We start from the raw sequence: 115,343 nt of genomic DNA on the forward strand, positions 1-115,343 counted from the left end.
GGAGTTATGGATGCCCACAGATAATTAGTTCATGTATTGATTATAATATATCTGTGTCCCAAAATACCCCCCTCTGTGTCCAAAATTAGTTTACCACTTCAGTGGGTTTGGAGAAATTTTTTGAAATTAGATTTTTTCACCCAGTGAAATTACCAGATTAACAATTATCATTGGGGGGATTTTTCGAATTACGAAAAATACCCCCAACCAGCTTGCTATATACATACTTTTATTGGGGAGAAAAAGTCAAAGAAAAAGAATTTCCCCAACACACATCCTTTACATCATACACAGATACACGAAATACGCCACATAACATAGCAGCATAAAGATGCCGCATGGACGCCGCAGCTCCTTATGCTTATATGTACCGATCCACAAGATTGCACCAACCACAACCGCAATGATCGTATCTATAATGAATTTGCTCTCAAATGGCACTGTACAGATGAGTGCAGTTGTACCGATTACGAACAAGATATTGAAAATATTGCTGCCCACGATATTCCCGATTGCGATTCCCGCATTTCCTTTCCGCGCTGCTGTGACAGATGTCACAAGCTCCGGAAGTGAGGTACCAAGCGCTACAATCGTAAGTCCGATAAACCGCTCGCTCATACCGAAATACCGTGCGATTGCAGATGCTCCGCTGACCGCGAAATCGCTTCCCTTTACAACGAGCACACCACCAATCACCATGAAAAGAATACATTTCCATACCGGATAATCCTTTGTTTCGCCCTCTTCCTCATTGGTTCCTTTCTTCGCCATCACAAACAGATAACCAAGATATATCAGGAACAAAACCCAGAAAATAATACCTTCTACGAATGTCACTTCCCCACCGGTTATTCCAAATACCAGCAGTATGATCGTAACTACCATCATAAATGGTATCTCATAACGAAATGTTGACATCTGGATTGCTACATTCGTGATCACCGCTGTCACACCAAGAATAATCAGAATATTCAAGATATTACTTCCCACAATATTTCCAATCGTGATTCCCGCATTCTTCTGCAACGCCGCCGTGATACTGACCGCCGCCTCCGGCATACTCGTTCCCATCGCTACAATCGTCAGACCAATGATGAGCTGCGGAATCCCGAGCTTCTTCGCGATACTCGCCGCCCCCTCCACAAACCAGTCTGCCCCCTTCACGAGAAACAAAAAACCTACCAACAAAATAACAACCTTCAAGAACATCCTTTCTACCTCTCTTTCTTTGTTTTATTTTGCAGTAGGTATAAAAAAAGAGACTCCTACTGCGTAAACAGTAAAAGTCTCGCTATTTCATCACTTTCCGAGTTATATGTTTCAATAACTGTCTTGACGAAGAAGTGAACCGCGACCGGCAAGCTACTCCCTTTTTATATGTGTATTCTAACAGATTGATTTTTATGAATCAAGTAGCAAAATAAATTTTCATATATGTATTTTATTTCTTTTAACGTTAGTTTCTGGAATCACTTCATTATTCCACCGTGAAAATAGCATTCATATATCTTAACATTCTCACAGTAAATTTCTTCATAACCTTGAAACCAGGAAAAATCTCCAACTACATTACACTTATAGATATATTGTCCCGATTGATAATACTCTGGTCCTCTAAATGGCATTTTTTTATCGGCTTTGCGAAGAGCTTCCTTTAAAAAATCGCCACTGAAATTCTGATTCAAAACGCGTCCTATGTAATTCATTGCATACTGTGATTTACCTTCATACCATATAGCTTCCTCACCAGCAAACTGTTCCCCACCAACGTATGTATCATGATATGTATAAGAACCATTGCTATATGAAAAATCATGAGAATCCAATCGCGTTGAATCCGTCTCATCCATATAAGCAGCATATGTATTAACATTTGCTTCTAAACGAAATTCAATAAGGCGATCGACGTCTGTTCCACTATGATCGAAACAGCTGACAGTACATTCTTGGTCTTTCACTAAATAATCGACTGTAACATTGAACAACTTGCTGATTTGAATAAGGTTACTAATATCAGGATATACCTGCCCAGACTCCCACTTCGCTACAGCCTGTCTGGATACATCCAGTTTTCCTGCCAGTTCCTCTTGGGTCAAACCTTTATTCTTACGAATTAATTGTAGTTTTTGTGAAAAAATCATTTCATATCACCTCCACAATCATCGTACTTTATCTTAAGCATTTATTACATAAACCGATAATTGCTATTTTGCTACTATTATTATACATATCCTTCCTATCGCTCCTGAAAAAACTCAATTTCTTCTCCAAGTGGTCCTCTGCCAAACGCGATTCTTGCCTTATATTCCGGATTAGATGGAATCACAATATCCTTTGGTTCCACAAACACCTCGTACCCTGCTGCCTTCAGCTTTTCCACGCAGGCATCTACATCCTCGGTTGCAAGGGCAAAATGCCGGATAATTCCTGTCTCCGCTTTTCCTCCGCCATTTGCGAACACTTCCAATACTGCATTACCAAACCGGAACATAGTGCCTTCGCTCCATGTTCTGGCAATCTCTAATTCTAAAATCTCGTGGTAAAAATGTACCACTTCCTTATATTCCTCTTCGTTGGCACATTTCAGACATACATGATGAATCCCTCTAATTAAGCTCATTTTGACTCCTTTCCATGTTTCCCGCCCGTTTCTCATAAATACTAAATCCACTTTATTATGTTTTATTCTATCAAAAAAATATAAACCTGCAAGAACATATTTAACAACATATTACTGCCCATGAACCATATTATTTTATTGCTCAATTTTATTTAATATTTTTATTGTGTCTCGAACATATGTTTGATATAATGATTATGGTGTTACCCTATTCGGTAGGCGGTTAGCCTTCTCCACAAGAGTTATAGCTTGTGTTTACATAGAAATCCATTTTAGGAAATCTGTCGAGGAGGTTTGTGCTTATGCTTACAACGGAGCTTTTTATAGCCATTATCAGCTTATGTATTACTTGCTTTGCTCTTGGTTATGCCGTTGGTTCTAAGAGCAATGATAAGACACAAAAATAACCGCCCAGCCTGGTAAACTGTGAGCGGTTATTTTTATAACTAAACATTATCAAGGCTAACCGTCTATCGGTAGCACTTTGTAACATTATATTATCATTCTACCTTTTTCATGTCAATTATATTTATAGATTGCTTATCGCGATATTTTATCACTTTTTACAATCAGTATGGATACAATCATAACGACTATCTCGGTAATTGGAAACGCAATCCAGATTCCCCATATATGGAATAACAAATTGCAGACCCACATAACCGGAAGAAGCAGAACTGCCTGCCGCAGCAATTGAATCACAATACTCTGTATCAGTTTGTTCGTCGCCTGCGCATAGGTAGCAGCCATCGTTGAAATCCCACTGAATATAAATCCGATTGCCATAATCCGCATAGCCGGAATGCCGAACTCCCGCATAGCTTTTGATGCAGAAAACAGTGCTAATATCTGATTGGGGAAAACCAACACCAACAATGTTCCAACTGCCATCATGCATGTCGCAATCTTTCTTCCACTGCGATACGACTGCTGTAACCGATCTTTCTTTCCCGCGCCATAATTGAAGCTCATAATCGGCAGGCATCCCTGAATCAGACCATTTACTGTCATAACAATCAGCTGCTGCACCTTGAAATACGCGCCGAAGAACGCCACTGCAGTGTCTGAATATGCTACCAGAAATATATTTACAAAGGTCACCATAAATGATCCAAGCGCATTCATGATAAAGGACGGCAGTCCGCTGGCAAACACATCACCTAACATCTTCCCCTCAATGCGGAATCCCTGGAACTGCAGACGCACCTTCTGCTTCGTAAACAGAATCATAACCAATGCGATCAACATGGATAAAGTATATCCAAGCACCGTGGCAAGTGCCGCTCCTGCGATTCCCATTTTCGGGAATGGTCCAATCCCGAAGATCAACAACGGATCAAATATAAAATTAAATACAACTCCCGCAATCTGAAACCACATTGGAGCAAGCATATTTCCGGTCGCCTGCAACTCTTTCTGAATTAGAATATGCACCATATTCGGGATCTGCATAAATGCACATATCTGCATATAGGTCATGCCATAGGAGAATATCTGCGCATCATTTGTAAAGGCACGATAGTACGGCTTCATGATTGCAAGCACGAACAGGTTCACGCATATTCCAAGAATCACAGAGACAATCAATCCAAGTGTTGCTACGCGGTCTGCCTTCTCCTGCCTTTTCTGTCCGAGATAACTGGCTATGCGTACATTAACACCGACGCCAAGCCAGATAGACAACGCATTCATCAAAGTTGTAATCGGGAAAGACAACGAAACTGCAGCCAACGCCTGCTCGTTGATTTTTGCAACAAACATACTATCCACCAGATTGTATGAATACTGCAAAAACATAGAGAATAACGGCGGCATGGACATCTGCAAAATCAGCTTATTTATCGGTTCCTGTCCCATTTTGTTATCCGTTTCCATAGTACCAGCTCCTTTCCAAAATAAAAAGTCACACCCAAACAAATGGGTGTGACGAAAATATTCATTAGAAAAATTCACACAAATTTTCTGCGCACAGTATAGCACAGGTGTATTCAAAATGTAAATATACATGTTCACTCATGCCACAGCCGGAATCCGCGACAGATACCCGTTTCAGAATTGTCAATTTGCATGACATTCCTGCGATCCCGAATATTGCCAGATCATCTCCAACTATTGTATAGTGGACATAGAATTAAGAACGGAGGGGTGCTTATGAATTACGCATTTACAAATGGAAAGATACTGGATGGAACCAAAGACATGCAGGTGCAGACCGGGCTTTGCATCCTCGTACAGGATGGCACAATCACCGATATCGTACCGGATACAGCCGATCTTTCCGGCTACGAAACCATAGATTTACAGGGACGTTATATCATGCCCGGTCTCATCAACATGCATGTGCATCTTGCCGGAAATGGAAAGCCGCAGAAAAAACAGCGTGACAATGAAAAACTCGTGAAGAAGATAATGCGTTCTTCCCTGACACGTGCCGTCGCTTACAAGATGGTTTCCGACTTTGCGAAGGATGAACTGCTAAGTGGTGTCACGACGATCCGGACGGTCGGCGGACTCGGAAGCTTCGACACCCGCCTGCGGGATGAGATTGCCGCCGGAACAAAGGTGGGTCCGCGTATCCTCGCTGCCAACGAGGGCATCTCGGTTCCGGGTGGACACATGGCAGGTTCGGTTGCGATTGCCGCTGCCTCCATCCCGGAAGCACTTGCACATCTCGAACAGTCAAAGAAGGAAAAGGTTGACTTAGTGAAGCTCATGATTACCGGCGGTGTGTTAGATGCCAAAGAAAAGGGTGTCCCGGGCGAGCTGAAGATGTCGCCGGATATGGTGCGTGCCGTCTGCGACAAAGCACATGCCGACGGCTATATTGTTTCCGCCCATGTGGAATCTCCGGAGGGTGTCCGCATGGCTCTGGAAAATGGTGTCGACTCGATCGAGCACGGTGCGAAGATGGATGATGCGATGATTGAATTATTCAAGGAACGGGGGGCATTCCTCTGCACAACGATCTCACCGGCTCTGCCATATGCGCTCTTCGACCGCTCTATCACAAATGCGACCGAAGTTGAGCAATTTAATGGCAATGTCGTATTCGAAGGAATCGTAGATTGCTCCAAGAAGGCACTGGCAAACGATATCCCGGTTGTACTTGGCAATGATGTCGGCTGCCCATGGATCACGCAGTACGATTTCTGGCGTGAGCTTTATTACTTCCACAAATACGTGGGTGTCTCGAATGCATTTGCACTCTATACGGCAACCGCGCGAAGCGCCGAGCTTGCCGGAATCGGCGATATCACGGGATCGATTGAAAAGGGGAAAGCAGCCGATCTGATTGTCACTGCGAAGAATCCTTTAGATGATCTGCGTGCGCTCCGCAACGTAGATATGGTGGTTGCCAGAGGCACGATCATCGACCATCCGAAGGTTAAAAAGAAAAAACAGGTGGAAACAGAACTGGATAAATTCCTGTAAAATACTTCTACAACAGTCCTGCAAATAACCGCATGAATAATTGTCCCAGACGCAGATACGCACTGCGTCCGGAACAATATTTTTCTGTCACTTCCCTGCTCTCCTGCATCATTTTCTCCAGATCATGTCGGATAGATAATACAGCAGGATTGTCAACTATGAAACAGCCGTTCTCAAAATGATGATACAGGCTCCTGTAATCCAGATTGATTGTTCCGCAGGTTGCCATACAATCATCTGCCACACTCATTTTCGCATGGCAAAATCCCGGTGTCCACTCATAGATCCGCACTCCATGCTTAACCAATCCGTGATAAAACGAACGCGTAACGTTGTAAATCAGCTTCTTATCCGGAATTCCCGGCGTGACAATCCGTACATCCACACCCCTCTTTGCTGCCAGACATAATGCATGTGTCATCTCATCCGTGATAATGAGATAAGGTGTGATAAACCAGCAGTATTTCTCTGCTTTATTTATGATACTGATATAGACTTCCTCTCCAACCTGTTCATCATCGGTTGGAATATCTGCATACGGCTGCACGAAACCAGCCTGTCTTGCCCGGTAGCCGGACGGTGTAAGGTATTTCTCAACATCCACATCATCCGCATCCTTGTCACTCACGGCGTTCCACATCTCCAGAAACGTCACGGTCAGGGATTTTACCGCATCTCCTTCCAAACGAATACCTGTATCCTTCCACATACCGTATGGCTGGGTCATATTAAAATACTCATTTGCGAGATTATATCCTCCGGTAAATCCTACCTTACCGTCAATCACCGTAATCTTACGATGATCCCGGTTATTTAAAAACATATTTAATCCAGGGGTAAATGGATTAAATACTCTGCACCGGATACCGACTTTTTCCATCTTTTTAATAAAATCTGTATTGATAAATCCAATTGACCCCATATCATCATAGAATACGCGGACTTCCACTCCCGCCTTTACGCGGTCTTCCAATACTTCCTGTACCATATGCCACGCTTCCGCATCCTCGATTGCATGATATTCCATAAAGATAAAATGTTCTGCCTTCGCCAGATCTGCAAGCTGCGCATGAAGCCCCTTGATTGCTTCATCATAATATGTGATATCTGTATTCCGGTACACCGGATAGCTTGAATTTCTCTGTATATACGTGGAGATACTTCCGGCTTTGGGGAGTTGCAAACGTAATCTTTCCAGATTATCTCTGTTAGCCGGGATCAATGGGAAAATGCGGCTGTCGATTTTCTCATACCGTTTGCGCATCTTCCGTGTGCCACCATTTAAACCAATCAGCAGATATAACGCAACACCCATGATCGGGAATATCAGTATCAGAATAATCCACGGCATCTTCATGGATGAGGTCTGATCTGACGCATATAATGCCAATACAAGGATTGTTCCAAGCAAACGTGTCAGAAGATTTACAATCTCAGCATATTCGTTCAGTCTTGTTATCATGGAAACTATAAATATAACTTCAAGCAAAATACACACGGCACAAAAGCATAACCGTTTAATCCCGTTTTTTGTTTTGGCTTTCCCTTCTAACGTATTTTTCTGCATAATAATTCCCTCTCATAAATTCCTGACAAATGCATTAATAACCAAGTGTATCGTTCACTAAAATCACATGGATTCTTCCCTCATGACGCGAGAACCTTGTAATCAGGAACTGGCAACAGAGTGTATCCGGAGATTTACAATCGGAACATTTGCCTGTGACCTTGCACGGTGTCTTCACATCAAACCGCTGGGCGTTCGCCGGAGCTGCCACATTTCTGGCACGCTTCATCGCCTCGTCAAGATCGGAACAGACCTTGTTCATTCCCACGATGAATAACACCCGCTTCGGACCCTGTGCGATACAGGACACACGGTTGGAATTTCCATCGATATTTACAATGATACCGTCGTTCGTCATCGCATTGGCGCTCGACAAGAATACATCTGCATCATATGCTGCCAGCAGTCCCTCACGCGGTGTCATATTCGAACGATCAATGTAATTATAATTTCCTGCCTGCAATGCATCCACAAGACCAATCTCATGTGCGCTCTGACACCCCCCCATCGCAACGGAGCTGCCCTCGCCGATTATCTCCAGTGCCAGCTTCAAAGCTTCTCCCTTATCTGCTGCATAATAACCGGTCATGTTCCGGGACTCCAGTCCTTTGATAACGGTCTGTGCCAGAATCTCATTTCTTTTTTTCATATTCTCATTCATGCTATTTCCTCCATTCTCTATGCGTGTCTTTTATTTTAGCACAATTTTACGCATATAGAATCATGCAGTTGCATTTTTTCTGCGTCCATAATGAATCTGGTAATACACTACGTTCAGTATAACTCCAAATATGGTCGCAATTGGTGCTGCCAGTCCAATCATCGTCAGGCTTGCATCCGGCTGGATACTCATATAATAGGCAAGCGGAAGCCGCACGAGAAGTGTCTGCATCAGTCCTTGCATCATCACCCAGACGGTCCGGTCATGTCCGTTGAAATAACCAATCATACTGAATAAGATGGCAGTCAAGATTGTCTCCGGTGCAAAGCCCTTCAGATACTCGTATCCACGTTGTACAACTGCGGTATCCTTTGTAAATATCGCTGTGAGCAGATCACCCTTGAACAACACAAATACGAACACGATACAACCAATTGCAAGTCCGATTCCGATACCGGTAAACATCGCTTTCTTCGCCCGCTTTTCATTTCCGGCACCGACATTCTGCGATACAAAGGATGCCATCGACTGCATCAATGCACTCGGAATCAGCATAGCGAAGCTTACGATCTTGCATGCCACACCATACCCGGAGGATGCCATGAGTCCTAACCGGTTGATAAATGCACAGAGTGCAAGGAACGAGCCCTGCGTCAGGCACTCCTGCAAAGCAAGCGGAAGTCCAACCTTCATGGCACGTTTGCAATTCACATTAATCCGGAAGTCCTTCTTCGTAATCGTAAATGGCAGCTGTTTCCTGACGAGCATAATCAATGCGAAAACAACGCTGACTGCCTGCGCAAATACAGTCGCGATTGCGGCACCTGCGGCATCCATATGGAAACCTGCGACCAGTGTCAGATCTCCTACGATATTAACCACACATGCAATTGCCACGAAGATCAGCGGTGACTGGCTGTCTCCAAGTCCACGGAAAATCGCCGCAAGCACATTATATGCCACGATAAAGAAGATACCACCACCACAGATCCGCACATAGACCGCTGTTTTTTCAACCGCTTCCTCCGGTGCCTGCATCAACACGGAAATCGGATGTGCCAGCGTAATCATCACAACAAATAACACCGCTGAGATAATTGCAAATACAACTGTTGCTCCACCGATCAAAGAACCGATCTGTTTCGTATCCTTCTCGCCGATATAGCGCGCGATCAAAACAGTAATACCCATCGCAAACTGTGTCACTACAAATGTTACCAGATTCAGAACCTGGCTGCCTGTGGATACAGCCGAAAGTCCTGCAGTCGTTCCAAACCGCCCTACCACGAGCAGATCCACCGCTCCATATGCCGCCTGCAGGATCAAGGCGCCCAGAATCGGCATCATGAACCGTATCATCTTCCCTAATATATTTCCCTGTGTAAAATCTGATTTTGCACTACTCAATCTCAACACTCCTCTCGCTCATCACATTGTATAATTTTCCAATCGTCTGTATCATGCAATCTGCCTCTTCCTCGGAGATACACGCAAGATACGGACAGAGGCGGCTATAATAATTCGTGTCGTATTTCTCTGACAGTTCTTCTCCTTTTTTTGTCACCTGAACATAGGTGATTCGTCCATCCTCACTCGATGTCTTCTTCGTGAGATATCCTTTTTTTACCATCTCTGTTACCGTGCGCGTAATTCCCGGTCTCGGCAGCTGCAGATAATCACTGATATCGGATATCTTCACCCGCTCCTGTCCACTTCTCAATTTGTGGATTGCATCAATATACCGGATATACGCCGGCGTTACTCCCTCCGGTAAGGGCGGCAACAATTCCCGTACCCGCTTTGCCTGATAACAGGCATCCATCATACGTTTGATTTTCTCTGGGTTCATACTGTTCTCCTTTTCCTATCACATTTTTTCGATTTAATATCTATACACAGACTGATTTCCGATTGTTTCGTGTTATAATTACCTGTGGTAATTACCATCGGTAATTATATAGTTGTATTCCGGAATTGTCAACCGCATATTGTCCTATATCCATTTTTCATTTATAATGATTTCGCTATGTTAGACAGTCAGCCGATATTGGCTTTAAATACAGAAACGGAGAATTAAAATCACCTATGTTAACGCCGGATTATTATGATAAATTTACCTGTATTGCGGACAAATGTCCGATCACCTGTTGTAAAGAGTGGAAAATCGCAGTCGATGCAGACACGAACCGCCGCTGGAAGAAGCTTCTTCCGCCGGATACCGTACCGGAGTGCCGCAAAAATTTAAGTGCCTACACGACGAAGAAAGACGGACAGCGCGTAATCGGCTTAGACGCGATGCATCGCTGTCCTTTCTTAGATGACGCCAAGCTGTGCCGCTTGGTGTCTGCCTACGGAGATTCTGTGCTCTCAGAAACGTGTGCAACCTTCCCGCGGGAATATCATACCTTTCACGACCACAAGGAAGGGATGCTCATGCCATGCTGTCCGGCAGTGATTGATCTGTGGAGAGATACGCTGCTGGATTTCCCACAGGTGTCTGATCCGGATGCACTCTTTTTGATCCGCGCTTCGATCATGGATCTGATTCAGGATACGAATATTTCTATCGAAGAAGCTTTATTAGAAAGCTTTTATATTCTGTCTGAGCTGGCAAAAAACGCACCGATTACCATAGCAAAGGTAACTGAGTACTTCTCCCCTGCTTCGCTGGCAGAGCTTCGTGCAGCTATCCACGACGTAGAACTTCCGGCTGCGGACACATGGATGGAATGCAATGAGCTGTTACAGGATTTATCTGTAAATTATATCGAAGAAAGCTTGTACGCGCCTTACTTAAATCCGCTGATTACGCTCGCAGAACAATTTACTGTACCAAACGATGTAAAACTTGCTGACTTTCACCGGCAGTTACATACCTACGATATCCTGTTTCGCAATTATGTGGCAAACGAAATATTCTCCGACCTGCTTATGCCGGAGGATACGATTGACGATATGTTGTTACATCTCGAATGGATTGCCATGGAATATGCATCCATCCGGCAGAGCCTTTTTCTTCTTTACTCTGCCGAAGGAGCAAATCATCTTTCTTCTGAAACCGTCCGTGACTACATCGTGATCCTGTCACGCATGACCGGTTATGAAGATGCGGATATCCGCGAATACCTGGAAAATAGTTTTGCATCCCCGATCTGGGATTGGGGATATTTTGCGCTGGTGGTTGGGAAATAATTACTTTTTCTACAAAAATGATATAACTTGTACATTTTTTCCGGGCTATGCAATCATAAAAACTACATTTTTTCTGACCTGTATGTGGTTGTTTTGTACATTTTTTCCGGCCTGTTTTTTCATCTAAGGACAGGCGATTGCCATTATTTACCACTCCGCACAATCACCTGCAATCCTAAATGTTTTATTTCAACTTACCATATTCCTCGTCTGTTACCGGCTCGCACCACTCATTGGATGTCTCCTCGCCCGGTACTTCCACTGCCAGATGGCTGAACCAGCTATCCGGTGCAGCGCCATGCCAATGCTTAATCTCCGCCGGAATGTTAATGCAGTCACCCGGTTTCAATTCGACTGCTTCCTTGCCCTCTTCCTGATAATATCCACGTCCGGCTACGCATACAAGAATCTGTCCACCACCGCTCTTTGCATGATGGATATGCCAGTTGTTCCGGCAGCCCGGTTCAAATGTGACATTAAAGATACCAACCTGACTGGTGGATACCGGTGCCAGATAGCTCTGTCCGATGAAATACTGTGCAAATGCATCGTTTGGCTGTCCGATTGGGAATACCATTTCCTTTGCATGTGCACGCATCGCTGGATCTTCGTAAGGCAGGTCACCCTCATCCACCTCCCAGACTTCTTTTGCCAGATTGAATACTGCCCATCCATTTGGCCATCCTGCGTAAAATGCTACATGGGTAATGATCGCAGCGATTTCCTTCTGTGTCACACCATGCGCCTTCGCATTCTGCAAATGGAACTTCAGAGAAGAATCTGTGATTCCCTGTGCCATAAGTGCAACTACGGTAATGATGCTCCGTGTCTTGACATCAATATCCTCGTTGTTCCAGTTCTCTCCAAATAATACATCATCATTAAAATGTGCAAACTGCGGAGCAAATTCTCCGAGTGCATTTCTGCCTGCTGTCTGTGTGATCTTCGCCATGTTGTTATCCTTCCTAAAATTCTTTTACCAGTTCTTCGATTTCTTTTTTATTTGCATGGTTAAGCAGCTTACCCTCGACAAACTGTGCACCCGGTGCGGATGGCTGCAACTCCTTTACCGTATTTCCAAATCCACTTCCGCCGGATGTTGCGAACAGCACGATCTTCTTGCCTGTAAAATCGTATTTCTCCAGAAATGTGTTGATGATCGTTGGTGCTACATACCACCAGATCGGGAAACCGAGGAAAATCACATCGTACTCTGCAATCTTCGCGTCGGTATCTGTGATTTCCGGACGGATCTTCTTGTCTGCCATCTCCACGCTGCTTCTTGATTTCTTATCCATCCAGTTTAAGTCTGCCTTTGTGTAGGCTTCCTTCGGGGTGATCTCGTACAGGTCCGCGCCTGCTGCCTCTGCTACCATCTTTGCGACATTTCTTGTAATTCCACTTGCACTAAAATATGCGACTAATTTCTTACTCATTTCTTGTCCTCCTTACTATAATCCGTGAAGCATATAGTGTTAACAACCACTAAAAAAGGTGTAGTCTCTTTCTTCCTACACCTTGATTATAATTATTGTATTGTATTATGTCTAATACTTACATTGAATGTTTTATTATGCCTAAAAGGCATTGATCTCGTCAATGAATTTGAGGACAGCTTGTGCGTACGGAATATTCCTGCGCCATGCAATCACAGTGCCAGCCGTGATCTCCGGATACAACTTTTTCTGCACAAGCAGGTCGGATCGCCAGTATCTACCGGCACCCTCAATGGAGATCGGATAACCAAGCCCCTGCATCGCCAGGATTGCTGCATTTGTACCGAGATTGCTTGTAAATGCTATGTTCAGCTTCGCAAAGTCCTTGCCAAACCAATTTGCAAGCTCACTTTGTACGCCCGACCGCTCCGGCAATATCAGCGGCAACGGCAATAAGTCCTCTTTCGTAATATATGTTTTTTCTGCCAGCGGGTCATCCGGTCGCATGCCAACAACCCAGCGGTCGCTCTCCGGGAAACGGATGTAATCCAGCCCTTCCAGATTCACCGGCTCCATGTAGAGCCCGATGTCAACCAGTCCTTTGTTCATCATCTCATAGATCGTATCTGCCGTTCCGGTATGCACCCGGATCTGAACCATCGGATATTTCACCCGGTACCGCTCGCAGATCTGTGCCAGCAGCTCCACTGCTGCGAACTCACCGCATCCAATCATGATCGTTCCATCGACGACCTGGCTTTCCTTGAACTCCTCCCAGATCTTATTTTCGAGATCGATGATTTCAAGGGCACGCCGCTTGAGCAGGATTCCCTCGTCGGTCAGCGTAACATTTCGTCCGCCCCGGTTGAACAGCACTGTTCCAAGCTCTTCCTCCAACGCCGCAAGCTGCCTGGACAGCGTTGGCTGAGTGATATGCAATTGCTCCGCTGCCTTCGTAAAGCTTTGCTCCTTTGCCACGGTCAGGAAATAGCGTAATACCCGAAGCTCCATTTATTGATTCTCCTTATTGCTTATTTGCATGACAGAATTATGCATGACGGAATTATATAATAACGATTTCTCCGTTCTTCGAACTCTCGAAATCGTAACAGCCATGCGCATTCCGGGTTATCACCCTACATGCTTATGTCTGTTTATCTGTCATATAAATAAGCAGCTCCGCCTGCCAGCAGTCTCGCTGCTTATTTGCATGACAGAATTATTATATCACTATTTCTTCATCACGCAGATTTTATTTGAGAAATTCCGCACAGCAGGAATCTTTCCGATCACCTTGTAAATCGGCATCAATACTTTCATCCCCTCAACCAAACTGACATCACGCTTATTCTTAAACTGTGGAATTATCTGTTCCAGTGCCGCGCCATTTTTTACACCCCACGAAAACTTCACCGCACTCTTCTCGATGGATTTTTCCTTGATATGCTTTACTACAAACGGTGACATCGTCTCTACAAGCACGACTGCTTTCGGGAACCGCTTGTCCAGAATATCGAATATTTGCTTGACATCCGCCTCGGATAGATACATCGTCAAGCCCTCAATGATCACCAGCACCGGCTCGCCATGATACTCGATGTCTTCCATATAGCTTGCGTCCATAGCAGATTTTGCAATTTGGAAGATCGGCCCCTGCTCCTCGAAGAAACGACTCCGAACTGCCATCGTCTCCGGCAGATCAATGTTATACCAACGGTCGTATTTTCCTTCCATCCGATAGCAGCGTGTATCCATACCGCATGCGATGTTCAGGACAACAGCATGTGGATAATGAGACAGAAAATCTCCAACCAATTTATCAAGCACGATCGTCCGCGCGATTACGCCCAAGCTCATCGCCTTGTCGCTTTCCGCCTTGGAGAAATCATAATCCAGACGAGATACCACTTCGATTGCCCGCTCGTCGTAGATATGATGGTTCGGCTTCTTTGACTCCTGCGCTCTCGCATATAATGTCTGCAGCATTGTCTCCGGAACTCCCTGTACCTGTACTTTTGTTTTTTCGTTCATGTGATTGCCTCGCTTCCTTTTATTAGTCTTGCTTCTACCTGATTCTGGTAAACTTTTATTGTTTTTCGACATAACAGTTGTTACTATTTGTTATGTTATAAAAAATGAGCTCCACAGCGGTCAGCCGTGAAGCTCATTTAAGTCCTGTATTAATTTTTCAGTTCCACCGGCGGCATAAATGCCGATCTTCTCGGTCAAATATAAACTATATTCCATATCATAATTTCCCTTCAATATCTCCAGACATCCATCCAATCGAATCTTCGCCAGTATCGAAATGAGTGCCGGATCTGGCGGTTCCAGCATCCTGCTCTTATAAAACGTCTCGATTGCCTGCTCCATCATCGACTCGATCACCGAGCGATACTGCTCATAGCAGCTTCCCTGCACCTTCTCCATCACAAGAATCGCTTCGCGCCGATGTTCGAGCACAAACCGCATCATCTGCACATCCAACTGTGCCCCATTCTCCGGTTCCTGTAATTCCTGCTGCATCAAAGTCTTCTGCAGCAGCTCATATTGTTTCATCAGCGGCTCTAAGATTGCCCGAAGCAATGCTTCCTTATTCTCAAAATGAAAATACATCGCTCCTGTCGTGACGCCCGCACGTCGGCATATCGTCCGAAGGCTCGCTTTCGCGTAACCATTCTCATAGAATTCCTCCAGTGCCGTCTGCTTGATCTTTTCGATTGTCTGTTGTTTTTCATCTACCATAACACTTGTTATGTTAGTCTCTTCTAACTCACTTGTCAAGTCTGTTTTTTGGTTTTCACAGTCTTTTTTCCAATGTTAATTTTCATTGCTTGCATTCGGCATAAACGCTTCGTATAATGATGCTATGCTTACCACATAGGAAAGGACGTAAAACAATGATCAACGAGAATATCAAACATTTCCGAAAAGAAAAAGGGCTCAATCAGGAAGAGCTGGCTGTGAAGCTGCATGTTGTCCGCCAGACTGTGTCCAAATGGGAAAACGGTTTATCTGTTCCGGATGCCGATGTGCTGATTCGTCTTGCAGACGTGCTTGACGTATCGGTCAGCCAGCTGCTCGGAATAGAAACAGAACCAAACAATCATCAGGCACTTGCCGATCAATTAGCGGACCTGAATGAACAACTGGCTCTAAAAAATCAGCAGGAAAGAAAGCATCTTCAGGCAGGCAGAAAAAGAGGTACTATTTTATTTCTTACATTCTTAACCATGCTGGTTGCATTGATTGTAAAAAACGAACTGGTGTCTCTCCTGTTAACCGGTATATGCATGATCAGCGCAGCCATCATTTTGTATCGTAATCTTGCTCTATTGACAAATGAAACTACAGATGATCTGCGTATTGGCACCCTTCGCGTGACCACACTTATCAATATCGGATTTTTGATAATCGGGATTCTTGTTGCCTGTCTGACAGCACTTGATGTTATAACGTTTTCTGAAAATGGCGAGAAAATATTTGCAATGTCTTTTATAAGCTGTATCATGCTTGCATCCGGTATTCTATGTCCAAGAATTCCATACAACCGGTACACAGGGTTGCGACTGCCTTGGACCATACGGGACGAAGAGACGTGGAAAATTGCACATAACATTTTGGGGCATATCTCACTTCCCATTGTCCTGCTGTATGTCGCCTGCACGTTGACAGTTCCGGATTTTGGGCTTGTGACATCTGGTGCTATGATACTCTGGATCGGGATTCCGGGTGGTATTTCCGGCGTATACTATCTCAGGAAATACCACGGTCATCTTGGATAAATCAATCCGGATATTTGACCAGATCATATAATTTTCCATATTTGCCTAAATCACGTATACCATCAAGCTGCATGCCAAGGTGCATGTATTTGTCGCATTTCGACTTCGCATCTGTCTCCAGAAGCACCGGAACCTGCAGCCGGTTGCCTTCTGCGTAGGCAATCTCCATCACCTTCCGCATGTAACCCTGTCCCTGATATTGTTCCGGCACACAGACCATGCCGACGAATATATAGGGTTTCTTTTCCTTTTTCATCCGATCCTGCAGCGACGTTCCTCCCTTGGAAACTGCCTGTCCCATCCGGATCAATTCTTTCAGGCTCATCGAATGAAACAGCGCTTTTACAAGCTGCATGCCTGCTCTAAGCTTCAATTTCTGTCCCGGCACCTTGTAAGCGATATAGCCCTCGCCCCGTTCGCTTATCGTGTAGAGCATACCGCCTTCAAATGCCATCCGAACATACCCGGCAATATACGTTGCGACCGCATCCTTGCTGCGGTAAAATGCACCCATTCCGACTTCCTCTCCATAATCATAATATCCAAACGCATGCCCGATCTGCTCTGCCACCTGTGTATCTAACGTTGTTACCTTCATGATTTCTCTCCCCTTCTTTTTTCCTGATATACTACTTTTGTTTGTACCTGTTTGATGAGTTGAATTTTATTGTATTATAGTTTTTTACAAGTTAGCTTTATCTAACTGATTCTATCATAGACTTATAGAAAAAGGAATACTTTTGTATATACCTGACAAAAACTATCAAAAATTATGATTGTTGACTGAATAAAACAAAGGAGTCAACATCTTGTGATAAATACCATCAACAAGATGAAGACTCCTCTTATGATTTAGAAATTTATTTTTATCGTTTCATTGCAGCTATGTTTTAATTTGCACTCATCCCACAACTACTTACATCAGCTTACGGAACATTTCCTCGAACTGCTCTAAGCTTGCCGGTCTAGGGTTGCCCGGTGCACACGCATCCGCTGCAGCAGATTCACACAAGAACGGAAGATCTTCTTCCTTCAGCTTCTCCAGCTTTGTCGGAATTCCAACATCGATAGACAACTGCTGAACCGCATCGATTGCAGCCTGTCTGTAAGTTGCCTGATCCATGCCTGTCGTATCAATTCCAAATGCTTCTGCTATGGATTTGTACTTTTCTCCTGTATATTCTTTGTTGAACTCCATGACGATTGGAAGCATCATCGCACAGGCTACACCATGTGGTGTATCATATACCGCACCAAGTGTATGTGCCATGGAATGTGCGATTCCAAGTCCTACATTCGAATATGCCATCGCTGTTACATACTGCGCAAGTGCCATGCCCTCACGTCCGTCCGGATCGTTCTCTACGGCTTTTCTCAGGTTCGCTGCAATCAGTTTGATTGCCTCTAAATCCAGACAATCTGACAGCTCCCATGCGCCTGCGGTTGTATAACCTTCAATTGCATGTGTAAGTGCATCCATTCCGGTTGATGCAGTCAGTCCCTTCGGCATCGATGCCATCATATCCGGGTCTACCACTGCAACATCCGGAATATCGTTCGGATCCACACATACAAACTTACGCTTCTTCTCTACATCCGTAATTACGTAATTGATCGTGGACTCTGCACCCGTACCACCGGTTGTAGGTACCGCAATCGTAAATACCGTCCGCTTCTTCGTCGGTGCAACGCCCTCCAGAGAACGAACATCTGCGAATTCCGGATTGTTGATAATAATACCGATTGCTTTTCCTGTATCCATGGACGAACCACCGCCAATGGTGATCATAAAATCAGCTTCCGAAGCCTTATACGCATCGACACCATGCAATACATTCTCAATGGTTGGATTCGGCTTGATATCAGAATATAACTCATATTCTATGCCATTTTCCTTCAGCAGATCGGTCACCTTCGCTGTCACACCAAACTTCACCAGATCCGGATCAGACGCTACAAACGCCTTCTTAAATCCCTTTGACTTCACAATACCCGGAATCTCATTAATCGCGCCATGTCCATGATAAGAAATTCCATTCAATACAAAACGATTCACTGCCATAATTCATTCTCCTTTCAATCACTCAATTCCTGCTCGTATACAAAATTCATATATTATGTGAAATTTGTATAACAAATTGCTTAATCACAAGAATAATTGTAACATATTTAACAAATTATAGCAAACCTAAGAATGTTCGAAATACCACAGGAAACCCTACAAAATCCTATATATATTCGAGTATTAACAAGCAGATATACATGTGTTTCCCTTTCTAAAGGTTATGAGTGGATCGCTATGTATGGCAACCCACCTTTTTTAAGAATCTTCGAGAAAATATAAGTGGAATGTGGGAATTGTGCATGGTACAATGGGAAATGAAAAATTTGAATTTAACGGAGGAATCATTATGTGTGGAATGACAACTGATTTATAAATAAAAATAAATCGGAGGTTTATATGAATTATTCAATAAGAGAATTAAAACAAGATGGAAATAAGGTATTAGATACTTTTTTGTACGAGGCGATTTTTATTCCCGAAGGAGTTTCTGCACCGCCCAAAGATATTATTAACCAACCAGATTTGCAAGTATATGTAAAAGACTTTGGTAAGAATAAGGGAGACTTATGTTTGGTTGCTCAAGTTGGGGATAAAATTGTTGGTGCCGTATGGGTTCGGATTATGAATGATTATGGTCATATAGATAATGAAACACCGTCTTTTGCAATTTCACTTCTTAAGGAGTATAGAAACTATGGTATCGGAACAGAATTAATGAAACAGATGCTAACAAAACTAAAATTAGAAGGATATAAACAAGCATCATTATCAGTTCAAAAGATGAATTATGCTGTCCGTATGTATAGGAAGATAGGATTTGAAATTATTGATGAAAATGATGAAGAATATATTATGATTTGTAAATTATAGACACTTGCAAATTCCAGGCTTGTAGAGAGTCTGAAAGCATGCATGAATTTGATTTTTACTAACGTGCTATATTGAGGGATTGATTTCGATTTAAAACGAATTAGAGGTTGTTGTTATAGTTTGCGTATGGTATTCTGAACAAAATACAACCAGAAAGGTTCAAAGAGTGTTTTATGAAGAATTATAAGGTAATTGTGCGATAGCAGTGGCTATTGCAAAAAAAATTAAATGCTATAGCCATTGCATCCTAAGGTGACAATTAGGAGGACGCATATGAGCTATGTTAATGCAGATGAAGTCTTGCCAGAAGACTTGATTAGAGAAATTCAAAAATATGTTGATGGCAAAGTTTTATATATCCCGCGCAGGAGTGAGAAAGCAATGGGCTGGGGTGAAAAGAACGGTGCTAAAAACAGGCTTGCAAAGCGAAACAAGGAGATAGTAAGTAGATTCAATTCGGGTGAAACTATCGCAGAACTTGGCAAAATGTTTTTTCTTTCAGAAAAAAGAATTCAAGGAATAATACGTGAATATGAATCCTCAAAAAATCAAGATGGAGGATCCAACAATGAATAGAGAAAACAAGCGCAAGCAATACGAAAAGGGATATTATAAAACGCATCCTTGCAACGAAACATTTGTTTGTAAAAATTGTGGAAGAACTGTAGTTCCAGAAGGGGCAGGAAGTGACCATAGAAATCATTGCCCGAATTGTCTGTATAGTTTACATGTTGATATTGAACCGGGAGACCGAGAGTCCGATTGCGGTGGTCATATGGAACCAGTATCAGTATGGGTAAAAAATAAGGGTGAATGGGCGATTATTCACCGATGCAAGATGTGCGGAGCTTTAAGTTCTAACAGAATTGCGGCAGATGATAATCCAATGAAGCTAATGTCAATTGCAATGAAACCTATTGGTAATCCACCATTTCCGCTTGAAAGGATTGAGGAAATGACAATGCTAATGGGTGGAGAGGGATATCTTAAGTAGTTAAATTAAAACATGGGCATCTGTCATTTGGTTAACGGATGCCTTTTTGAGTTTGGAGAAAATTGCCGTATAAGGAGAGAAAGTGAAATGATTATAAGAAATGAAAAAACAGATGATTATAGAGTCGTAGAGGAAATGATAAAGAAGACATTTTGGAACTTATCTGTACCGGGATGCAATGAACATTATTTTGCTCATTTGGTTCGAAATAGTGAAGATTTCATTCCAGAATTAGATTTTGTATTAGAAGAGGATGGGAAAATAATTGGTCATATTATTTATGTGAAGGCAAAGCTTGTTGCTATGGATGGGACAGAAAAAGAAATCTTATCTTTTGGACCATTTACAATTCAGCCAGACTATCAAAGGAAGGGCTATGGAAGAAAGCTTCTTGAACATTCACTGGAGGCAGCAAGAAAGCTGGGCTTTGACACGATAGCGATTTGGGGAAATCCAGAAAATTATGCTTGCTATGGATTTAAAAATTGCAAGCGATATAATGTATGCATAGACGAAGATGTATACCCGGTTGCTCTTATGGTAAAAGTTCTTGATGAGGATGCTCTTGATGGAAAAATGTGGAAATATGTTGAAAGCCCTGCACATGAGATGGATGAGAGTGGCTTTGACGAATTTGATAGTTCTTTTGAGCAGATGGAAGAAGGCTATAAATATACACAAGAGCTGTTTTACATTTATTCAAGATCGAATGTATTACGATAGTTTGTTACAGTTAAAAAATCGGGAGTTACCGATGCGGTGCCCATTCGCATTTCGCTCATAGAAATGCGCAAATTCCAGTTTAGCAGAGAGATTGATAACATATGATTATTGGGAATTTCACGAAATGTAAAAGACTTTTGACACGCTGAAAACCTTGATGTCAAAGCTCTTTGATAGCGAAAATATAACTTTTTGATTAGTATGAGTATGCTAGGAGGTGAAGAGATGGAACTCGGAAAACAAATTTAAAAACATCGTCAGGAAGTACAATTATCTCAAGAGGAGTTAGCCGAACGAGTTTATGTTTCCAGGCAAACAATATCAAATTGGGAAAATGATAAAAGCTATCCAGATGTGAACAGTTTGGTATTACTGAGTGAAACCTTTCAAATTTCTCTTGACAATTTAATCAAAGGAGATATTGAAGTTATGAAAGATGTAATTCAAAAAGAAGAAATTGAAAAAATGAACCGCTATGGAAAAATCTACACTATACTGTTGATTGCTACTGCTGTTTCAGCGGTTCCGTTATTCATGTTACTTGGTGTTTGGGCACTCATTCCTTGGGGTATTATCTGGGGAATCTCAATGTATTTCGCTTTTATGCTTGAAAAAATAAAAAAAGACAATGATGTTCAAACGTATAAAGAAATTGTTGCATTTTCTGAGGGGCAACTACTGGATGATATACAAAAACAGAGAGAAATAGGTAAACGTCCATATCAGAAGATTCTTTTAGTTATAGGCAGTGGACTGATAACATTTGCTGTTTGTGTATTAATCGGGTTTCTGATGCATGTCTTTTTGAACTAATAGTGTTTGACTGCTTATTTTCAGTTTGAGCAATTTCACAGAACCTGGGCTTTTTCAACCACATTTTCGTCTGAAAACCCACCACATGGCCGTAGCATCCGGATTTCTCCTCCTTACGCCCATATCTTGCTCATGAATTCATTTTCAACATGCAAAAATGGGCGCAATCCTCTTCATTTAGCAGATTACGCCCATCTTGTGGGTTTTTACGATTCAATTTCGGGATTCACACCCAAATCAATAATTCTTCCAAATGTATCAGCCATCCCTGAAACTATCAATAATTCCTCCGAAATGCATCAATAATCCCCTCTACGAGATCGCATCCTTCATGCTCTTTACATACTCAAACACCGGCTGTGCAGCCTCGCGTCCGTATTTCGCGATGATCTTCACAATCGCACTTCCAACGATTACGCCGTCCGCGGATGCCGCCATCTTCTTTGCCTGCTCCGGCGTTGAGATTCCGAATCCAATTGCGCAGGGAATGTCCTTCGCTTTCTTCACAAGCGCTACCATCTCGCCAACATTTGTTGTAATCTCGGTTCTTGTTCCGGTTACACCGAGCGAAGAAACACAATAGACGAATCCGTTTGCTTCCTTCGCGATCATGCTGATCCGCTCGTGTGAAGTCGGCGCAATCAGGGATACGAGATCTAATCCGTACTGCTTGCAGATCGGATCAAACTCCGCCTTTTCTTCGTACGGAATATCCGGCAGGATCAGTCCATCGATGCCGATTTCCTTACAGATCGAGATAAATCTCTCTGAACCATAAGAGAATACAACATTCGCGTAAGTCATAAATACCATCGGAATCGTGACCTTCTGGCGTAGCCTGCGCACCAGATCAAACACCTTGTCTGTCGTCACCTTATCCACGCCGGTCAACGCACGGATATTTGCCTCCTGAATAACCGGGCCTTCTGCCGTCGGGTCTGAAAATGGGATTCCAAGCTCGATCAGGTCTGCCCCTGCATCAACCATTGCATACACGATTTTCTCTGTCGTTTCTAAGTCCGGGTATCCACACGTGATAAACGGAATAAACGCTTTTCCATGCTCAAATGCTTTTGCTATATTACTCATGAAGATCCTCCCCTCTGTAACGGGCGATCGCTGCTACGTCCTTATCGCCGCGTCCGGAAATATTGATAACCATAATCTGATCCTTGTCCATCTGTGGTGCCAGCTTCATTGCGTAAGCAACCGCATGTGCACTCTCAATGGCTGGGATAATTCCCTCGATTTTCGAAAGATATTCAAATGCATCAACCGCCTCATCGTCCGTGATTGCCACATATTCGGCTCTGCCGATATCATGCAGGTATGCATGCTCCGGTCCGATACCCGGATAGTCAAGACCTGCGGAGATCGAATAAACCGGTGCGATCTGTCCGTATTCATCCTGACAGAAATAAGATTTCATACCATGGAAGATTCCCAAACGTCCGGTATTTAAGGTCGCTGCTGTCTCGAATGTATCTATGCCGCGTCCGGCTGCCTCACAACCGATCAGACGCACGCTCTTATCCTCAATAAAATGATAGAATGCACCAATCGCATTGGAACCACCACCGACACAGGCAAGCACGGCATCCGGAAGTCTGCCTTCCTTCTCCATGATCTGCTGCTTGATCTCGCGGCTGATTACCGACTGGAAATCACGCACGATTGTTGGAAATGGATATGGTCCCATAACCGAACCAAGCACATAATGCGTATCGTCAATCCGGCTAGTCCATTCACGGAATGTCTCGGAGACCGCATCTTTCAGAGTACCGGTTCCGCTTTCAACTGCGTGCACCTTCGCACCAAGCAGACGCATCCGGTATACATTTAATGCCTGACGGATCGTATCTTCTTTACCCATGAAGATCTCGCACTCCATACCCATCATCGCTGCAACCGTTGCCGTTGCAACACCATGCTGACCGGCACCTGTCTCTGCGATTACACGCGTCTTACCCATGCGCTTTGCCAGAAGCATCTGCCCAAGTACATTGTTGATCTTGTGGGAACCGGTGTGGTTTAGGTCCTCACGTTTCAGGTAGATCTTAGCTCCACCTAAGTCCTTGCTCATACGCTCTGCATAATACAGTCTGCTCGGTCTGCCTGCGTACTCATTATACAGCTCGGTCAGCTCACGGTTAAATTCCGGATCATCCTTGTATTTATTATAGGTTGCTTCCAATTCATTGACGGCGTTCATGATTGTTTCCGGCACATACTGACCGCCATGAATTCCAAATCTTCCTTTCGACATGTCTTATCCTCCTTAGAAATATGACTATACTTCCTTCACATCTAAAATTTTCTCACCAGTTCCATAACTTCGACCATCTTGGTAAAGTCCTTGCTTCCGTCCGTCTCGATTCCGGAGCTTATATCCAGTCCGTAGCTTCCAAGTTCTGCTGCCTCCCGCAGGTTCCCCGCGTGAAGTCCGCCTGCTAAGAAATACGGCTTTCCGAACAACTCTCCTTCTGCGGTATCTCCGGCTGCTGCCCTGGCCTCCCGCAGCAGTTCCCAGTCAAACGCCTCTCCGGTTCCGCCAAGTACACCCTTGCGGTAGGTATCTAACAGCAGGTAATCAACAGGAAGTGCCGCCGCCTGTCGTATCTGTTCGACCGTCTGCACCTTAACCGCCTTTATAACCGGCACATCACATATCTCTCGCAGGCGTCTGATATAATCCGCATCTTCCTCACCATGCAGCTGGATCATGTCGATACATCCATTCTGCACGAGCGATGTGATCGCGGAAATATCTTCATTCACGAACACACCGACTGCCGGAATCTCCGCATCCAATGCTTCCCGGAATTGCTTTGCCTGCGCGGCACTGATCTTCCGTCTCGTATTCGCAAATATGAATCCGACAAAATCCGGTTTGACCCGATTTGCATATTCGATATCGCACGGCTTCATCATACCGCATAATTTTATCTTCTGCATTTTACTTTCCTTCCAGCCTATTCATCCTTATCCTGCTTTGCACACCAATTCGATCCCATGACACGTGCTTACATTCCCCGCAGTTCATCTAATGCCTGCTTCTTGTTCGCACTGCGCATCAGCGTCTCGCCGATCAGCACCGCATCCGTGCCATTTTCCAGAAGCTTCGCAATATCCTCTGCCGTCTTGATTCCGCTCTCTGAGACAAATGCGACTTCCTTTGGCACCATCTTCCGATACCTTGCGGAATTGTTGATATCCACCGTAAATGTCTTCAGATCCCGGTTGTTCACACCGATGATGGATGCCTCAGCACGAAGTGCCATTTCCACTTCCCGCTCATCGTGTGCCTCGACTAACGCCGACATACCAAGCTCCGTTGCAATCGCCTGATACTCTTCCAACTCCGACTGGGAAAGCAGTGAACAAATCAGCAGGATTGCCGATGCGCCAAGCGTCCGTGCCTGATAAATCATATACGGATCAACCGTAAAATCTTTTCTCAATACCGGAATCTTTACATGCTTGGTGATTTCTTTCAGGTACAAATCCTTTCCCTGAAAATAATACGGTTCCGTCAGGCACGAAATTGCGGATGCGCCGGCTATCTCATATTCCTTCGCGATCTCCAGATACGGGAATTCCTCTGCAATCACACCCTTCGACGGAGACGCCTTCTTCACCTCACAGATAAATGAGATTCCCGAACTCTTCAGAGCCTGATAGAATGGAAATAACTTCGGACAGTTTTCCTTCGATAATTCCGCTGCCAGCCGCTCTGCTTCATTCCGCATATCCACAAACGGTATGTTCTTCTTATCTTCTTCCACACGTGCCCGTGTCTTTTCTGCAATCTCATCTAATATCATGCTCTAACTCCCTTATGCTGCATTTGTTTCAGCGATAAACTGTTCCATAGTCGCAAGTGCCTTGCCACTTGTAATCATCTCACGCGCCTCTTTGATACCTTCCTCGATGCTCATATTTTTCGCAACATGGATGGCTGCACCCGCATTGATCAGCACGGCGTCAAGCTTCGCACCTGTTACCTTTCCTTCGAGGATTTCCTTCACAAGTGCTGCATTTTCCTCCGGTGTACCGCCAACCAAATCTTCTTTTCTGCATCGTGTGAATCCGAACTGCTCCGGTGTGATCGTGTACTTCGTGACCTTACCATCAGCAAGTTCGCAAACCTCAGTATCCGCACTCATGGAGATCTCATCTAAGCAGTCCTTGCCATAGACAACCATCGCATGTTTTAAGCCAAGATCCTTCAATGCATTCGCAACCGTGTCAAGCAGTTCCTCGCTATACACGCCGAGCAGCTGGTATGTGTTATAAGCAGGGTTTGTCAGAGGTCCCAGAATATTAAACACGGTCGGAACACCGATTGCCTTTCTTACCGGACCGACATAGCGCATCGCCGGATGATATTTCTGTGCGAACAGGAAACACAGGTTTGTATCCTTCAGCACCTTCGCATTCTTCTCCGGCTCGAGCATCAGATTAACACCGAGTGTCTCGAGACAATCGGCGGTTCCGCATTTGCTCGAAGCGGCTCGGTTTCCGTGCTTGGCAACTGCCACACCTGCCGCTGCAGTTACGATTGCAGCCGTTGTTGAGATGTTAAATGTATTCGAGCGGTCTCCACCGGTTCCAACGATATCGATCACATCCATATCGCCACGGTCGACCTTCGTTGCGAAGCTGCGCATACCTTCGGCACAGGCGGAAATCTCCTCGGCTGTCTCTCCCTTCATATGCAGGGCTACCAAAAATGCTGCAACCTGTGACTGTTCTGCCTCACCGCTCATGATTTCCTTCATAACCTGAAGGGCTTCCTCTCTTGTCAGATTCTCTTTATTCATTGCTTTGCTGATCGCTTCTTTTATCATCGCTTTGTCCTCCTCATCTCATTTGCCAAGTCTATGCTTAATAATTCTCTGCAGACGCGCTCTCGCTCGATTCAGCACGCAGCGGTACTAAATTCGTGCTCCGCACTCATTAAGTGCCAGCGTGCTTCAACGGTCTGCTGTAGAATCATTAATCATAGTCTTGGCATAATGTAATTCCTTCTAACTTACCTTCAAAAACCGCTCCATAATTTTCCTTCCATCCGGTGTAAGTATTGACTCCGGGTGGAACTGTACGCCGTATACCTGGTAGTCCCGGTGCTCCACTGCCATGATCTCGCCATCCTCCGCACGTGCGATTACCTTCAGCTCCGCCGGAAGCTTGTCTTCCTCTACGGCAAGGGAATGATATCTGGCTGCCTGTAATTTTGGCTCCATCCCTTTGAAGATGGCACTGTCGGTGTCGAGATCAACGATAGACATCTTTCCGTGCATCAGCTTCTTCGCATATCCGATTTCGCCGCCGAATGTCTCGCAGATTGCCTGATGTCCCAGACACACTCCGAAGATTGGAATCTTCCCTTTGAAGTAATCAATGACTTCCTCACAAATTCCGGCATCCTTCGGTCTGCCCGGTCCCGGTGATACGATGATGTGATCCGGTGCCAATGCTTCAATCTCCGCGATCGTCATCTCATCGTTTCTTATAACCTTGATGTCCGGCCGGATCATTCCGATAAGCTGATACAAGTTGTAAGAGAAACTATCGTAATTATCAATCAGTAATATCATGCTGCCATCTCCTTTCTTAGTCTGTCATTTCCTGTGAGATCTCGATTGCTTTCATCACAGCCTTTGCCTTGTTGATACATTCTTGATATTCGTTCTCCGGTACACTGTCTGCCACGATTCCGGCTCCGCTTCGTACGAATACCTTTCCGTTCTTCTTATATGCAATCCGGATCGCAATACAGGTATCTAAGTTTCCGGTAAAATCAATATAACCGATTGCTCCACCGTAGATGCCGCGTTTGTTATTCTCGAGTTCGTTGATTATCTCACAGGCACGAATCTTCGGTGCGCCGGACAAGGTTCCTGCCGGAAGGATCGCATCGACCGCATCTGTCACGGAGCAGTCGTCACGCAGTTCCCCGCGTACCGTAGAACCGATATGCATCACATGCGAATACCGCTCGATGCTCATGTATTTCTCCACTTCCACGCTTCCGAACCTGCTGATCTTGCCGATATCATTTCTTCCGAGATCAACAAGCATGTTGTGTTCGGAACGCTCTTTCTCGTCTGCTAAAAGTTCCTCTTCGTTTCGAAGATCTTCTTCCTTCGTTTTTCCTCTCGGTCTGGTTCCCGCCAATGGGAAGGTATGTAACACACCATTTTCCAGCTTCACCAAGGTCTCCGGGGAAGCACCCGCTACCTCGATATCGTCGCCGCTGAAATAGAACATATACGGTGATGGGTTGATCGTCCGAAGTACCCGGTAAGTATTCAGCAGGCTTCCGGAGAAATCCGCTTCCAGCCGGTTCGATAATACAACCTGGAAGATATCACCTTCGTAGATGTAATTCTTTGCTTTTTCCACCATGTTGCAGAAGTCTTCCTGATCGAACAGCTTCCGGTATTCGGATGTCATCTTCGCCGGTTCTACCTCTGCTTCCTCGCCATGTTTGATCAGCTCAATGATCTCGGATATTTCTTCCACCGCATGAATATAATTCTCCGTCAGGTTATCCGTCTTCGCATTCGCGATGATGAGCAGCTTCTGCTTCACACTGTCAAATGCAATCACCTTATCGAACAGCATCAGATCTACATCGTTAAACCCTTCCTCATCTTCCGCATCCAGATTCAGCTTCGGTTCACTGTATTTGATGTAATCATATGCAAAATACCCAACCAGTCCGCCGGTGAATGTCGGGAATCCCTCAATCTTCGGACTCTTGTAATCTGCAAGGATTTCATTGATACAGGCTTCCGGATGCTGTACCAGTTCCTCGCGGATTACCGTTTCGTTCACATCGGTGACTTTCAGCTTTCCGTTCATGCATGTCACGCAAAGCTTTGGCTTATAACCAAGAAATGTATAGCGTCCCCAGTTCTCCTGGTTCTCCACACTCTCTAACATATAGCAATGTCTGCTTGCCTTTTTCAGTATCTTCAGCACCTGCATCGGTGTGCGGATATCGGAATAGATTTCCTTTAACACCGGAACAACCTTATAATCCTTCCGATACTGCATCGCTTCTTCTAATGTTGGTCTGATCATCTCCAAACTCCTTTCTTCGTGACATGGTTCCAATAATTTATTCATTGCAATAAAAAAGTCCTTGACAAAATATACTTTTGTCAAGGACGGAATTCCCGCGGTGCCACCTTGTTTCATGAGAGTTTCCTCCCATGCTCTTTCAGAATACTATCATATTCCCTGCAACTAACGTATGCGAACGTCATAGAATACTCAGAGCGGATGCTCCTTTGACTATGCCCTCCGTGGTCCATTTGCTACCCTGCGTCCGACCCGGTTCTCAGCCTCCCGGATTCTCTGTACGTGCACGATGTAACGTTATCTCCACATCATTGGTTTCGTGTCACTATTCATTTTTGATAGGCTCATACTACTCTACTTCAGAAAAAATGTCAATAGCCTTTTTTCAGTTATTTTTCCTTTGTAAAAACCATGTTAGCTTAATGCACTCAGACGTTCTGCAAGTGCCTGCAATTCTCCGACGATATCACCAACCTCTACAACAATCGAGCTGTTTTCCTCGCTGCTCTCAAGTGTTACGCTCGAATGTGCCGTCACTTCCTCGGTTGCTGCCGAGATTGTCTGGATACTATCCACGATTGCCTCATTCGACTGTGCCAGAGAAGACACCAGTCCGGTCAGCTCCTCTGTCAACTGATGGATATCCTGTGTCCGGCTTGCAATCGTCTCGAAGCTGGACGCAGTCTCAGTCGCTGCGATGCTCTGCAATTTATTGTTATCAATCAGGTAGCTGACAACATTCACAACCTCTGTCAGCTCCTCTGAAATATTTCCAATCAGTTCGGCGATGTTGACCGTCGCTTCCTGGGTCTGGTCTGCAAGAGCAGAAATCTCAGATGCAACGACTGCAAAGCCCTTACCCGCTTCACCGACTCTTGCCGCCTCGATACTTGCATTCAAGGAAAGAAGACTTGTCTGATCGGTGATGTTCCCGATGATATCCACAATTCCCTGCATCTGGCTCGCATACGCTGTCAGCTTATCGAGCTCCGTTGCCACCTTCTTGCTCGCCTCATCGCTTGTCTCCACCTGTGAGATCAGTTCGTCAATCTTATGCTTACCCTGTGCAACCTCCTCGCTCGCCTCATCCATGTCGCTCTCGATCGTATCGGATACATGCTCCACACGCTCGATTACCTGCTGGATTTCCTCCGTCTTAAGGAGCTGGGACTGTACCGAATCCGCGGTATCATTTGTACCATTTGTTACTTCTTCCATAGAAGCCTTTGTCTTTGTAACCGAATCCTCCAGCGTTGTCATCTTCTCCGAAACTGCCAGAATATCTCCGATCATATTCTCAGAGATTTCCAGAATCTGCTCTAACATTGCCGATACAGACTCCTTCTCCTGTGTGATAGCCTTCATCTTCGCTTCATTGTTCGAGATAATAACATTTGTCGCCATCACCATAAACAACGCGAACAGCAATGTAAAACCAATCCGGATCTCGACATTCGGAAGATCCTGCGACGTAATCATGCCATTTGCTGCCATATAAATCACATGAATCAGGTTAAGGAGGAAGATTCCTCCCGCTGCGCCAAAGCTCAATCGTTTCTGTCCATATACAATGACGAACAAACTAACGAGTGCGCCATACACAAACGCAACCGGAGATACGGTTGTAAATATCGTAAAGGTGTAAAATACCGCGTATGAACAAATCAAAATCCACTTCAAATTCTCACTTTCCGGGTTCCGCTTATATTCGATCCAGATTGCTGCGAGCGGCAGAATGGAAAGGGCTGCGAAGATTGCAAAATATCCGCCTGTCCGGCTGCCCTTGATTACCTCCACAAGATAGCACACCAGCAAAACTGCATTGTAAATCGTATAACCGGTTACTGTGAACCGGTTTGCCCGGCTCGTTCCCTCCAGACTATCCAGCGTGTTTTTTACCTCTGCGACCTTTTCCTGCATCTTCTCCTGCATATTATCGTGTGCCGCAGCCATTGCTTCTTTTATGTTTTCTTCCATATCGCGCGTTCCTCCTATCGTTTGTTTTTACTTTGAAAGATTCTTCAACTCTTCAACAAGCTGCATATCTTCCGGTCTCACCTTCATGTTCGTACAGAGATTCTTCCCTTCTGCCGTTGTCACACTGATCTCGATGATTGAACCTTCACCAATCTGCGACGATGCCGCCTTGAAAAAAGCAGGAAGCTTCGGATGATTCATCGTAAACTGTGATAACAGCCCTTTTGCTTTCATAAAATTCATTGGATTCATGTCTGTCTACTCTCCTTTAGCCCAGTCAAATGATGTCCGCACGGCTTTTTCCCAGCCGCGCACACGCTCATTCTTCTCTTCTTCTGTTATCTGTGGTTCAAATATCCGCTCGGTCTGTGCGTTACTTCGGATCTCGTCCATATCCTTCCAGTACGAGACAGCCAGTCCCGCCAGATATGCCGCTCCGAGCGCTGTCGACTCCACACATACCGGACGCCTGACCGGAACCTGTATGATATCTGCCTGCGTCTGCATCAGATAGTTATTCGCACTTGCACCGCCATCCACATTCAGCGATTGCAGGTGAATCCCGGAATCCTGATTCATCGCCATAAGCACATCCGCCACCTGATAAGCAATGGAATCAAGCGTTGCCCGCACGATATGTTTTTTATTCACACCGCGTGTCAATCCCACGATCGTGCCACGCGCGTAACTATCCCAATATGGGGCACCAAGTCCAGTAAATGCCGGAACAACATAACACCCTGCCGTATCATCTACCTGCGTGGCAAGTTCCTCACTCTGTGCCGCATCCCGGATAAATTCCATCTCATCACGTAGCCACTGTATCGCTGCGCCTGCAACGAAGATCGAACCTTCGAGTGCATAATTGATCTTTCCTTCTCTGCCCCAGCCGATCGTCGTTACAAGCCCGTGCTTAGAAAGGATCGGTGTCTCACCGGTATTCATCAGAAGGAAACATCCGGTTCCATATGTATTCTTCGCGTCGCCTGCCTGAAAACAATTCTGTCCAAACAGCGCTGCCTGCTGATCGCCCGCGGCACCCGCAATCGGAATCTCGCCACCTAACAGATTCGTACATGTATAACCATAAACCTCGCTGTTCGAACGCACCTTTGGCAGCATGCATTCCGGAATATCAAGCAGCTTTAAGATATCGGCATCCCACTGAAGCGTATGGATGTTGAACATCATCGTTCGTGACGCATTGGAATAATCCGTCACATGTACCGCACCTCCGGTGAGCTTCCAGATAAGCCATGTCTCAACTGTTCCAAATAACAGCTCTCCGGCTTCTGCCCGTTTTCTTGCCTGCGGCACGTGGTCTAACACCCATTTTACCTTTGTCGCGGAGAAATACGGATCTACGATCAAACCTGTTTTTTGTTGGATCGCATCCTTAATCGGAAGCACATTTCCTTCTGCATCCATCATCGTCTGACCAAGCAATTTCTCACAATATTCTGCGGTTCTCCGGCACTGCCAGACAATCGCATTGCAGATTGGCTGTCCGGTCTTCTTATCCCAGATAATCGTTGTCTCACGCTGGTTTGTAATTCCGATTGCCGCGATATCCTCCGCCGTCACATTGATCTTAGACATTGCTTCCACCGCCACACCAAGCTGCGTCGACCAGATCTCATTTGCGTCATGCTCTACCCAGCCAGGCCTCGGAAATATCTGTGTAAATTCTTTCTGCGCCATACTCACGATCGTACCACTCTTATCGAATAAGATACAGCGGTTGCTCGTTGTACCGGCGTCAAGCGCCATAATATAGCGTTTCTCCTGTCTCTCCAATACCTGTTCCTCACTTTTGTCCAAAAATTCTCTGATATCCGTAATTTAACTTCTGCTCCGGCTCCATGGTTGCTGCCATCTCCTGCGGTTCTGTCCGCACCTGTATCTGCCGCGCTTCCTGCATACGGTTTTCACATTCCGTATTTCCGCAGTTCATACAAATCCCCTGACACCTCTGCTCCGGATTGTCGGATAACAGTGCAAAAAAGACCACACTTTTCGATGGCTGTAACACGCCATATTCATTTGCCGTGATATCATTTTCCTGTCCGATATCTGCCGGCTGTCTGCCATATACCTCTGCAAGCAGCTTCTGCATGCCATCGAGCGGAATTTCCTCTCCGACAAACACATAACGCTTCACATAGCGGCGATGGAATTTCGGATAACTCTGATTGAAATCCGCATACATCTGCAGAAGCAGTTCATTTGCCACGCACTCCACCATATAGCTTTCCGATAACGCATGCTCCCGCTCATAATATTCCTGCAGACGGTCCACACCTTCGCCAAGCGTCATCGCTACAAGTGCCGACTGTTCCGCATCGAGAAGCGGAACGCCCCGCATCCGTGTGTTGATCCGATAGATTGCATACGGTGCCATGTAAGTGCGAATCTTCTCATACACCTGCTGCAACGCTTCTTTTTCTTCTGTGGAAAAATGATATTTGCGCATCACCTGCTCGATAAATGCATCCTTATTCGGTTGTTCGACTGCCATTCTGACTTTCATAGTTCCACTCTTACCGTCTAATTTTTTATAAAATCATATATGTCTTGATATACCCTTTTTCTGCCTTTTTCATTCAGGATTTCGTGACGCATTCCCTTGTACATCGCGCCCCGGACATCCGTGTATCCAAGCTCTTTCATAAAATGAATTGCCTTTCCGAAATCACTTGGGCTGAGCGCACACGGATCATCCTTGCCGGAGAAAAATTTGATTGGCAGATCCTTATGCTTCATCTGCCAGCCATCCTTGCTATATGTCTCCTGCAGAAGGTAGACCAGATTTTCATACCCATCGAGTGTAAACGTAAAATTACAATACCGGTCATTGTTGTATTTTTCTACCGCATCGCGGTCGGAATTGATCCACGCATGCTGCAGTTTTTCTTTCTTAAACCGTCTTTCATAGCTCGAATTCATCATAATGTGATCCATAAGCTTTGAGTGCTTCCGTCTGCCCTTGCAGGCACGCAGGATCTTCAATAACCGCAGTCCCGGGGAAATGCCACGCCGCATCGATGGGCTTCCGACGATCACTGCCTTGTCAATCTCATCGTCATACCGTTTCAGATAACAACGGGCTACGAGAGAACCCATACTGTGTCCTAGCAGAATATATGGCACATCTCCGACACTCTCCTTAATCAGCTCTGTCACCTGATGTGCATCTTCGATTAGTCCATCGTATCCGGCATCGTAGAAGTACCCGAGATCTGCATCACTCACGATACTGCTGCCATGTCCACGATGGTCATGGATTACACACAGATATCCTTTCTCTGCCAGAAATTTCATAAAATCATAATACCGTTCCTTGTGTTCACACATTCCATGCAGAATCTGTACCACACCAATGATCTTTCCTTCCGGTGCAACCGTCATCGCATGGATTTCAAGCTTATCTGCATGTGAATGAAATTTAAACTCTCTATACTTGACTGCCATCTATAGCCTCCTGTCTATGTTGCGTGTTCTCCCACTCAAGATGTCTTCTTCTAAACACCACATTTTTTGCAAATGTCCTGTAGACAGCACACATCACAATGTGGCTTCGTACGGGCACTGCATACATCCCTGCCATGATATACCAGCCGGTGGCATAAATCGCTGCCTTCTTCCGGTGGTATGATCTTCCATAATGCCATCTCAACTTTCTTCGGATCCTTCACGCCATCCACAAGTCCCATCCGGTTTACTAACCGGATACAATGTGTGTCTGTCACGATCGCCGGCTTACCGAATACATCTCCCATGATGAGGTTTGCACTCTTTCTTCCAACCCCCGGAAGTGCCAGCAGTGCATCAAAATCATCCGGGACATTATCCTGATATTTCTCATGCAATACTTTCATGCAGGCGCAGATATCCTTCGCCTTGCTTCTTCCGAGTCCGCACGGGCGCACGATCGCCTCCACATCCTCAGGATTTGCTTGTGCCAGTGCTGCTACTGTCGGATATTTTGCATACAAATCCTGCACGACTACATTCACTCTGGCATCTGTACACTGCGCAGCCAGCCTTACTTCGACCAACAGCTTCCACGCCTCATCGTACTCGAGTGTACACGAAGCATCCGGGTACGCTTCCCGCAAACGTTCTATAATTATAGCGGCTCGTTGTTTCTTTGTCATTGCATAGTTTCTCCATTATTTTATCCTTTTTATCATATCAAATTTCATGCAAAATGAAAACCTTTTTCTAATGCGTTTTATCCCGGATTTTTATATCTTGACGTATCTAATTTTACTTTTGTATAATATTATAATCAAGTAAAGTAATTGACATATCTTTCTATATTGTCAAACAACTGATAAAATATAACCGGAGGAATCAGACATGGATTTACGCATACAAAAAACAAGACAAAATATTTTTCAGGCATTCATTAAGCTTCGGGAAAAATATCCTTTGGAGAAGATTACCGTCAAGGAACTGACAGAACATGCCCAGATCAGTAAACAGACCTTCTACCTTCACTACCGGGATATGTATGATTTATCAGAATGTATTGAACAATCCATGATTCAGGAAATGTTAAATGAGCTTCCATATCCTGAAAATATTCTTACTCATACAGGCGAGGTCACTAAGCAGTTATTTCAGAAAGCAATCAATCAGGGGCATAATTTCCGGGTCGTCTTTTCTGGTTCCCGTGTCAGTGCACTTACCGAGGGACTGGAAGCATCCCTCAAAAATGCATTATATGAAAAATGTCCAAAATACCGTACTGATCTGCGTGCCAATATTCTTATCACCATTCTGGTACAAGGCTGCTATCATGCCTATGAACAGTATTCAACCATCGACCAAGATCGTGTTGTCTCTATCATCAGTAAAATTGCAGATGAAATCTCTAAGGAATGTCAGTAAATAGAATTCTTAGAAATGCAAAAGCGGCCAACTTGGGGATAGTTGACCGCCAGCTGCGTTATCAAATAACGCGAAGGAGAAATGTGTGTCTTGTGACACTAATATGAATCTTGGGGGGATTCTATATATATAAAGCACTCTCATGCTTTATACCAATCTCATAAGACTTCTTTCATCTTTTGTCGATTCGTCTCTACACGAGTTATCATTTGTAGAAATGTATCTCTTGAAGTCTATGCTTGTATAATACTGATTTTTTTTGTAAAAATCTATCAAATATATGTCTTTTTTTTCAAAGATATGATATACTTGTGAAACTGATAGAATTAATAGAGAAATTAAAGGAGAACACCATGAATATTGATAAAGAAGTGAACATGCAATTGTTCATGCAACAGCAGGAACAAAGCAGACATTTAGATTATGAAAAGGAATTTGGTATATACAAAGCGATCGCCCAAGGCAATATGGAAGAGGTAAAACTGCGCCACAAGGACTACGAAGATCAAAAGCGTTACTCCGAAGGAAATAACCGCAACGGAGTTCTCTCTGCGGATCCTGTCCAGAATGCAAAATACCACTATGTCATTCTTGCAGCTATGGTCAGCCGTTTCTGCGCGCAATACGGACTTCCGCGAGAAGTTGCCTATAGCATGAGTGATATTTTTATTCAGCGTGTTGACGTATGTAAAAAGCTTGAAGAAATCGATGCTCTGCAGACAGAGATGATTATGAGTTATACCAAGGCCATGCAGGAAAACCGCAGCAAAGGAATCTATTCCAAGCAGATTGTAAAATGTGTAGATTATATTCACGCCAATCTGCAACAGGAACTGCGGCTCGAAACGATTGCAGAATACCTGAATATGAACCCAACCTACCTGTCACGCCTGTTCAAGAAAGAAATGAATATTTCCATCTCCGCTTACATCAAGCATGAACGATTAAAAAGTGCAGCTTACCTGTTGGAATACTCGAATTACTCAATCTCTGAGATTTCTGAATACCTGAATTTCTCGTCACAGAGTCATTTCACGAGTTCCTTCCAGGAGTTGTATGGGCTTACGCCAAAGCGTTACCGGGATCTGCATACAAACTGCGAGTCCCCGGATTATAACTCTGACGAAATAAATCGTAAATAATCTAACCGGATTCCTGTTAATTCTGGTTTTGAATCTGATTTACCAGATCTTCCAGATACATCCATCGGTCCATCTTCTCTGCCAGCGTCTGTTCGAGCTGCCCCTGCTCTTCAAAGAGCCGTTGCAGTTCGGAGGAATTGCTGGCATTTTTTTCCATCGCAGATTTATTGTCTTCAATTTTCTGCTCCAACGCAGCGATATCATCTTCGATTGTATCATATTCCCGCTGTTCCTGATAGGAAAGCTTCAGTTTCTTCGTACGCGGCTTCTCCTTCCAGTTATCTGACTTTCCTGCCCTCGGTTCGGCGGCTTCTGTTTTCATTCCCGCAGACTTCTCTGTTGCCTGCTGTTCATACAGAACCCGTGTCTCATAATCGGTATACCCACCCTCACTCTGCCAGAGTGTTCCGTCCGGGCGGAATGCGAAGATGCGGCGTACTACACGATCTAAGAAATAGCGGTCATGGCTGACTGCAACAACGATCCCCTGGAACGAATCCAAATAATCTTCCAATATCGTGAGTGTCGTGATGTCCAGGTCATTCGTCGGTTCATCCAATATAAGAACATTCGGTGCCGACATCAGTACCTTACACAGATACAATCGCCTGCGTTCACCGCCCGATAATTTTCCGATCAGACCATACTGATCTTCACCACAGAACAAAAACCGTTCCAACAGTCTTGCCGCAGTAATCTTACCCTCGTCTGTCTCTACGTATTCCGCCACATCGCGGATATAATCGATTACGCGTTGGTTCGGATCCATGTCCTTACCAAGCTGGATCTCCTGCGCAAAATATCCAATCTTCACTGTCGGACCAATCACAACGCTTCCGCTGTCCGGCTCTAACATTCCCTGCATGATCTTAAGTAGCGTACTTTTGCCGCAACCATTACGACCGACGATTCCAATCCGGTCATCTTTTAGAAAATGATATGTAAAGTCATGGATGATTGTCTGGCCGCCAAAGCTTTTTTCGATATGGTTAAGCTCCACGGTCGTCCGTCCAAGCCGTGAAGAAACAGAGCCAATCTCCACCTGTGCGTCTTTCACCGGAGCGGATTTGCCTTTCATCTCCTCATAGCGTTCCAGTCTCGCCTTCTGTTTTGTTGATCTGGCTCTGGCGCCACGCTTTACCCATTCAAGTTCTACACGGAGAATCGACTGTCTCTTCCGTTCCTGTGCATTCAGAATATCCTCACGGAGTGTCTTTCCCTCCAGAAATCCGGAATAGTTTGTCGCGTACGAATAGATCTGTCCTTTATCCACTTCGATGATTCGGTTCGCCACACTATCCAGAAAATACCGGTCATGGGTTACCATGATGATTGATCCTTTGTATGCACGCAGCTCGCCCTCTAACCAGGTTGACATCTCGCTATCCAGATGGTTTGTCGGCTCATCCAAGAGTAATATATCTGCTTTTGCTAGTAATGCCGATACGAGTGCCAGACGTTTGCGCTGTCCACCGGATAAGTGTCCGCATGTCTCTTCAAAATCCGTAATGCCAAGCTTCGTCATCATCGTTTTGGCTTCGCTCTCGACCGTCCAGTGGTTTTCCTCTGTGGCATGTCCCCGCACCACTGCCTGCAGCACGGTATCTGTCGGTTCAAATTCCGGTGTCTGTGGCAGATATTGTACTGTATAATGATTTGCCAGTATCACGTTTCCGGAATCCGGTTTCTCTATGCCTGCAATGATCTTCAGAAGGGTTGATTTGCCCGTGCCATTGATTCCGATGATTCCTGCTTTTTCACCTTCCTGTAAAAAGAAGGACGCTTTATCAAAAAGTTTGCGCTCGCCATATGCTTTTGTGATTTCATCTACTGTTACGATGTTCATTTTGAATGCTCCTATCATCTATCCAGATTTGGACGCGATTGCCATTCTTCGCAGACACGCTTCCGCTCGGTTCATCACGCAGTGGTACTAAATTCACGACAAACAAGTTTGCCGTTCATTAAGTACCAGCGTGCTTCAACGGTCTGCTTAAGAATTGGCAATCGTGTCCAAATCCATATACATTTTTGATGGGATATCTACGACCTTATCCCTATATAATCTCATTCGTAGTCAGGCAAATTCAGTAACTTTAGACTCAAGTCTATTAGTTCCTGCCTTCCGGATGAATTCATAATCTGTACCTTGCCTTTGTGGTCGTCAGTGCGCAGCAGTCCTTGTACTTTGAGGCGGCGCATGAGTTCGCGGGAGGTTCCAAGGCTGCCATCGATCAGATGGATGTCACGGTCGACAAGGAAATGGCGTAGTTCTTTCTTCAGGAATGGGTAATGTGTACAGCCAAGAACGATGGATTCTGTGTCGTCGGTCAGGACAGGGGATAGCTTCTCCGCGAAATAGTCGTCTAGTTCCTGTCCGTCCAGATTGCCATGCTCAACAAATTCCATCAGTCCATCGCATTGGACGGGAACGATGTCTGCCTGTTCCCGGTACTTTGCTAAGAGGTTCTGGAATTTCTCCTGTTTGAGTGTCATTGGAGTTGCCATCACCAGGATTCTTCCGCCATGGCTTTCGGTCACGGCCGGTTTCACGGCTGGTTCGATTCCGACGATTGGAAGCTCCGGATATGTATTTCGCAACAGCCGCACAGCTGCACTTGTCGCTGTGTTGCAGGCAACTGCCAATCCTTTGATTCCCATATCCAGCAGTTTTTCCACCACTGCAAATGTCAAATCCCGGATTTCTGCCTGTGGCTTTACACCATAGGGTGCATGCAGGGAATCTCCATAATATATAAAATCTTCCTTCGGCATCAATTTTATGGCTTCGCGCAGGACGCTTAATCCGCCAAGCCCCGAATCCATAAATCCGATTGGGAGTCTTTGTTTTTCCTGTAATCTGTCTGTTTCTGACATGTTATAACCTTCTTGTCATATTTAATGTTGCCACACGAAGCGTGATGGTTTACGCACGCTTTATTCATTTACATTGCCACGCCCATTCTACCACAGATACCTACACTTGTACAAACGAAAAATCGCAAGGCATATAAGGATCAGTCCTTACACCTTGCGATTTTATCAATATTTGCAGGCAATGAGCTTCTGAGTCAAAAGATATCGTTTACGTTGATTGCCCTAAAATGTACAATTGCTTTTTATTTGGTTGTATCCGTGCTACGGATCTTATCCCTTACCGGGAATATCATGGATGGCGATACCGAAAGCTCATCAATTCCCATCTTCAGGAAGGTTTCTGTGAGAGTTGTATCGGCACCAAGCTCGCCGCAGATTCCGACCCAGCAGCCTTCCTTATGTCCATTTTCGATTACCATCTGAATCATGCGTAAGATTGCAGGATGATGGGAATCGTAAAAATCATCCAGCTTCGGATTCTGACGGTCGATTGCAAGCGTATACTGTGTCAGATCGTTCGTTCCGATACTGAAGAAATCAACTTCTTTCGCAAGCTCTGCACTCATCATCACAGCGGCCGGCGTCTCAATCATGATACCCTGCTCGACATCTCCGTACGGAAGTCCCTGCGCATCTAACTCTGCTTTCACTTCGTCAACGATCGCATGAATCCGCTGCACCTCTGATACGGAAATAATCATCGGATACATGATGCCGATATTTCCGTAATAGCTTGCACGGAAGATTGCGCGAAGCTGTGTCTTGAATATCTCCGGCTGTGTCAGGCAGATGCGGATTGCACGATAGCCCATCGCCGGATTATCTTCTTTATCGAGATTGAAATAATCCACCTGTTTGTCGGCACCGATATCCAGTGTACGGATAATGACTTTCTTGCCTGCCATATTCTCCGCAACTGTTTTATATGCCTGAAACTGTTCTTCTTCTGTTGGAAATGTATTGCTCTCTAAATACAGGAACTCGCTTCGGAAAAGCCCGATGCCCTCTGCATCATTCTGCAGAGCAGCAGCCACATCCGCAACACCGCCGATATTCGCATACAGCTTGATTTTCTTTCCATCGAGTGTGATATTTTCCTTGCCCTTCAGTTCCTGCAGCAAGCGTTTCTTCTCTTCGGCTTCCTGCTTCTTACTCTCGTATTCTTTCACAACATCATCGGTTGGCTCTACATAGACTCTGCCATTGTAACCATCGACAATTGCGAATTTGCCGTCGACATTTTCCTCGAATTTCACACCGATCAGTGCCGGAATATTCATCGTCCGCGCCAGAATCGCTGTATGGGAATTCGTTGAACCATGTCTTGTTACAAACGCAAGCACCTTCGACTTGTCAAGCTGTACCGTCTCACTCGGCGCCAGATCGTCTGCTAATAGAATCACCGGTTCATCACCATCTAATACACTATCTTTCTTTCCCTGCAGAATCTTCACAACGCGGTTGGAAATATCTTTCACATCTGCGGCGCGCGCCTTCATATAATCATCGTCCATCGCCGCGAACATGTTCGAAAAATTATCTCCTGTCGCCGCAACCGCATACTCGGCATTGATTCCCTGATTCTCGATCATATGTGTGATTGCTTCCACATAATCAAGATCATCCAACATCATCTGGTGTACGTCGAATATCATCGCATTGACTTCTCCGACTTCCACCAGTGCTTTCTCGTACAGTGCCTGTAACTGTTCCTTCGCAGTTTCCTTTGCCTCTTCGAATCGTTTTACTTCTGCGGCAGTGTCCTCGATCTTTACACGTTTGACAGTACTTTCATCCTTGTTATATACGGAGATCCGACCGATTGCAATTCCGCCAAATACACTTTTTCCTTTTAATTCCTGCATACTCTCACCCGGCTGTATAAGACCTTCCCTTTCTTCGTACATCAATTACAGGTTCTCGTTCATGAATGCGGAGAGTGCTGCGATTGCCTCATCCTCCTGCTCACCGTCTGCCTGCAGGATCACTTCCTGTCCCTGCTTAGCACCAAGGCTCATGACACCCATGATACGCTTTGCATCAACGCTTCTTCCGTCCTTTGCGATTGTTACCTTGCATGGATATGCGGCTGCAAGCTTTACAAGCTGTCCGGCCGGTCTTGCGTGGATTCCCTGTGCATCTGTGATTACATAACTAAACTCTCTCATAATTTTATTCTCCTTTTCTTTTATAGTTATTCCAACATCTATGTTTTCTTTCTGAGTTGCGTACACTACACATTCTACGCAGACACGCTCTCGCTCACTTCCACACGCAGCGGACACTAAATTCACGACAAACACGTTTGCCGTTCATTAAGTGCCGGCGTGTTCCAATGGTCTGCTTTAGAATTGTGTAGTGACACGCAACTCTATCTACAATATTTGATTCCACAATCCTATATAACAATTATATGATATAAAATTCTTCAATCGTATGACCTTGTATTATGCGACTACTTTCTTCTTTAATACTCCGAGCAGGAGTGCGGAAATGATACTTCCGACTACCAGTGCGACAAGATACATGGCGGCGTGTCCGACAACCGGGAATACGAAGATTCCACCGTGAGGAGCCATCAGTGTACAGTTAAATGCTGCGGAAAGTCCACCTGCGACACCTGCACCGACCACACATGCCGGGATGACATGTAACGGATCCGCTGCGGCGAATGGGATTGCTCCCTCTGTGATGAAGGAAAGTCCCATAACGAAGTTTGTAGGGCCTGCCTTGCGTTCCTGCTCTGTGAACTTATTCTTGAACAATAAGGATGCAATCGCAATTGCGATTGGCGGAACCATACCTCCGATCATAACTGCTGCCATGATATCATAATTTCCGGCTGCAATCTGCGCGGTACCGAATACATACGCTGCCTTGTTGACCGGGCCACCCATATCGACTGCCATCATCGCGCCGAGCAATGCTCCAAGCAGGATAATATTTGCGCCACTCATGTTCTTCAAGCCATTGTTCAAGGCTGTATTGATAAACCCGACAACCGGTTCGATCACATACACCATACCCGCTCCGGTAATCAGCAATCCAAACACCGGGATCAATAGGATCGGCACCATTCCTTCCAGTGCAGAAGGAAGCTTCGAGAAAATCTTCTTCAGCAATAATACAACATAGCCTGCTATAAATCCGGCCGCCAGTGCGCCGAGGAATCCGGACTTTCCATTTGCTGCAATGGCACCACCTAAGAAGCCAAGTGCAAGTCCCGGACGATCTGCAATACTCATCGCGATAAATCCGGCGAGGATCGGCAGCATAAAACTAAATGCCACACCACCAACCTGAGCCTTTAAGAAATAAGCAACCGGTGTCAATGTACCGAAGTTACTCTTTACATCTGCCACAGAACCATACTTGTCAATCAGATACTGCGGAACGTGGTTTAAGTCAACGAGCAATCCGTCAATCAGGAATGCAAGTGCGATCAAAATACCTCCGCCAACGACAAATGGTAACATATGCGATACACCGTTCATCAGATGCTTATAAATCTGGTGTCCGACGCTTTCTTTGCCCTCGGTCTCTCTGCTTTCGGCTGCATCACCGCCTGCTTCATAGACAGATGCTTTGCCTTCGGCTGCACGTGTCAGTAATTGTTCTGCCTTATTGATACCATCTGCCACTTTGCAGATGATCACCTTCTTGCCATGGAAACGATCCATCGGCACCTGTGTATCGGCAGCGACGATGATTGCATCGGCTTCCTTGATTTCCTCTGCAGTCAATACATTCTTGGCTCCACCGGAACCTCTGGTCTCCACCTTGATCGCATAGCCGAGTTCCTTCGCTTTCTTCTCCAACGCCTCAGCCGCCATGTACGTATGTGCGATTCCGGTCGGGCATCCCGTCACTGCTAAAATCTTCTTTGTTGCTTCTGAGATAGTCGGAATCTCTTCCTGCTTGGCATCACCATTTTCCGCCTTGTCAATGATACTTAAGAATTCATCTACCGTCTTCGCGGATTTCAATGCATTCGTGAAATCCTCGTCCATAAGAAGCACGGATAACTTGCTCAGTACATCGAGATGGACATTGTCTGCGGTATCCGGTGCCGCAATCAGGAACAGCAGATGTACCGGTTCGCCGTCTAACGAGTCGAAATCCACGCCATCCGGGATTACCATCGCTGCAAGCCCTGCCTGCTTCACGGCTGCTGACTTACAATGTGGAATCGCGATTCCTTCTCCGATTCCGGTTGTTCCTTCTTCCTCTCGCGCATACACACCTTTCTTGTATGTTTCCACGTCGGCAATCTTGCCGCTTTCTGCCATCAAAGCAACTGCACGATCCAGTGTCTCTTTCTTTGAGTTTACCTTAGCACCAAGGTAAATGCTCTTCTTGTCTAACAAATCTGTAATTCGCATACGCAACCCCTCCTTTATCATTTTTTGCCGAAAGTTTTTATATACAAACCCTCGACTTCTTCTTTTGTTGCAAGCTCTTCCGAAAATGCACTCGCACTTCCGGTACATACACCCATTTCAAATGCATTTTTATACGCATCTGCTCCGCCATCTGTAATCAGATATCCGGCAATAAATCCGGCTACCATCGAATCTCCGGCACCTACGGAATTTTTCACTGTACCCTTTGGAGCCTCTGCCCGGTACTCACTTCCGTCCTCTGTAAGTAATACCGCGCCGTCACCCGCCATGGATACGAGCACATTCCGCGCGCCCTGTTCCTGCAGCTTCTTCGCATATTTGCATACATCGTCTTTGTCTTTGATCTCCACACCGAAGATCTCGCCAAGTTCGAAATTATTCGGTTTGATCATAAACGGCTTATATGGAAGCACATTTACCAGAAGATCTCTTGTCGCATCTACGACGATCTTCAACTTCCTGTCCTGCAGACGCTTCATGATATCCATATACGCGGACTGCGGCATGCTCTCCGGAATCGAACCTGCAAGAACAAGGATATCGCCCTCCTGCAAGGTCTCTAACTTCTGATATAACAACTCCAATGCATCTGCGGAAATCTTCGGTCCCTGTCCGTTGATCTCGGTTTCCTCCTTCGCGCGGATCTTGACATTGATTCGTGTCATGCCTGCATCTAATTCAATAAAATCGCTTTCCACACCTTTTGCCTTCAGCATGGATTTCAAAACCTCTCCGGTAAATCCGGCCGTAAATCCAAGTGCCTGATTCTCAAATCCAAGATTCTTCAATACCATGGATACATTGATTCCTTTTCCACCCGGCAGAATCTTCTCGCCACTGGTACGGTTGACATATCCAAGGTTCACACAATCCAGATCCTGCACATAGTCGAGAGATGGATTAAATGAAACAGTATAAATCATACGCTCACCTCCGTGATATTCTTCATTCCTCTGTACTCATTATTTTCAATCTTCGTTGTAATTATCCTTGCAGACTTGAATTCCGCAAAACTTATCGAACAAATCTCGCCGAATTTGCTGCTGTCACACAGCACATAGCGCTCCTTCGTCTTCTGCATGGATTTCTTCTTCACCATTGCTTCTTTGACATCCGGTGTTGTAAATCCGTTGCCCTTCGTCACACCGTTCGCACCCCAGAAGCCTTTCGTGAAGTTATATTTATCCAGAGAAATAATTGCTTCTTCTCCAACGATTGCTTCTGTGACCGGCTTAAACTCACCGCCAAGGATATATGTCGTATAGCCCTTCTGCGACAAATGCTTTGCATGTGCAAATGAGTTTGTGACGAATATCACATTCTTCGCTGTGATATAGTCGATCATCAGCTCGGTTGTCGTTCCGGCATCCATATACACCACATCCTGATCCTCGATCAATGCCGCCGCATATCTGGCAATCTCAATCTTTTCTTCCCGGTTGATCTCCTTCCGGTATTCCACCGCATCATCCTTCACATGGAAGCTTCCACCGATTGCCATCGCACCACCATGTACCTTCACCAGTCTGCCTTCCTTATCCAGTGCGTTCAGATCCCGTCTGATCGTGGACTCGGAAATATCAAGAAGCTGCATCAGTTCCTGTACGGAAACGCTGTGTCTTTGTTCTACCGCTGCAAGTATCGCCTGCTGTCTTTCTTCTCCTAACATGTTTTCTCCTTTCCGTCAAAATCGTTCATTTTGTTTCAATTTCGTTCAACTTTTCTATATAATAACGCCAGCTTCAGTCATTGTCAATCATTTTCTTTCATTTTTCTTCATTTTTCAGTTACATTTTCAGTCAAATTCCGTCAAAAGTCACATACCATGTAATATGCCCAAATTACCGGCATAAAAAACAGGACAGCTGACTGTAAATCAACTATCCTGCACCCATTTCACACTATATTCATACTATATTATTCCGCCATCTGTGTCTGAAACAGCGTATCGATCTCTTCTTTCGTTGCAAGCTCCTCGGAGAATGCACTGGCACTTCCGGCACAGATACCAAGCTTCAACGCATACTCATAATCGTCACGCTCGATATAACCAGCAAGGAATCCGGCAAGCATCGAATCACCGGCACCGACAGAGTTCTTCACCTGTCCTTTCGGGGCGGCTGCACGGATCACTCTGCCATCCTCTGTCACGAGGACTGCACCCTGATACGACATGGAGACGAGCACATTTCTCGCGCCACGTTCCTGCAGCTGCTTCGCATACATCTCTGCCTGATCCATCGTCGTTACTTCCACACCGAACAGATTTCCAAGCTCGGTACGGTTTGGCTTGATTAAAAATGGGTGATACGGAAGAACATTCGTGAGCAGTTCTCCGGTCGCATCCACGATAATCTTGTTGTTATTGTATTGCAGCATCTGCATGATATCCATATACGTTGTCTTGGACATGCAGTCCGGCAGGCTGCCCGCAAGTACCAGATAATCATCCTGATCCAGATAGCCAAGCTTCTCATAGAGCTCTGCGATATCCTCGCTCTTGATCTCCGGTCCCTGTCCGTTGACCTCTGTTTCATCGCCACAGCGCATCTTGACATTGATACGGGTCAGTCCATTTGCAATATCGATAAAATCCGCGTTCATATCCCGCTGCATCAGCAACGCTTTCAAAGCTTCTCCGGTAAATCCCGATGTAAAACAGATTGCACGGTTATCGATACCGAGATTCTGCAGTACAATGGATACGTTGATGCCCTTGCCGCCCGGCAGAATCTTCTCACCTGTCGTACGATTCACCTGGTTGCGTTCGAATTCCGTCAAATCCAGAATATAATCCAGCGACGGGTTAAATGTTACTGTATATATCATATTTTTTCCTTTCTCTCTATGAGTAGATCCCGAACCAATACATTAATTTTATAATACCCTATTCCCCTCGTGATTGTAAATGTTTTTTTATCTATACATTTTGGAAATTTATATACGCTTTCGTTACTCCTTTACGGACAATATAATTACCATCACTAAAATACATGCCATACCCACCAGATCCATCGTCGTCATGACCGTTCCAAGCCACAACACGGAAAAAAGTGTTGCCGAAACCGGCTCCACACTGGAGATCATGCTGGCACGTACCGGGCCGATATCATGTACTCCCTGCAGGAATAACAAGAACGACATCATCGTTCCGATCAGAACCATCGCCGCAACTGCTAATACTCCATGAAAATCAAGATGCACCGGAATCGTCCATACCTTGACGATACAGCTATATGCCACGCCACAGATCAGCATACCGTAGCCGACAACCGGCTGGCTGCCCCATTTCTTGAGCATCCGCTCCGGAAGCAGAGTGTACATACAGAACCCAAACGCCGCAAGCAATCCCCACTTCAGTCCCTCTTTCGAGATACTCATCTGATGGATATTCCCATGCGTTGCAATGAGAAATGTACCGCCAACCGCCAGAAGCACCGCCACAATCTCCCGGAACTTCGGTGGACGCAGTCTGCGCACACAGGAGATGATCAGTACCATCACAGGTGCCAGATACTGCAATGCCGTTGCAATCCCGGCATTCGTATGATGAATGGCTTCGAGATATGCATACTGGCACAAGCCCACACCGAATATCGCAAACAGGATAATCCCGAAGAAATCCCGGGTGGACTTGAATATATCAAATGCCGCTTTCCGTTCGCGGATAATATATGCAATTGTAAGGATTACACCTGTCACAAGCATGCGCATGCACGAAAGCCATGCCGTGTTGATGTTGTAGTGCGAAAACAAAAACTGTCCGCAGGCACCCGAAAATCCCCACGAGATTGCGCCAACCAATACACACAACACACCGCGCAGCTGATTCCCATGTGTCCCCTCATCATAATTTCTTCGTTTACTCATTGCTGATTTACCAGAACGGCTTTGATCTCGTCCACATTCGCATATCCGTTTTTCTCCATGATATACTTCAAAGCCTCCTGTATATCCTCCTCTGTCAGAATAATCTGCTTGCTCTCCTCTGTGACAACCGTACAGCCGCCCTTCATATCACAGCATCTGCCACTACAATTATTCTTCTGTATATTTTTCCGGCTGATCGCGCCGATTTCTTCGAGCGTATTGATCATGCGGTACACGGTCGCAATTCCAATGCTGTTGTCCCGCTTATGCGCCAGAAAATAAACTTCCTTACAGCAGGTATATTCTTCGTTCGCAATAATATCGACGATCAGCTTGCGCTGCTCTGTCAGACGATATCCATGTTCCTTGAGTGACGCAAGAATCTCTTCCTTACTGCTTGCCACCTGTCCGATTGGTTCCTGATCGTTCATTCTGTCACCTCTTCCATCTTCTTCCTTTTTAATCCTCTAACAACAATCCGATACAAGACGATTGATGCACTCGTTCCGATCGTCCACCCGACCGGCCATGCGAGCCAGATTCCGGTACTGCCCCATTCCTTCGAGAAAAGCGCGGCTAAGATCACGCGCAGGAACAGATCCAGAAATGTTGTAACCATAAACTGTTTCATCGCACCGACGCCCCGCAGAACGCCATCTGTAATCAACTTGATCGACACCACAAAATAAAATGGTGCTAAAATATGTAAAAATTCAACGCCAACCTTCTTCGCCCCGGCACTGTTTGCATCCATGAAAAGCTGCACCAGACTGCCGCTGCACGTAAGATACAATATTACAACCGGCACGCAGGTAAGAAAAATCAGCTTCAATGCTGCCTTGCAGCCCTGACTGATCCGCTCGATCTTCTGTGCACCGAGATTCTGTGCTGCAAAATTCGAGACACCATTTCCAAGCATCGTAAATGTCGTGATGACCATGTTATTGAGCTTCACGGCTGCCGCATATCCCGCGATCACATCCGAGCCGAAGCTGTTGATGATACTCTGGATGATGATATTTCCAATCGACACGAAGCCCTGCTGCAGAGTACTCGGTATTGCGATCTTCAGCATCTTGCCGAAAATCTCTCCGGAAAATACCGGCACCTTCTGATGTCCTTCGTGTTCATCCTTGATCTTACGCAGCCGGAGCAACACAACGATCACGGACAGGATACAGCTTACGCCCTGGCAGATAAATGTCGCCCACGCGACACCTGCCACGCCCATATGAAAGCTTTTTACAAACAGGATATCTACAAACACGTTCGATACCGATGAAAAAGCTAAGAATATAAACGGTGTTTTCGAATCTCCGAGTGCCGAGAAAATACCGGTTGCAATATTATAGAAGAACAAAAATACAAGTCCTCCGGTATACACGTCCAGATACAGCTTGGAATCTGCAAATATATCTGCCGGCGTGTGTATCAGATGCAGCAATGCGCCGCCTGCAAAAAGTCCGGTCAGTGTCAGAATCAGACACAGCACCGCCGAATATATAAATGTCGTATAGACGGTCGTCTTCATCTTCCGGTAATTCTTCGCCCCGAAAAACTGCGCCGCAATGACGGAACACCCCATATTGCAGCCAAATGCAAACGCCATATAAATCAATGTAATCTCATAAGAATTTCCCACGGCTGCAAGTGCATTTTTACCAACATATTTTCCTGCGACCAGACTGTCTGCAATATTATATAGCTGCTGGAAAATGACGCTTCCAAGTAACGGAATGCAATACCTCCACAATACACGCTCCGGTTTCCCTACTGTTAAATCCTTATTCATCGTTGCCGCACCGTATGTCCGGTACGCCTCGCCTCCTTTTTACTCTGTTTCCGAATCATGGCAAACCTGATTATTCTTCTGAGAAGCTACATCCGCTATGAGATAATTTTGTATATACGTCTGGATGAGTTTCCATAATATACAATGTATTGAAACTAAGAAGTACTAGATGTTCTGATTTACACAGTACATCTGCACGCAACCGCCTTACGGGTATCGCCCCCTCGCTTCGCTCGTCGGCAGATTGTCGGGCGCATCCTAAATATGAATCTACGATTCATATGCGCCCTCCGCTCGCCATCCATGGCTCAATGACGGCTTGTTTGAACATCGTGTTCAAACATTGCTGATGTCACGCAGAACATCAAGAACTTCTAAGTTCCAAACATATATATATTATGGAAACTCAATCCTGACATATATATACAAAAATTATCTCATCGCTCATACCTATAATATTGTATCAGAAGGTTGCCATGATTCCATAAACACTCATCTTATATGATGCCTGGCTTATCTAATGTTCCTTGTATGCTCCAAGTATCTTAATATCGTTATATACCTGTATCTGCCGCAGTGTTTCCACGACAACTTCGAGCCGCTCGGTCAGGCAGTCGATCTCAATGTAGAAGTTGTAGGTTCCCATCGATTGTTTTGTCGGACGGGACATGATGGAGATCAAGTTGATGCGTTTGTCATAGAACCGGCGCAGGATATCGAACAAGATTCCAGGCCGGTCGGTGGCAGGCATGATATAGACCGGGATTCGTACTTTCTCCCGTGTAAGCTCCGCGGTTTTCTCTGTGCCATCCGCATCTGCCTCCAACCCTTTCTCGTTACTTACAAGCTCTTCTAACTGCTTTTCGAGGTCCGGATTCTCCACGTCTAATACACCCTTGCGCAGGATGATAAAACGGGTATGATTGCCCTTTGCATCTGTCACATCTTCTGCAAGCACGCGCACATCATCTGCCTGTATCACATGATGTGGTACGATTGCCGCTGCACCCGGTTCATCCTGTATCTTGTAATAAGATTCCATGTTGCTGTTCGTCGTTACAATCTCTGCATCATGCAGGGTATGCAGGAACTGTCTGCACTGCCCGTTCGTCTTGAACTGCACATAGATCTTCCGGATATCCTCAATCTTCTCTGTATTGGCAAGCAGTGAAAACTGGACTGCCACCTGATTTTCATCGACGATATAGACGTTTTTCTCCAGCAACAGGTCAAGTGTCCGCTGCACATAACCATCCAGCATATTTTCTACCGGAACAACTGCATACTCACACGCCTCGTTCGTACAGAGCTGTTCGAACACATCGTCAATCGTCGGACAATAAAGCGGTTCTAATGATTCGCCGTGTACTGCCTCATATTTCTTATTATATTCTTCATAGGACTTATCGCAAAATGTCCCTTTCGGTCCTAATACTGCTATCATGTAGATGTCTCCTCCCGAACGTGCATTTCCTATCTGCTGATTCACTTGCAAATCCAGCTGATTGCTTCATCTGTGCACGCATTATATCCACTCGAAATTTCCACCGGTAATGGCAAGACTGAGTAATGCGTCCATCTTCTCGACATCCTCGCCCTCCAATACCTGTATCAGCTTTGCGGTGTCTTCAGCCACCTGCATAGTCTCATCCGGTCCGATCTCCGGATCAAATTCCGCCTCACAGTATGGACAGTTGATATGCTCCATCGTCTGCAGAGACAGGAATTTCTCTCCACAGCTTTCACATTCATAATACCCACAACGGGTTGTTCCTTCCGGTACATAATACATATGCTGACTTTACTCCTTTACATCTATCTCTTTCACGGGATTCCTTATTCTGCATCATCGGAATCTCCTGTATCATCCAATTTATTTTCACCCTTCAGGTCGTTCAGGTTTGTCGCCGGGAAGATATCTGCCACATCATTGATTGCGATATACGCATACGGATCAATGCTATGTACCAGATTTCGCATCTTGCCGACCTGAAACCGGTTCACAATGAAATACACCAGCGTGCGGTCGGTATTCGAATAATATCCTTTCGCATCAATCGTTGTGATACCGTTTTCAAATGCGGCGGAAAGTGCCTCGCACACATGCTTTGGATGTTCTGTCACGATAAAGGCTGCCTTGGAACGATCGAAGCCCTCCACAAAGAAGTCAATCGTTTTCGATGCCGCCGCATAGGTCACAACCGAGTAAAGCGGCAGAATCCAGCTGTCAAGCACGATTCCACATATGATGTACAAGATTACATTGTACGCCATTACGAACGAGCCGAGACTTAACCCAAGCTTCTTCGCGAACATAACGCCTATGATGTCGATACCATCCATTGCACCGCCAAACCGTACCGCAAGTCCGCTTCCGCAGCCGGAGATAATACCTCCGAAGATTGCGCATAAAAACAAATCACTTCCGGCAAGCGGGGATACGATCGTCACATCGACCGGCAGAATATCTGTGATGATCCACGCAACAATGGAATAGATCAAAACCGCATAAATCGCATAAATTGTAAATACCACGCCCTCGCGCTTTAACCCAAGTAAGAAGATTGGAATATTTAAGAGAATCAAAACCAGGGAAAGACTGATCCATTTCGGTGTGAGCTGGGACACCAGCATAGCAGTTCCCGAGATACCGCTATCATACAGTTTGACAGGAGCTAAAAATATAACAACGCCAAACGCATTGACGATTCCCGCAACTGTCAGGAGCAAAAAGTTCTTGATACTGAGCATGCCACATACTTTCCTGATTTTTTCCATTCGCAATCCTCCTGCTATAATATGTATCGCCCCCTCACATTCGTTCGGCGGCAGGTCGTCGGAAACATCCTAAATCATTCACTCCGTTCATGATGTTTCCTCCTAATTTTTAATTTTACCTACAAGTTCTCGATCTGTTCCCGAAACGGACGAAACGCAGATGGTAATGCATACGTCTCGTCCAGACTCTCCTTTGTTACCCACTTCCATTTTTTATTTGTTTTCCGACAGCGGATATAATACGCTGTCATATGCCATTCCACATGGCTGAATATATGTGTGTAGCTTGTCTGCATCAGAAGGTCCACCGGTTCTGCCTGCCAGCCGGTTACCCGTGTTACCGCCGCCTGCTTGTCAAGCTTTGCATCCACATTTGGGAATTCCCACATGCCTGCCAGAAGTCCGCTTGCGCTGCGCTTATGCAGTGCCACGGTATCCTCCGTAAGCAGGACAAATACCGTCTTATCCACAATCTTGCGTTTCTTCTTCTCACTGCGGACGGGCAGATTTCTCCATGTGTCATGCTTTCGTGCCTGACAGATCTCCGCTACCGGGCATACGTTACACCGCGGTGCACCATTTGGCACACAGACAGTCGCGCCAAGCTCCATCAGTGCCTGCGTCGCGATTCCCGGATTCTTCTGCGGATACGTCTCCTGCAGTTTTCGCGTGATGCGCTTCTTCGTTGTCTGCAGATCAATGTTTGCATCATCTGCCAGAAGCCTGCTATACACGCGCAATACATTTCCATCCACCGCCGGTGTCGGTGCATCAAAGCAGATCGACGCAATTGCGCCTGCCGTGTAATCGCCGATGCCGGATAAACTCCGGATCTGCGCATATTCCGACGGAAAAACACCTGTATAATCCGCACAGATTGTCTGTGCCGCCTTCTGCAGATTGCGCACACGGTTATAATATCCAAGTCCTTCCCAGAGCTTTAAGATTTGTTCCTCCGGTGCCTCCGCCAGATCTGCAATCGTCGGAAGTGCCGTAAGAAATCGCCGGTAATATTCCTTGACTGCCTCCACACGTGTCTGCTGCAGCATGATCTCTGACAGCCACACATGGTACGGCTCCTTATCCTGTCTCCACGGAAGTTCACGTTTATGTGCTTCATACCACGGGATGAGTGCCTCAAACATGGCAATAAGCACCTGTTCCTCTGTCCTCATCAGAAATCAAGCTTGATGAAACTATCGTCGTCACGATTTGCAAGCTTACGTCCTTCCATTGTCTTGATCGCCACATCAATCTGTTCGATCATGGAATCCGTGATATTCGTTTTCTCCCCGTAATTCAGGTAATTCAGGATTGTCAACATCTCGGATTCACTATCTGTAAAATACCCGGTACCTTCCTGCTGCATATCGCCCACATTCTTGACGAGCTCCAGCATCTTGTTCGGCAGCGTTCTGTAATCCCATGGCTTTGATTCGATATCACCTAACATCGTCTTATTCCTTTCCATTCCAACAATATGTACAAAGCTTCTCCGGCTCGATTCCAACAGCCTCAAGCATATCATCTAAGCGGTGGAACCGAAGCGATGTGAATTTCAGTTTCTCGCAGATCTTGTCAACCATCTTCTGGTATTTCTCAGACGTGTAGTCGGCGTACTCCTGCAATACTTCATCGCTGACATCCCCGCCTTCTAACTCTGCGATAACATTTCTTGTGATCAGCTCCATCTCAGAGTTTGAACGGGAGAAGTTCAAGTATTTACATCCATATACAAGCGGTGGGCACGCCGGACGAATATGCACTTCCTTTGCCCCACTCTCAAACAAATATTCTGTCGTCTCACGAAGCTGTGTACCACGCACGATGGAATCATCGATCAGCAGCAGGCTCTTATCCCGGATCAGCTCTTCAATCGGGATCAGCTTCATCTTCGCGATCAGATTACGTTTACTCTGAATCGTCGGCATAAATGACCGTGGCCATGTCGGTGTATATTTGATAAACGGTCTGGAAAATGGAATGCCGGACTCATTTGCATATCCAACCGCATGTGCCGTTCCCGAATCTGGGACACCTGCAACGATATCCGGCTTGACATTATCCCGTCTTGCAAGAAGCTGTCCGCAGCGATACCGCATCTCCTCGACATTCACACCTTCATAAGTGGAAGACGGATAACCGTAGTAGATCCAGAGGAAGGTACAGATCTTCATCTCTTTCCCCGGCAGGACCAGTGTCTTTAACGCGTCGCTCGTCATGACAGCAACCTCGCCCGGTCCAAGCTCCCGGTAGGTTGAATAACCGAGATTCAAGAACGCAAAGCTCTCGAAGGTCGCACAGAATGCGCCATCCTTCTTGCCGACAATAATCGGTGTTCTGCCATATTTATCTCTTGCAAGGTAGATTCCCTTCGGTGTCAGGATCAGCATGGACATCGAGCCCTCGATAATCTCCTGTGCGTAGCGGATACCATCGATGAAATTATCCTTCTGGTCGATGATCGCAGCCACAAGCTCTGTTGCATTGATCTCACCATTGCTCATCTCGAAGAAATGTGTTCTTCCCTGCAAAATCGTATCTATAATTTCCTGTGCATTGTTGATCTTACCAACGGTTGTAATTGCAAACGTACCGTGATGCGAACGCACTAAGATCGGCTGTGCCTCATAGTCTGAAATACATCCGATTCCGAAGTTACCTTTCATGGTATTTGCTTCTTTATCAAACTTTGTCCGAAATGGTGCATTGTCAATCTTATGGATTGCCTTCTCAAACCCATGCTCCTCACTATACACTGCCATACCTGCACGTCTTGTTCCAAGATGGGAATGATAATCTGTCCCAAAAAACAAATCAAATACACAATCCTCTTTTGACGCAACTCCAAAAAAACCGCCCATGACTGTACCTTTCCACTTTCGTGGCCTTTCCCTATATGCTTTTTATTTTTGAACATATTTTTACCACATAACATTATAACAACAATATTGCGGTTTTGAAACACTTTTTTAAAATCGAATGTATATTTTTGCAGAAGTGGGAAATGATAGATGTAAGAAAGTGTATTTCTGTATTTTAACGTATATGGAGGTTTGTTATGAAAATATTAAACTGTGTGGCTCTTACAATCGCCATCATCGGTGCAATCAACTGGGGGCTGATTGGCTTCTTTGATTTCAATCTCGTATCCGGAATCTTCGGCGATGCAACCGCATTTACACGTGTCATCTATGCTTTGGTCGGTCTTTCCGGACTCTACATGATCAGTCTGTACGGAAGAGCTTGTGCAGACGTTTAAAAAAGAAATGCTGTCTGAACCACGATGTGTCCAGACAGCAATTTTTTATGCCTTATTTTTCTCTTCGAGTCTTGCAAATACTTTATCGTAACTTGCATTTCCGTAATTTAAGGACCGGTTTACACGGCTGATCGTCGCAGTTGAAGCACCGGTTTCGTTCGCAACCTCCGCATAAGTCTTTCCATCCTTCAGGAGCTTCGCAACCGCAAACCGCTGCGCAATTGACTGTACTTCCTTCACCGTACAGACATCCTCAAAAAAATCCATACATTCATCTACCGATTCGAGCGTGAGTACAGCTTCGAGAAATTCTTTTACAAATTGTGTCCGTATTGTCTTTTCCATGTTATCACCTACTCATATTGAGCTATCCTATTTATTCTCTTTGTGCACCCAGACTGCCACAGCATCACGGTTTACGTAGAAATCACCGAAGCCTTCCTCGTCAATCTTGATGTTGTATTTTGCATTTCCCATCGCATCCGCGAAATGACATCCCGCAAACTGCCTGCCGATATACATATGCTTCGTGCCTCCGGTTCCATCGGAGATCACAACCGCCATACCGGAATTCTTATGTTCCTCATCGCCTTCGCGTGTCCAGCCAATGCAGTTTGGATCATCGAAATAATCGTGCTGTGTGCCATATGCCTGATTCTTACGAAGCTTCATCAGCTTGTCAAGCTCCCGCTTCTTCGACTTGATCTTCGCCGTCGGGATTCCCTTGTAATCGCCATAGAATACACATGGATAGCCTTCCTGGCGAAGCAGGATGATCGCATATGCCATCGGCTTGAACCAATCCTCTACCCACGACTCTAATGACTGTCCCGGCTGGCTGTCATGGTTATCGACAAAGGTTACTGCCTTCATCGGATTTACCTTCGTAAGCGTACCGTCTAAGATCGTGCGCAGATCGTAATTGCCATGTGCCTTCGAGCAATTATGGAAGTTGAAATGAAGCGGCACATCGAAGAGACTTAACTCGCTCTCGTTCGCATTTATGTAATCCTGTAATACATTGACATCCCAGTGCCAGTACTCGCCAACTGCAAACAAATCCTTTTCGACGTCTTCTTTCATGGCACGCAGCCAGTCCTTATAGAAATATTTGTTGATATGCTTCACTGCATCCAGCCGGTATCCGTCAATGCCGGTCTGCTCGGTATACCACTTGCCCCAGCGGGTAAGCTCCTCCGTTACCTCCGGATTGTTAAAATCCAGATCCGCACCCATCAGATAATCATAGTTTCCAAGCTCGGAATCCACTTCCTTGTCCCAGTCTTTTCCCGCAAACTTGAAGATGGATTTGACTGCTCTGTCCTGATCCCAGTCGATGCCATCAAAATGTGTCCAGTTCCATGTAAAATCGGAATATTTTCCTTTTCTTCCCGGAAATGTAAACTTCGTCCACGCCCCAATCGTCTTGGAATCGCCTACCATCTGATTCCGGCTGTTCGCATTGAACTCTTCGGCAGATACCTGCTCCACCTCATCTGCACCAATTCTATGATTCAATACGATATCTGCATATACCTGGATTTTCTTATCATGCAGTGCTTTGATCGCTGCCAAGTATTCTGCTTTCGTACCATACTTTGTCGGGACGGATCCCTTCTGATTAAACTCACCCAGGTCATACAGGTCATAGACACCGTATCCGACATCTTCTTTTCCCTGTGCGCCTTTATATGCCGGCGGTAACCAGACTGCCGTCACCCCTGCGGTCTTTAATTTTGCCGCATCCTCTGCCAGTGCTTTCCAAAGGGATGCATCTGCAGGAAGATCCCACTGAAAATACTGCATCATAGTTCCATTCATACCCATGAGTTTCTACCTCCGCAATACTTTAACATTTTAAAGTATTATAACAAATGGTTTGGATTACGTAAAGTTATTTCTTGACGGACGCAGGCATATTGGACAATGGTTCCAATCCGGGGCCGCTTCCGCTTAGTTGCTCCGCGCATCGGTACTAAATTCGCACTTCGTGCTCATTAAGTACCGGCGGTCGCAAATGCCCCTTCTTGGAATCCATTTGTCCGATATGCCTGCTGGGTGTTGATATGATTATTATGTTAGTAATGTATCCCAAAGCATCTATTTAATTATTTCCCACCTGTGTTGATATAATTATGTTTGTAATATCTTTCTCTATATGATTTGAAACCGTCAATTATTCTACTATATCCTCGGAGAATCCATGTTGCTTCTCTCCATAGTTTCTCACCAAACCAAGATATTCCTTCTTGTACTCATCCGTCCCGGCTGCATAACTGGCAAGCGTGTACACCATGCCAAGGTCGGCACTGCCGGAATATTCGCTGTCTTTTAAGAGCATTCCGAAGGCGGCGACGCTGGCTGCAAAACGCAGGTTGTCGGAGCCATCCCGGTTGTAGTTTTCTGTCTTACACGGATAGGATTCCAGCTTGCTCTCATCTCCATCCGGTTCTTTGTAGCGGATATTGACGGTAAATAATTCATCGGTGTAATCTTCGGTTCCACAGGTTAGAACCTGCGCAGTTTCGCCGTATTTCAAATCTGTCTCCGGCAGTTCCATCTCCGAATCAGCCGGGATGATCTCGTAAAGTGCAGTCACACTGTGTCCGGCTCCCATCTCTCCGCCGTCTTTTGTGTCATCCGCGAAATCCTCAGCCGCCATCACACGGTTTTCATATCCGATCAACCGGTAGCCCTTCACCTGCTCCGGGTTAAATTCCACCTGTAATTTAACATCTTTCGCAACAGTCACCATATTGGCACCAAGCTCATCGACCAGTGCTTTCTTTGCCTCAAACATTGAGTCGATATACGCGTAGTTTCCGTTTCCTTTGTCCGCCAGCAGCTCCAGCTTGTTGTCCTTGTAATTGCCATAGCCGACACCAAAGGTGCTTAAGAACACTCCGCTATCCTTCTTTTCCGTGATCAGCTTCTCTAATTGTCCTTCACTGGTCAGTCCGACGTTCAGATCTCCATCGGTACAGAGAATCACACGGTTGTTTCCACCCTTGATGAAGTATTTCTGTGCAAGGATATACGCGGTCTCGATTCCTGCACTGCCATTCGTACTTCCATATGCTTCGAGTCCTTCTATTGCAGAAGAAATCTCATGATAGTTGTCGCCACTTACGCCCTGTAAAACCACTTCGTCCGAACCCGCATATGTAACAATCGACACGCGATCCTTCTCGGTCAGATTCTCTGCCAGCATCGTGAGCGACTGCTGCACAAGCGGAAGCTTGTTATCGTCAAACATCGAACCGGACACATCGATCAGAAATACGAGATTCGATGCAGGTGCATCCGCAAAATCAATTGCCTGCGTATTCATGGCAACTAAGGCAAGCGTTGTATCCTTATTCCACGGGCAATCCGCATACTCGGTATACACGGCGAATTTTTCATTACCTTTCGGGAGCGGATAATTATAATGGAAATAGTTAAGCATTTCCTCGATGCGCACCATCGACGGATCAATCTCGTAGCCATTCTCGATTGCACTCCGGATCTGTGTATAGCTTGCTGTATCCACATCTGCAGCGAAGGTTGATAGCGGTGACGTCTGCACATTCATCCATGGATTTTCCTCTGTGTAGGAATATTCGTTTGTATTCCATTCTTCCGTATCCGGACATTGCAGATAGTCATCATAAAAACCAGATTCGCAATCTGCTGACGCCATACTGGCTGCAGATTCCTGCATAATTCCGTCCACCTGCATTTCATTATCTTCCTCTGCCACATCACCGGAAGGAACCGTTGCTTCTGTCCTTCCTGTCTGCGTTTCATCTGCTTCTTTTTTGTTTCCGCATCCACATACAGCCACCGCCATACAGATGCTTAACGCCATTGCTAAAATTCGTTTTCTCATAAAAAATCCTCCTTCGATCTTATATACATCTTTGTTTTCAAAAGCCTCTATATAAGATACGAAGGAGGATTCCTTTTTTATGGTACTTTTTAATTTTTTATTTTATAAATCGTAGTTCCGTTCCCGATTTGTAAATATGTGCCGTCATAAACCGTAAAACTGATAAATGGCTTATACTGTATCAGTACCTGATAGCGGACTGCTGATTCTACTGCTATCGTGCCGGGCGTTACATCCTCACAAATTGTTACACCTTGCAGTGATTCACATAATGAACGGAGAGCATCCTCCGACATGCGCATCTGTTTTCCTACGCCACTTTCATCTTCCGTGGTACAGAGTACTATGACGGAATCGAGTTCAAGCATCTCCTGCAGAATCCATGGCTTTTCTTCTTCCGGGTACCGTTCGATATCGGTATCTGCCACATTCTTTTCTCCCAGCAGACGCGTTCCGCCTGTGTCAGCTCCGATCATCCAGCGGCCGTCTGCCCTCCCAGTCTGTCCGGAAGTTTGCATTACCGCATAGGTAAGATAACCGCTGCTCATAAGGAACAGCATACATGCTACAACCAGCCACCGGTTGAAATGTATCATTCCGTTTCTTCGGTTTCCGGGATGTTCCTCCTGCATCTGCACATACAGCTGCCTTTTCAGGCGTGCCTGCATGTCCGGTGCGGGTGCAATCGAATCCGCATACGCTTGATATATCTTCTTCATGTTCTCAGACATAGCCATCCTCCTTCAATTCGTCCTTGAGCATCTTTCTCCCCTGCTCAAAAGCGATTTCACTGTTCCCTCCGTACTTTTTATTACATGCGCAATCTCCTTTACCGATAGCTCTTCATAATAATAAAGATACATTGGCAGTCGATAGCGCTCCGGAAGCTTCTCTACCTTCTCTTTTAATACAGGCAGATCTGCTGCCTCGTACGAAGGTTCTGTTACATCATCTAAGGCAACCGTATGTCTTCGCCATGCACTTGTCAAACTTGATTTAATTGTATTTACTGTCACTCTGATCAGCCACATCTTTCGATGTTCTTCATCCCGGAAGGTTTTGCCCGTCTTCAGATATTTGAGCAAAACCTCCTGGGTGATATCCTCTGCATCGGCGACATTCTGCATCCGCGTATATGCGATGCGGTAGATCATCGATGCATACATCTCAACAAGTTGTGCAATCCCTGCATGGTCTTCCAACTTGATTCCTCCATGAAATGATTTTAATTGTAATTCTCCATATCGAACTTTGTAAGCACACCATCCTGGAATGTGAATTCCACGCTGCTTGCGTATGCATCATCATTTTCTTCGTATGTCAGTGTCATGTAATCACTCGTATCGCTCGTATAACTATCGGTCGGCTCGCCCATGACCGCCTTTACCTCATCCGGTGTCATGCCAAATGTGATGCCATTTCCAAGTGCTGCATCATACTTGTTATCAAAATCATCACGGCTAAGCTCGATTCCAAGAATTTCACACTCCGGAACCTTCTTTGTTCCGCCACCGGTAAAGTTCTTGAAACGGATATACATATCTGACTCATCGGCAGCCTCTGCACGGGCACTCATCGAATACTGATTGTCTTCGAGTTCCTCCTCGAGGTAATCATCTTCAATGGAATAACCCATTGCTAAGATATCGTCATAGGTAAGTGTCGCAAGGTTATAAGGTTTTCCAAGCATTGTAAACTGCATATTTGCCCAGTCAAAGCCATCTGCATTTACCGGTGTTGTGCTTGCAGCGCTCTCGGTTGTTGCTTCGGTCGTCTCTTCCTCTGCCTCGGTTGTCTCTTCCGTATCTTCCTCTGTATCTTCCGGTGCAGCCGCTACAAGTGTGTTTTCCTTCTGTGTAGACTCTGCGTAGATCACATACCACTTACCATCTTCTTCAATCAGGTAAATCTGCTCAGCCAGTACCATCTTCCCGTTGGAACCAGAGTATGTCTCCTCTGTGTCCACTTCATACATGGTGTCCGCATCCAGGGATAAACTATATGCTGCATTGACGATATCCAGCGTGCTCTGTCTCTTGGAATCTGATACCTTCTCTGCGTCAGATGCTGTATATGCAAATGAGTATCCGCCAAATACGGTATCATAGTGATTCCAGAATTCATCTTCGGATGATACACCATTCGATGTGTAGAAATTGTCCGCTACACTGGACTGGAGATCCGGATAATATGCATCTACGATTGCATCCATATCCCGGTTCTTCATACCTTCGCAGAAATCCACAACTGTCTGCTTCGCCGCTTCTGCATCCTTACTGCTTTCTTTTCCATCCTTCTTGCCAAACTTCATAAATGCGAAGATGACGCCACCGATCAATACTACCGCTAAAATGATCAAGCCGACGATCAGTCCGGTTTTCTTTTTCTTTGGCGGCTGATTCCCACCGGCTGGCTGCTGTGGCATGCCGTATCCCGGCTGCACGCTCTGTCCCGGCATACCATAGCCAGGCTGTAGTGTCTGTCCCGGCATTCCCGCCTGCATGCCCGGCTGCACTCCCTGCCCCGGCATTCCATAGCCCTGCTGTGGGGTCTGTCCCGGCATTCCTGCCTGCATATTCGGCTGTGGCATTCCATAGCCATTTGGTTGTTGGTTCTGATTGTTGTCCATTCTCTGTCCTCCTTAATTATCTCCCCGCACCGGACATAGTTTTACCCGGCGGGAACTATTTTGCTCCATATATAACACTCTATATCCGGTAAAAAGGTTGCATGAAATTCATCATTTTTTTATTTCATTCATTTTCTGTAATTCAGTCATAAGATCTGCAACGGTCTTTCCTTCCGTATTTTCTGCTTCATAATAAACATTTGCAACACTCGATCCATCCTGCAGTTTCAGTTCCATCAGGTAATATGGCATGTCTGATTTTATCATATCCACCGGTTTCCAGTCCAGTACCTGATACGCTTCTAACAGAAACTGCACCTTATCGATTGTTTCATCTATGTCTGCGCTGTCAAACTGCTGAACAATTTTTCCCTGTGCATCATACTGCGTGAGAATCACCTGTGTGATTGTCTGATAGCTCATCTGATTATTTCCATCATTACTTTCTTCGGAAGCCTGGTTTCCGGATTGATTTGCAGCTATTGCCGCATCTGTCTGTGCCTCCGTCACTCCATTGCCACCCATATGGTTCACGCTCGCATCTGCGCTTTCCTGAATTTCGCTGTCTGCCTGCACTGTCTGATCTGCAATGTTCGGCAGTGCACTATCTGACGCCGCTGCCTCATCTGCCATTTCATCCATGCCAGCCTCTGTCACATGCATATCTGCTGCCGTTTCTGTTTTCATTTCCTTCCTATTCGATTTACGCATCGAATTGATACCTACCGGCACCGCAATGATCACGATCAGAATTGCTGCTGCCACCAGTACAAACTGTCTGGTTCTTCTCTTTTTCCGAGCTGTTTTCTGCTTTGTTACTTCCTCCTCAAAACCTGCATCGATCCGTCTCCACAGATTCGGCATGTCCTGCATATCCTGTGTGCGAAGTGCCTGATATGCTTTTTCTTCTTCGGTTAATTTATTCTTCTGTTCCATAGTCTTTCAGACACCTCCTTAATTTCTTGATTCCCTGATTGTATAGCCACGTCACTGTGCCGAGTGGCTGTCCTAAGGCTTCCGCGATATCCCGGAATTTCAGTTCCCCTGCAAGCTTCAGATCCAGCACTTCCCGCTCGCGGTCGGAAAGCGTCTGCATCGCCTGCCGCATATCCTCTGCCAGTATCACATGTTCTTCTACGGTGGACGCTGTCTCAGCCGTCCCACCTTCTTCTAATTTATCCTGCGGCGCATCTTCTGTCTCGTACAACAGATATTCATGTCCTCGCTTCCGCAACAGATCAATCGCCATATTTCTTGCAATCCGGATCAGCCATGCCCGATGTGATGTCTTCTTCTGATAAGTTCCTGCTACCCGGATCAGCTTGATGAAGAATTCCGATGTCACATCCTCCGCGTCCTCCCGGTTCTTTAAGATGTCATAAACGATCGTATAGATCAGCCGTCCATATGCGTCGTAGATGGCGTGGAGCATGTCCTTATTTCCTTTTGCAAGACCTTTTATGGCAGTATAAAATTCATGTTCTGTCATATAACCTGTCCCCTCCGGGAACATCAGCCCATTTAAAATCGCCTGCGGCGAGGGCTGACGCTGCATGTCAAGTTTTCATGGAAAACTTGACACATCCTAACCCCTGCTATATATTATACGTTTCCGGTTTTATTTTTTATGGATGATTTTTCGATTGTACGAATTCACCAACCATACGTCTATGTATTATACTGAAAAAAGCGGCAAGACTGTTCATCCTGCCGCCTCATTATTGGGTCTTATAAATCTTTTCCTGTCAACAGCTTATATGCCTGCAGATATTTGTCGATGGTCTTATCTACGATATCCTGTGGCAATGTCCAGTTATGACCTTCGTTTGCCTTTAACCAGTCACGTGCAAACTGCTTGTCAAAGGATGGCTGGCCATGTCCCGGCTCATAGCCTTCTGCCGGCCAGAATCTGGAGCTGTCCGGTGTCAGCATCTCATCACCAAGTACGATATTGCCTTCCTCGTCCAGACCGAACTCAAACTTTGTATCTGCAATGATGATACCGCGTGAAAGTGCGTACTCTGCACATTTCTTGTACAGGGCAATTGTATAATCGCGAAGCTTTGCTGCATATTCTTCTCCCTTGCCTGGGAAATACTTCTCAAGATGCGCTACGCTCTGCTCGTAAGAGATGTTCTCGTCATGATCACCAATCTCAGCCTTGGTAGATGGTGTGTAAATTGGCTCAGGCAGCTTGTCGCTCTCCTTCAAACCTTCAGGAAGCTTGATGCCACAGACGGTGCCGTTTTCCTTGTAGCTTGCCCAGCCACTACCTGTGATATAACCTCTTACGATACACTCGATTGGAAGCATATTCAATTTCCGGCAGAGCATGCTGTTTCCATCAAACTGTGGCTGCTGGAAGAACTCCGGCATATCCTTTACATCTACGGAAATCATATGGTTTGGAAGGATGTCCTCTGTCATATCAAACCAGAATTTTGACATCTGTGTCAGTACAGTACCCTTCTTTGTTACCTGATTGTTCAGGATTACATCAAAGCAGCTGATACGGTCTGTTGCAACCATGATCAGGCTGTCTCCGTTGTCGTAGATCTCGCGAACTTTTCCTTCTTTGATCGGCTTCATGTTCTTATCTCCTTTTTTCTTCATTCTAGGTAATTGTCAAACATCCACTGTGTTCAACATATATTTCATTTTATTTCATTCTATATACAATGTATTGAAGCTAAGTAGTTCTAAATGTTCTGATTTACATTTTAATTTTATACGCCACCGCCGCCGATTCGACGTCCATGTCTCAGCGGCGGCTTGTTTGAACATCGTGTTCAAACATGGCTACTACTATTTACAGAACATCAAGAACTTCTAAGCTTCAAACATATCGTATATCTTCATGAAACAAAACGAAATATATGTTATACACATCGAACAATTCACAATTACCTATTTATGTGTTTTGTTATTCGACAATTACTCATACATACTAGCACCTTGGCGATGCTTAGGCAAGAGCTATTTTGCAAAAAGCAAGGCAGGAACATAAGAAATCGTCTGCGCCTGCCTTTGTTTATTCATATTCTTTTACAGGTGAAGTACGCGGTCTTTGATCTCCTGCGTCCGTCCCTGATTCCAGAACTGTGTTCCGATGTAGCCGCAGGTTCTTCGGGCAACAAACAGGTTGTTCTGGTCACGGTTGCCACAATTCGGGCACTCCCAGATAAGCTTGCCGTTCTCGTCGGTCACAATCTTGATCTCGCCGTCATAACCGCAGATCTCGCAGTAGTCGCTCTTCGTATTTAACTCCGCATACAAAATGTTATCATAGATAAATTTCATCACGGAGATAACCGCCTCCACATTATCCTGCAGGTTCGGTACTTCCACGTAGCTGATCGCACCACCCGGGGAAAGCTTCTGGAACTCGGATTCGAATTTCAGCTTGTCGAATGCATTGACCGGTTCGGTTACATGGATATGGTAGCTGTTCGTAATGTAGTTTTTATCAGTAACACCCTTGATGATTCCAAACCGCTTCTGTAAGCACTTGGCGAATTTGTAAGTTGTAGATTCCATCGGCGTACCATAGACGGAATAGCTGATGTTCTCTGCTTCCTTCCACTCTTTACACTTATCATTTAATTTCTGCATCACTTCGAGTGCAAGCTTCTTGCCTTCCAGGGAAGTATGTGTCTTGCCTGTCATACGCACGCACATCTCGCAAAGTCCTGCATAGCCAAGTGAGATTGTTGAATATCCATTGAACAGTAATTTATCGATGGTCTCACCCTTCTTGAGTCGCGCAAGTGCACCATGTTGCCACAGGATTGGTGCCACATCGGATACCGTTCCGAGCAGACGCTCATGTCTGCATCGAAGTGCCCGGTGACACAGTTCCAGACGGGATTCGAGAATCTCCCAGAACCGATCCATGTGTCCCTCTGCGGAACAAGCAACATCAACCAAGTTAATCGTGACAACACCCTGATTGAATCGTCCGTAATATTTTCTTGTACCATCCGGATTCCGCTGGCTGTCCTCGGATGTCGGGAATGACCGGCAGCCCATGCATGGATAGACATCGCCATTCTTCAGTTCGCGCATCACCTTTGCAGAAATATAATCCGGCACCATACGCTTTGCGGTGCATTTCGCAGCAAGTTCGGTCAGATACCAATACTTGGAATCCTCGGTGATATTATCTTTGTCAAGCACATAAATAAGCTTCGGAAATGCAGGTGTAATCCAAATGCCCTTCTCGTTCTTGACACCCTGGATTCTTTGCTGCAGCACTTCCTCGATGATCATTGCAAGATCATCCCGCGTCTGCCCTTCCGGGACTTCATCAAGATACATGAACATTGTAACGAACGGCGCCTGCCCGTTACAGGTCATAAGGGTAATAAGCTGGTACTGGATTGTCTGGATTCCGCTTTTTACCTCCGCACGCAGACGGCTCTCTGTAATCTTGCTGATTACTTCCTCGTCAAGTGCTTCGCCACACATCTTCCGCTCCTCGATTACCTGCTCGCGGATCTTCTTCCGGCTCACATCAACAAACGGTGCGATATGGGAAAGTGTAAAGGACTGTCCGCCATACTGGTTACTTGCTACCTGCGCCACGATCTGTGTTGTGACATTACATGCAGTGAAGAAGCTATGCGGCTTCTCAATCATTGTCTCGCTGATAACGGTTCCGTTCTGCAGCATATCCTCCAGATTCACGAGGTCGCAGTTATGTTCCCGCTGTGCGAAATAATCCGAATCATGAAAATGGATGATTCCCTGCTCATGTGCTTCCACAATTTCTTTCGGAAGCAACATACGCTTCGTCAAATCTTTGCTGACCTCGCCTGCCATATAATCACGCTGGGTTGAATTAATGACCGGATTCTTATTTGAATTCTCCTGATTGACTTCCTCATTCATATGATCAATCAGAGCCAGGATTCCGTTATCGGTCGTATTTGATTTTCTGGCAAGTTCCCGCTTATACCGGTAACGCACATACTTCTGGGCAACCTCGTATCCACGCATCTCCATAATTCCCGTCTCCACCATATCCTGAATATCTTCTACGTGAATCGCATGTGTCATGATCTCGATCTGTTTTGCAATGTTATCGGCGATTGCCTGCACCTGATAATCGTTCAACTGATGCAACCGGTCTACCTCTTTGTTTGCAGCATTGATTGCATTGACGATTTTGTCCAGATCAAAATTTACTTCCTCGCCATTTCTCTTAATTACATTTGTGTGTACTGCATCCATAATAACTCCCTCTTTTATGTTTCTATACAATATACTCCGTACTCGCACGATGCATTGTAAATCATTTATCTCCATTGCATCCAAACAATGCGAATGATGTTTCTCAGACATAATCTTTTCCTACCATACGCAGCAATTTCTAAATTATTTACAATGTATAACGTGAATACTATGGATATAACCAGAATGTATATTATGTTTTCTTATTGTACTAAATATAGTGTATTTAATTCGATTTGTACACTACATTTAGTGAACAAATGCTATTATAATACAGACGCATCAAAAAAGGAAGATGTAAATCTAAATTTACACCCTCCTTTTTTCATGTATACAAGTATACATTTTTTATTTGAATTTTACCGCATTTTTTTGTCGATTATTGGATTGCCTTATGAATCTCCTGCAATGACATAACACCGATCTCACCATATTTCAAGACTGCTTCGATACCCTCTGCGGTTGCACGTGCAGCTGCCATCGTGGTCATATATGGAACCTTTGCACGGATCGCGGTCTTGCGGACATAACTGTCATCAAACACCTTCTCTTCCTGTGTTGCCGGTGTGTTGATGATGAGCTGGATCTTGCCGTTCATCACAGCATCCACGATGTTCGGTCTGCCCTCCTGCATCTTGTTGATACGGTCTGCCTTGATGCCATTTGCGATCAGAAGCTCATAAGTAGTACCTGTTGCCACGATATGGAATCCGCATTTTTCAAATGTCTTCGCGATATCTACAACTTCCGGCTTATCCTTGCGGCTGACAGAGAAAAGCACCGTGCCTTCCTTCGGAAGTCTTGTCTGGGTTGCTTCCTGTGCCTTGTAGAATGCCTCGCCGACATTCGTGGAAAGCCCAAGTACCTCGCCGGTCGAACGCATCTCAGGTCCTAATACCGGGTCAACCTCCTGGAACATGTTGAATGGGAACACGGCTTCCTTCACGCCATAGTATTTCGGCTTTACTTCCTTCATCTGCGGAAGCGGAGATGGCTTGCCAGTCAGCTCACTTGTCATAATCTGCGTTGCAATCTTCACCATAGATACGCCACATACCTTGGATACCAATGGTACGGTACGGGATGCACGCGGATTCGCCTCGAGTACATACACCTTGTCGTTCTCGATTGCGTACTGCATATTCATCAAACCGCAGACACCCATTTCCTCTGCGATCTTTCTTGTGTAATCCTTAATCGTCTCCACGAGCTTCTGCGGAATTCCTCTGGATGGAAGAATACATGCCGAATCACCGGAATGAACACCTGCAAGCTCGATATGTTCCATAACTGCCGGTACAAATGCATGCTTACCATCTGCAATCGCATCTGCCTCACACTCGGTTGCATGACGCAGGAAACGGTCAATCAGGATTGGACGGTCCGGTGTCACACCGACTGCAGCTGCCATATATTTCTTCAAAGATTCCGGCTCGCTGACAACCTCCATGCCACGTCCACCAAGGACATAAGAAGGACGAACCATAACCGGATAACCGATCTTCTCCGCAACTGCCAGTGCTTCCTCAACATTCGTTGCCATACCGGCTTCCGGCATCGGAATATCCAGCTTCTCCATCATTGCGCGGAAGAGATCACGATCCTCTGCCATATCGATGACTTCCGGTGATGTACCAAGGATACGCACACCATTCTTCTTTAAATCTGCTGCCAGATTCAGTGGTGTCTGTCCGCCGAACTGTGCGATCACGCCCACCGGCTGCTCCTTCTCGTAGATAGAAAGTACATCTTCGAGTGTCAATGGCTCAAAATACAATTTATCAGATGTATCATAATCTGTAGAAACCGTCTCCGGGTTACAGTTTACAATGATTGTCTCAAATCCTAGCTCTTTTAGTGCAAGTGCTGCATGTACACAACAATAATCAAATTCGATACCCTGTCCGATACGGTTTGGTCCACCGCCAAGAATCATAATCTTCTTGTTGTTTGAAATTGTCGTATGATCCGGTGCATTGTAGGTAGAATAATAATATGCGCGGTCTTCGGTTCCGCTTACATGTACCGGCTCCCAGCTCTCGGTAATACCATAGCTAAGACGCGTATTGCGGATATCGTCCTCCGGAACTTCGAGCAGCTTGCTTAAGTAACGGTCTGAGAAGCCATCCTTCTTCGCCTGCTCCATAGTCTCCTTATCGAGTGTCTCACCCTTCTTTTCAAGCAGAGCTTCTTCCTCTTCCACAAGCTCCTTCATCTGCTCGATGAAGTAATGCTTGATCTTCGTCAGGTTGTATAATTCCTCAACCGTAGCACCCTTCCGGAGTGCCTCGTACATGATAAACTGTCTCTCGCTTGTTGGCTCACGCAGCATCACAAGCAGTTCTTCCTTTGTCTTATCATGGAAATCCTTCGCAAAACCGAGTCCGTAACGGCCGATCTCCAAGCTTCGGATTGCCTTCTGGAATGCTTCTTTATAATTCTTACCGATACTCATGACTTCGCCCACAGCGCGCATCTGGGTACCAAGCTTATCCTGTGCGTCCTTGAACTTCTCAAATGCCCATCTTGCGAACTTGATTACGACATAATCGCCACCCGGAACATACTTGTCGAGGGTTCCATGTACACCACAAGGAATCTCATCCAATGTAAGCCCTGCTGCAAGCATCGCTGATACAAGCGCAATCGGGAATCCTGTCGCCTTGGAAGCAAGCGCAGAAGAACGGGATGTTCTAGGGTTGATCTCAATTACGATGATACGGTCTGTCACCGGATCATGTGCAAACTGTACGTTTGTTCCACCGATAACCTGTACTTCATCTACAATCTTATAAGCCTGCTCCTGCAGACGCTTCTGACATTCCTCAGAGATTGTAAGCATTGGTGCCGAACAGAAAGAATCTCCGGTATGCACACCGAGTGGGTCAATATTCTCGATGAAGCAGACCGTAATCATGTTACCCTTTGCATCACGGACAACCTCGAGCTCCAGCTCTTCCCAGCCAAGGATTGACTCCTCAACCAGCACCTGTCCTACCAGACTTGCCTGCAGGCCTCTCGCACAGACGGTCTTTAATTCTTCTACATTGTAGACAAGTCCGCCACCGGCACCACCCATTGTATAGGCCGGACGCAAAACAACTGGGTAACCAAGCTTATCTGCAATCGCAAGTGCTTCTTCCACAGAATAGGCAACCTCACTGCGTGCCATCTCAATTCCCAGTTTATTCATAGTTTTCTTAAATTCAATTCGATCCTCGCCACGTTCGATTGCATCTACCTGAACGCCGATGACCTTTACATTATATTTGTCAAGTACACCTGCAGCAGCAAGCTCGGAACACAAATTAAGACCCGACTGACCACCGAGGTTCGGTAATATCGCGTCCGGACGTTCCTTGGCAATAATCTGCTCCAGTCTTGTCACATTTAACGGCTCAATATATGTCACATCCGCAATACCGGGATCTGTCATAATTGTTGCAGGATTGGAATTCACCAGAATAATCTCGTAGCCGAGCTGTCTTAAAGCTTTGCATGCCTGCGTGCCGGAATAGTCAAACTCACATGCCTGACCGATGATGATTGGACCGGAACCGATAATCAGAACTTTTTTAATGTCTTCTCTTTTGCTCATATTTGCCCCCTTGTATAATATTGTAATATATTTAACCCGATTGCAAAACAATTGTCTATGAGTTATCCATAATACACAATTCTACGCAGACGCGCTCTCGCTCACTTCCACACGTAGCGGACACTAAATTCACGTCAAACAAGTTTGCCGTTCATTAAGTGCCGACGTGTTCCAATGGTCTGCGTACGAATTGGTAATTATGAATAACTCAATATACTCTATCATAATTGTTTTGCAATCTCATTGAATAAAACTAATTTATATAAATAAATCGTTTTTTTATCCAAAATCACTTAATTATACTAGATGTTAAGCGGAATTACAATTAAAGATAGTGGGCAAAAAAAGAACCCTTGTTTCGAGGGTTCTTTCGTATTTTTGCTTAGTTTTCCGAAATCATATCCACAAAATATTGATGAATCTTTACCTCTTCGGTGAGTTCCGGATGGAATGCCGTTACAAGCTGTTTTCCCTGACGGGCAGCTACGATCTTGCCGTCGCAGGTTGCTAAGACGTCAACACCGTCACCGACACGCTCGATATATGGTGCGCGGATAAATGTCATGCCGACGGTTCCGATTCCCTTGAACTCTTCTTCTGCGAAGAAGCTGCCAAGCTGTCTGCCGTAAGCATTTCTGCGGGCTACGATGTTCATCGTCCGGAAGCCAAGTGCATCCTCGCCGTCAATATCCTTTGCCAGAAGCAACAAACCGGCGCAGGTACCGAATACCGGCAGACCTGCTTCGATCTTCACCTTGAGTGGCTCATACAGGGAAAGCTCCTTCAGAAGCTTTCCCATAACTGTACTTTCACCGCCCGGAATGATTAATCCATCCATATCGTCCTGCAGGTCGTCTGCCTGACGGATCTCGAAGTGTGGAATATGTAATTTATCCAGGGATGCTTCATGCTCTGCAAATGCACCCTGCAATGCCAATATTCCTATCTTCATCTTACTTTCCTCTTTCTGCCATAAGAATCTCGATCTCGGACTCATTGATTCCAACCATAGCCTCGCCAAGATCTTCTGAGAGCTCTGCAATCAGCTTTGCATCCTGGTAGTTTGTAACAGCCTTAACGATAGCAGCTGCACGCTTTGCAGGATTTCCGGACTTGAAGATACCGGATCCAACGAATACACCTTCTGCACCAAGCTGCATCATAAGTGCTGCATCGGCCGGTGTTGCAACACCGCCAGCTGCGAAGTTAACAACCGGAAGCTTACCGTTCTCATGGACGTAACGCACAAGCTCAACCGGTACCTGAAGCTGCTTTGCTGCTTCGTAGATCTCATCCTCTGCCATACCAACGATACGACGGATCTCAGAGTTCATCGCACGCATATGACGAACGGCCTGTACAACATCACCGGTTCCCGGCTCACCCTTTGTGCGGATCATAGATGCACCTTCCTCGATACGACGAAGTGCTTCGCCAAGATCACGTGCACCACACACAAACGGTACCTTGAACTTCGTCTTATCAATATGGTAAATATCATCAGCCGGTGATAAAACTTCACTCTCATCGATATAGTCAATCTCGATTGCTTCGAGGATCTGTGCCTCTACAAAATGTCCGATACGGCATTTTGCCATAACCGGAATTGTAACGGCTTCCTGAATTCCCTTGATCATCTTCGGATCGCTCATACGGGATACACCTCCGGCTGCACGGATATCTGCCGGAATTCTCTCCAATGCCATAACTGCACATGCACCTGCTTCCTGTGCAATTCTTGCCTGCTCCGGTGTTGTAACGTCCATGATAACGCCACCCTTTAACATCTGTGCAAGGTTCTTATTCAATTCATATCTGTTCTCGCTCATCATTGTTCCTCCTGATTGCTCTTTTATTTCATAATTTCCTGATATTCTTGCAGATATACATCTGAAATTATACATACAAGAAAACTACGGATATAATTAAAGCACAGAAACTGGATATATTGAAATACCCAGTCTCTATGCTTTTAACAATGTCAGTTTGAACTGTTTTTAATTAGTTTTACACATCTGACCTTATATGACCTTATAGTCAGTTTTTACCGTTATTTTGTACCGAAGATACGGTCGCCCGCATCGCCAAGCCCAGGACAGATGTAGGCATTCTCATTCAACTCACGATCCAGATGACCCACATAGATCTGCACATCCGGATGTGCCTCATGCAGCTTCTGTACACCTTCCGGTGCTGCAATGATACACATGAACTTAATCTTCTTCCCACCATGTTCCTTAATCTGTGTGATCGCATCCACGGCGGAGCCACCAGTTGCAAGCATCGGATCGGTTACCACGATAATTCTCTCATCAATCGGATTCGGAAGCTTACAGTAATACTCATGTGGAATGTGCGACTCCTCATCCCGGTACATACCGATATGTCCAACCTTTGCAGATGGTACAAGAGCAAGCACGCCCGGCACCATACCAAGACCTGCACGAAGAATTGGAACGATAGCGAGCTTACGGCCGGAAATCATCGGAGTCATACATTTCTCGATCGGAGTCTCAATCTCCACATCCTGCAATGGCAGGTCACCAAGTGCTTCAAATCCTTCAAGCATCGCAATCTCCTCTACGAGCTTCCGGAACTCATTGGTTCCTGTATTCTTGTCACGCAGAATCGAAATCTTATGCTGAATCAACGGATGCTCAAAAATCGTAATATTTTTTTCGTTTTTAAAATCCATTTTGTAATCTCCTTTTTTCTAGTTTTTTGCTTTTGTTATTATATTTATTCCTTAGACTTTACAAAGACACCACGACTCTGGTCACCATCTGGGTTTGCACCAAACTGATAATCATTTCCCGGCAGAATCGCATTTAACAGAATTCCAGCAATCGCTGCAATAGCAAGTGCTGTCAGTGTGATAGATGTCTCCCCAATTGTAAATGTAATACCATTTGAGAAACCAAGTCCGCAGACAAAGATAACACCTGCGATAATCAGGTTTCTGGAACGTGTCAGATCTACTCTGTTCTCAACGACATTACGCACACCGATGGCTGAAATCATACCATATAACATGAAGGATACACCACCGATGATTGCGGATGGCATCGTAGAGATCACGGCTGCAAACTTCGGAATGAAGGACAGGATAATCGCAAATACGGCTGCCAGACGGACAACCATTGGATCGTACACCTTGGAAAGCTCCAATACCCCCGTGTTCTCGCCATATGTTGTATTCGCTGGTCCACCGATTGCACCTGCGAATGCAGTTGCAAGACCATCACCAACCAATGTACGATGCAGACCTGGATCCTGAATAAAGTTCTTACCAACGGTTGCTGAGATGGCTGACATATCTCCTACATGCTCCATCATCGCTGCGATCGCGATTGGTGCCATAACCAGAATCGTTGTGAGATCAAATTTCGCGAACTGGAACTGTGGTACACCGAAAAAGCTTGCTGATTTCACCGACTCAAATGCGATAATCGCACTACCATCTGGATTCGTAAGTCCTGCCGCATTCATGATCACGGCTACCACGTAAGAAATCACAACACCCATCAGAATCGGGATAATCTTGAACATACCCTTACCCCAAATATTGAAGATGATGATAACCGCTAACGCAATCAGTGCAAGCCACCAGTTTGTGCTGGCATTGGAGATGGCTGACGGTGCAAGTGAAAGTCCGATACAGATAATGATCGGCCCGGTTACAACTGGTGGAAGGAAACGCATCACGCGGTTTACGCCAACCAGCTTGATAATCAAAGCCATAACCAAATATAGTGCACCGGCTACCACAACGCCACCACAGGCATAAGCTACCTTGTCATTTGCTGCCATATCGGCGAATTTGCCGGTATCCAGATTGGCTACGGTAGAAAATCCACCTAAGAATGCAAAGGAAGATCCAAGAAATGCCGGTACCTTAAACTTCGAACATACATGGAAAAGCAATGTACCAAATCCCGCGCAGAACAGTGTTACCGATACGGTAAGTCCTCTGGTCAACGGCTCTCCACATGCATCTGCAAAATACCCGGACACTAAAATTGGGACCAGAATAGTTGCACCAAACATTGCAAACATATGCTGTAATCCCAAGATCAAAACCTTCGGTAATCCAAGCTTTTTCGCGTCTCTGACTGCTCCATCATTTGTGTCGCTCATAGTTTTTACCTCTTTCCCTCTCTCATCGTTAAGAGAATTTATTTGTATTCTATTATGCACGAGCAGGGGAGATTTTGCAACAAGAAATCAAAAGGATTTTTATGGAATCATAAGCGAAAAAAAGGCTGCCTGACGCAGCCTTTTTCTGTATTCTATCATTCGTTATTCAAATGCTTTCTGCATATTTCCCTCTTTCTGCTTCTCGCGGAAGATCAGGCGGAACAGGAAACGTACAAGTGGTCCCGCATAAAATATCTGCCAGCACAGTGCCATCGGGAAATTAAATGCACATGTCTGTAACCAGACGGCAATAAACTGATTTCCCGCATGCTTAAATAAAATGGTTGCTGCCAGACTCATAAGCGGACACATAAATGCGACTGAGATAAATGAGATTGCAAGAACGAGATGGAACGGATTTTCCTTCTCCGGGTTCACGATCTTCAACGCTTTCTTCTTCGCAATTGTACCGACAAAAAAGAAATCAAGCACAAATGCAATCGGTCCCATGATGACAAGCTCATGGAATGCGGACAGGAACACTTCGCTGCTCATTCCTCCGATGTTCAGTGCAATGTTGTAGCAGATCATCGCATACACCATGACGAACACCATCATAATCGTGAAAATAACCTCTTGAAACTTTGTTTTTGGCATAAAAAAACCTCCTTAAAATGATAATTTTTAACAGACTGTGTTGTTCGTTATCATTCCAAAGAGAATGTGCGTTTCCAATATTTACCTTCTATTTTCTTTTCCGAGTGTGGATTATATCATGTCGCCTAACGGCTCCATGTGTGTTTTCGCAATATGCCGGCTTGTGCAAGCACAGCCGCCACATTGCTCATTTTATCAAATGGATTTTGTGGTGTCAAGGTGTTTTTTCTATGCATATCTTCACATTTGCAAAAACAGGACAGTTGACCTTTGATCAACTATCCTGTCCTCACTTATTCATAGCTATTTATTCCGTACTTCTAATACCTCTGCAGTAATCGCATCTACATCGTATTTCGGTGCATGTTTGTTCACAATATCATATATTGGCTGGATAGTTTCGATTGATTCTTCGAGCTCATCAGCGATTTCCTCAAGCGTTTTATTTTTCTTCACCTTTTTTACAATGAAAGAAGCTAATTGATGAATTGCACCTTCTTTCGCACCATCATTGTACCATTCCCGTTTCGCATTCTCCATCTGTTTTTCGTATGTCAGATCAAACATCATAATTTTCTGCACATCCTCTCCGCGTTCCAGCAAAAAATCCTTCAGGATATCTTCTGCAATACAGCGGCTCACCGCATCTTTGATTGCGGTCGCATAATCCTTGTCGCCCTTTTTTGCCTTTGCAAGATTCTCATTTACATATCCAACAAATATCATATACTCCCGCAGTGTCTGGCTCCGCTTCTTCAAATCCTCATTATTTCCCGGATTGATGTTATACACGGTACATATCAGCTCTAACTGCGGTTCGTCCGACTGGTTTTCATATGCATCGGACAATTTCAGCACTTCTCGTTCCGGTCTCGTTTTTTCTCCATTGTAGAACACTGCGAACTTCGGTGTCGGTATCTTCACCAACTTGTGACTGAGCAGATATCTGTTTTCGACCAGCTTCTTGATGATTGTCACAAAATAAATCAGTTTCTGAAGTGGCATGTTCGGGTTATACGTCGACTGGTGCTCGTAGATATTCAGCACCGAATCCATGCTCACCACAAACGATGCATCATTGTGCACGGTCAGTGATACACCGCTTTCCAGCGTATGAACCTCAATAATCTCCGGATCCGTGTACGCCGTTCCCGCCATCGCATTGTAGACATCCAACGCTCGCGCTCTGTCCTCCAACAACATACTAAACACATCACTTTTGTACTCTCTGTTTGCCATATTTCGTCCTCCTTTGGCTTGCGCAGGAGAAATCCATCGGCAAACACAGACTTAAACTACCTTCCCTGAATACCCCTGCATCTTAAATTAAATGAATTGAATTTAAAAGCATGAATGTTCAAGAATCAATAATTTGACTATTCGTAGAAAGCAACTGTCTAAAAGCTACTATATGAAACTTATGATTTGGTAGTAGCCTAGCATAATCGAACTCAACATGTCAAGGACTTTTTTAAAAATGCTCAACATGATTTTATATTGATTTTATATTCATTAATGTACTTTTTCTTTCTACTTTCTCTTTAATTTTCACGACTACGTGATATAATGTAGCACGCTGATGCGTGCGCAGGTCATCACGCTTCCGCGTGGTGACAGATTATAATGACCATAAACTTATAGAATCGAGATACATTATGAAGAAAATACTTGTATTTATAAAAAGAGAAACCATCCTAATGGTAAGCCTCGTGCTCGCCATCCTCTCCATGTTCCTCGTCCATCCGGACAGAAAATACATCTCCTACATCGACTGGCATTCCATCACACTCCTGTTCTGCCTAATGGCTGTTATGGCTGGATTCAAGGAAACCGGTCTGTTCCGCACGATCGGAAATGCACTGCTTGCACACGTTCATACAACAAGACAATTATTTCTTGTACTGGTGTTGCTTCCATTTGTGTTCAGCATGTTTATCACAAACGATGTCTCACTGATCACCTTTGTGCCGTTTGCAATCATTGTGCTTTCCATGTCGGAGAAGGAACATCTGATCATCCCGGTCGTTGTGATGCAGACAATCGCTGCAAACCTCGGAAGTATGCTTATGCCGATGGGGAATCCACAGAACTTGTATCTATATGCGAAATCCGGCATGTCCCTCGGTACATTCGTGGAAATTATGCTCCCTTACACGATTGCTTCGCTGCTTGGAATCCTGATTTCCATGTTCTTCATCAAACAGCATGCCATTGTAATCGATCGGAACGACCATGCAGTTAAACTTCCGAAAAGGCAAATCATCCTTTACAGCATCGCATTTGTGCTGTGCCTGTTGAATGTCGCCAAACTTCTGGACATCCGCATCCTGTTCGCGATTATTCTTGTACTGTTCCTGCTTGTATCGCGAAAAACTCTGCTTCACGTGGACTACGCACTGCTCGGCACATTTATTGGATTTTTCGTATTCATCGGAAATATGGAGCGCGTGCCTGCTTTCCAGTCCTTCCTTGAAAGCATCATTACCGGACGGGAAACATACATTGCAATCGGTGCCAGCCAGATCATCAGCAACGTGCCAACTGCCCTTTTGCTGTCGGGATTTACAACGAATTACAAGGCACTAATCATCGGTACCAACCTTGGCGGACTTGGCACGCTCATCGCATCCATGGCAAGCCTGATCTCCTACAAGCAAATTGCCCGGGAATATCCGGGCAAAAAGGGGAAATATTTTCTGTGGTTTACGATTGTCAATATGGTGTTTCTGGCTGGATTGATGGGATTGTATGCGATTCTATAAGTTAACACATCACTAAAAACAATGCTCAAAAAACAGCCATGAGCACAAAGCCCATGACTGTTAATATTCCTACGCCAGCACTGCATTTCCGGTATACAACTGGTAATATCTGCCCTTCTTTTCAAGCAGTTCTTCGTGCGTTCCACGTTCAATGATTCGTCCCTGTTCGAGTACCATGATACAGTCGCTGTTTTGGATCGTGGACAACCGATGTGCAATTACAAATGTCGTTCTTCCATGCATCAGCTTGTCCATACCATCCTGTACCAGACGCTCGGTTCGTGTATCGATCGAGCTTGTCGCTTCATCTAAGATAAGCGCCGGTGGATCGGCGATTGCCGCCCGCGCAATGGCGAGAAGCTGCCGCTGTCCCTGACTTAAGTTTGCGCCGTCGCCAGTCAGAATGGTATCATAACCCTGTGGCAGACGACGGATAAATCCATCGGCATTTGCAAGCTTTGCAGCTGCCTCGACCTCTTCGTCTGTCGCATCAAGCCGTCCATAACGGATATTCTCCCGCACGCTCATGCTGAACAGATGCGTATCCTGCAATACGATACCGAGCGATCTTCGCAGATCGGCCTTCTTGATTTTGTTAATATTAATGCCATCATACCGGATCTTTCCATCCTGAATATCGTAGAACCGATTGATCAGATTCGTGATCGTTGTCTTTCCGGCACCGGTCGAACCGACGAACGCAAGCTTTTGTCCCGGCTGTGCAAACATCGAAACATTGTGCAGCACAATCTTATCATCGGTATATCCGAAGTCCACGTCGTCAAATACGACGTCACCTTTCAGCTTCACATATGTGGTTGGATCGCCATTTGTATGCTTGTGCGCCCACGCCCAGAGTCCGGTACGCTTCTCACTTGGTACAAGCTGTCCATTTTCACGCTTTGCATTGACCAGCTCGACATAGCCCTCGTCCACTTCCGGCTCCTCATCCAGTAGATTGAAGATTCGCTCCGCTCCGGCAAGTGCCATTACGATTGCATTAATCTGCATACTGATCTGGTTGATCGGCATGTTGAAGTTCTTGTTGAAGGTCAGGAAACTCGCCAGTCCGCCCAACGTGAATCCGCCTACATTTCCAATCGCCAGCATACCACCGACAATCGCACAGAGCACATAGCTGATATTTCCAAGCTGTGCATTGATCGGTCCTAAAATATTCGAATAGTTATTCGCCTTGTAGGAGCTCTCGCACAAAGCATTGTTCAGCTTGTCAAATGCTTCCTTGCTCTCCTCTTCGTGACAGAACACCTTGACTACGCGCTGTCCCTGCATCATCTCCTCGATATAACCATTGACCGTACCGATATCTTTCTGCTGTGCAATGAAATGCTTCGCGGATAGACCACCGATTTTTCTTGTCAGCACCAGCATGATGCCAACCATGAAAAATGTCAGTGCCGTAAGCGGAATATTCAGCATAAACATACAGACGGTCGTACTGATAATCGTAATCGCACTATTGAAAAGCTGTGGCATCGACTGGCTGATCATCTGTCGCAACGTATCGGTATCATTTGTATACATGGACATGATATCGCCGTGCGCATGGGTGTCGAAATATTTGATTGGAAGCTGCTCCATCTTCGTGAACATCGCATCACGGAATGTTTTCAGCATTCCCTGTGTGACATTAACCATGATTCGGTTATAGGAATACGAAGCAATAATTCCGATCCCATAGAAGCATGCGACACGTCCGATTGCATGGAGCAATGGTGTGTAATTCTTCGTCTCACTCTTTAACAGCGGTGTGATATAGTCGTCGATCAACCGCTGCATGAACATCGTTCCCTGTACATTTGCAAGAACGTTGATGATGATACAGATTGCAACGATAATAATCGCTGCGCCATAATGCTTCATCAGCATTCCCATCAATCTCTTGAGAAGCTTGCCCGGATTCTCCGGTCCTTTTCCTCTTTGATTACGCATGCTGATTCACCTCCTTCGTCGCAACAGGCGCCTCATCATCAAAATCAGCATTGGCGCCGGCACCGTTTTGTGACTCATATACCTCGCGGTAAATATCATTTCCGGCAAGCAGCTCTTCATGCGTTCCAATACCGTTGATTTCACCCTCGTTCATGACGATGATCCGGTCGGCATGCTCCACACTGGAGATACGCTGTGCAATGATAATCTTCGTTGTGGTTGGAATCTCGGTTGCGAATGCCGCACGGATCTTCGCATCCGTCGCCGTATCAACCGCACTTGTCGAATCATCTAAGATCAGGATCTTCGGATTCTTCAATAGCGCACGCGCAATACACAGACGCTGCTTCTGTCCACCGGACACATTCGAACCACCCTGCTCGATATATGTATTGTAGCCATCCGGCATCTTCTCGATGAATTCATCGGCGCAGGCAAGCTCACACGCACGTTTGCACATCTCGTCGGTGGCATCCTTGTCACCCCATCGGAGGTTCTCGTAGATTGTTCCACTAAACAATGTATTCTTCTGCAATACAACGGCAACTTCATTTCGAAGTGTCTCCATGTCGTATTCCCGGACATCTTTGCCGCCAACTCTGACACTGCCCTTCGACACATCATACAGACGGCTGATCAGGCTGACAAGGCTCGTCTTCGCGCTACCGGTTCCACCGATGATGCCGATCGTCTCACCCGATTTAATCGCTACATTGATATCCTTCAATACGAAATCCTTCGCCGACTCCTTGTAACGGAAATATACATGATCGAACTCCACGCTTCCGTCCGCTACTTCCATATCCGGCTGCTCCGGATTCTTCAAGGTCGTATCCTCGTTGATAACCTCTGCGATACGTCTCGCGCTCGCCATACTCATACTGATCATAACGAATACCATCGAAAGCATCATCAGGCTCATCAGGATATTCATGCAGTATGCAAGCAGACTCATCAAGTTGCCTGTGGTAAGCATATCACTCACGATCATATGCGCACCGACCCAGCTGATCAACAGGATGCAGCTATACACCGTGAACATCATGACCGGCATATTGCAGGCGATGATGCTCTCTGCCCGCACAAACATGTTGTAAAGCTTCGCGCTTGCCTGTGCGAATTTATTTGTCTCATACTCCTCGCGGACATATGCCTTAACGACTCGGATTGCAGATACATTCTCCTGCACGCTGGCATTTAAGTCATCGTACTTTTCAAATACAATATTGAAATATTTATTTGCCTTGCGGATAATGAACTGTAATACGAGTGCCAGCAAAATAACTGCAACCAGGTAAATGCTTGCGATTCTTGCATTGATCAAAAATGCGGCTACCATCGCGCAGATCATGCTCGCCGGAGCGCGCATACCCATACGCAGGAGCATCATGTAGGAGTTCTGCACATTCGTCACATCGGTCGTCATACGAGTCACCAGTCCGGCGGTGCTGTACTTGTCAATGTTTGTAAATGAGAATGTCTGGATATTATAATACATCGCCTGCCGCAGATTCTTCGCGAACCCGGCAGATGCATACGCACCATAACGACCTCCCATAAGTCCCGCAAACAGTCCGACTGCCGCTGCCACGATCATCCATGCACCGACTACGCAGATATGATGAATGTCACCGCCCGGCACGTTGACACCATCGTCAATGATGGATGCCATCAGGAATGGGACGAGTGTTTCCATCAGAACTTCCAACAGCATGAACAGTGGGGTTGCGATGGACGCGGCTTTGAATTCTTTGATTTGTTTTCCTAACGTCTTTAACATGTTGTCTCCTTTCTTATGCTTCTGTGCAAAACGTGTAGATTTCTATAACGAGTTGTACAAAATATACATTTCTATGCAGACGCGCTCTCGCTCACTTCCGCACATAGCAGACACTAAACTCACAGAACATCAATTCTGCGAATTGCTGTCTGTCCGTTAAGTGCTGATGTGCTCCAATGGTCTGCATATGAAATGTTATTTATGTACAACTCTATCTACACAATGTCTCGTTTTGCAAATATATCATAGGAAAGCAAGCCAAGTGACCTTGTGGTTACTTACAGGCTTGCTTGATTTCTGGTGCTCCAAGTCTTGTCAATTCGGCTCCAAGCTTATCTGTAATTGATAAAAACTGTGTGATCTCTTCCTCAGATAAGCAGTCGCTCAAACGCTGCTCCATCTGCATCACACGTGTATGGATTTTTGCTTCGAGTGCCTGCCCCGCTCCGGTCAGTTCCAGTTTCTTCAGACGTGCATCTCTGGCAACGCTGGAACGCTTAATGAGTCCATTCTTCTCCATCGTCTGTAACGTCTGGGTAACGGTAGACCGACGCAGATAGAAGAATTCTTCCACATCCTTCTGATATACTTCCGTCTTCTTACTGAACTCGGAAATGTAATGCAGGATCCGGCTCTGCGAACCACTGATGCCTTCCACTTCCGCTGCCTGATGCAGATAATGCTTCACCTGATTTGATAATATGATAATCTGGTTTCCCGGATGATCATGTTTCCAATCGTCCATAAATTCCCTCCTTTAGTAGTATCTTCCCATCGCTCTGTATTGTAACAGATTGTCCGCGCCATACAGCCTGTTTAATCCGCATATAACAGATCTATATAATCTCTAATTTCATTTTCAAATGATATCCCTATCATCCTCATTTTATTAGATAAAAAAGTCCGGTTATAAATTGTTCGCAACCAAACAATTCACAACCGAACTATATTTTAACATGCATGAAATATATTTCAAGCAATTCACTTTTTATTTTTTTCATTTATTTGACTATTTGACGTCTTGTAATAAAAGCATACAAACTCCCAAATCCAGTTCCCTCACAGCTTCCCTACGAAACGATCTGCATGATCTGGATCAAGAACAACCATGCCAGTCCATAGTACGTTACGACTGCTACAAGGTCATTGACCGTTGTGATCAGTGGTCCGGATGCAACTGCCGGATCAATCTTGATCTTGTGGAAGAAAATCGGGATCAAGGTTCCGACCAGACTCGAAATCACCATGGCAACCATCAATGATACTCCTACGCAACCGGAAATCAGGAATGCGTGCAGCCATGCATTGTGCTTGAAGCAGGCGATATAGATGCCGATAAATACAAATGCCAGAGAGCCGAGCAGCAAGCCATTTACAAAACCGACCTTCATCTCCTTCCATACGAGATGCAGCTTCTGCTTACCAGTCAGGTTCTCATCCATCAATACACGAATCGTAACCGCCAGCGACTGTGTTCCAACATTCCCTGCCATGTCCAGAATCAACGACTGGAAGCACATCACGATCGGAAGCACAGCAACAACCGCTTCAAAAGCTCCTACAACGGAAGACACACCCATGCCAAGGAACAATAAGATGATCAGCCATGGCAATCGTTTCTTCATGCTTTCCTTTGTAGTTTCTCTCAAATCCTCCTCGTCTGTCAAACCAGCGAGTTTTGCGTAATCCTCGCCCATCTCATCATCGACAGCCTCTACAACATCCTGTGCGGTGATAACACCGAGCAATTCCTTTGTCTTAGATAAAACCGGGATGGAATCCTCTGCGTAATCCACCAGTTCGTCAATACAATCCTCGATTTTCTCATGATCGGTCACAAATGGATACGTCGTATTGATGATAGATTCCAGTGTATCATTTTCTCTGGCGACGATCAGATCCTTCAGGTCAATCGCGCCATAGTATTTATCGGATTCGTCTAATACATAGACCGTTCCGATATTATCATTTTCACCTGCCTGTGAAACCAGCTCGCGCATTGCCTGCCGGATATCTATGCCTCTGTGGATGGCAATATAGTTCGTCGTCATACGACTACCCATCTCGTCTTCCTCGTAGGAGAGGATCATCTGGATATCATTTCCGGCATCCTCCGGGAGCATATCCACAACCTGCTTTTTCGTTGCATCATCGACCTCGTCTAGGACATCGACCGCATCATCGACCTCCATCAGGGAGAGTACCTTTGCTGCCTCCTGCAGATTCTTATCCCGCAAATGCTTCTTTGACTGCGCTGTGTAATTCTTTCTTTTCATCCATTTCTTCATTGTCTTCTACCTCCTTGTTCCGGGGCATAAAAATACCACCGTCTTTCATACGGTGGTTCAGACAACAGAAAACTAAACGCAGTTATATCGTCATAAATAAAATGAGACTATATCCCAACTGCGTTCGTATATCCATATGTCTTCCACCGCGTATCGCTCGACTCGTACTATCGCAACCGTCCATAGTCTCACCTCCATAATTTTTATTCTATTCGCAGTTTTATCACTGCCAGATCTGCCTAAACCATATTTCGTCATGATTCTACTCGACCTGTGATGTAGTCTATCCCATTTTCCCTGGTTCGTCAACCAAGTTTACAAGCTTTTAACAATTTTACAGTTCATGATAATATGGGCAGATATCTTCATAACTCCCATCATTCATGCGGAAGCCACCCGGTATCGTGCCAAGCTGTTTAAATCCAAGCCGCTCATACAGGTGTCGTGCATGCACATTACTTGCGACAACCGCATTGAACTGTAAGACACGGTAACCATGTGTCTTGCCCTGCGCCAGACAGTCAGACACCAGCTTCTCGCCGATATGCAATCCTCTCGATTCCCGGTCGACCGCATAGCTGGCATTGCAGATGTGTCCGCATCGTCCTACATTGTTTGGATGCAGGATATACATGCCGTAGATTCTGCCTGTGTCCATATCCTCCGCGACTCCGCAATATGTCTGCTCTGCGAAAAATGCTGTTCCTGACTCCGGTGTCAGACATTCCTCCTGCGGAAATGCCACGCCATCTTCGACAACCTGGTTCCAAATCGTCACCATTGCCTCGATGTCATCGTCTGTATATGCTCTTACTTCGATATTCATGGTTTTATTCTTCTTTCATTAGAATTTATCTTCGACAATCATTTGACCTGCGTTGTCATACAAAGTAAATCTCTTTATTTTATATCTTCAATTATCAACTGTTCCTATATCAGTCCCACAAGCATTGCAACCGCGGTCTTCATAATCTCATCCGGGAATTCATACTCCGCTGTATGAAGCTGTGCATGGTCTTCGCCATCGCCCACACCGAAGAATGCCCCCGGTACTTCCTGCAGATAATATCCAAAATCCTCCGACCAACGCATCGGCTGTGCAAGCTCTGTCACAGGGAATTGTAATTTTTCTGCACACGCGCGCAGCTTATCTACATTTGCATCGTGATTCTCCGTTGCAGGAAACCGCTCAATCTCCTCTATGGCTATAGTAAGCTGATTTTCTTCTGCAAGTGTCGCAGCCAGAGATTTGATCTCATTCACATACGCGTCAAATGCATCTTCTTTCTCTGCACGCACCGTGAGCCGCAACGTGCCTTCAAACGCTGATACGCCATAGTTTGTACTGCCAACATCCGCCCCGATCACTGTCATACGCACGAAATCGCCCCTCGCCTGCATCTCCTTCGTAATCCGCTCGATCTCAAGCAGAAGCTTTGCCATCGGAATAGCCGGATTCCTGCCTGCTTCCGGGTATGCCGCATGGCTTGGTGTTCCGGTCATTCGAATCGAAAGCCCGGTCGATGCACATGCAAATGTTCCCTTGCGAAGCAATACCTGATTCTTCGGATAGCCGGGAATATTGTGCAAACCATAGATCTCTCCGATCTGCTTTTCCGCCAGCAGTTCCTTGCAGATCTTCGCGCCCGCGCCAATCTCCTCGCCCGGCTGGAAGATCAGATATACATCACGGTCTGGCAATTCTTCCCGCTTTGAAAGATACAGTGCTACGCCACACAGAATACTGCTATGCCCATCATGTCCGCAGTAGTGTCCCGGTTTTCCATCCTTTCCACATACCGCATCCATATCCGCCCGGAACGCAATCGGTGCTTTCCCGCTTTCCTTCTCCGCTTTCTTCACGGCATAAAACCACACGCCTTTATCCACAACCTCAAACGTTGTATGGCGTTTTATAAATTCCTGCAATATATGCCGGGTCTTTTCTTCCTGCATGGAAGGCTCCGGATTCTCGTGGAGCTTCTTCCGCAGACTGTGAATCATATCAGAAAGCTCTTTATATCTTGTGATATGGACCTCCGGAATTGCAACATCCGCAAATATTACAACTTCATCCTCCGGCTCTCCGTCCGCATCCGGATGCTTATGTTCCACATTTCCTTGACCATGCACAGTTCCTCCAATATGCACTTCCGGAATTGCCAGATTATCAAATGCGAGATTAAATTTCGTTTTTTTCTTCTCTTTCTTGTCCTTCATGCGATTCCTCCAACCTGTATCTCCATTTCAAGATAAGGATTCCTTCCAAATATTCGTCTCACTACACTATATAATATTGATGAACAACGTAATCACCAGACTGTTAATGAAGTCCGCAAACAAACTTCCGATCAACGGTACAAGCAGATACGCCTTGACCGATGGCGCATAGCGGTCACAAAGCACCTGCATATTCGCCATTGCATTCGGTGTCGCACCCATACCGAATCCGCATGTTCCGGCCGCAAGCACTGCCGCGTCGTAATCCTTTCCCATCACACGGAATACTACAAAATATGTGTACAGGAATATAAGCAGAAGCTGCGCCCCAAGCAATATCATAAGCGGTAATGCAAGCTCCGCGAGCTGCCACAGCTTCAATGTGATCATCGCAATTCCAAGGAAAAGTGACAGACAGATACCACCCAGGTTGTTGATCTCGCCCATATAGATGTCAAATTTCCCGGAATACTCGCCGACATTTCGAATGATTGCCGCGACAATCATGGCTCCGATATAGATCGGAAATGTAAGCCCCGTCTTCGTCAGGAGTTCAGAGATGATCGTGCCGAGTCCGACTGCCAGAATCAGCTGAAATACAGCCGCAGCATACATATTCGAATGTCTCTCATGCTTCTTTTCTTCCTCGACCAGCAGGCTGTCATCCTCTGTCACGATCGTATCGAGCAAATGCTTCTTCTCAATCAGACGTTTCCCGATCGGTCCGCCAATCAGGCTTCCTGCCACCAGACCGAAGGTTGCCGCTGCCGTACAGATTGTCGTTGCCCCCTGCACATTAAAATCCTCAAGCACCGGGCCAAATGCGCCTGCTGTTCCGTGTCCGCCGACCATCGGAATCGAACCGGTACAAAGTCCGACTAACGAGTCAAGCCCAATCAGATGTGACACGCCGACTGCCAGTAAGTTCTGCATAAAAATCAGGGCAATGACTAATCCAAGGAAGATCGCAAGTGCCTTTCCTCCACTCTTTAGCACCTTCAGATTCGCCTGGAATCCCACCGATGTAAAGAAGAATACCATACAGACTTCCCGAAGCGTATCATCAAATGTAAATTCCACCACCCCTGTGCTATATAAAATACAGGTCAGTACCGAGAAGATCAAACCGCCAACCACCGGAGATGGAATACAGAATTTTTCCAGGAAATTTATTTTCTGTTTTAAGAATTGTCCAAGCATCAGCACCACAACTGAAAGTGCCAATGTCTGATACATATCAATTTGTATTTCCATGTAAAACGGTTCTCCTATCTGTTAATTTTCTTGTGCATCTACCGTGATGCCCTGTGACGTGTAATATGCTTTTGCGCCCGGATGGAATGGAATCTGCACCCCATCCACAGCCGCATTTACATCCGCTATTTCCTTTAATGAAGTTGCATACTCGATTTCTGTTGCATGCGCAAAAAGCTGCCTTGTAAGTTCTTCGGCTGTCTCATCGGACATCTTCTCACTCGCAAGCAGCAGTGCCTTGACGCCGACCGTTGCAACCTGCTCCGTCTGTCCATTGTAAGTGTTCGCCGGAATCTCACACGTTTCATACGATGAATATGCAAGCTTCAGCTTATCCACGGTCTTCGCATCAACCGGAACAAGCGCAATCTCACAGCTATCTGCAAGCTCCGCAATCACATTGGTCTGCACACCGCCTGTGTAAAACATCGCGTCGATCTCGCCGGTTTTTAACTTCTCTGCCGCCTCAATATACGTCAGGTTAACTGTCTCTGTAACCGGTGAACCAAGTCCGCTCACCTGCAAGATCTGCGATGCGTTCCGCTCAGTTCCGGATTCTGCTTCACCGATACTTACCGTCTTTCCCTGCAGATCATCTAAGCTTTTGATTCCGGAATCCTTGCGCACAACGATCTGGCACGCCTCGGTATATAGGCCTGCCAGTACCCGGTATCCCTGATAGGATTCCCCTTTTTCATCCGTTCCATAATACGCGGCTGTGGCAAGATCGGCCTGTGCAATTGCCACATCTACATATCCTTCGGACAGCAGCCGCAAGTTCGCCATCGAACCGGCCGTTGATTTTATGTTGAATTTCATTTCCGCATCCTCTGCATTTGCAAGCTGTGTATATGCAGTCGCAAATGCATAATATCCGCCACCGACACCTGCCGCACCGAACCGGATCGTATCCTGCCGCACATTACAGCCGGTCAGACTTACGCAACCGACGGTAAATGCCAACAACGCCGCTGCTATCTTCTTTATCTTATTCTTCAAACTGTTCCACTCCTTTCTTGGTATTGCCCCTCAAACCCCTTCATTCTTTAATTCTCCGGTAGTTTCATTCCATACGTTTCAAGATCCACGCGTCCGTCCACGACCATAATTCCATCTGCTGCAAGCAGTTGCTCCTGTACATTCGCACCGCCGAATGCGAACGCTCCGGCAAGCTCGCCCTTCGCATTCACCACGCGATAACATGGGATATGCTCCGGGTCCGGGTTCCTGTGCAATGCATTTCCAACCGCACGCGCCATCTTCTTATCGCCGGCAAGCTCTGCGACCTGCCCGTATGTTGCCACCTTTCCACGCGGAATCTTCTTCACTGCCTCATAGATCCGCTTCGACGGACTGTCAGTGACAAGCCGGTAGCTCTCTGCGATCATTTCCCGCACCGCATCGTCCGGCATACTTCCATCTAAGATAATCGTGTTCCAATGCTCCCGGTTCTGATGCCAGCCCGGTAGAACCGACTCAAAGGCGTCCCGCCAGTAATCACGCCACTCCGGGTCTACCTTGACATTCAGATTCATATATCCATTCCGTTCATACGTCCACAAAAACGCTTTCCTGCTACCCTTCACACGTACCAGCTGCCAGTTATCATCATGAAACGGGGCATCCTGATATGTATCCGGAAACGACAGCGCAAACGCTATGGCTTCTTCTCTTGTCCGCATCTTCTCTGCCTCCATTCTTTTTATTATAGTACACTCTTACCGGAATGCCTTCAAGTACGCCTTTTGCTCATCCGTGATCCGGTAGCTCTCCACCGCCTTCTGAATCGTCTTTCTATGTACCCACGGTGATAATCTCCGCTCTTCAATATATGGGATGCACGTCTCCCACTGCTTGGCAAGTGCGGTAGCAAAATACCACGCGATCATCATATTCACATAATATTCCTCTGATGTGACTGACGCGACCATCGCCGGATATTCCGGTCGAAAATCGTCATCCAAGTATAACCGCATCAAAAGCCCTACGCCATAGCGGATCGTGTAGGTCTCCCCGGATGCAAGAAATGTCCGGATCTCCGGAAGCAGTTCCTCCTTATGCTTCGCAAAACATTTCGGAACCGGGAAATCGCATGTCGCCCAGTTGTCAACATATGGCAGCATGCGCTTTACCTCATATAAGCACTGCGCATAGTCCTTGATGCCACCGATCAGCATCATGTGCAGATTATTTTCTTCATAGTAGGTATGTGGCAGCTCCTGCAGAAATACTTCCGCACCATCCTCTTTCGCAAACGCCTTCGCAAAGTTCCGCAACACCGGTGTCCGGATTCCGATCACATGCGCCGGTTCAATATTCGGTATCAATTTTGAGTGAAATGCCTGATACTTTTTATCCTGCAATTCAAACAATCTTCGCTGTAACTCCGTCATATCTTTTGTCTCCCCATTTATATGCTGTATAAACTGTACCATAAATAAAAGGAACCGTCTATATCTGGATGTTCCTCTGTTTACACGATCCGACGCTGTCTCCTGACAGAAACCATGAAAAAATCGGGCAGAATACCTCCTGCCCGATTTACTGTCAATATCATCCGCCTGCCGGCCTAATCAATTGCATTTATAGAATTAGTTCTTCTTTTTATCTACAATAAATGTATCATAAATTGCCCTGATTGCCGGCTCGAAGTCTTTATTTTTAACACCGATAATAATATTCAGCTCAGAAGACCCCTGATCGATCATCTTGATGTTGATTCCATCCTTGGCAAGTGCACTGAATAACTTACCGGCAGTACCACTTGCAGACTTCATGCCTCGTCCAACGACTGCGATCAGCGCAAGTCCTGACTCGATTTCAACTGAATCCGGTTTTGCGAGACGATGGATTGCAGATACCACCCGCTGCTCCTTGTGCATGAATTCATCCTCATGAACAACAATTGTCATGGTATCGATACCGGATGGCATATGCTCAAACGAAATCTCATTTTCTTCAAAAGCCTGAAGTACTTTTCTTCCAAATCCTATCTCGGAATTCATCATTGCCTTGGAGATAAAAATTGTACAGAAATCCTTCTTACCTGCGATACCTGTCACTACATAATCCTGCTTCTGGCATGTACTCTCAACAATCCATGTACCCGGATCTTCCGGTGCATTTGTATTACGGATGTTGATTGGTATACCACAGTTACGGACAGGGAAAATCGCATCTTCATGAAGGACGGATGCTCCCATATAAGAAAGCTCACGAAGCTCTCTGTAAGTAATATATTTAATCGGCTTTGGATTCGGAACGATACGTGGGTCAGCTACAAGGAAACCGGACACATCTGTCCAGTTCTCGTACACATCTGCCTGACTTGCCTGTGCAACGATAGATCCTGTCACATCCGAACCGCCACGGGAAAATGTCTTGACATTCCCATCTTTGCCAAGTCCGTAAAATCCGGGAACAACGGCACGTGGTGCCTTCGACAGTCTCTCACTAAGAACCTTCTCTGTCTTATAGCTGTTGAGATTTCCTTCTGCATTGAAGAAGATCACCTCTGCGGCATCAATAAATTCAACACCAAGATATGCAGCCATAATCTTACCATTCAAAAATTCTCCTCTGGACGCTGCATAATCAACCTGTGGATTCTCGATCAGCTTCTTTGTGATCTCTTCAAAATCCTTATCCAACGAGAAATCCTTCAGCGCAAGCCCTGTGATAATCTCATCATATCTTGCCTTGATTGCCTTCATCTCTTCCGTAATATCTTCCCCTGCTTTTGCTGTCTCATACACATGGAGAAGCATATCTGTTACCTTCGTATCTTCCGGAAATCTCTTTCCCGGTGCAGAAGGAACAACATAGACACGACTCTCATCGGCTGAAATGATTGCTCCAACCTTCTTGAACTGTTCCGCACTTGCCAATGAACTACCACCGAATTTTACAACTTTCTTCATAATCTTCCATATATCCTTTTTGGTTTAGTATTTTGATATTTTGTATTTTATACACTTTTCAACAATATAGCAAGAGATAATTCTACATCTTCTCTTTTATTTTCCTTCTGTTTTTTTCTCCTGCTGACTCTTCCGTTCACTTATTTTTGATTTTTGTCCATATTTTCTCTCATTTTTGTCTTTAATTTTAAATCATCATATAGACATTTTACACCTATTTCATTATTCCGGGAGTTTTATTGCTGCGTTGAATAATCCACAAGCACAAAGCTCGCCGGATATTCTTTTTTTGAAGCTGCCAAGGCATCCTGCAGATTGGCTGTATGCCCGGTCTTTGCCGAATACATATCACCAGCAATATAATCCATGCCACTTGCCGTATAATCATATACTTCAAACGTTACATCAAATGATGCCTTGTCCTGATACATTTGCGCAAATTCCTGATACTCCGCTCCCGTGTCATCCGAATCCGATATATCCCAATCATTTATATTCGTTCTTGTCATATAGCCGCTGCATCCCGCAAACAAAGCAAATTGTCCTGTATAATGTGCATATGTCCCATTCATTGTCACAAGCAGATCATGATCAGTCTTATTTTCAACATAAAAGATTGGATAAGCATTAAATGAGCTTCTCTCCGGTGCATTATGCACTTCGGCTCCTATATAAGTAATACGCAATTCGTCGTTGTCAACAAGTACCTGATCCGTTTCCGCCGGTGTCCGTGTATAAGCCTTCGCCTGCGTCTCTTTATCCTCTGTAAAATCAATCTCCTGCACGCTATGATCCTGCAGGACCGGCTCTGCCAGTTCTCCTTCTGTATAGACCGCGAGCTCGATTTTTGCCCGGGTCATCGGATCTCTGCCTGCCTTGTATGGCATGATTCCATTGCAGTTATTTGCACAGATTTCCATATTTTCCCGTCCCGGATCTAAGTACCACCAGTTTGTTGCTTCCCAGTCATAATCCATACATTCATCGTTTACACTCCGGATTTGCAGGTCATAATAAACCAGTTTATCCGTCTTATTTGTCACCGTATAATAAATGAGACAGTCTTCCCCCGTCCATGCTTCCGGATCCAACTGATACATCGGCATTTCTTCCTCGCTTGGAACATAGCCCTGTTCATATACACGTTTGATTGTCAATGTTATATACTCATCATCGCAGACGGTTATCTCTACCGGACGGTAATGGTTGCCTGTATCCGGTTTTTTGTTGTGTGTAAGGATACCGGCTGTCACACCTCCGGCAACAAGTGCAGCCGCTGTCACACCTGCAATCACCTTTGCCTTTAACGTCTGAAAGAGGCCTTTTATTCCTGCTTTTCCTGCTACACCCGCTGCCTTCGTGGCTGCAACTGCTGTTCCTGTACCAGTGGCAGTCCCCGTAGCCGCTCCCGCTGCACTTCCACCGATTGCCGATGCGGTACTCGTCGATGCAACAGCACCTGCTACACCTGCCGCTGTACCCGCAAGTCCCGCTGCCCCGGCAAATATATTGGCAAGCACGTTCGGAATCACAAGTGACTGTGATTCTGCAACAAAAATTGCAGTAAGCAATGCCACACTTCCAGATGAGTACAGCTTGATGCCGCTCGTATTCTCATAATCCTGCACGCCCTGCTTGATCTTGCCTCGCGCTGCGGACAGACGATATTTTACCGTGCCTTCCGGGCACTCCATACATGCCGCGATCTCCGGTACGCTCATCCCGTCAAAATAATATAAAATAATCGTCTGGTACTGCACTGCTGACAGCTCTTCCTGCATAATCGTCAAAATGATCTTTCGTTTTTCGGCATTCAGCACATAGCTTTCCGGCAGGAAATTGTCATTTTCCTCCAGCAATTCTGTATCGATACTGTTTTCTTCTATCGGCTCCGGGATCTTCTTCATCAGAAAATCCTTGCATTTGTTCACGGCAATCTGGTTTAACCATGCCACAATCCGCTCCGGGTTTTCAAGCTGTTGCAGATGCGTGAGTGCCGTGATGTATGTATCCTGCATCACATCCAGCGTATTTTGTTCGTTCTTCAAAAAGCTGAACGCCGTATAATACACCTGCCGGTATGTTGCCTGATAAATCTCCTCAAACGCCTGCGTGTCTCCGTTTATAACACGGGTTATCAATTTCTGAATTTGTTCCATATGTTTATTCCTTTCTTCCTTATTATACTATATAGACGTTATATGCGCACCTTCGGTTGGGTTTTTTCAAAATTTCTTGAAATCCATCGTTTTATGGGTCTTTCGTTGACTTCTACATTTTTCTTTGCTAAACTCACATCATAGATATTAAAGTAATTTGAGGAGTTTTGCAATGGACAGCAAAATATTAAAATATTTCAAGAAAAACCATATTCAGATTGAAGATATCAAATATCTGACACGTGTTGATGGTAAAACGTGTATTCACACGATGGATGATCAGACATTCCTTACTTATATAACAATCAAAGACTTTTTTGAATCATTGGAACTGCATGATTTTATCTGTGTAAACAAAGGGATTGTCGTTGCCAAAAATCAGATTAATTATATTGCGGATGGCATCTATCATATGCTCGATGGTGCCGAATTCCACGGAAGGAAACGCACGGCCGCTGCACACAAAAAGCTGAATGCGACCTTACACCAAAGCATTGCAGACAGCATCGAGACAGTGGTCGATATCCGAAACCGGTTTTCGATTCTGGACAATATGCCGATTGCCTTTTGTGTGATTGAGCTTATATTCAACAACAACGGACATGGGATTGATTTTGTATTCCGTTATTGCAACAATGAGATGGCAGTTATCGAAGGAAAAACCCTCGAAGAAATGATGAATCATTCTTTCTTCTCAGTATTTCCAAATGCTGACAAAAAATGGCTGGTTGCATATACCGATGTCGCAGTCAATGGCAGCAGCCGTTACATCCGCGATTATAGCCCGGAAATAAACAAAGAGATTTTTGTGCGCTGTTTTCAGCCACTCGAAGGGTTTTGTGCCTGTCTTCTGACGCCGGTGGATGACCTGAACAAGGCGCTTCCTGCCACACATCTTCCCAACCGTTAACCGGCACCTATCACAACCGTTTGACACATACTGATCAAAGTTCACGGAGAGGCGATATGAAACATTCTTTCAATCAAAACAGCAGTTTGAATTCAAACAGGAAACGAAGCCAAACGATTCTCATCGGAATCGTTTCTTTTCTTGTTCTCACGTTTCTGGAAGTTTTTTTACTTTCCGCTGTTTCCCTGATTCCGCGTTCTGCCATCCGGAAGCATACGCAGGAGTCAGCGGAATATCTACTGGAAAAGCCGGTCTTTTACCGTGTAGTAAAACAGGATCCTGCCTCTAACATCGACCACTATGCGGATGCGATCCTTCTGAATATCCTATATCACTTTGATTCGGCTCATCCGGTTACCTCACCGCTTACCGCTTCTTATTATTATACAGAAACGCACAACGAAAATGAGAATCTCTATACAGCAGTAACCTCCAACGTAACACCTACCTACGATTATTTCCGGTATTGGCATGGTTCAACTATTTTCATACGTCCATTGCTAACGATATTAAACATCCGGCAGATCTATATCTTTTTTGCCATTACACTGGCAATACTATTTGTTGTTTTATTTACGCAACTGACGAAATCCGGACACATATTCTGTGCCCTGGCTATGTCCGTTGCGCTTTTGTCGGTATCGTTCTGGTTTATACCTATGAGTCTCGAATACATCTGGTGCTTTCTGATCATGTTTATTGCAAGCATCCTTACGATATTCTCTTACCAAAAGAAACAGGAGGTATCTGGGCTGTTCTTCCTGCTTGTCGGGAATATCACCGCATATTTTGATTTCTTGTCAACCGAGACAATTACACTCCTTTTTCCGCTTGCATTGTTACTTGTCCTGATGCAGAAAAATAACCGGTTATGCGATGCAAAAACCGGTTTTAAAATCATTCTGTCGCGTTCTGTCTGCTGGGGCATCGGCTATCTGGCTTCCTGGATTGCCAAATGGAGCATTACATCGATTGCTCTGAACAGAAATATCTTTGCACAGGCTTTATCATCCGCCTCCACACGGGTAAACGGAGATGCCGGCAGCCTGCATGGACCGGCGCTTTCTATAAATGCATTTCTACGGAATATCGCATGTATATTCCCGTTTAATTTCATGAAAGGATACGGATATATCGCCGCAATCGGTGTTTTTTTATTATTGTTAATGGTGTATTATCTGTTCCGAAAGAACGAAAAAAAGAATTATATGCCATGGTTATTCACAGTTTTATACTGTATTCCGTATATCCGGTTTCTGACACTTGCAAACCACGCCTTTTTGCATTATTTCTTCACTTACCGGGCGCAATTTGCAAGTATCTTCTGTCTCTGCATGATCTCCTATTACGGAGTGGACTGGAAGCTTGTGTCTAAAAAATTCTTAAAGCCCCGCAAACGCCATCGTACTAACACAAGGAAATCATAACAAACCCGAATATTCATATAGCTTCATCTCTGAGACCGCATCTATCTTTGCGTCTCAAAGTCCTTCACGTTCGTGCTATATTTTCTTGCCATTTCTTCTGTAATCTTCTGTTCACGAACCAGACGTTTCAAATCTGCATTCAGTGTATGCATACCAAGCGCCGCACCACCCTGCATAGAAGATACGATCTGATGTGTCTTATTCTCACGAATCTGGTTTGCAATCGCATCGGTATTGATCAAGATCTCCGTTGCCATTGCCATTCCGGTCCCATCCTCCATTGGAATCAGCTGCTGTGTTACGATACCCCGGAGTACATTCGCAAGCTGGGTACGTGCCTGTGACTGTCCATGTGCCGGATATGCATCGATAATACGTTCAATCGTCTGTGCCGCACTCGTTGTATGTAATGTAGAAAGCACAAGATGTCCTGTTTCTGCAGCCGTAATTGCCGCACTGATTGTCTCATAATCACGCATCTCGCCTACCAGGATAATATCCGGATCCTCACGCAGAGACGAACGGAGTGCCTTTGCGAACGAATCGACATCTCTTCCGACCTCTCTTTGATGTATCATGGATTTTGCATGATAATACACATACTCGATCGGATCTTCAATCGTCATAACATGTTTTGCCTGTTTCTGATTTACATAATCAATCATAGATGCAAGCGTGGTTGTCTTACCGCTGCCGGTTGGTCCTGTGATAAGTATCAGTCCGCGCGGTTCCAAAATCAGTTTCCGTATTGCATCCGGAACATGTAATTCCTGAAATGTCGGAATCTTCGAACGCAGGATACGATATGTCGCTGCGATATTATTTCTCTGATGGTAGATATTGGCACGCAGTCTTGTACCATCTTTTGTCATCAGAGCAAAATCCAGATCCTCGCCCGCCTTTACCTGTGCAATCTGTTCCTCGTTAAGTTCGCTGAAGATAAGTTCCGTCGCTTCCTCTGCCGATGGTGCCGGCTCCATGATCTCCAGGTTTCCAAACCGGCGAAGCGCAATATTTGTACCAACTGTCACATGTACATCAGACGCTTCTTCTTTTTTTGCATAATCAATCAGTTTGCGAAATGTCATTCCCATTTTTCACCCTCCATTTTTCAGTGCTTTTTCAAATGCTTTTACCGGATTTCTTCTCCCGGTTTTTTCTTTGCCTTCTTGTCCTCGTACATTCTCTCATCTGCGAGCTTCAAAAGTGCTGCATAATCATACTCTTTTTCACCATATGCGACACCAACCGCAACAACACAGTCAATACCATCGTCTGCCATATTCAATCTTGCGAGTTCTTCTTCCCAGCGTTGCCTGATTTTATCCGTCTCCGTCTTAGATATATTTTCTGCAACAAGAAGGAACTCATCGCCACCCATACGGAATGCATGTACGCGGTTGCTTGTTACCTTTCGGAAACTGTTTGCCGCCTTGATAATCAGCTTATCTCCTGCCTCATGACCGAACTGGTCATTCATCTTCTTTAAATTGTTTACATCAAAGTTAAAGATTGCAATAGAATCCAGGGATTGGAACTCTTTTTCAGCCATCTCCAGATATTTTGCCTTGTTATAAAGTCCGGTTAATCCATCATGCTCACTTGCATATACCAATTTCTCGCGCATAACTCCATTTTCAATATACAGACTGATTACGCTTTTTAATGTTGATTCATTCATGGACTCCCAATCCATATTCGGCCATACTCCAAGGTAAAGCGCATATCGCTGTCCGGAAACCTCACCACTTACGAGCATCCGGTATGTACTGTCATCCTTCGCCCCATTTAACCGAAGAATCTCCTGAACCTTCTCATCAAAACTTCCAAACAACACATCATCTTCGCAGCTACTCTCAAACAGCTCTGCCACACCCGCATCATAGCCGATCCGGTCATTACTGTACACATTTCCCATCTTATTATAAGTGATGACATCCATGACCGCATCTCTTTGAATCATAAAATAAGCTTTGCTTGTATTAAAATAATCCGCAAGCATCGGAAGCAGCTCATAATACGTCTCTGACAGCTTCTCTAAAACCGTAGTCTGGAACTTTGACAGCTTTCGGAAAAATCCCATATATTTTGTGATATCACGATTCAACCCCATATATTCCGTGATGTCGGTAATCTGGTGTATCTTATATTTTTTTCCTTCTTTTTGAAAAAGTCCGGAATTGAATTTGAAATATTTTTTTGTGTTTGTATCAATATATTCCCATTCAACAGCATCCCCGTCAATTTCCAATGCCGGGCAATCGTCATTCCATACAAAAATCTCTTCTGCATCCATGCCAACGACAGCATCTCCGTACTTTTTCCGGAAATAAGAATCCGCATATACAATCTCTGCAGACCCCTCTGCAACAATTGTAATTCCTCCTACTTTGTCAGTCATAAACTGTACAATTTCTTCTTTGAAATCCATAGTAACCTCCCTTTTTGCTATACATCCACGTTTCAGACTCTGCTATGCAAATGTCAGAATATCTGCAAAACCTGTCATCTCAAATACTTCCATTACATCACCAATCACATTTTTTACAACCATAGATCCGCCTAATCCATTCATCTTCTTCTGTGCCCAAAGAATCGCACGAAGTCCGGAACTTGCTACATAATCGCAAGCCCCCATGTCAAGTTCAAATTCTTTCACCGGATCTACGAGCAGCTCCTCAAGCTCCTTCATCATGATTGGTGCAGCATTCGTATCCAGACGTCCGGACACACTTACAATAAGCTTATTTCCTTCTTGTTCCTTTTTCAGTTCCATAATATCCTCCTACTCCGGCAGCTTATATCTGCCATTTTTTAATCATTGTAACTATATTTTCTTGTTGCTTATATTCATAGGACACGATATCCATGATAGTTTTCACCATGTAAATACCAAGTCCGCCGATTTCTCTTTCATCCGCAGATAGCGTGATATCCGGGTCTTCCTTCGCAAACGGATCAAACGGCACGCCCTGATCCCGCATACAGATGCAGACTTCATTTTCTGTTTCATATGCTTTTCCTTCTAATTCAATCGTGCAGTTTCCACCCCGTGAACCATATGCGTAATTTACAACGTTGGCATACAGCTCTTCCACGCAGAGCAGAATCTTCATTACAATCTTCATCGGACACGCATAATCATCCAGGAACGCTTCGACAAACGAAGTGACCTTATCCAGATTTTCCATTGACGCTTCTACTGTAATTATCTTTTTATTTTCCAATCGCCACGCCCTCCATCACAGACTTTCCAGAAAATCCAGTGATTTCCGGATCTTTTCCATGCTGTTTACCTCAATTAATACGGTTGCATCCGGAAAATAGTTTTCATAATAATTCTTAAACAGCTTCCAGTCGATCTTCCCATCTCCCACAGCCAGATGCAGGTCCTGTCTGAAATCGTTGTCGTTGATATGAAGATGCTTTACATATGGTGCCAATGTCCGCACCCACAATCCAATCTCATCCGGATTTCCAAACACATGGGCATGGGCATAATCAAAGCAGACACCGAAATTCTTATATCCTTTTAGTTCCTCTGCAAGTCCCGCAAGCAGTTCCGGTGTATCATCAAACATATTTTCCATGTAAATCTGTATGTCCGGATATTTTAACAGCTTCTCACTCCAATATGCGGCATTCTTCTTCACAAAACTGTCCCGATAACTGTCTGTCTTAAAATTAGCAATATAATTCGTATGAAATACAACACCCTTTGCACCAAGGCGCTTCGCTATCGTCAGACTCTGTTCCACGCGATAGTCCGATGCCCGTGCAATCAGCGAATCATCGGAAAACACCGTCACATCCAGGAAAGCTCCATGCAAGGTACAATAACCGGGCATTCCGGACATCTGTTCATACCCTGCTATCACTGTGTCCAGTTGTTCTGTATCATCCAGCAGCTTCGGGATAAAAAAATCATTGTATTCAAATCCAAGATCCATCCGGTCTGCGAGCTTTGTATACGAAGAAAGCTCCGCTCGATCCGGGATGATCAGTATTTTCTTACATCTCATGTTGCACGCTCCCCCTTTATACCGGTTACTGCATAGACAAATACTTCGTTCGACTTGCCCTTCAAAGGAATCGCTCCGACTTCTTCCACTTCCACACGTTCTTTCACTCTCTCATACAGAACATCGCTGATCAGGACCTGCCCTTTCTTCGCGTTCGCCTCTAACCGCGCTGCTGTATTTACGGTATCTCCGATTGCCGTAAAATCCATACGGAAATCACAGCCGATATTTCCAACAACTGCAGGACCGCAATTGACGCCGACTCCAAATCCGACACTTCTGCCAAATCGTTCCATTAACTCTCCCTCTAATGCAATTCCACCCTGTACGATATCCCATGCCGCGCATACTGCACGGAACTCATAGTCATCCAGATCAAACGGAGAATTAAACACCGCCATCGTTGCATCGCCGACAAACTTATCGAGCGTACCCTTGTTTTTGAAGATAGCTTCTGTCGTAAGTGCCAGATAACTGTTCAGGATCTCAACAACCTGCTCCGGTTCCAACACCTCCGACATCGTTGTAAATCCCCGGATGTCCACAAACAGTACTGCAATATCCCGGTTCTCACCGCCAAGCTTGATATGAAAATCCCCTTTCTTCGAGATTTCATCCACAATCTCCGGTGCGACATATTTCTTGAATGCTTTTAATACCCTCTTCTGCTTCAGCTTCTCCAGAATATAACCGATTGCCAGGCAATATATGTAGGAGACAATCAGCACAAGCGGTGCATAAATCAGACTGATGGCAATTCCATTGTTATTAAGTATTACACCTGCAATCAGGTTTGCTGCCACCCCTGCAATCAGCAATATTGTTGACAGCCAGATCTTCGTCCGTTTGAACATAAAATGCAGAATCGCACAGACAAACCCGGTCAACAAACCGAATAAGAACGGATTTCCATTCACGGAAAACCGGTTCTGCATAAATGCCTGCAGGATATTCGCATGGATTTCTACTCCGTACATCTGCTGATTGCCACCGTTTGGCACGTTGAAGTTATCCTGCATACCTGCCGCATATGCACCGACTAAAACAATGCTGTCTTTGAATACGCGGGTATCAATCTTTCCCTGTAACACATCTACAAGAGAGATACACTCATAATCACCCGGCTTGCCGGAATAATTAATCAAGGTACGTCCGGTCTTGTCCGATGCAATTGTATTGATTGTCTGTCCTGTCTTCTCACAGTAACGCTCATAGATTGCCTGTGGGAACATCGTCTGTTCCTGTCCTGCATAGCTTTCTTTCATCAATACACGCCGGACTGTACGATCCGAATCTTGCGATACATTTGTATAAGCGCATGTCACTTCCGCCCGGAGTGCTTCGTATGGATAGATAATCGTATCGATCGGATAATACTTCACACCATCTGCATCAAACTCAGGCTTTTCCTTGTAGATCAGCTGGGATGCCACAACTACATTTCCACTCTTTTTTGCTGCATTTGCAAACGCTTCATCCCCTGCTTCATCCACATTTCCGGAGAAAATGATATCGAATCCGACAACTGCCGGCTTTGAAGCTTCGTCTGCATTCAATAGTTCCAGCAAATCTGCATAGTACTGTCTGGACCATGTTCCAATCGGTCCAAGCTCCTCTAAGGTGCGCTCGTCGATTCCGATGATCTTGATATCTCCTGACACGCCCCGCGGTCTCTGGTATAGTGCATCTTTCACAATATAATCAAGTGGTGAAATCAAATTGCTGATTGTCATCAGAAGCACAAGCAGCCACACAATCACCGCTTCCAATAAATCCCGAATAATACTCTTCATAAACCCCTCTTATGTACTTTCTTATTTCCTGCTTAAATACACCATCGTAATATCGTCCGCCTGCATCTCCCCGTCCGCAAATGCATCTACTTCGTCATACATGGCATCGACAAATGCATCTGCATCACCGGCCATTTCTCTGTGACGGTTTAACATGCTTGTCAGATTTGCGTCTCCAAGCAGCTCCTGTTTCGGGTTTAACGCCTCTGTCACACCATCCGTATACAGATATATACAATCCCCCTTTGAAAGCTCCAGATACTGCTCCCGGTATGGAACATCCTCCATCATCCCAAGCACCATATTCGCCTTCGCCGTTATCATCTGAAACTCCCCATCTGCCTTCTGCACAAACGGAAGATTATGTCCTGCATTGATAAATGTAACCCGGTTTGTTTCAAGATCCAGCACACAGATAAACGCGGTTACAAACATCATTGCTTCATTCTTATAGCATAACTGGTTATTGGCCCGGATTGCGACCTCTGCAAGCGGAAGTCCCAGTGTAGCATAGTTCTTGATATGGGTCTTTGCCATACTCATGAACATCGCCGCCGGAACGCCTTTCCCCGATACATCCGCAATCAGAAAACACATATGTGTCTCATCAATCATAAACATATCATAGAAATCTCCACCAACCTCTTTCGCCGGACGCATTCTGGCCGTCAATTTTACAGCTTCTAACCGGTTAAAGCATGAAAAATCATTCTCCAGGCATCCGGTCTGTATCTGCGTGGCAATCGCAAGCTCTGATTTGATACGCTCCCGTTCGGAAACAAGCTTTGTTGTTTTTGTGTAGAGCATATTCATAAATGTGCCATAGACCTTACGATTCTCAAATGCGATTTCATCAAACAGCTTTTTGGAGATATTCGCACAGACAACTTCTCCGCGTGCACGCACAGTCGCTGCACGAATATCATCGTTGATCAGCCCAAGCTCCCCGATGAAATCTCCGACCGAGAGTGTATTGATCAGGGCATTCGATGAACTGTACACATCCGCGCTTCCTTCTAATATGATATACATTCCATCATCGCTTTCCTGCCCATATGTCACAATATCCTGCCCGGAAGGAATCCGTACCTCCTTCATCGCGTTCAAAAATGCCTTCGTGCCATCGCTGATGGTTCCCTTGTTTGTGATCTGGAAAAATTCCTGTATCGTTGTAACCTTTTTTAACCGTTCAATATCCATGTGTATCCCCCTGTATTATTTCCACTCGATTGTAATATCTTCCATCACAGGCTTTGAGAAGTCATAATCCCAGCTTCCGCCTGCCTCCGGCATAAGAGATGGTTCCTGTGCACAGGCGCCCGCCTTCACGGTCTGGGTTCCGAACACCGTGCCGTTATACATAAAGGTTACCGTATATTCGCTCTTCTGATTCGTTGTTTCGGTTGTTTCTTCTTTCAACCCCAGTTCTTCCTTTAATTCTTCGATTAACGCACCAAACCGTTCACTGACTGCCTGCGGTAACTTAGAAAAATCAATCGGTTCCACATCTCCCATATAATCCGTGTTCTTATCATCCTGATAGATGATCACCTCGTATCCATGTTCAATCAGCACTTCCTGTTCGCTGACCGAACCATCCGCATATACAAGCCGGGAAGCCACTTTCCCTTCCAACGTAGAAACCTTTGTATAGCAGACACCTGCTTCATCATACGTCACCTCTACCCGGAATACGGTTCCCCGCACCGCCATCGTCGCATTCGGTGTATTCACCTCGTACGAAGATTCTGTACTAAGCTTATTCTGGATTTCATTCGTGATTGCTCCCTTCGTAAGTTCGATGGCTGTCTTACTGTTTTCATCCGTTCCTTGTGCAATCAGCTTAAATTCCGTATTTTCTTCCACATATACGTACTTATCTTCATCCAGCTTGAGTGTCATGCTCCCGGCATCCACACGTACGGTATCGCCTGATTTCAGAAGCATGTTTGCATATGGTTCGAGATCATCCACGCCATCCCGCTGTACAAATGCGGCTCCTTCGACCTCATAAATCTTAATCACACGATAAGAATCCTTCTTCTTTGTAATCAGCAATATAATTGCAACAGCCGCTGCGATCACCAGGATTGCAACAGCAATTATAAGCCAACGTCTGCTTTTCTTTTTCTCCATCCTCTTCTCCCACATTCTACTTAAAATAAGTGAAAAAAACACAATTTAACTGATAAAATTTTAACAAAACACCAAATATATGTCAATTGCAACTCATCTTTATTTATATTTTTAATTGATTTTATCAATTAAAGTTCATTTTTCACGCTCTTTATTACGTTGTTTGACTTTTCTGATTGTATATGATAATTTTTGCTCATAGAACACGAAAAATATGGAGAATATATGAAGCAATTATCTAATTTTGATCCGGAATTTACAATTTTATTGCCCTGCTTAAATGAGCGTCGGACACTGCCTCTATGCATACGGGAAATCCAGAAGTTTCTTTCAGATGCAGATGTATCTGCTGAAATTCTGGTTGCAGATAACGGAAGCACAGATGGTTCTCCGGCAATTGCTAAAAAAATGGGAGCCCGTGTTATTTCTGTTGCCAGACAAGGTTACGGGAACGCCCTGTCAGGTGGGATTAACGCTGCGAGAGGCAGATACATTATCATGGGCGATTGTGATTACAGCTATGATTTTTCTGGTCTGCAGCCGTTTGTCGATGCCCTCCGGGAAGGATATGATTTCGTCATCGGCAATCGTTTTTCCGGAACAATGGAGAAGCGTGCCATGCCTTTTTTGCATCGATATCTAGGGATTCCTATGCTCTCTTATCTGGGCAGGAAACGATTTCATACATTTATTTACGATTTTCATTGTGGCCTACGCGGTTTTTCCACAAATGCTATTCGTGGTCTGCATCTGCAGTGTACCGGAATGGAATTTGCAACAGAAATGATTGCCGGTTTTGCAAATGGAAAGCACAAGATCAAAGAACTTCCTATCAACTTTCGCTGTGACAAAAGAAAAGGTGCCTCACACCTCAGAACATTTTCTGATGGTGTCCGACACCTTTACTTTATTATCTGCAAAAAACCGTTAAAATAAATTTCCGCTGATTATTCTTATTGCTTTCCAAACTTATAGGAACCATCTTTTTTCACATAGAATTCTGTTCCTCCGCTATAAGATGTGCTGTCTCCTGCTACTTTCCAGTTTCCGGTTCCAAGCTTATACCCATTTCCTGTTTCCAGATTAACCAGAACTCCCTCTGGGATTATCCCTGTTTTCATCCAGGCCGCTGCGACCGTTACAAGAATTGTCTTTTTATTTCCAGCTACATCAACTGCTGTAATCTCATATTTTTTCTTTCCATTATTGGAACCAAGCTGTAGAACAAATTCTGTTCCATCTAAATTCTGTAATACTCCATTTACATATACCTGACTCAAATAGTCATCCTGAATCACAAGCTTCTGTGAATCTCCATAATATGTTTTTCCATGTTCCAGATTTACGGTTGGCGCGCCTTGTTTGATCTTGATTGCCTCTATGGATATTGCATCTGTCATTTCACCATCTGCATTTCTCAGATAAAAGACGGTTTCTGACTGGGAATTCCGAATCGTCAGAGACTCCACATAAGTACCATTTAACTCCGTAGATATCATATATCCTTTCGCCGGTTTTACCACTACATTTGAAGTATAATACCCATTTTCTCCTTTTGTTCCGACCAGAGTATATGGCGGTTCCGGTGTTTCCAGATACTTGATTGAAAAATCTGTCGTGGCAACAGCTTCCCCATACGCCTCTGTCTCTGCAAAGGTCGCCCGGACTGTATAGTTTCCGACTGCAGTTGGAACTGTCTGGCTATATGTCGTATCATCGGATGTCGCTTCCTTATACTCGATCACAGCAGTCTTTTCTGTGTTGGTCGATGTTTCAGCTTTGGGATCTGGCTTTGTACCATAATTCACATCACCTTGTTCGACGCTTGCAACGCCTTCCCCTTTCACTATAACCTTTGTCGCTGCACTGACCTTCTTCTCATCTGTTTCTTTATAACGAAAATACCAGGTGCCAGGCTCCATAGCTAACGTTCCACTATCCGTAATTCCTGTTACCTGCGTCCATGTATCAGATGTTTCGCTTACAGCATATTCCATATCTTCTGTTACACCGGTTACCTTCTTCACCCCACCGTCAAGTCCGGCAGGAGCATCCTGTGTTCCCCGTGCATTTGCTGCAGGCAGTGAAATCTGAATATCCTTTTTTTCATCCGCAAAAGTATATGCAAGTTTTATTTCCTTCGCATTTACCCGTGTTATATCCAGTGTTCCGCTTCCACCAGTCACCGTCGCCTGATAATCTTCCGGAAAATAATAATCATCCTTTGCCAGATATACTGCCACAGCCTGCTCGCCATACATATATGCTTCTGATGTAAATGGAGTCTCTACCGTCATGGTAGCTGCAGCTGCATCATCCATCATAGCTCTCACAGTATTACCTGCAAGTTCCGTGATTTTCTGTTCTGTTGCAGACGAAATACTGTACACATGATCCTTATAATTTACCTGTACAGTATTTCCATCCTGTACAGTTAAAGCTGTATCCTTTGTAACCCCCAGTTTTTCTCCTGTATAGCCTTTTCCCAGCTGTAATGCCCCTGATACCGTAAGCATACCGTTGCCCGATACATTTACGGTGCCCTTTAGCTGACTTATCTCATGGCTTCCGGATACGACAAGATCTGCACCATTCGTTCCTTCGGCAGTCAGGGATGTAATCGTTCCTCCTGCATAGTTAATGACCGGATTCGTCCCTGTATAATTTTTTACATTCAAAGAAGAAATCGTTCCTGCATTCATGTTGACTGTCGCAGCGCTGTCAGAATATCCAGGATTATCAACATTCAGGGTATCTATCGTTCCTCTATTTGTCAAAGTGTATGTCGAACTATATGTCGCGGATGTAATATGTCCGGCATTTGTAATGTTGACTGAACTTTGAAGATCCTGGATGCTGGCTCCCGCCTGATTATCAACTTCTATGTTTCCTTCAATTTTACCGATGGATCCTCGATTGACAATCGTTCCACCAGATCCAAACACCGTTCCGGTGATATTTCCGGCAGATGAAACAGTCAGCGTGCAACCAGTCACAACATAGTCACGATTGTCTTCCGTTGAAATCGTCGTATCCCCCGTAACATTAATTGTTTCTGCAACTACACGCACGGCATCCACGCCAAACAATTCTACAATCATCACAACCACTAATATAATCGCTTTTAACGCCCGAATTCGTTTCTCCATAGATTGTACCTCTCCCGCATACAACAAACTCTAGTTTCTTATGATAAACTTTACCATAATCATCAAATGTATGTCAAACAAATTCAATTTTAAGTTGATGCATTTCATCTTGGCATTGTATTAAACTCAATTTTTTGTTCTTTAATAGACTTTTGAATTGAAATAATACGCAATTTTTCTTACCGTCAGGCGTTGCCGGAGCCGCCTTTCTAATCATTTATATCTCTCATCACAATCTGCGCGTCGTACTGCTTCATGGTTGGATCTAAAATCTCTTTTATTGAATTATTATGGGAGACGCCATACACATTATCGTTGATATATTCCCCATAGCTTTCCGTGTAATCATACACCTTGAATGTCACATCAAATGGTGTCTGCGCCCGGATAATCTTCCCATCCAGTATCGCGGTTCCTTCCACTTCTATCTTTAAGTCATGGTCCGTCCTATTTTCCACATAGAAATATGGATTATTTGAAAATGCATTTTTGTCAAGCTCGTCAATGATATAGGAGTTAATGTACGTAATCCGCACCTGATCATTATCCACGACTACCTCGTCCCCTTCTTTTGGTTTTCGTTCATAGTTCGGAGCAATCTTGTTCTTGTCTGTAAAATACACATCCTGTATTTCATAGTCAAGCTGTTCTGCAACGCCCGCGTCATTCATCATCCATCCATTCTTATGTAGATTATTTTTCACTGTGTTGCGTACAATATTGCTCTCCGTGTTCCAGAGATCTTCTTTGATTGGATATTCGACTTCTTCCTGATCCGGAATATTTTCCATATGTATGTTTCCTTTCTCGCCTATAAGTTTTGTACAGCCCTTCATCTTATAGATGATTTAAGTGGTGATTTGGTTGGTTTTTCCTCAAAATCTTCTCATAGATTTCCTCAACGCCCGGATATCCCGCATCCTGTATTTCTTCCTTCGCCTGTGCAAGTGCACGTTCAAAAGAGTTCTGCATTTGTTCAAACCTCCGCATTGCGATTTTCTCTCCGAGTCCAATATGCCTTGCCTCTGCGCGAAATGATTCTTTTGTAATCTTGCGAATATCCAATTCTCCATCAATTGCCATTGCCATTTGTTCTGTACTCTCTTCGTAAATCATCGTTGAGACAATGTCATATGCCGGAGCAAGTCGGATTGTCCTTCGATCCTTACCATACAGTAATCCAATATTCTTAATATGATTGTCCGTGTTCCCGATTAAATAATTAAAGATACATATATCCCATAATTTCAATTGATCTTCCACCGGATTGTCTGAATACTGCCTTAATAATGTAAACACACGCTTTAAATACGAGTCCCCTATCTTCTCATATTTCTGAGAAGCCGGAACACCGAGTGCCTGTGCAAAATCTTCCTGTTGCAACCGGAACGGAACTTTTTTACCATCTATCACCCGGCTATCTTCCTGCATCAGCCGGTCAAAACGTTTTGTCGCAAACAATATATGCTCTCCTGTTCCAACTGATATAATGAAACTTTCCGGTACATCTATTCCCAATATCTTTGCTGTACGCAGACATAGTTGTTCATTTGCAACGATTCCGCTCAGCCGAACATGGCTTTGCTTTACAATATGTGTACTTGGTGCCGTCCCAAACGGCATATACCATCCATCTTTATTATCATAATATAAACCTGTTTTTCCGGACGCACCAGTCAATGATAAATGTGCCTTTGCCAGAAACTGGGCTGATTTTGAAGCCCCTTCTTTAGCAAATTCCAGCAATTCTTCCCTTGATATTTTTTTATACGACGGACTACATCCACCTGCACCCGGCTCACAAATCCGAACAGCACCCAGACACTCATTTCCAAGTCCCGCAAGCACAGACAAATAATCTTCCTCTGCAACATGCATCCATCCTGCCACACACCTTCTCGTATATCCTTCTGGCAGTAACCCTTCAAAATAGCATCGTGTCTCAAAGGGCGAAAAAGCATCTTCCTGAAAGGGCAAACTAATTGAAATCGGTTGATGACTTTGATTTTCCAGATAAGACTTCTCATATATAAATCTTGCATCTTCCCAAGTTTCACCCTGTATCTGTCCAGCCAGCACAAAATCCCCATCTTCTTCTATGTATACCTCTAATTTCCGCAACTCATGCTCTCCTTTCCACCGACAGATCCAATCCCAATATCATCAGAAGCTGTAATGTCTTTCCTATCTCCGCCGTCGCTTTCCCACGTTCAACATCTGAAATAAAGCTGACACTGAACCCCGTAAATTCTGCAAGAAACGCCTGTGTATAATGCAGTTCTTTTCTTCGCGTACGAATCGCTTCGCCTAATTCTTCTACACTTCTTATCTTCATATTTATCATTCCTCTTTGCCGTACGGCATAATTTTAAAATTCTTTTATAAAAATAAGCCGTTCGACTTAATTTTACTGTTGTTAGTATAATATAAGCCGTACGGCTATGTCAATTCACATTTTATTAAAATGGTCTTTTCGGATTCGCTCCATGCTCTCCAATCAGCTTCTCCATCCAGACCATATCATACCAGCGTCCAAACTTATACCCGCACTGATAGAACTGTCCGACCATGCGATAGCCAAGATGCGCATGGAATTCCACACTGTTGTTCGTCAGGTATTCGTCCTCCTTCGGCGCATAGGCGATACAGGCGTTCATGTTCAAAAATCCCTGTTCTTTCAATGCTTCTTCCAGTGCCGCATGCAGCTTCCCACCGATTCCCATATGCTTGCAGCTTTCATCTACATAGATGGACGTCTCAACTGCCCACGCATACGCTTCTCTGGCATGAAACTGCCCGGCATACGCATACCCAAGCACCTTTCCATCCTGCTTGGCAACAAGATATGGATACTTTGTTTTTGTCTGTCGGATTCGCTCGGTAAATTCCTCCAGCGTTGGTACTTCATATTCAAATGTAATGGCTGTATGTTGCACATACGGTGCATAAATGGCAAGCAGTGCGGCTGCATCTGCCTCATTTGCTTCGCGTATTTCAATCATTGCTTTTCCTCCTTGTGACAGAAGCTACATTCCCGATCATTCAAGTATATAAAATAAAAGAAAAATTGACAAGACTTCCCCTCTTCATTATAATAATGATATTATTACACTTGTAGGATTTAGGAGCTTTATCATGAAAAAAATGCCACAGATTACAGAAGCAGAATACGAAGTTATGCAAATAATATGGCATAATTATCCAATTAGCACAAATGAGATTACAGAACAGCTATTGCAGACAACTAACTGGAATCCACGTACAATCCAGACCTTAATTAAACGGCTGGCAACAAAAAATATTATTACCTATGAGAAGCAGGGACGTGTCTTTGTCTATACGCCACTGTTAAAGAAAGAGGACTATGTCAGTCAGCAAAGCAAGTCTTTCTTGGACAAATTTTTCAACGGGAATCTTTCCTCTATGGTCTCAACCTTTTTGGATCATCGAAATTTATCAAAGGCAGAAATTGATGAACTGAAATCACTACTGGAACAAGAAAACAAGGAGTAATCTCTATGGATAATTTTTTTATTCACTTCGTATTATGCAATATAACAATCGGTCTTTTCGTTCTTATACTTTTATGTATGAAGAGAATATTTAAACATTGTCTCACTCCCCGCATGCAGTTTAATCTTTGGATTCCATTTACGATTACACTGCTTGTTCCGTTTCTGCCAGTTTCATTTTCTACATTATCAACGAAAATGCAGGATCTGTTCCACCCGCTTGCACATTTTAGCCACACAGTCCATACCTCAAATACTTCGGAATATATATTCTCATCCACAAATCAAATATATGATTACGCAATCTCCATGCGTACACAGTTTCCAGTCTATATTTCTACCATTTTTTGTGTGATCTGGGGAATCGGCATGTTCATTATGCTATTTTCTTTTGTGCGTTCCCTTGTATTACTGCACCATATGCGCCGCACAGCAAACCTTATGCAGGACAAACGCATACACGCCATCTATATGACATGTCTTTCCGAATTACAGCTTCGCAAATCCATCCCACTGTATTCTTCATCCATAATCGACACACCTGTCTCCACAGGAATTCTACGTCCTGCCATCTTTCTGCCATTACACTGCATCTCCAACTTTGAAGACCAAGAAATCCGATATATATTATTGCACGAGCTTATGCACTGTTATTATAAAGATGCCATTTTCAATTACTGTATGAATATCATACGAATCTTATATTGGTTTCATCCACTCATTTGGCTTATCACAAAGGAATTTTATACGGAGCGTGAACTTGCTTGTGACACCTCCGTCTTACAGTTCCTTGGTGCAAACGAACAGATTTCATATGGCGTAACCCTGCTCCATTTTGTTGATAAGCAAACTAACACGCCCCTTTCCCTGCTAAATAATTTGAGTGAAAATGCCAAGCAGATGAAACGTCGGATTTTGAACATCAAACAACACCAGCCTCTGACTATTCAGAAGAAACTGCGCAGCATTTTATCCTTTCTGCTGTCACTTCTTGTAATCCTGTGTGGTACTCCCTGGCTGTCCGTTCATGCTTCTGACTCACTCCATTACCAGTGGGATACAAAATCGGTCTCCATAACTTCACTTGATTTATCTGATCAGTATCAGTTGTACTCTGGAAGTTTTGTTTTGTATGATATTGCCGAAGACACATGGAGCATATACAATCTGGATCAGGCAGTCACGCGTATTGCTCCAAATTCCACCTATAAACCGTACTGTGCCCTGTTCGGTCTTGATCAGCAAATCATCACGATTGATAATTCCAAATTAGAGTGGAATCATGAGTCATATCCTTTTTCCAACTGGGAAGCGGATCAAACGCTCTCCTCTGCAATGAAATATTCTGTCAACTGGTACTTCGACGCAATCCTGTCCAGACTCAGCACAGAAATGCAAAGCAATTATCTGCACCTGTTACAATATGGAAACCAGTCACCCAAAGATACATCCAGTATATTTGGAATGGAAACTTCTCTGAAGATTTCTCCAGTCGAGCAGGTACTTCTGCTGACCAGACTATATAAAAATGAACTTTCTTTTTCCACCGACCAGATGAATGCCGTCAAGGACTCCCTTTACATAACCTCATCTACACATGGAAAACTATATGGAAAAACCGGAACCGGACGGATAGATGAGAAAGATACGAACGGATGGTTTATCGGATATGTGATTTCAGATACAAACACGTATATCTTTGCAACCAATATACAGGCTTCTGACTACGCGAACGGTAAAACCGCATCTACACTCACATTGGCGGTTCTGTCGATGCTTCATCTCTGGGACGAATCGTAGGAAGCTCCAGCTCCTTTTCCTCTACGTGATTGGATAAGATTCGAAATGTTCCATCCGAAAAAGTCTGTACAACCAGCTTATTCACAAATGCACAATCAGAATTTTTATCTGGCCAGACACCATCTACATACAGGCTTAAAGTTCCATCTGCATTATATTGATAATCAACCACTTCTCCAAAAGGTGAATATGGATAATTGTACACAATATCCTGATAATACACATGTTTTTCCGCATCATAGGTATATGCATTTCGGAGCTGTTCTATGGTAACCGGAAGATATGTTGTCATAATCCGTTCAAACAGGTCGCCCGGAATGCAATCTGTAGATTCTCTATATGGCTCGCCATATGCAATATGATATAAATCCTCAAAAATTCCATCCATCAGAATATCATTTGCCGTCTCTGTGTTCCAATCTATCAAAAGCAAATTGTATTTTTGATAATCCAAACCGGATACATATTTCTCCGTCAATGCCTTACACGTATCGGAAAGTGGTTTTACACGCCAATAATTACACAGACTCGCATGTACGGGAATATATTTGTAAGCATAGATAAAATATCCCTTCTCTGTATAATTGATAAATTTGACATCATATGCATTTCTTCCGATCATCGACGGTCTCTTGTTTTCATCTGGTCGAATACCTACATAATACGTTTGTAATTGCCCGTTACGATGTACAAATGTAATTCCTGTCAGCAGCCCATCCTCCAACACACTATATACAGTTACATCTGCATCTACGCCCTCCTGAACCGACTCATAAAATGCGACTAGCAAATCACCATTTCTCATATCTTCGCCATCAGTTACCGCCACGACTCCAGAATTTGCCAGTCTGCTTACCACCTCACTTCTCTGTTCGTCCGTAAAATTCTTTATATTCGATGTATAAAATAATCCATCTTCAAGTTCTACGTGTTCATACACATCCCAGATGCTTTCTGCATGCTCCATAATTGATGCATCTATCTGCTCTTTTTCCTCATTCGTCAGCAATTCTGTTTCTGGCTTTGGAAATATATTGTTTTCATCCGAAATCCCATACCGTTCCTGCCATTCCTCATCCGTATAACGATCACTATGCCACCAATGTTCTCCCTCGGAATTATTTATTATGCGATTTTGCAAATAATGAATTGTACCATTTTCATTTTTTACTGTTACCATATGTGCAAATAACCGGGAAGTATTTTTCAAAGGAAAAACCGCGTTTACTGTAAGTGTCATTGAACCATCTGCATTTTGCACACAACCGACAACCTCGGAATACGGAATTTCCGCATAATCTATCTCATCCATACTCCGTGGTCGAAAAAGATATGTTTGTGTGTCCGAATTATACCGAAGCAGTTTGCGCAATGTTTCAACTTCAATTGGGAAATGCATCCTTATTACATTTTCGAATTCATCCTGTGGAATCTGATATTCCATTCCAACCGACAAATCCTCGCTCCTTTTGTATGGACATTCTTTCTGATAACATTCCTGATAAAATTTGACAAAGATATCATAGAAATCCAGCTGTCCCCAATGTTCAGCATCCCAATCTACAAGAAATACATTATTCAAACTATACGAAATAGGTTCTATATAAGCTTCATTCATTGCCTTATACGCCGCATCTAATACTTCCACACGAAACGCAATATGTTCCTCTTCCGGTGCCGCAAGCAACGCCGACATCTGATCAGAAACCCAATACCCTTCTATAAACAAATACCCCTCCTGCGTATAACAAAACTCCGTTGCATCATACTCCTGCAAATCTGAAATCTCCATTTGTTGATTATGATATTGTATATACTGTTGCTCAATGGTCACTTTTTCCCCACGTGACAAAAGACGATATACCCAAAACTTCTGATCCAATGCAA

At 44.9% G+C, this 115,343-nt stretch carries 105 protein-coding genes and 1 pseudogene (1 of these 106 running past the window's edge); 18 read left to right on the forward strand and 88 right to left on the reverse strand.

From position 1 onward, the window contains the following. Positions 1-279: 279 nt before the first annotated feature. The 4 genes from ACZQK9_RS05130 to ACZQK9_RS05145 form a co-directional block, all read right to left on the reverse strand. Positions 280-1,209 (reverse strand): calcium/sodium antiporter, encoded by a 930-nt coding sequence (locus tag ACZQK9_RS05130; protein WP_483269860.1) that lies wholly within the window; start codon positions 1,207-1,209, stop codon positions 280-282. Between the two features lie 260 nt (positions 1,210-1,469). Next, entirely contained in the window at positions 1,470-2,141 is a 672-nt protein-coding gene (locus tag ACZQK9_RS05135; RefSeq protein ID WP_483269861.1) for a DUF5680 domain-containing protein, read from the reverse strand. 95 nt (positions 2,142-2,236) lie between these two features. Further along, a complete protein-coding gene (locus ACZQK9_RS05140; protein WP_483269862.1) occupies positions 2,237-2,620 on the reverse strand; it encodes a VOC family protein in 384 nt (127 codons plus the stop codon). A gap of 540 nt (positions 2,621-3,160) precedes the next feature. Continuing rightward, positions 3,161-4,495: an MATE family efflux transporter gene (locus ACZQK9_RS05145; protein ID WP_118734377.1), complete on the reverse strand. Its 1,335-nt coding sequence runs from the start codon at positions 4,493-4,495 to the stop codon at positions 3,161-3,163. A 276-nt stretch (positions 4,496-4,771) separates the two neighbouring features. On the opposite strand from ACZQK9_RS05145, the gene ACZQK9_RS05150 reads away from it, so the two are divergent. After that, complete coding sequence (locus ACZQK9_RS05150; protein ID WP_216506160.1) at positions 4,772-6,052, forward strand: amidohydrolase family protein; 1,281 nt, start codon at positions 4,772-4,774, stop codon at positions 6,050-6,052. Positions 6,053-6,059: 7 nt separating this feature from the next. Here ACZQK9_RS05150 and cls read toward each other — a convergent pair whose 3' ends face one another. Genes cls through ACZQK9_RS05170 form a run of 4 tightly spaced genes read right to left on the reverse strand, consistent with a single transcriptional unit; the run spans position 6,060 to position 10,129 of the window. Then, a complete protein-coding gene (cls, locus tag ACZQK9_RS05155) occupies positions 6,060-7,619 on the reverse strand; it encodes a cardiolipin synthase (RefSeq protein WP_483269863.1) in 1,560 nt (519 codons plus the stop codon). 34 nt (positions 7,620-7,653) lie between these two features. After that, positions 7,654-8,280 carry a lactate utilization protein gene (locus ACZQK9_RS05160; protein ID WP_483269864.1) on the reverse strand — a complete coding sequence of 209 codons (627 nt, stop codon included), beginning with the start codon at positions 8,278-8,280 and terminating at the stop codon, positions 7,654-7,656. 60 nt (positions 8,281-8,340) lie between these two features. Further along, complete coding sequence (locus tag ACZQK9_RS05165; protein ID WP_483269982.1) at positions 8,341-9,639, reverse strand: MATE family efflux transporter; 1,299 nt, start codon at positions 9,637-9,639, stop codon at positions 8,341-8,343. Between the two features lie 40 nt (positions 9,640-9,679). After that, positions 9,680-10,129: a MarR family winged helix-turn-helix transcriptional regulator gene (locus ACZQK9_RS05170; RefSeq protein ID WP_483269865.1), complete on the reverse strand. Its 450-nt coding sequence runs from the start codon at positions 10,127-10,129 to the stop codon at positions 9,680-9,682. 236 nt (positions 10,130-10,365) lie between these two features. On the opposite strand from ACZQK9_RS05170, the gene fliB reads away from it, so the two are divergent. Beyond that, positions 10,366-11,472 (forward strand): flagellin lysine-N-methylase, encoded by a 1,107-nt coding sequence (gene fliB, locus ACZQK9_RS05175; protein WP_483269866.1) that lies wholly within the window; start codon positions 10,366-10,368, stop codon positions 11,470-11,472. A 184-nt stretch (positions 11,473-11,656) separates the two neighbouring features. Here fliB and ACZQK9_RS05180 read toward each other — a convergent pair whose 3' ends face one another. The 5 genes from ACZQK9_RS05180 to ACZQK9_RS05200 all read right to left on the reverse strand — a co-directional run bounded on the left by ACZQK9_RS05180 (position 11,657) and on the right by ACZQK9_RS05200 (position 15,692). Beyond that, complete coding sequence (locus ACZQK9_RS05180; protein ID WP_483269867.1) at positions 11,657-12,424, reverse strand: carboxymuconolactone decarboxylase family protein; 768 nt, start codon at positions 12,422-12,424, stop codon at positions 11,657-11,659. 13 nt (positions 12,425-12,437) lie between these two features. After that, positions 12,438-12,908 carry a flavodoxin gene (locus tag ACZQK9_RS05185; protein ID WP_483269868.1) on the reverse strand — a complete coding sequence of 157 codons (471 nt, stop codon included), beginning with the start codon at positions 12,906-12,908 and terminating at the stop codon, positions 12,438-12,440. Between the two features lie 141 nt (positions 12,909-13,049). Next, the gene (locus tag ACZQK9_RS05190) at positions 13,050-13,919 is read right to left on the reverse strand and encodes a LysR family transcriptional regulator (protein WP_483269869.1); all 870 of its coding nucleotides are present in this window, start codon (positions 13,917-13,919) and stop codon (positions 13,050-13,052) included. Between the two features lie 219 nt (positions 13,920-14,138). Beyond that, positions 14,139-14,939 carry a class I SAM-dependent methyltransferase gene (locus ACZQK9_RS05195; RefSeq protein WP_483269870.1) on the reverse strand — a complete coding sequence of 267 codons (801 nt, stop codon included), beginning with the start codon at positions 14,937-14,939 and terminating at the stop codon, positions 14,139-14,141. 120 nt (positions 14,940-15,059) lie between these two features. Beyond that, a complete protein-coding gene (locus ACZQK9_RS05200) occupies positions 15,060-15,692 on the reverse strand; it encodes a TetR family transcriptional regulator (protein WP_483269871.1) in 633 nt (210 codons plus the stop codon). A gap of 116 nt (positions 15,693-15,808) precedes the next feature. On the opposite strand from ACZQK9_RS05200, the gene ACZQK9_RS05205 reads away from it, so the two are divergent. Then, complete coding sequence (locus ACZQK9_RS05205; RefSeq protein ID WP_483269872.1) at positions 15,809-16,693, forward strand: helix-turn-helix domain-containing protein; 885 nt, start codon at positions 15,809-15,811, stop codon at positions 16,691-16,693. A 1-nt stretch (position 16,694) separates the two neighbouring features. On the opposite strand, the gene ACZQK9_RS05210 is transcribed toward ACZQK9_RS05205, so the two are convergent. Together ACZQK9_RS05210 and fucO are read right to left on the reverse strand one after the other, a co-directional pair. After that, positions 16,695-17,291, reverse strand: coding sequence for an N-acetyltransferase (locus tag ACZQK9_RS05210; protein ID WP_483269873.1), 597 nt, complete (start codon positions 17,289-17,291; stop codon positions 16,695-16,697). Between the two features lie 318 nt (positions 17,292-17,609). Next, complete coding sequence (gene fucO / locus ACZQK9_RS05215; RefSeq protein ID WP_117781615.1) at positions 17,610-18,755, reverse strand: lactaldehyde reductase; 1,146 nt, start codon at positions 18,753-18,755, stop codon at positions 17,610-17,612. A gap of 399 nt (positions 18,756-19,154) precedes the next feature. Between fucO and ACZQK9_RS05220 the strand changes: the two genes are divergently transcribed. The 6 genes and pseudogenes from ACZQK9_RS05220 to ACZQK9_RS05245 all read left to right on the forward strand — a co-directional run bounded on the left by ACZQK9_RS05220 (position 19,155) and on the right by ACZQK9_RS05245 (position 22,158). Further along, a complete protein-coding gene (locus tag ACZQK9_RS05220) occupies positions 19,155-19,628 on the forward strand; it encodes a GNAT family N-acetyltransferase (RefSeq protein WP_008402207.1) in 474 nt (157 codons plus the stop codon). 273 nt (positions 19,629-19,901) lie between these two features. Then, complete coding sequence (locus tag ACZQK9_RS05225) at positions 19,902-20,204, forward strand: CD3324 family protein (RefSeq protein ID WP_177981756.1); 303 nt, start codon at positions 19,902-19,904, stop codon at positions 20,202-20,204. Beyond that, positions 20,197-20,622 (forward strand): RNHCP domain-containing protein, encoded by a 426-nt coding sequence (locus ACZQK9_RS05230; protein WP_177981757.1) that lies wholly within the window; start codon positions 20,197-20,199, stop codon positions 20,620-20,622. Before ACZQK9_RS05225 ends, ACZQK9_RS05230 begins: the two co-directional genes overlap by 8 nt. 87 nt (positions 20,623-20,709) lie before the next feature. Then, positions 20,710-21,345 (forward strand): GNAT family N-acetyltransferase, encoded by a 636-nt coding sequence (locus tag ACZQK9_RS05235; RefSeq protein ID WP_253292104.1) that lies wholly within the window; start codon positions 20,710-20,712, stop codon positions 21,343-21,345. Positions 21,346-21,612: 267 nt separating this feature from the next. Beyond that, positions 21,613-21,753 (forward strand): annotated as a pseudogene (locus tag ACZQK9_RS05240) (helix-turn-helix transcriptional regulator); the annotation flags it as partial. Between the two features lie 21 nt (positions 21,754-21,774). Then, positions 21,775-22,158 (forward strand): hypothetical protein, encoded by a 384-nt coding sequence (locus ACZQK9_RS05245; RefSeq protein WP_483269874.1) that lies wholly within the window; start codon positions 21,775-21,777, stop codon positions 22,156-22,158. 312 nt (positions 22,159-22,470) lie between these two features. Here ACZQK9_RS05245 and trpA read toward each other — a convergent pair whose 3' ends face one another. The 13 genes from trpA to ACZQK9_RS05310 form a co-directional block, all read right to left on the reverse strand. Beyond that, positions 22,471-23,247, reverse strand: a complete 777-nt coding sequence (trpA, locus tag ACZQK9_RS05250; protein WP_483269875.1) for a tryptophan synthase subunit alpha — start codon at positions 23,245-23,247, stop codon at positions 22,471-22,473. Continuing rightward, on the reverse strand, positions 23,240-24,424 hold the full coding sequence (trpB, locus tag ACZQK9_RS05255; RefSeq protein WP_021986356.1) for a tryptophan synthase subunit beta: 1,185 nt from the start codon (positions 24,422-24,424) through the stop codon (positions 23,240-23,242). Before trpB ends, trpA begins: the two co-directional genes overlap by 8 nt. Before the next feature lie 41 nt (positions 24,425-24,465). Further along, positions 24,466-25,113: a phosphoribosylanthranilate isomerase gene (locus ACZQK9_RS05260; protein ID WP_483269876.1), complete on the reverse strand. Its 648-nt coding sequence runs from the start codon at positions 25,111-25,113 to the stop codon at positions 24,466-24,468. 68 nt (positions 25,114-25,181) lie between these two features. After that, positions 25,182-25,982 carry an indole-3-glycerol phosphate synthase TrpC gene (gene trpC / locus ACZQK9_RS05265; protein ID WP_483269877.1) on the reverse strand — a complete coding sequence of 267 codons (801 nt, stop codon included), beginning with the start codon at positions 25,980-25,982 and terminating at the stop codon, positions 25,182-25,184. Positions 25,983-25,994: 12 nt separating this feature from the next. Continuing rightward, on the reverse strand, positions 25,995-27,008 hold the full coding sequence (gene trpD / locus ACZQK9_RS05270) for an anthranilate phosphoribosyltransferase (protein ID WP_483269878.1): 1,014 nt from the start codon (positions 27,006-27,008) through the stop codon (positions 25,995-25,997). Between the two features lie 180 nt (positions 27,009-27,188). Beyond that, on the reverse strand, positions 27,189-27,758 hold the full coding sequence (locus ACZQK9_RS05275; RefSeq protein WP_483269879.1) for an anthranilate synthase component II: 570 nt from the start codon (positions 27,756-27,758) through the stop codon (positions 27,189-27,191). 16 nt (positions 27,759-27,774) lie between these two features. Then, complete coding sequence (trpE, locus tag ACZQK9_RS05280) at positions 27,775-29,250, reverse strand: anthranilate synthase component I (RefSeq protein WP_483269983.1); 1,476 nt, start codon at positions 29,248-29,250, stop codon at positions 27,775-27,777. A gap of 414 nt (positions 29,251-29,664) precedes the next feature. Continuing rightward, positions 29,665-31,227, reverse strand: a complete 1,563-nt coding sequence (locus tag ACZQK9_RS05285) for a methyl-accepting chemotaxis protein (protein WP_483269880.1) — start codon at positions 31,225-31,227, stop codon at positions 29,665-29,667. A 27-nt stretch (positions 31,228-31,254) separates the two neighbouring features. Beyond that, the gene (locus ACZQK9_RS05290) at positions 31,255-31,479 is read right to left on the reverse strand and encodes a hypothetical protein (RefSeq protein ID WP_483269881.1); all 225 of its coding nucleotides are present in this window, start codon (positions 31,477-31,479) and stop codon (positions 31,255-31,257) included. Between the two features lie 6 nt (positions 31,480-31,485). Beyond that, on the reverse strand, positions 31,486-33,048 hold the full coding sequence (gene glpK, locus ACZQK9_RS05295; protein WP_483269882.1) for a glycerol kinase GlpK: 1,563 nt from the start codon (positions 33,046-33,048) through the stop codon (positions 31,486-31,488). Next, the gene (locus ACZQK9_RS05300; RefSeq protein WP_483269883.1) at positions 33,035-33,757 is read right to left on the reverse strand and encodes a hypothetical protein; all 723 of its coding nucleotides are present in this window, start codon (positions 33,755-33,757) and stop codon (positions 33,035-33,037) included. Before ACZQK9_RS05300 ends, glpK begins: the two co-directional genes overlap by 14 nt. A gap of 17 nt (positions 33,758-33,774) precedes the next feature. After that, positions 33,775-34,698, reverse strand: a complete 924-nt coding sequence (locus tag ACZQK9_RS05305) for an alpha/beta fold hydrolase (RefSeq protein WP_216506128.1) — start codon at positions 34,696-34,698, stop codon at positions 33,775-33,777. 50 nt (positions 34,699-34,748) lie between these two features. Then, entirely contained in the window at positions 34,749-35,384 is a 636-nt protein-coding gene (locus ACZQK9_RS05310; protein WP_177981769.1) for an endonuclease III domain-containing protein, read from the reverse strand. 205 nt (positions 35,385-35,589) lie between these two features. Between ACZQK9_RS05310 and ACZQK9_RS05315 the strand changes: the two genes are divergently transcribed. Then, on the forward strand, positions 35,590-36,123 hold the full coding sequence (locus ACZQK9_RS05315) for a TetR/AcrR family transcriptional regulator (protein ID WP_178017918.1): 534 nt from the start codon (positions 35,590-35,592) through the stop codon (positions 36,121-36,123). A 353-nt stretch (positions 36,124-36,476) separates the two neighbouring features. Then, positions 36,477-37,265 carry an AraC family transcriptional regulator gene (locus ACZQK9_RS05320; RefSeq protein WP_178017917.1) on the forward strand — a complete coding sequence of 263 codons (789 nt, stop codon included), beginning with the start codon at positions 36,477-36,479 and terminating at the stop codon, positions 37,263-37,265. 16 nt (positions 37,266-37,281) lie between these two features. Here ACZQK9_RS05320 and ACZQK9_RS05325 read toward each other — a convergent pair whose 3' ends face one another. The 17 genes from ACZQK9_RS05325 to ACZQK9_RS05405 form a co-directional block, all read right to left on the reverse strand. Then, the gene (locus ACZQK9_RS05325) at positions 37,282-39,111 is read right to left on the reverse strand and encodes an ABC-F family ATP-binding cassette domain-containing protein (RefSeq protein ID WP_483269884.1); all 1,830 of its coding nucleotides are present in this window, start codon (positions 39,109-39,111) and stop codon (positions 37,282-37,284) included. Positions 39,112-39,332: 221 nt separating this feature from the next. Continuing rightward, entirely contained in the window at positions 39,333-40,142 is an 810-nt protein-coding gene (gene murI / locus ACZQK9_RS05330; RefSeq protein WP_483269885.1) for a glutamate racemase, read from the reverse strand. Positions 40,143-40,384: 242 nt separating this feature from the next. Continuing rightward, a complete protein-coding gene (gene ptsP, locus ACZQK9_RS05335) occupies positions 40,385-42,007 on the reverse strand; it encodes a phosphoenolpyruvate--protein phosphotransferase (RefSeq protein ID WP_483269984.1) in 1,623 nt (540 codons plus the stop codon). Positions 42,008-42,052: 45 nt separating this feature from the next. Beyond that, the gene (locus ACZQK9_RS05340; RefSeq protein WP_021986373.1) at positions 42,053-42,310 is read right to left on the reverse strand and encodes an HPr family phosphocarrier protein; all 258 of its coding nucleotides are present in this window, start codon (positions 42,308-42,310) and stop codon (positions 42,053-42,055) included. A 279-nt stretch (positions 42,311-42,589) separates the two neighbouring features. Next, positions 42,590-44,524: a PTS fructose transporter subunit IIABC gene (locus tag ACZQK9_RS05345; RefSeq protein WP_483269886.1), complete on the reverse strand. Its 1,935-nt coding sequence runs from the start codon at positions 44,522-44,524 to the stop codon at positions 42,590-42,592. A 17-nt stretch (positions 44,525-44,541) separates the two neighbouring features. Next, positions 44,542-45,468, reverse strand: coding sequence for a 1-phosphofructokinase (gene pfkB, locus ACZQK9_RS05350; protein WP_483269887.1), 927 nt, complete (start codon positions 45,466-45,468; stop codon positions 44,542-44,544). Then, the gene (locus ACZQK9_RS05355) at positions 45,465-46,214 is read right to left on the reverse strand and encodes a DeoR/GlpR family DNA-binding transcription regulator (protein ID WP_177970620.1); all 750 of its coding nucleotides are present in this window, start codon (positions 46,212-46,214) and stop codon (positions 45,465-45,467) included. Before ACZQK9_RS05355 ends, pfkB (ACZQK9_RS05350) begins: the two co-directional genes overlap by 4 nt. A gap of 248 nt (positions 46,215-46,462) precedes the next feature. Further along, complete coding sequence (pfkB, locus tag ACZQK9_RS05360; RefSeq protein WP_118374174.1) at positions 46,463-47,374, reverse strand: 1-phosphofructokinase; 912 nt, start codon at positions 47,372-47,374, stop codon at positions 46,463-46,465. Between the two features lie 123 nt (positions 47,375-47,497). Continuing rightward, complete coding sequence (locus tag ACZQK9_RS05365) at positions 47,498-48,415, reverse strand: DMT family transporter (RefSeq protein ID WP_483269888.1); 918 nt, start codon at positions 48,413-48,415, stop codon at positions 47,498-47,500. Next, positions 48,412-48,846, reverse strand: coding sequence for a Fur family transcriptional regulator (locus ACZQK9_RS05370; RefSeq protein WP_021986379.1), 435 nt, complete (start codon positions 48,844-48,846; stop codon positions 48,412-48,414). Before ACZQK9_RS05370 ends, ACZQK9_RS05365 begins: the two co-directional genes overlap by 4 nt. Further along, positions 48,843-50,207: an MATE family efflux transporter gene (locus ACZQK9_RS05375; protein WP_483269889.1), complete on the reverse strand. Its 1,365-nt coding sequence runs from the start codon at positions 50,205-50,207 to the stop codon at positions 48,843-48,845. The genes ACZQK9_RS05370 and ACZQK9_RS05375 overlap by 4 nt, the downstream gene beginning before the upstream one ends. 517 nt (positions 50,208-50,724) lie before the next feature. Continuing rightward, positions 50,725-51,651 (reverse strand): prephenate dehydratase, encoded by a 927-nt coding sequence (locus tag ACZQK9_RS05380; RefSeq protein ID WP_483269890.1) that lies wholly within the window; start codon positions 51,649-51,651, stop codon positions 50,725-50,727. A gap of 81 nt (positions 51,652-51,732) precedes the next feature. Beyond that, positions 51,733-51,999: an FYDLN acid domain-containing protein gene (locus tag ACZQK9_RS05385; protein WP_118544712.1), complete on the reverse strand. Its 267-nt coding sequence runs from the start codon at positions 51,997-51,999 to the stop codon at positions 51,733-51,735. A gap of 44 nt (positions 52,000-52,043) precedes the next feature. Next, positions 52,044-52,985: a YitT family protein gene (locus ACZQK9_RS05390; protein WP_188331972.1), complete on the reverse strand. Its 942-nt coding sequence runs from the start codon at positions 52,983-52,985 to the stop codon at positions 52,044-52,046. Between the two features lie 119 nt (positions 52,986-53,104). Further along, on the reverse strand, positions 53,105-54,160 hold the full coding sequence (gene mutY / locus ACZQK9_RS05395) for an A/G-specific adenine glycosylase (RefSeq protein WP_483269891.1): 1,056 nt from the start codon (positions 54,158-54,160) through the stop codon (positions 53,105-53,107). Continuing rightward, on the reverse strand, positions 54,160-54,438 hold the full coding sequence (locus tag ACZQK9_RS05400; RefSeq protein ID WP_147341759.1) for a hypothetical protein: 279 nt from the start codon (positions 54,436-54,438) through the stop codon (positions 54,160-54,162). The genes mutY and ACZQK9_RS05400 overlap by 1 nt, the downstream gene beginning before the upstream one ends. Before the next feature lie 4 nt (positions 54,439-54,442). After that, entirely contained in the window at positions 54,443-55,849 is a 1,407-nt protein-coding gene (locus ACZQK9_RS05405; protein ID WP_177986240.1) for an amidophosphoribosyltransferase, read from the reverse strand. Positions 55,850-56,046: 197 nt separating this feature from the next. Between ACZQK9_RS05405 and ACZQK9_RS05410 the strand changes: the two genes are divergently transcribed. Next, positions 56,047-56,247, forward strand: coding sequence for a DUF378 domain-containing protein (locus ACZQK9_RS05410; RefSeq protein ID WP_117780527.1), 201 nt, complete (start codon positions 56,047-56,049; stop codon positions 56,245-56,247). A gap of 45 nt (positions 56,248-56,292) precedes the next feature. Here ACZQK9_RS05410 and ACZQK9_RS05415 read toward each other — a convergent pair whose 3' ends face one another. The 17 genes from ACZQK9_RS05415 to ACZQK9_RS05495 all read right to left on the reverse strand — a co-directional run bounded on the left by ACZQK9_RS05415 (position 56,293) and on the right by ACZQK9_RS05495 (position 77,610). Continuing rightward, positions 56,293-56,592 carry a YerC/YecD family TrpR-related protein gene (locus ACZQK9_RS05415; RefSeq protein WP_021986388.1) on the reverse strand — a complete coding sequence of 100 codons (300 nt, stop codon included), beginning with the start codon at positions 56,590-56,592 and terminating at the stop codon, positions 56,293-56,295. Positions 56,593-56,619: 27 nt separating this feature from the next. After that, positions 56,620-58,074 (reverse strand): alpha-amylase, encoded by a 1,455-nt coding sequence (locus tag ACZQK9_RS05420; RefSeq protein WP_483269892.1) that lies wholly within the window; start codon positions 58,072-58,074, stop codon positions 56,620-56,622. Between the two features lie 349 nt (positions 58,075-58,423). Continuing rightward, positions 58,424-60,118, reverse strand: a complete 1,695-nt coding sequence (locus ACZQK9_RS05425; protein WP_483269893.1) for a vWA domain-containing protein — start codon at positions 60,116-60,118, stop codon at positions 58,424-58,426. A gap of 89 nt (positions 60,119-60,207) precedes the next feature. After that, complete coding sequence (locus ACZQK9_RS05430; protein ID WP_483269894.1) at positions 60,208-60,849, reverse strand: hypothetical protein; 642 nt, start codon at positions 60,847-60,849, stop codon at positions 60,208-60,210. 12 nt (positions 60,850-60,861) lie between these two features. After that, on the reverse strand, positions 60,862-61,320 hold the full coding sequence (locus ACZQK9_RS05435; RefSeq protein WP_483269895.1) for an RNA polymerase sigma factor: 459 nt from the start codon (positions 61,318-61,320) through the stop codon (positions 60,862-60,864). Between the two features lie 23 nt (positions 61,321-61,343). Next, positions 61,344-62,747 (reverse strand): hypothetical protein, encoded by a 1,404-nt coding sequence (locus tag ACZQK9_RS05440; RefSeq protein ID WP_483269896.1) that lies wholly within the window; start codon positions 62,745-62,747, stop codon positions 61,344-61,346. A gap of 111 nt (positions 62,748-62,858) precedes the next feature. Further along, positions 62,859-63,683, reverse strand: a complete 825-nt coding sequence (locus tag ACZQK9_RS05445) for a hypothetical protein (protein ID WP_483269897.1) — start codon at positions 63,681-63,683, stop codon at positions 62,859-62,861. Continuing rightward, complete coding sequence (locus ACZQK9_RS05450) at positions 63,667-64,302, reverse strand: RNA polymerase sigma factor (RefSeq protein ID WP_483269898.1); 636 nt, start codon at positions 64,300-64,302, stop codon at positions 63,667-63,669. The genes ACZQK9_RS05445 and ACZQK9_RS05450 overlap by 17 nt, the downstream gene beginning before the upstream one ends. Before the next feature lie 173 nt (positions 64,303-64,475). Then, positions 64,476-65,360 carry a phosphoribosylaminoimidazolesuccinocarboxamide synthase gene (locus tag ACZQK9_RS05455; RefSeq protein ID WP_483269899.1) on the reverse strand — a complete coding sequence of 295 codons (885 nt, stop codon included), beginning with the start codon at positions 65,358-65,360 and terminating at the stop codon, positions 64,476-64,478. 432 nt (positions 65,361-65,792) lie between these two features. After that, the gene (gene nrdD / locus ACZQK9_RS05460; RefSeq protein ID WP_483269900.1) at positions 65,793-67,979 is read right to left on the reverse strand and encodes an anaerobic ribonucleoside-triphosphate reductase; all 2,187 of its coding nucleotides are present in this window, start codon (positions 67,977-67,979) and stop codon (positions 65,793-65,795) included. 379 nt (positions 67,980-68,358) lie between these two features. Continuing rightward, on the reverse strand, positions 68,359-71,577 hold the full coding sequence (gene carB, locus ACZQK9_RS05465; RefSeq protein WP_483269901.1) for a carbamoyl-phosphate synthase large subunit: 3,219 nt from the start codon (positions 71,575-71,577) through the stop codon (positions 68,359-68,361). Between the two features lie 382 nt (positions 71,578-71,959). Beyond that, on the reverse strand, positions 71,960-72,529 hold the full coding sequence (pdxT, locus tag ACZQK9_RS05470) for a pyridoxal 5'-phosphate synthase glutaminase subunit PdxT (protein WP_483269902.1): 570 nt from the start codon (positions 72,527-72,529) through the stop codon (positions 71,960-71,962). Between the two features lies 1 nt (position 72,530). Then, positions 72,531-73,406, reverse strand: a complete 876-nt coding sequence (gene pdxS, locus ACZQK9_RS05475) for a pyridoxal 5'-phosphate synthase lyase subunit PdxS (RefSeq protein ID WP_021986400.1) — start codon at positions 73,404-73,406, stop codon at positions 72,531-72,533. 221 nt (positions 73,407-73,627) lie between these two features. Continuing rightward, complete coding sequence (gene upp, locus ACZQK9_RS05480) at positions 73,628-74,272, reverse strand: uracil phosphoribosyltransferase (protein ID WP_178017898.1); 645 nt, start codon at positions 74,270-74,272, stop codon at positions 73,628-73,630. Between the two features lie 44 nt (positions 74,273-74,316). After that, positions 74,317-75,714, reverse strand: coding sequence for a uracil-xanthine permease family protein (locus tag ACZQK9_RS05485; protein ID WP_216506086.1), 1,398 nt, complete (start codon positions 75,712-75,714; stop codon positions 74,317-74,319). Positions 75,715-75,876: 162 nt separating this feature from the next. Next, complete coding sequence (locus ACZQK9_RS05490; protein ID WP_216506084.1) at positions 75,877-76,371, reverse strand: DUF2798 domain-containing protein; 495 nt, start codon at positions 76,369-76,371, stop codon at positions 75,877-75,879. A 303-nt stretch (positions 76,372-76,674) separates the two neighbouring features. Beyond that, the gene (locus ACZQK9_RS05495; RefSeq protein WP_483269903.1) at positions 76,675-77,610 is read right to left on the reverse strand and encodes a hypothetical protein; all 936 of its coding nucleotides are present in this window, start codon (positions 77,608-77,610) and stop codon (positions 76,675-76,677) included. A gap of 416 nt (positions 77,611-78,026) precedes the next feature. Here ACZQK9_RS05495 and ACZQK9_RS05500 point away from each other — a divergent pair, with 416 nt between their 5' ends. Continuing rightward, positions 78,027-79,133 (forward strand): SLC13 family permease, encoded by a 1,107-nt coding sequence (locus ACZQK9_RS05500; RefSeq protein ID WP_483269904.1) that lies wholly within the window; start codon positions 78,027-78,029, stop codon positions 79,131-79,133. A 69-nt stretch (positions 79,134-79,202) separates the two neighbouring features. Here the strand turns inward: ACZQK9_RS05500 and ACZQK9_RS05505 are convergent, their stop codons facing one another. From ACZQK9_RS05505 to ACZQK9_RS05560, 12 genes are all read right to left on the reverse strand, one after another. Beyond that, the gene (locus tag ACZQK9_RS05505) at positions 79,203-81,086 is read right to left on the reverse strand and encodes an ABC transporter ATP-binding protein (RefSeq protein ID WP_483269905.1); all 1,884 of its coding nucleotides are present in this window, start codon (positions 81,084-81,086) and stop codon (positions 79,203-79,205) included. Next, complete coding sequence (locus ACZQK9_RS05510) at positions 81,079-82,866, reverse strand: ABC transporter ATP-binding protein (RefSeq protein WP_483269906.1); 1,788 nt, start codon at positions 82,864-82,866, stop codon at positions 81,079-81,081. Before ACZQK9_RS05510 ends, ACZQK9_RS05505 begins: the two co-directional genes overlap by 8 nt. Positions 82,867-83,140: 274 nt before the next feature. After that, the gene (locus ACZQK9_RS05515) at positions 83,141-83,611 is read right to left on the reverse strand and encodes a MarR family winged helix-turn-helix transcriptional regulator (protein ID WP_178017892.1); all 471 of its coding nucleotides are present in this window, start codon (positions 83,609-83,611) and stop codon (positions 83,141-83,143) included. Between the two features lie 325 nt (positions 83,612-83,936). Beyond that, positions 83,937-85,154: a magnesium transporter gene (gene mgtE / locus ACZQK9_RS05520; RefSeq protein ID WP_178017891.1), complete on the reverse strand. Its 1,218-nt coding sequence runs from the start codon at positions 85,152-85,154 to the stop codon at positions 83,937-83,939. A gap of 334 nt (positions 85,155-85,488) precedes the next feature. Then, positions 85,489-85,980 (reverse strand): GNAT family N-acetyltransferase, encoded by a 492-nt coding sequence (locus tag ACZQK9_RS05525; protein WP_483269907.1) that lies wholly within the window; start codon positions 85,978-85,980, stop codon positions 85,489-85,491. A 104-nt stretch (positions 85,981-86,084) separates the two neighbouring features. Beyond that, the gene (locus tag ACZQK9_RS05530) at positions 86,085-87,374 is read right to left on the reverse strand and encodes a M20 metallopeptidase family protein (protein ID WP_483269908.1); all 1,290 of its coding nucleotides are present in this window, start codon (positions 87,372-87,374) and stop codon (positions 86,085-86,087) included. Positions 87,375-87,440: 66 nt separating this feature from the next. Next, positions 87,441-88,628, reverse strand: coding sequence for a sodium/glutamate symporter (gene gltS / locus ACZQK9_RS05535; protein WP_178017889.1), 1,188 nt, complete (start codon positions 88,626-88,628; stop codon positions 87,441-87,443). Between the two features lie 21 nt (positions 88,629-88,649). Continuing rightward, a complete protein-coding gene (locus ACZQK9_RS05540; RefSeq protein WP_483269909.1) occupies positions 88,650-89,627 on the reverse strand; it encodes a TAXI family TRAP transporter solute-binding subunit in 978 nt (325 codons plus the stop codon). A 47-nt stretch (positions 89,628-89,674) separates the two neighbouring features. Further along, entirely contained in the window at positions 89,675-90,310 is a 636-nt protein-coding gene (locus ACZQK9_RS05545; RefSeq protein WP_483269910.1) for a methylated-DNA--[protein]-cysteine S-methyltransferase, read from the reverse strand. A gap of 36 nt (positions 90,311-90,346) precedes the next feature. Beyond that, positions 90,347-91,021 (reverse strand): DNA alkylation repair protein, encoded by a 675-nt coding sequence (locus ACZQK9_RS05550; protein WP_483269911.1) that lies wholly within the window; start codon positions 91,019-91,021, stop codon positions 90,347-90,349. Positions 91,022-91,219: 198 nt separating this feature from the next. Next, positions 91,220-92,548, reverse strand: coding sequence for an aspartate kinase (locus tag ACZQK9_RS05555; RefSeq protein ID WP_178017883.1), 1,329 nt, complete (start codon positions 92,546-92,548; stop codon positions 91,220-91,222). Positions 92,549-92,784: 236 nt separating this feature from the next. Beyond that, on the reverse strand, positions 92,785-94,707 hold the full coding sequence (locus ACZQK9_RS05560) for an RNA polymerase sigma factor (RefSeq protein ID WP_483269912.1): 1,923 nt from the start codon (positions 94,705-94,707) through the stop codon (positions 92,785-92,787). A gap of 172 nt (positions 94,708-94,879) precedes the next feature. Between ACZQK9_RS05560 and ACZQK9_RS05565 the strand changes: the two genes are divergently transcribed. Together ACZQK9_RS05565 and ACZQK9_RS05570 are read left to right on the forward strand one after the other, a co-directional pair. Then, positions 94,880-95,617 (forward strand): LytTR family transcriptional regulator DNA-binding domain-containing protein, encoded by a 738-nt coding sequence (locus ACZQK9_RS05565; protein ID WP_483269913.1) that lies wholly within the window; start codon positions 94,880-94,882, stop codon positions 95,615-95,617. Between the two features lie 56 nt (positions 95,618-95,673). Further along, a complete protein-coding gene (locus ACZQK9_RS05570; protein ID WP_483269987.1) occupies positions 95,674-97,044 on the forward strand; it encodes a hypothetical protein in 1,371 nt (456 codons plus the stop codon). 41 nt (positions 97,045-97,085) lie between these two features. On the opposite strand, the gene ACZQK9_RS05575 is transcribed toward ACZQK9_RS05570, so the two are convergent. From ACZQK9_RS05575 to ACZQK9_RS05610, 8 genes are read right to left on the reverse strand one after another with little or no spacing between them, the layout of a single operon-like run. Further along, a complete protein-coding gene (locus tag ACZQK9_RS05575) occupies positions 97,086-98,138 on the reverse strand; it encodes a type IV pilus twitching motility protein PilT (protein WP_483269914.1) in 1,053 nt (350 codons plus the stop codon). Between the two features lie 38 nt (positions 98,139-98,176). Beyond that, a complete protein-coding gene (locus tag ACZQK9_RS05580) occupies positions 98,177-99,475 on the reverse strand; it encodes a GGDEF domain-containing protein (protein WP_483269915.1) in 1,299 nt (432 codons plus the stop codon). Positions 99,476-99,517: 42 nt separating this feature from the next. Then, positions 99,518-99,820, reverse strand: coding sequence for an anti-sigma factor antagonist (locus tag ACZQK9_RS05585; protein ID WP_178017878.1), 303 nt, complete (start codon positions 99,818-99,820; stop codon positions 99,518-99,520). 22 nt (positions 99,821-99,842) lie between these two features. Further along, positions 99,843-100,271 (reverse strand): ATP-binding protein, encoded by a 429-nt coding sequence (locus ACZQK9_RS05590; RefSeq protein ID WP_483269916.1) that lies wholly within the window; start codon positions 100,269-100,271, stop codon positions 99,843-99,845. A gap of 15 nt (positions 100,272-100,286) precedes the next feature. After that, a complete protein-coding gene (locus tag ACZQK9_RS05595) occupies positions 100,287-101,066 on the reverse strand; it encodes a sugar phosphate isomerase/epimerase family protein (RefSeq protein ID WP_216506053.1) in 780 nt (259 codons plus the stop codon). Then, positions 101,063-102,859 (reverse strand): CHASE2 domain-containing protein, encoded by a 1,797-nt coding sequence (locus tag ACZQK9_RS05600; RefSeq protein ID WP_483269917.1) that lies wholly within the window; start codon positions 102,857-102,859, stop codon positions 101,063-101,065. The genes ACZQK9_RS05595 and ACZQK9_RS05600 overlap by 4 nt, the downstream gene beginning before the upstream one ends. Positions 102,860-102,880: 21 nt before the next feature. After that, complete coding sequence (locus tag ACZQK9_RS05605; protein ID WP_483269918.1) at positions 102,881-104,059, reverse strand: SpoIIE family protein phosphatase; 1,179 nt, start codon at positions 104,057-104,059, stop codon at positions 102,881-102,883. A 15-nt stretch (positions 104,060-104,074) separates the two neighbouring features. Then, positions 104,075-104,995: a FecR family protein gene (locus ACZQK9_RS05610; protein ID WP_483269919.1), complete on the reverse strand. Its 921-nt coding sequence runs from the start codon at positions 104,993-104,995 to the stop codon at positions 104,075-104,077. Between the two features lie 225 nt (positions 104,996-105,220). Between ACZQK9_RS05610 and ACZQK9_RS05615 the strand changes: the two genes are divergently transcribed. Beyond that, positions 105,221-105,931, forward strand: coding sequence for a glycosyltransferase family 2 protein (locus ACZQK9_RS05615; protein ID WP_483269920.1), 711 nt, complete (start codon positions 105,221-105,223; stop codon positions 105,929-105,931). Between the two features lie 17 nt (positions 105,932-105,948). Here ACZQK9_RS05615 and ACZQK9_RS05620 read toward each other — a convergent pair whose 3' ends face one another. The 5 genes from ACZQK9_RS05620 to ACZQK9_RS05640 form a co-directional block, all read right to left on the reverse strand. Further along, positions 105,949-108,144 (reverse strand): hypothetical protein, encoded by a 2,196-nt coding sequence (locus ACZQK9_RS05620; RefSeq protein ID WP_483269921.1) that lies wholly within the window; start codon positions 108,142-108,144, stop codon positions 105,949-105,951. Between the two features lie 209 nt (positions 108,145-108,353). Further along, entirely contained in the window at positions 108,354-108,935 is a 582-nt protein-coding gene (locus tag ACZQK9_RS05625; protein WP_483269922.1) for a hypothetical protein, read from the reverse strand. A gap of 46 nt (positions 108,936-108,981) precedes the next feature. Continuing rightward, a complete protein-coding gene (locus tag ACZQK9_RS05630; RefSeq protein WP_483269923.1) occupies positions 108,982-110,265 on the reverse strand; it encodes a type II toxin-antitoxin system HipA family toxin in 1,284 nt (427 codons plus the stop codon). Position 110,266: 1 nt separating this feature from the next. Next, positions 110,267-110,479, reverse strand: a complete 213-nt coding sequence (locus tag ACZQK9_RS05635; protein WP_021986435.1) for a helix-turn-helix domain-containing protein — start codon at positions 110,477-110,479, stop codon at positions 110,267-110,269. 124 nt (positions 110,480-110,603) lie between these two features. Beyond that, positions 110,604-111,146 (reverse strand): GNAT family N-acetyltransferase, encoded by a 543-nt coding sequence (locus ACZQK9_RS05640; protein ID WP_483269924.1) that lies wholly within the window; start codon positions 111,144-111,146, stop codon positions 110,604-110,606. Positions 111,147-111,279: 133 nt separating this feature from the next. Here ACZQK9_RS05640 and ACZQK9_RS05645 point away from each other — a divergent pair, with 133 nt between their 5' ends. Together ACZQK9_RS05645 and ACZQK9_RS05650 are read left to right on the forward strand one after the other, a co-directional pair. After that, a complete protein-coding gene (locus ACZQK9_RS05645) occupies positions 111,280-111,657 on the forward strand; it encodes a BlaI/MecI/CopY family transcriptional regulator (protein ID WP_118544690.1) in 378 nt (125 codons plus the stop codon). A gap of 5 nt (positions 111,658-111,662) precedes the next feature. Continuing rightward, on the forward strand, positions 111,663-113,456 hold the full coding sequence (locus ACZQK9_RS05650; RefSeq protein ID WP_483269925.1) for a BlaR1 family beta-lactam sensor/signal transducer: 1,794 nt from the start codon (positions 111,663-111,665) through the stop codon (positions 113,454-113,456). Here ACZQK9_RS05650 and ACZQK9_RS05655 read toward each other — a convergent pair. After that, positions 113,410-115,343 carry the 3' portion of a DUF6070 family protein gene (locus ACZQK9_RS05655; protein ID WP_483269926.1) on the reverse strand. Its footprint extends 355 nt past the window's final position, so the window shows 1,934 of its 2,289 coding nt (coding positions 356-2,289); its start codon lies off the right edge, out of view; it ends in the stop codon at positions 113,410-113,412. The two genes, ACZQK9_RS05650 and ACZQK9_RS05655, sit on opposite strands and share 47 nt — an antisense overlap.

The organism is Wujia sp. (genome assembly GCF_056872695.1).

Coding starts and splice junctions, on each gene's coding strand:
- ACZQK9_RS05130 (WP_483269860.1), bottom strand. CDS start 1,209: ATGTTCTTGAAGGTTGTTATTTTGTTGGTAGGTTTTTTGTTTCTCGTG.
- ACZQK9_RS05135 (WP_483269861.1), bottom strand. CDS start 2,141: ATGATTTTTTCACAAAAACTACAATTAATTCGTAAGAATAAAGGTTTG.
- ACZQK9_RS05140 (WP_483269862.1), bottom strand. CDS start 2,620: ATGAGCTTAATTAGAGGGATTCATCATGTATGTCTGAAATGTGCCAAC.
- ACZQK9_RS05145 (WP_118734377.1), bottom strand. CDS start 4,495: ATGGAAACGGATAACAAAATGGGACAGGAACCGATAAATAAGCTGATT.
- ACZQK9_RS05150 (WP_216506160.1), top strand. CDS start 4,772: ATGAATTACGCATTTACAAATGGAAAGATACTGGATGGAACCAAAGAC.
- cls (WP_483269863.1), bottom strand. CDS start 7,619: ATGCAGAAAAATACGTTAGAAGGGAAAGCCAAAACAAAAAACGGGATT.
- ACZQK9_RS05160 (WP_483269864.1), bottom strand. CDS start 8,280: ATGAATGAGAATATGAAAAAAAGAAATGAGATTCTGGCACAGACCGTT.
- ACZQK9_RS05165 (WP_483269982.1), bottom strand. CDS start 9,639: ATGATACGGTTCATGATGCCGATTCTGGGCGCCTTGATCCTGCAGGCG.
- ACZQK9_RS05170 (WP_483269865.1), bottom strand. CDS start 10,129: ATGAACCCAGAGAAAATCAAACGTATGATGGATGCCTGTTATCAGGCA.
- fliB (WP_483269866.1), top strand. CDS start 10,366: ATGTTAACGCCGGATTATTATGATAAATTTACCTGTATTGCGGACAAA.
- ACZQK9_RS05180 (WP_483269867.1), bottom strand. CDS start 12,424: ATGGCGAAGATCACACAGACAGCAGGCAGAAATGCACTCGGAGAATTT.
- ACZQK9_RS05185 (WP_483269868.1), bottom strand. CDS start 12,908: ATGAGTAAGAAATTAGTCGCATATTTTAGTGCAAGTGGAATTACAAGA.
- ACZQK9_RS05190 (WP_483269869.1), bottom strand. CDS start 13,919: ATGGAGCTTCGGGTATTACGCTATTTCCTGACCGTGGCAAAGGAGCAA.
- ACZQK9_RS05195 (WP_483269870.1), bottom strand. CDS start 14,939: ATGAACGAAAAAACAAAAGTACAGGTACAGGGAGTTCCGGAGACAATG.
- ACZQK9_RS05205 (WP_483269872.1), top strand. CDS start 15,809: ATGATCAACGAGAATATCAAACATTTCCGAAAAGAAAAAGGGCTCAAT.
- ACZQK9_RS05210 (WP_483269873.1), bottom strand. CDS start 17,291: ATGAAGGTAACAACGTTAGATACACAGGTGGCAGAGCAGATCGGGCAT.
- fucO (WP_117781615.1), bottom strand. CDS start 18,755: ATGGCAGTGAATCGTTTTGTATTGAATGGAATTTCTTATCATGGACAT.
- ACZQK9_RS05220 (WP_008402207.1), top strand. CDS start 19,155: ATGAATTATTCAATAAGAGAATTAAAACAAGATGGAAATAAGGTATTA.
- ACZQK9_RS05225 (WP_177981756.1), top strand. CDS start 19,902: ATGAGCTATGTTAATGCAGATGAAGTCTTGCCAGAAGACTTGATTAGA.
- ACZQK9_RS05230 (WP_177981757.1), top strand. CDS start 20,197: ATGAATAGAGAAAACAAGCGCAAGCAATACGAAAAGGGATATTATAAA.
- ACZQK9_RS05235 (WP_253292104.1), top strand. CDS start 20,710: ATGATTATAAGAAATGAAAAAACAGATGATTATAGAGTCGTAGAGGAA.
- ACZQK9_RS05245 (WP_483269874.1), top strand. CDS start 21,775: ATGAAAGATGTAATTCAAAAAGAAGAAATTGAAAAAATGAACCGCTAT.
- trpA (WP_483269875.1), bottom strand. CDS start 23,247: ATGAGTAATATAGCAAAAGCATTTGAGCATGGAAAAGCGTTTATTCCG.
- trpB (WP_021986356.1), bottom strand. CDS start 24,424: ATGTCGAAAGGAAGATTTGGAATTCATGGCGGTCAGTATGTGCCGGAA.
- ACZQK9_RS05260 (WP_483269876.1), bottom strand. CDS start 25,113: ATGCAGAAGATAAAATTATGCGGTATGATGAAGCCGTGCGATATCGAA.
- trpC (WP_483269877.1), bottom strand. CDS start 25,982: ATGATATTAGATGAGATTGCAGAAAAGACACGGGCACGTGTGGAAGAA.
- trpD (WP_483269878.1), bottom strand. CDS start 27,008: ATGATAAAAGAAGCGATCAGCAAAGCAATGAATAAAGAGAATCTGACA.
- ACZQK9_RS05275 (WP_483269879.1), bottom strand. CDS start 27,758: ATGATATTACTGATTGATAATTACGATAGTTTCTCTTACAACTTGTAT.
- trpE (WP_483269983.1), bottom strand. CDS start 29,250: ATGATCAGACCAACATTAGAAGAAGCGATGCAGTATCGGAAGGATTAT.
- ACZQK9_RS05285 (WP_483269880.1), bottom strand. CDS start 31,227: ATGGAAGAAAACATAAAAGAAGCAATGGCTGCGGCACACGATAATATG.
- ACZQK9_RS05290 (WP_483269881.1), bottom strand. CDS start 31,479: ATGAATCCAATGAATTTTATGAAAGCAAAAGGGCTGTTATCACAGTTT.
- ACZQK9_RS05300 (WP_483269883.1), bottom strand. CDS start 33,757: ATGAAAGTCAGAATGGCAGTCGAACAACCGAATAAGGATGCATTTATC.
- ACZQK9_RS05305 (WP_216506128.1), bottom strand. CDS start 34,698: ATGGCAGTCAAGTATAGAGAGTTTAAATTTCATTCACATGCAGATAAG.
- ACZQK9_RS05310 (WP_177981769.1), bottom strand. CDS start 35,384: ATGACAAAGAAACAACGAGCCGCTATAATTATAGAACGTTTGCGGGAA.
- ACZQK9_RS05315 (WP_178017918.1), top strand. CDS start 35,590: ATGGATTTACGCATACAAAAAACAAGACAAAATATTTTTCAGGCATTC.
- ACZQK9_RS05320 (WP_178017917.1), top strand. CDS start 36,477: ATGAATATTGATAAAGAAGTGAACATGCAATTGTTCATGCAACAGCAG.
- ACZQK9_RS05325 (WP_483269884.1), bottom strand. CDS start 39,111: ATGAACATCGTAACAGTAGATGAAATCACAAAAGCATATGGCGAGCGC.
- murI (WP_483269885.1), bottom strand. CDS start 40,142: ATGTCAGAAACAGACAGATTACAGGAAAAACAAAGACTCCCAATCGGA.
- ptsP (WP_483269984.1), bottom strand. CDS start 42,007: ATGCAGGAATTAAAAGGAAAAAGTGTATTTGGCGGAATTGCAATCGGT.
- ACZQK9_RS05340 (WP_021986373.1), bottom strand. CDS start 42,310: ATGAGAGAGTTTAGTTATGTAATCACAGATGCACAGGGAATCCACGCA.
- ACZQK9_RS05345 (WP_483269886.1), bottom strand. CDS start 44,524: ATGCGAATTACAGATTTGTTAGACAAGAAGAGCATTTACCTTGGTGCT.
- pfkB (WP_483269887.1), bottom strand. CDS start 45,468: ATGATTTATACTGTTTCATTTAATCCATCTCTCGACTATGTGCAGGAT.
- ACZQK9_RS05355 (WP_177970620.1), bottom strand. CDS start 46,214: ATGTTAGGAGAAGAAAGACAGCAGGCGATACTTGCAGCGGTAGAACAA.
- pfkB (WP_118374174.1), bottom strand. CDS start 47,374: ATGATATATACAGTAACATTTAACCCGTCGCTGGATTATATTCTGGAT.
- ACZQK9_RS05365 (WP_483269888.1), bottom strand. CDS start 48,415: ATGAGTAAACGAAGAAATTATGATGAGGGGACACATGGGAATCAGCTG.
- ACZQK9_RS05370 (WP_021986379.1), bottom strand. CDS start 48,846: ATGAACGATCAGGAACCAATCGGACAGGTGGCAAGCAGTAAGGAAGAG.
- ACZQK9_RS05375 (WP_483269889.1), bottom strand. CDS start 50,207: ATGAATAAGGATTTAACAGTAGGGAAACCGGAGCGTGTATTGTGGAGG.
- ACZQK9_RS05380 (WP_483269890.1), bottom strand. CDS start 51,651: ATGATAGCAGTATTAGGACCGAAAGGGACATTTTGCGATAAGTCCTAT.
- ACZQK9_RS05385 (WP_118544712.1), bottom strand. CDS start 51,999: ATGTATTATGTACCGGAAGGAACAACCCGTTGTGGGTATTATGAATGT.
- ACZQK9_RS05390 (WP_188331972.1), bottom strand. CDS start 52,985: ATGGAAAAAATCAGGAAAGTATGTGGCATGCTCAGTATCAAGAACTTT.
- mutY (WP_483269891.1), bottom strand. CDS start 54,160: ATGAGGACAGAGGAACAGGTGCTTATTGCCATGTTTGAGGCACTCATC.
- ACZQK9_RS05400 (WP_147341759.1), bottom strand. CDS start 54,438: ATGTTAGGTGATATCGAATCAAAGCCATGGGATTACAGAACGCTGCCG.
- ACZQK9_RS05405 (WP_177986240.1), bottom strand. CDS start 55,849: ATGGGCGGTTTTTTTGGAGTTGCGTCAAAAGAGGATTGTGTATTTGAT.
- ACZQK9_RS05410 (WP_117780527.1), top strand. CDS start 56,047: ATGAAAATATTAAACTGTGTGGCTCTTACAATCGCCATCATCGGTGCA.
- ACZQK9_RS05415 (WP_021986388.1), bottom strand. CDS start 56,592: ATGGAAAAGACAATACGGACACAATTTGTAAAAGAATTTCTCGAAGCT.
- ACZQK9_RS05420 (WP_483269892.1), bottom strand. CDS start 58,074: ATGGGTATGAATGGAACTATGATGCAGTATTTTCAGTGGGATCTTCCT.
- ACZQK9_RS05425 (WP_483269893.1), bottom strand. CDS start 60,118: ATGAGAAAACGAATTTTAGCAATGGCGTTAAGCATCTGTATGGCGGTG.
- ACZQK9_RS05430 (WP_483269894.1), bottom strand. CDS start 60,849: ATGTCTGAGAACATGAAGAAGATATATCAAGCGTATGCGGATTCGATT.
- ACZQK9_RS05440 (WP_483269896.1), bottom strand. CDS start 62,747: ATGGACAACAATCAGAACCAACAACCAAATGGCTATGGAATGCCACAG.
- ACZQK9_RS05445 (WP_483269897.1), bottom strand. CDS start 63,683: ATGGAACAGAAGAATAAATTAACCGAAGAAGAAAAAGCATATCAGGCA.
- ACZQK9_RS05450 (WP_483269898.1), bottom strand. CDS start 64,302: ATGCAGCGTCAGCCCTCGCCGCAGGCGATTTTAAATGGGCTGATGTTC.
- ACZQK9_RS05455 (WP_483269899.1), bottom strand. CDS start 65,360: ATGAAGAAAAAAGGAGATAAGAACATGAAGCCGATCAAAGAAGGAAAA.
- nrdD (WP_483269900.1), bottom strand. CDS start 67,979: ATGGATGCAGTACACACAAATGTAATTAAGAGAAATGGCGAGGAAGTA.
- carB (WP_483269901.1), bottom strand. CDS start 71,577: ATGAGCAAAAGAGAAGACATTAAAAAAGTTCTGATTATCGGTTCCGGT.
- pdxT (WP_483269902.1), bottom strand. CDS start 72,529: ATGAAGATAGGAATATTGGCATTGCAGGGTGCATTTGCAGAGCATGAA.
- pdxS (WP_021986400.1), bottom strand. CDS start 73,406: ATGAGCGAGAACAGATATGAATTGAATAAGAACCTTGCACAGATGTTA.
- upp (WP_178017898.1), bottom strand. CDS start 74,272: ATGGATTTTAAAAACGAAAAAAATATTACGATTTTTGAGCATCCGTTG.
- ACZQK9_RS05485 (WP_216506086.1), bottom strand. CDS start 75,714: ATGAGCGACACAAATGATGGAGCAGTCAGAGACGCGAAAAAGCTTGGA.
- ACZQK9_RS05490 (WP_216506084.1), bottom strand. CDS start 76,371: ATGCCAAAAACAAAGTTTCAAGAGGTTATTTTCACGATTATGATGGTG.
- ACZQK9_RS05495 (WP_483269903.1), bottom strand. CDS start 77,610: ATGGCAAACAGAGAGTACAAAAGTGATGTGTTTAGTATGTTGTTGGAG.
- ACZQK9_RS05500 (WP_483269904.1), top strand. CDS start 78,027: ATGAAGAAAATACTTGTATTTATAAAAAGAGAAACCATCCTAATGGTA.
- ACZQK9_RS05505 (WP_483269905.1), bottom strand. CDS start 81,086: ATGCGTAATCAAAGAGGAAAAGGACCGGAGAATCCGGGCAAGCTTCTC.
- ACZQK9_RS05510 (WP_483269906.1), bottom strand. CDS start 82,866: ATGTTAAAGACGTTAGGAAAACAAATCAAAGAATTCAAAGCCGCGTCC.
- ACZQK9_RS05515 (WP_178017892.1), bottom strand. CDS start 83,611: ATGGACGATTGGAAACATGATCATCCGGGAAACCAGATTATCATATTA.
- mgtE (WP_178017891.1), bottom strand. CDS start 85,154: ATGAAGAAATGGATGAAAAGAAAGAATTACACAGCGCAGTCAAAGAAG.
- ACZQK9_RS05525 (WP_483269907.1), bottom strand. CDS start 85,980: ATGAATATCGAAGTAAGAGCATATACAGACGATGACATCGAGGCAATG.
- ACZQK9_RS05530 (WP_483269908.1), bottom strand. CDS start 87,374: ATGAAGGACAAGAAAGAGAAGAAAAAAACGAAATTTAATCTCGCATTT.
- gltS (WP_178017889.1), bottom strand. CDS start 88,628: ATGGAAATACAAATTGATATGTATCAGACATTGGCACTTTCAGTTGTG.
- ACZQK9_RS05545 (WP_483269910.1), bottom strand. CDS start 90,310: ATGCGGACAAGAGAAGAAGCCATAGCGTTTGCGCTGTCGTTTCCGGAT.
- ACZQK9_RS05550 (WP_483269911.1), bottom strand. CDS start 91,021: ATGACGGAGTTACAGCGAAGATTGTTTGAATTGCAGGATAAAAAGTAT.
- ACZQK9_RS05555 (WP_178017883.1), bottom strand. CDS start 92,548: ATGAAGAAAGTTGTAAAATTCGGTGGTAGTTCATTGGCAAGTGCGGAA.
- ACZQK9_RS05560 (WP_483269912.1), bottom strand. CDS start 94,707: ATGGAACAAATTCAGAAATTGATAACCCGTGTTATAAACGGAGACACG.
- ACZQK9_RS05565 (WP_483269913.1), top strand. CDS start 94,880: ATGGACAGCAAAATATTAAAATATTTCAAGAAAAACCATATTCAGATT.
- ACZQK9_RS05570 (WP_483269987.1), top strand. CDS start 95,674: ATGAAACATTCTTTCAATCAAAACAGCAGTTTGAATTCAAACAGGAAA.
- ACZQK9_RS05575 (WP_483269914.1), bottom strand. CDS start 98,138: ATGGGAATGACATTTCGCAAACTGATTGATTATGCAAAAAAAGAAGAA.
- ACZQK9_RS05580 (WP_483269915.1), bottom strand. CDS start 99,475: ATGGATTTCAAAGAAGAAATTGTACAGTTTATGACTGACAAAGTAGGA.
- ACZQK9_RS05585 (WP_178017878.1), bottom strand. CDS start 99,820: ATGGAACTGAAAAAGGAACAAGAAGGAAATAAGCTTATTGTAAGTGTG.
- ACZQK9_RS05595 (WP_216506053.1), bottom strand. CDS start 101,066: ATGAGATGTAAGAAAATACTGATCATCCCGGATCGAGCGGAGCTTTCT.
- ACZQK9_RS05600 (WP_483269917.1), bottom strand. CDS start 102,859: ATGAAGAGTATTATTCGGGATTTATTGGAAGCGGTGATTGTGTGGCTG.
- ACZQK9_RS05605 (WP_483269918.1), bottom strand. CDS start 104,059: ATGGATATTGAACGGTTAAAAAAGGTTACAACGATACAGGAATTTTTC.
- ACZQK9_RS05610 (WP_483269919.1), bottom strand. CDS start 104,995: ATGGAGAAAAAGAAAAGCAGACGTTGGCTTATAATTGCTGTTGCAATC.
- ACZQK9_RS05615 (WP_483269920.1), top strand. CDS start 105,221: ATGAAGCAATTATCTAATTTTGATCCGGAATTTACAATTTTATTGCCC.
- ACZQK9_RS05620 (WP_483269921.1), bottom strand. CDS start 108,144: ATGGAGAAACGAATTCGGGCGTTAAAAGCGATTATATTAGTGGTTGTG.
- ACZQK9_RS05625 (WP_483269922.1), bottom strand. CDS start 108,935: ATGGAAAATATTCCGGATCAGGAAGAAGTCGAATATCCAATCAAAGAA.
- ACZQK9_RS05635 (WP_021986435.1), bottom strand. CDS start 110,479: ATGAAGATAAGAAGTGTAGAAGAATTAGGCGAAGCGATTCGTACGCGA.
- ACZQK9_RS05640 (WP_483269924.1), bottom strand. CDS start 111,146: ATGATTGAAATACGCGAAGCAAATGAGGCAGATGCAGCCGCACTGCTT.
- ACZQK9_RS05645 (WP_118544690.1), top strand. CDS start 111,280: ATGAAAAAAATGCCACAGATTACAGAAGCAGAATACGAAGTTATGCAA.
- ACZQK9_RS05650 (WP_483269925.1), top strand. CDS start 111,663: ATGGATAATTTTTTTATTCACTTCGTATTATGCAATATAACAATCGGT.